Genomic DNA, 113777 nt, shown 5'->3' on the forward strand with positions numbered 1-113777 from the left:
TTTCTCTGTTTTTCTCATTTTTCTAGCTCCACCCAAAAAGCTCCTGACGATTTCGCTCGAGTTTCGTTTGGAAGACGTTACTGTTTTGTCCAGAGTTTAACTGGGGTATATTTCCAATACGATGTCTGCTCGATTTTTCTCATCCATGATTTTTACTTTATCAAATAAAAAACCCTTGAGCTTTATAAAAAGCTCAAGGGTTGGTGTTGTCGTCGATCACTCATACCGCAACGATTCAATCGGTTGCATCCGTGCTGCTTTATTTGCTGGGTACAGACCAAAGAAGATTCCGACTGCGGCGGAGAATGCAAACGCCAGCAAAATCGTCCCCCACGAGACGAGGAACGGCCATCCGGTCGCGAGGGAGAAGATCCCTGCTGCGAACAGGCCGAGCAAGGTGCCGATCAGTCCGCCGAAGAAGCAGAGGATCACCGCTTCCACCAAAAACTGGCGCATGATCATCCCTGGCGTGGCACCGATCGCTTTGCGAATACCGATCTCACGGGTGCGCTCAGTCACGGAGACGAGCATGATGTTCATCACACCGATCCCGCCGACCAGAAGCGAGATGCCCGCAATCGATCCGATGATCGTCTGCATGACATTAAAAGCTGACTTGACCGCCTCTTGCGTCTCTTCACCCGTTTGCGCGATGTAGTTGGCAACCGCTGTGTTGTGACGCTTGGCGAGCAGTTTTTTCACCGCTTTGACCTGTTCGCGCACCAGCGTTTCGTCCTTTTCCACCGCTTTAGCCTGAATGTATTGGACATCCCGCACATCGCCCGCTCCCGGCAAGGCGCCGATCGGCAGGAAAGCATTGTACACTTTCCCACCCAGACCTGAGAGCAGTGATTCTTCCGGTTTGTACACACCGACGATGCGGTAGATGCTGCTGTTCAAGGTCACTTTCTTGTTCATCGCGGCGGCGGCCGAACCGAATACCTCTTCCGCATACTTCGCTTCAACGACCAGCGACTTCTGGCGCGAACGCTCCTCGCCTGAGCTGAAAAAGCGGCCCGCCACCATCTTCAAATTGTTGATTTTCGGATAGTCGGCATGCGTGCCGTTGAGCATGAAGTTGACCGTATCTTTGCCCTTTTTCGACTCGGCGGGAAGGGTCAGCAGCCCGACCACCGCGTCGATGCCCTTGAGACGCTTGATCTGCTCGACATCATCGACCGTCAAGCCGCCCGTCTCCCCTTGGCTTTGCGGGATGACGAGGAACGAACCTTCCGCCACTTGCCCGAGTTCACTGACCAGCGACGATTTGCCCGCCTGACCGATCGACACGACGGCGATGACCGCCGCCACCCCGACCACGATCCCGATGATCGTGAGGAACGAGCGCATTTTGTTGACCCGCACATTTTCCAGTGCCAACAGGATGCTCTCCCATAGATTCATGCTCGCACCTCCTCAACGGCGCACTGCTCGTTGCGCACATCTTCGCGGATCACTCCGTCGCCAAAACGCAGGACGCGCTTGGCATGTTCGGCGATGTCCGCTTCATGCGTGACAAGAATCACTGTCGCCCCTTCGTCATTGATCTGACGGAACAGGTGCATGATGTCGAGCGAGGACTTGGAGTCGAGGTTCCCCGTCGGCTCGTCGGCCAGCAGGATCGGCGGATTCATCGCCAGCGAGCGGGCGATCGCGACGCGCTGTTTTTGCCCGCCGGACAGCTCGTTGGGACGATGGTCGAGGCGGTCGGCCAAGCCGACTTTGGACAAAAGTTCCTTTGCCCGCTCGGTGCGTTCCGCTTTCGGCACACCGCCATAGAGCATCGGCAGCTCGACATTTTTCAAAATGGTCTGACGGGGCAACAGGTTGAAGCTTTGGAAGACGAACCCGATCTTTTGGTTGCGCACAATCGCCAGTTCATCTTCGGTCAAGCTCTGCACTTCTTCCCCATCCAACACATAGCGGCCCGAGCTTGGGATGTCGAGACAGCCGAGCAGGTTCATCAAAGTAGATTTGCCGGAGCCGGACGGACCCATGATCGCGACAAATTCCCCCTTGTCGATGAACAGGTCGGTCGGATGGAGCGCCTGCACTTCCAGTCCGCCTTGGTCGTAGGTTTTGGAAATGCCGTTCAGGGTGATCATTGCACCTTCACCTTTTTACCTGCGCGCAGACCTTCCGGCACGGAGGCGATGATCTCCTCGCCCGCCGTCAGCCCTTCGAGGATCTCGACATGCGTGTCATCCTCTTTGCCCGTCTTGACTTCGACGGCGACCGATTTGCCATTTTCGATGCGGAAGACGAGCGCCTTCTCCCCTTCGCGCTTGATCGCTTCTGGCGGCACCAACGGGTGCTTTTGCGTTTCGGTCAGCGTGACCTCCACCGTCGCGTTGTAGCCAGGGCGCAGTTCGGGTGCTGAGTTGTCCAAGGTGACGAGCATCTCCACCGATGGGTCTTTGGCTGCCGGGTTGGACAGGCTGGCCGTCGGCGCGAGGTAGCTGACGATGCCGCTGTAGGTGTTGTCGGCAAACGCATCGCCGCTCACCGTGACGGTCAGGTCCTGTTTCACCTTGCCCGCATCGAGCTCCCCGATCTGCGCGCGCACTTGCAGCGCATCGAGGTTGGCGGTGACGAGCGCCGGAGCGCCTTCCATCACGATCTGTCCGGCTTTGATGTCCAAGTGGGTGACCACGCCGTCTTTCGCCGCAGTGACTGTGGCCGAGGCGATTTTTTTCTGCACCGCCTGCACTGCCAGATCTGCATTTTCAATCTTCATATCATACAGGGTAAAGTCGATCTCCTGTTTTGGCACCAGCGGGTTGGCGTTCGCCGCATCCTGTTGTTTGCGGGCCGCCTCCCGCTCCGCCTGAGCGATCTTCAGGTTGTTTTGCTCCATGCGGAGTTGCTGTTGCAAGTCCTCGACGCGCAAGGTGTAGAGGGTCTGCCCTTTTTTCACCGCATCTCCCGCTCGGACCTCCACTTTGTCCACGACGCCACTTGCCGGAGCAAAGTAGTTCTGCACATCGGCCGACTCCAACTGCCCGCTGGCGAAAACAGTTTCGGAGATCGCACCTTCTTCCGCTTGCGTAACGCTCACATCGATCGTTTTGTTCAAGCTATAGATGTTCATCCCGGCGACACCCGCTACCGACAAAGCGAGCACCGCGCCCCAGATCACTTTTTTATTCATACTTATGCTGCCTTCGATCCGATCAGCGTCAGGAAGGTAACGATCGTCCAGCCGATGACGATCCAGAGCGCAACCGAACCACGGCTTTTGCGCGTCATGACCGCGGTGCCGATGATCATCAACGCCAAGCTCCAGAGGCTGAACGGGTTGATGATTTGGGCGATCACGAACGCCATCGACGATTTATCAGAGACGAACGCACCTGCGCTCAACGACACATCGTACAACGAGGTAGCGCCAGTTGCATAGGCGATGATCCCCGTCAAAACAATACCGATGACCGACGGAATGTAGGAGTAGAGCGCCACTTTCGACAGTTGCATGTAGGTAGCTTCCCCGCGAACGAACAAGTTGACGAGCAAGAGGAGCAAACCGCCCAAGAACATCGTAACGATGACGCCTAGCGTTCCGCTGAAATAGGTGATGAACTTGCCACTTGCGAGCGCCACATCTTTGATTTCATCCGGAATCGGCTGGCCTTGCTCAGCCTGCTTGTTAAATTCCTGTTCGATCGTGCCCATGATCGCATCGTTTTGCAGCCACAGCGCGAACACCGACAGCACCATCAGCAAAATCAGGGTGAGCACCCAGCCACCTTTGCCACGCAAGCGCTCAAACGCTGCTGTAGGTTGCGTCAATACCCCAAAAAAGTTCCCCATGTTGTACACCCTTTCCTACTGGTATTTGATAGATTAGAACTACTTCCTTGCTAGTTTACCAGATTCTAACTGGTAAATCTGTGAGGATTTTTCAGAATTACTTATGGTAGTACGAATCAAGTGATGAAAAGGTTCACATTTTGGCGAAAAAAAAAAGAAAACCCGGGAAGTTGTTACACTTCACGGGTTTGTGTGGCCAGCCACTCTTGTTGCAAGTGCAGTTGATGCTCGACACTCTTCGTGCCGGTGCCGCCCAGCGAGTTGCGCGCTTCCACGACGTTGACCACATCGATCGCTTGGTAGAGATCTTCTGCAAACAGCGTGGAGAAGCTTTGATATTCGGCAAATGTGAGCTCGGGGAGGTACTTCCCTTCCGCGATGCAAAACAGCACGATCTTGCCGATCACCTCATGCGCCTGTCGGAACGGAAGCCCTTTGCGGACCAGATAGTCGGCGAGGTCGGTGGCGACGGAGAAGTCTTGCTTGACCGCCTTCTCCGTATTTTCGCGGCGCACTTCCATCGTTTCGATCATGCCTGCAAAGAGGATCAACGAGGTCTTGAGCGTGTCCACGGTGTCGAACATCCCTTCTTTGTCCTCTTGCAGGTCTTTGTTATAGGCGAGGGGCAAGCCCTTCAGCACGGTCAGCAAGGAAAACAAATGCCCGTAGACGCGGCCCGTCTTGCCGCGAATCAGTTCGGCGACGTCCGGGTTCTTTTTCTGCGGCATGATCGAGGAACCGGTGCAGTACGCATCATCCAGTTCGACAAAGCCGAACTCGGTCGAGGACCACAAGACTAGCTCTTCACAAAAACGGGACAGGTGCATCATCACGATCGAGGCGGCCGACAAAAATTCCAAGATGAAGTCGCGGTCGCTGACAGCGTCCATCGAGTTCTCATAGATCCGGCCAAAACCAAGTTCGGCTGCGACCATTTCCCGATCGATCGGGAAGGTCGTCCCGGCCAATGCCCCCGCCCCGAGCGGCATGGTGTCGATCCGCTTCAGCGCATCTTGCAGACGCTCCACATCGCGGCGGAACATGCCCACATAGGCGAGAAAATGCTGAGCCAGCAACACCGGTTGCGCCCGTTGCAGATGGGTGTAGCCAGGGATGATCACATCGAGATTTTGCTCCGCTTTTTCGACGAGCACGGCGATCAGTTCGGTGAGCAGTCCAGCCAGCACGCCCGCCTCTTCTTTCAAATAGAGGTGCATGTCGAGCGCCACTTGGTCGTTGCGGGAGCGGCCCGTGTGCAATTTTCCGCCGACGGGGCCAATCTCTTCGATCAGGTGTTTTTCGAGGTTCATGTGCACATCCTCATCCTTGATCGAAAAAGCCAGTTCGCCGATCGCCCATTTTTCTTGGAGTTTCAACAGCCCTGCGCGGATGGTGTCCGCATCGGCCTGCGGAATGATTCCGCAGGCACCGAGCATTTTGACATGCGCGAGGGAGCCTTTGATGTCCTGTGCGGCGAGGCGCTGGTCGAACGAAATCGATGCGGTGAATTCTTCGACAAGTTCATTGGTCGGTTTGGTGAAGCGTCCGCCCCATAGTTTCATGTTCGTGCCCCCCTACTTGCTTTGATTGACTTTGGAGTAAACTTTGGTCGGCAAGCCCCAGAGCTTGATGAAGCCTTTTGCCGCATTGTGGTCGAACGCATCGTCTGGCGAGTAGGTCGCAAGGTCGAGGTCGTAGAGCGACTGCTCAGACTTTCTGCCCACCGGTTGATAGGTGCCTTTGTGCAGTTTGACGCGCACAGTTCCGGTGACGGTCGCTTGCGTTTCTTCGATGAACGCGTCGAGCGCCTTTTTCAGCGGCGAGAACCAGAGGCCGTTATACACGAGTTCGGTGTATTTCAGTTCGAGCTGCGGTTTGAAGTGTGCCACTTCGCGCGGCAGGGTGATCGTCTCCAACTCGCGGTGTGCGGCGATCAGGATCAGCGCGCCCGGTGCTTCGTACACTTCGCGGGACTTGATGCCGATCAAGCGGTTTTCGACATGGTCGATACGGCCGACGCCGTGTGCGCCGCCCAGTTTGTTCAACTGCTCGATCAGTTCTACCAGTCCGAGCGCTTGGCCGTTCAGCGAGACGGGAACCCCTTTTTCAAAACCGATCTCCACATATTCTGGCGTGTTCGGCGCATCCTGAGCGTTTACTGTCCACTCGAATGCCGCTTCCGGCGCTTCGGCCCACGGATCTTCGAGCACGCCGCATTCACAGGAACGGCCCCACAGGTTGGCATCGACGGAGAACGGGTTTTCTTTGGTAATCGGGATCGGAATGTTGTGCTGTTTGGCATATTCGATCTCTTCGTCGCGCGACCAGCCCCATTCGCGCACCGGAGCTACGATTTCCAAGTTCGGGTTGAGCGCGGTGACAGAGACGTCGAAGCGCACTTGGTCGTTGCCTTTGCCTGTGCAGCCGTGAGCGACTGCTACTGCGCCTTCTTGCTCCGCATATTCGACCATCAGCTGCGAGATCAGCGGACGGGACAGCGCCGCGGAAAGCGGGTATTTATGTTCGTACAGCGCGTTCGCTTTCAAAGACGGCAGAATGAATTCTTTGGCAAACAGCTCGCGAGCGTCGATCATGTAGGACTTGGAAGCGCCGACTTGGAGCGCTTTGTTTTTGACAAATTCGAGGTCTTTGCCTTCCCCGACATCGGCAGAAACGGCGATGACTTCATAGCCTTGTTCGTTCAACCAGGTGATGGCAACCGAGGTGTCGAGGCCGCCGGAGTACGCGAGGATCAATTTTTTCTTCATGAGTGATTTCCCCTTTTTAAGATGATAGGTAGGTTAGGCCATCGTGGCCACGATGATCGCTTTTTGTACGTGCAGGCGGTTTTCCGCTTCGTCGAAGATGACCGAATTCGGGCCGTCGATCACTTCTGCCGTCACCTCTTCGCCGCGATGCGCGGGCAGGCAGTGCATGAACAGGTAGTCCGGCTTGGCATGGGCGACCAGTTCTTGGTTGACCTGATAGGCGGCAAAATGCTGTTCGCGCAGCTTTTGCTCCTCTTCCTGACCCATCGAGGCCCAAACGTCGGTGTAGATCATGTCGGTGTCGGTCACAGCCGCAACCGGGTCGTGCGTCAAGAGCAGTTCGGTGCCGTGCTCGGCGGCGAGTTTTTGCGCCTGCTCGACGACCTGCGGGTCGCATTCATAGCCCTGCGGAGTGGCGATTCGCAGATTGATGCCAAATTTCGGCGCTGCGATCAGCCAAGAGTTGGCCATGTTGTTACCGTCTCCGATGTAGGTGACGGTCAGGCCCTGCACCTTGCCTTTTTTCTCCCAAAGGGTGAGCACGTCGGCCAGCACTTGGCACGGGTGATGCAGATCGGTCAGACCGTTGATCACAGGCACAGTGGCATAGTGAGCGAATTCGATCACGCTTTCATGTCCGAACGTGCGGATCATGACGCCGTCCAGATAGCGGGACAGCACGCGCGCCGTGTCGGGAAGCGGCTCGCCGCGGCCGATCTGCGTATCGCGGCCGGAGAGGAACATCGCTTGCCCACCCAGTTGGTTCATCGCCACTTCGAACGAGACCCGAGTGCGGGTGGACGCTTTTTCAAAAATCATGCCGAGCGTTTTTCCAGCCAGCGGGCGGTAGGGTACGCCCGCTTTGTGTTTCTGTTTCAATTCGATCGACAGGTCGAGCAGTTGTTGCAGCTCTGCGGCCGAAAAATCGGCAAAATCGAGAAAATCACGCCCCTGCAAATCGTGCACAGGCAAATTAGGAAGCGGAATGGCTGCCATGTGAAATCCCTCCTTGAGAGTCTAGTGCGTACGGTCTAAAGTGCGAGCCCGCTTGCAGTGACAACAGCCATGCTGTAGCTGTGTCGAGCGAAGTCAGGCAGGGTATTTTCATTTCCACAGTGAAGCGGCGGATCAGGCAACCGAGTCGCTTCGGGTCGTTGCCGATCGTCGGCAGGTTCAGCACAAGGTTGATCTTGCCCGATTTGAGCAGGTTCAGCACTTCGTCTTCTTCGCGGGAGACAGGATGTGCGGACAATCCCTGTTCCGACAAGAAGGCGGCAGTGTTTTCGGTCGCATACAGCGTCATCCCCTGCTCGGCCAGTTGTTGCAACAGCGGCAGCGCTTCTGCTTTTAAGCGGTCGGTGATCGACACCAGCACACCGCCTCCTGCGGGCAATGTCAGGCCGCTGCCGAGAAACGCTTTGCCCAGCGCTTCCGGATAGGTCAGACCAATCCCGAGCGCTTCTCCGGTCGATTTCATCTCCGGGCCGAGTTGGATGTCGAGCCCGGTCAGTTTGCCAAAGGAGAAGACTGGAGATTTGACAACCACGTGGTCCTTGGCCGGATACAGCCCGGTGCCGTAGCCGCAATCGACGAGCTTTTCACCGCACTGCACGCGGACGGCCAACTCGACCAGTGGCACACCCGTCACTTTGGACAGGATCGGCACGGTGCGCGACGCGCGCGGGTTGGCTTCCAACACGTAGACGGCGTCACTTACCAGCACAAACTGGATGTTGAGCAGGCCGATGATGCCAAGCGCCTTGGCGATCTGCTGGGTGTAGGTGACGAGCGTCTCGATCGTTTGCTCGCTCAGCCTCTGCGGCGGATATACCGCCATCGAGTCGCCAGAGTGGACACCTGCCCGCTCGATGTGCTCGAAGATGCCTGGGATGAGGACCGTTTCGCCGTCACAGACGGCATCCACTTCGACCTCTTGACCAGTCAGATACTGGTCGATCAGGATCGGATGGGCAGCTGAATGGCTCGCTGTGTCCTGCAACTCAGCAGTCGGCTGTGCGCTTTGTGCGCTCGCCGCTTGCTCGTGGTGACTGGCGTTGGCATACGTAAGTTTGGTGGCCTGTTCCATGTAGCGAACCAATTCGCTTTCGTCATACACGACCGCCATCCCCCGCCCGCCGATCACATAGGAGGGGCGCACCATCACGGGATAGCCGATCTGTGCGGCGACTTTTTTGGCCGTTTCGATGTCGTGTGCCGAACCGCCCACCGTCTGCGGAATGCTGAGTCCATCGAGCAGTTGGCGGAACGCTTCGCGGTCTTCCGCTTTGTCGATCGCATCGGTCGTCGTACCAGCTAAGGTCAGACCTTTCTGTTGCAACGGCTCAGCGAGATTGATCGCCGTCTGGCCGCCAAATTGGACGAACACGCGGTCAATCTGCTCGCGATGTGCCACTTCCAGCACATCTTCTGCCGTGAGTGGCTCAAAGAACAGGCGGTGTGCGGTGTCAAAATCGGTGGAGACCGTCTCAGGGTTGTTGTTGAGAATCACCGTCTCATAGCCGAGCTTTTCCAACGCCTTGACCGCATGCACCGAGCAGTAGTCAAACTCGATGCCCTGCCCGATCCGAATCGGGCCGGAGCCTAAGACCAGCGCTTTTTGCTTGTCGGTCGGCGGCAGGAATTCATCTTCGCCCCAGTAAGTTGAGTAAAAATACGGTGTGGTGGATACAAATTCAGCCGCACACGTATCGACCAACTGATAGGACGGATGGATCTTCCAGCTTTTGCGCAGTTCGAGCACTTCCTCTGGCGCGATGCCGGTCAGAGCGGCGATGCGTGCGTCGGAGAAGCCTTTTTGTTTATAGTGCGTGAGTTTTTCCGGCGTGAGCGGCACGCTTTTCATCTCGCGCTCCAATTCGACGAGCTGGTTGAGCTTTTGCAGGAACCACGCGTCCACGCCAGTCGCCGCTTGCAGGTCTTGCCACGATTGGCCGCGGCGAAGCGCTTCGGTCAATGCGAACAGGCGCAGATCGTCCGGCTCGGCAACCGCCGCCAACTCCCCTGTCCACTGCAGACCATCCGCACCGATTTCTAAGGAACGAACCGCTTTTTGCAGCGCTTCTTCGAAAGTGCGGCCAAGCGACATCACTTCGCCAGTCGCTTTCATCTGCGTGCCAAGCGTGCGGTTAGCGTGCGGAAACTTATCAAACGGCCAGCGCGGAATTTTCACCACGATGTAGTCGAGCGCCGGCTCGAAGCTGGCGAACGTCTTACCTGTGACCGGATTCACAATCTCGTGCAAATGTTGCCCGATCGCAATTTTCGCCGCAATCTTGGCGATCGGATACCCGGTCGCTTTCGACGCCAAAGCGGAGGAACGCGATACGCGCGGGTTGACCTCGATCACGCAGTAGCGCTCCGAGTGCGGGTCCAGCGCAAACTGAACGTTGCATCCGCCTTCGATCTTCAAGCCGCGAATGATGTCGAGCGAAGCGGTGCGCAACATCTGGTACTCGCGGTCGGTCAGCGTTTGCGACGGAGCGACGACGATCGAGTCTCCGGTGTGCACGCCGACCGGGTCGAGATTCTCCATGTTGCAGATCGTGATGCAAGTGTCGTTGCTGTCGCGCATCACTTCGTATTCGATCTCTTTCCAGCCCTTGATGCTGCGTTCGATCAGCACCTGCGAGATCGGCGACTGTTTCAGCCCGCGCAACAGAATCTCTTGAAAATCTTCAAACGTCTCTGCGATCCCGCCGCCTGTGCCGCCCAGCGTGAAGGCGGGGCGAATGATGACAGGCAGGCCGATCTCTTGCAGAAATGCATAGCCCTCTTCGAGCGTATGAACGATAGCACTCTCTGGGATCGGTTGGCTCAACTCTTCCATCAGATCTTTGAACAGCTGGCGATCTTCTGCCCGCTTGATCGAGTCGAGCGGAGTGCCGAGCAGTTGTACATCGTACTCGGCGAGCACGCCCGCTTCGGCCAACTCGACAGCGAGGTTGAGCGCCGTCTGGCCGCCGAGTGTTGCGAGCAGCCCCTGTGGACGTTCGCTCGCGATGATCGCGGTGATCATCGGCACGGTCAGCGGTTCGATGTAGATGCGGTCGGCCACCTCATGATCGGTCATGATCGTCGCCGGATTGGAATTGACAAGGATGACTTCACAGCCTTCCTCACGCAGCGCTTTGCAGGCTTGCGTTCCGGCGTAGTCGAACTCGGCAGCCTGCCCGATGACGATCGGGCCAGAGCCGATGACGAGGATTTTGGCGAGATTAGGTGAGGCTGACAAGTTGCGATCCCTTCCTTTCATTCATCCGCGCGAGAAAACGGTGGAACAATTCTTCCGCATCCTGCGGACCTGGGCACGCTTCCGGGTGAAACTGCACCGAGAAAGCCGGCCAGGTTTTATGTGCCACCCCTTCGATTGTGCCGTCGTTCACATGCTGATGCGTGACGAGCAGTTCGGCAGGCAAGCTCTCCGTTTGCACGCTGTAGCCATGGTTTTGCGAGGTGATCCAGACTTTGCCCGTCTGCAGATCCTGCACGGGATGGTTCGACCCGCGATGGCCGAAGCTCATCTTGGCTGTCTTGGCTCCAAAGGCCATCGCCAGCAATTGATGGCCGAGGCAGATGCCAAACAGCGGGTAAGTCTCTGCCAACTTTTTCACAAGCGGCAACACATCGGCACAGTCGGCCGGATCGCCCGGTCCGTTGGAAAGCATGATGCCGTCCGGATGCAGCGCGGCAATTTTTTCAAAAGAGGTATTGGCTGGCACCACGGTCACTTGGCAGCCCAGCCGCGCCAACGATTTGGCGATATTTCCTTTGGCACCGAAATCAACTAACACCACATGCAGGTCGCCCGCCGCGTTCACGCGATAGATCTCCTGGGTGCTGACCCGTTTGACGAGGTCGCGGGGCAACGCCGGAAATTCGAGTGCGCTCGCGGTGGCGAGACTTGCTTCTGACAATATATATCCTTTCAAACTGCCCTCTTCACGGATCGTTCGCACCAGTGCTCGCGTGTTGACGCCGATCAATCCGGTGATGCCGTGTTGAGTCAGATAGTCATGCAACGTTTGTTTGCTCCGAAAGTGGCTCGGGGAGTCACACGCCTCTCCTGTGACGAACCCGGTCAGCCACGGGCGCTTTGCTTCAAAATCCCCTTCGTTGATCCCATAATTCCCGATCAGTGGGTAGGTCATCGCCACGATCTGGCCAGCGTATGAAGGGTCGGTCAAAATCTCCTGATACCCGGTCATCCCCGTATGAAACACCACTTCTCCATATCCCTGAGCGGACGAGCCGATTAACTCGCCGCGAAACTGTCGTCCATTCTCCAAAACGAGAACACCTTTCATGCTGTCCTTACCTCCCCATGGGTTCGTCGTTGTCTTGTGTTATTATACATATTCATGCATGTTTATTCAAGAACTGATTTTGACCTTTTTTGAGGGGAGGGCAAGCACCCAATCGGGCGCGGGCTCATATCGTATATCAAGTCAAGCGAAAGGCGCGAGAGATTGGTGAGACGCGCACCCTGTCGTTCAGAGAGAGAGAAAAGAGAGGTGGCAACGGCACACGACGACAGCGTCGCGATAACATAGATGGTCCTGGCTGCAGACGGGGCCCCTTCCCTTTCGTATAAAAAGGGACGGATGCAGGAGAAACTCCCGCACCCGTCCCTTTTTTGTCATGGTCAGCTACCAGAAAAATCCGCCACCGACGAGCGGTCCGACTTGGCCCCAGACCCGCCAAAACACAAACCCGATGAAAAACAGCACGAGAAATGCTATCGCCCAGCCAAAATAGCCAAAGCCAGCTGCCATCCCCGGCCAATACCCTTGTGCCGCGCCGATCGGATAGGATCGTTCTGTTCCTCCTGCGCGGCCAAAGGGGAAAGAGACTTTTCCTGCCATCCCGTCTCCTCCTTTGTCTCCGTTCTGCTCGATTTTAGTCTATGCCGTGCCGTGACAAAACGTATAGACGATCGCCCGCTGCGCTCCATATAAACGTTTTCAGAAAAACTTTGAGCGAAAATAATTGCACTCTCTGGGAGGAGTCAATTTCACAATTGGAGAATTGTTATCTCACAAAAGAGAAATATAACCTGCACGCTGCGCGGAGGTGAACAGGGATGGACAGGGATGCGATCAACCGGATGCTGGAACAGTTGGATGATGATCCGGAACTTCATGTGCTACAAAAGCAACTTTCTTCCTTAGAAGAGCAGATCAAAACGGTCGTCTCCGAGGATGCTTGGGATCTGGTGCTGGAATGGGAAGCGCTGTGGGCACAGTATGTCACGATTTGTCTGGAAAAGCTGCACCGGACAAAAGGCACAGCAGAATTGTGATACAGACAAAAGAGAACGGTCGTCACATCAATGACGGCGTTCTCTTTTTGGTGTCCCTTGGTCGAACGGTTGGGAACTTCACCGCTCCAAGAGACGTCCAACCTTCTACAAAGGGGGAATTTTCCATGAACAGGACAGTCTGGTTGCTAGGCGCTATGTTGCTCCTCTCCGCGCTCAGCCTTTACTTGCTGAATCGAGGGCCAGTCCCCTCCCATGTCAGCACAGGATTTGGCATTCCCGAATATATGCACTATACAAAAGTCGAACAGTTGGAACAGGAAGCCGACCTGATCATCCGAGCCCGATTCACCGGGACACGGAATCGGATCGACCTTAGCATCACTTGGCCTGCGGCAATTGACTCCGCCCCATATTTCGTCTCTCAATCGACCGTGAAAGTCACCAAGGTCTTTAAAGGCAATGTCCAAAAGGGTGATCTGCTGTTGGTTAATGAAGAAGGGTACATCGAAAAGGATACGTACCACGGATCGATCGGCTACAAATGGATGACGAAAAAAGGAGACTACCTGCTCTTTCTCGAACGCTCGCCAAACAGCCATGTAAGCTATATCGTCGGCAATTACCAAGGGAAATTTGACTACACCACCCCTGTCGATCGTCCAGAAGATCCGTCCAGCCAACTGGAAGCGTTTCGGAATCATCGTTACGAATATTACGGCGAACATCCTAACGAATTCTATGCGCTCAAGAAACAAGCGATCGCCCATTATCCAAACTGACCTTCATACTGATCGAATCTCGTGCTCCCCTGCAATGCTACGTGCTTAAAACCTACCAAAATTTCCGTCACCCTCGCGTTTTTCGGATCACGTCGGACATGTAATTTTCGTCAAAGACCCATCATTTTCTATGAAAAAAGGCTCAGGGGAATCCCCTAAGCCTTCGATGCTCCACTCAACAACCCCATCTTTTGCAGCTTTTGCACCGTTGTCCGCACCTGCTCCTCCGCTCCCGCCTCCACAGCTCCTTCCGTCCTCGAAAGCAACTCTGCCACGAGTGGCGACACGGGGCCGGATAGAAAGTGTGCGGTCGTCGCCGCATACAACCAGATTACCTCATCGTCGCCTTGCAACGCCCGTCCGGCCAAAGCGTCTGCCACTTGGCGAGGGTAGCGCTGGAGCGCAAAGCGAGCGACTGCGTTTTGTTGTAACAACTCGGTACGCACAACAAACGCTGGTGCTTGGTTCACCGTCAAAATCCCGAGCAGCGCTGTCAAAAATTCGTGCGTCAACAGGCACATCAACCATTCATCGCGCACGAACCATTGATCACGCTTCAAAAATTCATAAAATGCTTCTTCCACGCAAATGCCTGTCCCCGCATACGGCACTTCGCGATAGGCTTCGTACTGCTGTGATTCGACAAACGCATCCACCACGTCAAGCGCCGGTCGCCCCGCCGCTTCCAGCGCCTGAAACACGCGACCAAACGCCCCGCGCAGCCCTTTGCTGCTCGTGCGATCGCCTGCCAGCAGGCGGCGGGAGATCTGCTTGGCTGTCGCTGTCAGCTCGTCACGATCCACCGTCTCAAACGCCTGGGCAACCTGCTCCGACCAGCCTAACTCCGCATACCTGCCAGCCAGAAATGCTTCGCGATACGTCCGTTGATGCAACAGCCGATACAACGCCCGATCGATCGTCACAAGCTGATCGGTCACGCTCCCGCCCACCTTTCCACGATTTCCTGCATGCGTAAAAAGTTCGGCTGGGCTTTGGCGATCAGCGTTCCGTCTTCTGTATAGTGAGGGTCTTCGTACGTGACCGCTTTCAACTGAGGGCAGCGCGGGAGCAAATACTCCAGCAACTGCAACTGCTCATCGAGCAACACCCCATGATGCAGGTCACGAAACTTGCCCTTGATGATCTGACATCCAGAGAGATGGAACTCAAAACAATGCTCGAGCGGCATTCGTTCCAATCCCTCAAACATCCGCTCGCCCGTGTTCCCTTTCAGCCATTGATAACTAAGCACATGGCCAAGGTCGATCGTCACAGGCGATCCGGTCTCCATCGCGATCTCACGAAAGTAATCGAACGCATCCAACTCGCCGATATAAAAGTTGGAACCTTCCGTGAAGCCAGCAAACTCAACACAAAGCGGAGCCAACAGCTTCTCCTGATACTCCGCGATGTTTCGAATGCACGCCTTTAGCCCCTCTTGGGTCAAATAGGGCGGCAAAGGAAATGGCAAGACTTTGCCATGCAACGACCACAGTCCGAGGTCCTCGACAATCCATGTCAATCGATAGCGCTCGATCAGCGCATTGGTAAACTCGATGATCTCCGCTTTCTCATACGGCTCCAACGAGCCCATGTTCAGCATCGTGTGATGAAACGCCCGATGCTTGATGTCCGGCACTTCCGCAAACAAGCGGTCATAGGCGGTAAAATAATCTTCTGCTCGCAGCCGATTCCGATTTTTCGGCTGAAATGCGAAAAAGAGATACGAAAAGTCCCCTCGGTACTTTGCGAAAAACGCCTTCATCTTTGGCGTGATCGTCTCGCCTTGCACCGCGTCTTGTTGAAAACCGATCTCGCCTCCCCAAGGCAAGTCCATACCAAGCCCAAGTCCCAATTTTGTTGCAACCTTGGGCATTCGAATCGTGTACGCCCCCATAAGCGTCCTCCTTACGATGTAGGTAGCCCTAACTCCATTTGCACAAACAGTTGTAAGACGCTGTGTCCCTCCTCGCGCTCTGCCAGCAAAAGCCCTTCATCCCCCTGCTGGATCAAGACGTCTGGCAAAACATACAGGCGTTGCCACAACAGATCGGCCACAAACTTCTGCCGAGGCTGATCAGGCTTTTGCACCGCCTCGATCACGCGGACCCAAGGCAACAGCTGTACACGCGTTACTGGCTCTGGCTGTGTCTTGGCACCACGCTTTCGCTTATGCGGCGCGAGGTTGCTGTTCTTCTGCGGTGTGACCGTTTCGTAAATCTCGACAAACCGCTCCAACCGCTTGGCAAATGTATCCCCGTCTTTGTACAAAAAATCTTTCCCCATCCGGCCCATCCCATAGTTGAGTAGCCGGTTTCCCCTGAGTTCTTCTGTGTCCTTCCACACGATGTCAAACCGCTCGGCCTCGTCGGTCAGATAAGTCTTCGGCTCGGCCACCAGCATCTGCATGACATCGATGCCGATCTTGTGCGCATTTTCTGCCAAGAAAGCTTGCGAGGCGGCCACTTCAGCTTCCGTTTCATCCAAAATGCCCCCCATGATCGACAGCTGCAGAAGTATCCCCGCTTCATGCAGGTTGTCGATGATCGCTTGGTAGTCGCTGGCCTGTACACCTTTGTCCAATCTGTCGAGCAGGCGCTGTGAATTGGTCTCATATCCGGTAGACATCATCACGCAACCGAGTTCTTTCAATTCCTGCACGAACGCCTTGTCCAGCAGACACGGCTCCAAACGGTTGCGCGTGGTAAACTGCAAGCTGTACCCCTGTTCCCGCAGGTGGTGCATCGCATGACGCACAAGTTGCAGATTGGTGTTTTCGTCAACAAAGTTGATCCGTGACACGCCGTATGTATCGACTAACTCCCGGCACTCGGACGCCAATTGCCGTGCTGTCTTCTGCTGATAGCTCTTCTCGCGCCGCGATCGATTGCCATAGGAGCAAAACACGCATTTCCCGTAATAGCAACCCACACAGGTCGTCAGTCCAAAATGGAACTCCTCATGCAGATAGCCCTTTACGGGCAAGCCTGTAAAATCGGGCGTCGGCACGTCCTGAATGCGCACGCTGGAACGAGGCCCGCGCGAGCTCACGATGCCGTCCTCGATCCAGATAAAATCGGGCACGTCCTGCTTGGGCAAATTGGAAAAAAGCGCTTGCAGCAGTTTGTCCATCGTCTCCTCTCCGGCACCGACCCCAATGCCATCGATGTGCTGAACAAATTCGGGCAGCGCGCAGATCTCCTCATGGCGCAGCATCATCTGCTGTCCACCCACTACGACAAACGTCTGTGGGCGCAACTGTTTGACCCATTTGGCGAGCAATAAAGTCGGCAACAATTGGCTGTAGTAGGCCACCGACAGCGCAAACACGTCAGGCTTCTCGCGCTCCAATCCTTCAACGAGCATCGCGTACAGTTCGGCAGCGGCAAAATCCCCTTCGGCCAACTGCTCATACTCCGCGGCGCGCCTGGCGATGCGAGCGAGCGAGGTGATCTCTTCTTTCACGATCGAACCTTCGAGCAGCAATTCCACCCCTTGGCGAACAAAGGGCAGCCCTGTGGCCGTTTCGCGCACAGACCCCGTCGCTTTTTCGATCACATCACGCCACAGCGTATCATGGTGGCGCAGCAAAAAGCGGGCAAGTTCGGTGCGATATTCCTGCTTCAGCAATCCAACTGACGTGCGCTCCTGTCTGTGCAAAAAGTCACCGAGGCTCTTTTTCGAAAACAGGCGGTGGCAGAGGTCCAAATTAAAGTCGTATTGGCCCACATCGACGCCGGCGCGGCGCAGAAAGGCGGTGATCATCGGCAAACTCAGGTAGGGGAAGAGACGTGCTTCCGTCGTTGGCGGAAACACAATCATTACTTTTCTCATCGGTAATCCCCTCAATTACGGTCGTCTTCATAAAGATAGAGAAGCGTCCGATACCTGCACTCTCCAAGTACCTTCACTTCTCTATGCCGAAAACAAGCCTACCCGCTTGTGATTCATGCTTCTTCTGGTTCGTCCTCCATGTGCGACTGAAACATAAACGTGTGAAACGCATGTCCAACTTGCAAATCTGCCACTTCGACGACCTCTAACTGATCCAACTCATTCTTCATTTGTGTCACCTCCCTGAAATAAACTATACCTCAAGTGGCGATAAACACAAAGAGTCGTAATCATCATTTTGATGATAGTCAAACTAAAAATTTTTAACTACCATGATTTATTTTGTAAGAGAATTGGAAACTCCATCCCAAAGCTGGACTCTGCTTTGCAAACATTGCTTCGCTGTCGCCAACGCTTCTTGTTCTTTTTGCGGATCACCTGCGCACAGATAGGACAAAAGTCGCTCCGCCAACGGGCCGTGTTCATCTCCGTCCAGTTCGATGTGACGCTTCAAATAGTACAAAAGGCGTTCGGCCGACTTGCCGCTGGCCTCAAGTTCCCGAACGAGGTGGGTGAACATGTCAGGGATGATGTCTTCGCGCCCATAGAAAAAGGCGGCGGCCACCTGATGCGATTGTCCATGCAACGCGATGTCGAGCGTCGTTTCGACAAACTGCCGCACCGACTGCGGGATGTCCGCAGCGTTCAGCGCTTCTGCTGGCGTGCTGCCTGCAGCCAACCGCGCTAAGAACTGACGAATCGGAGCGGTGTCAGCACCTGCTTCTTCCATCGCTTCTATATAAAGATCGAAATGTGAGATGTATCCTCCGCGCCCGTCCTCGTCCGTTTCTTCCCCAAGCACGATCTCATTGATAAAGCGGGCATATTGCGCCTCGCGCCCTGGCATCCAAGGCACGGTGGTCACAGTCAGGTCGCGCTGCAAACGCTTGAGCAAACTCATAAAATCCCAGACGGCAAACACGTGATGTTCCATAAACTGTCGCACGCGCTCGGCCGAGGTCAATTTTTGATACACGGGATGCTGGAGCAAACTGTCGCGAACCTCTTCAAATGTTTGTGAATTTTGCATAATGGCTGTCATCTCCTCTAGCTTTGATAGATAGCTTGGGAAATTATATCACTCCCAAGTAATCTGGAATAGGAATCAATTTCAACAATCAAATGACAAACTAAAGGCAAGCAACTTGGTTGAACGATTGAACGATAAATGCCCTCGGTCACTCGCCCGCAGGAAAACGTGGTGACGAGCAGTCGGCCCAAGGCCCGCACCGCACAGAAAAGGCCGTTGCCGACATCTGCTGGCAAACGGCCTGTGAGGTAACCCCTACCCAAACGAGCCGACCTGAAGCGAACGTGAACAGGAACTGCCCGCCACGCTGCCGTCGCTTTCAGCGCCGCAGAGAGACGGAGCGTTTTGGCGTTCGCATCGGACCCGTGTCGAGTTCCAGCCAGATCAACATGGTCGGGAACAAGGCGAACAACGATATCAAGCCCAACACGACGATGCCCGAGTCGTTGGTGAACAGGCCGACCACAGCGCCTGTGAGCATACCGCCGATCACCGATCTGTACTCGGGATAGCGCGTCTGCCACGCTCTTTTTTGATCGCGGTACAGCAGATAGACAAACAGGGACAAAAACAGCAGGAATACGGTCGGCCAGATCGACGAGAACAGCAGGCGGACGAACATGTCCGACTTGCGGGCGAAGATTCGCGCCATCTCTTCAAAGCCTCCGGTCAGCACCTGCCCCGCTGCCGCACCGATGTGAGAGGGAGGCGCGCTGGGTTGGTTGAGCAGGATCAAGAGCCCCGCCCCCACGCACAGCGATGCGGCCAGCACGCCGAGCGTCGGGAGCGGTCGCCAGCGCTTTTGCATCGCGAAACAAAGTCCGGTCGTCGCGGCCATCGTCAGTGCGCCGCCCGTGTTTGTCCCCAAAGCGGGCGAAGCGAAAAAGGCGGTGAGCAACAGCCCGCCAAGCACCGCGGAAGCGCCGAGCCCGCGCCGTCTGACTCGGCTGGAATGGAGCAACATCGCATAGAGCAGCGCGGCCGCTCCGACCACCACGCCCATGTATTCATTGCCGACCCCGTAATAGCGCGCCCCGACGATCGGGTCGTAGGAAAGCAGTCCGCGCTTGGCGAGCAACCCGCCCTGCCACGTGTCGCATACGACCACGGCGATCGTCCACGTGCAAAGCCAAGTCAGGCGACCGGTCAACGTTTGGCAAAACGGCAGGATGCGAAACGGGATCGCCGCAAACAGCAGGTAGAGCGCCCAAAGTCCGCCCGCCACCTCCCACAATCCTGACGGGCACAAGATCGGCAACAGGTACAGGCAGAGCGGCATCGTCAACGCCACCCACAGCAGGGCGCGGATCGCGCCAAGGTTGACCCCGAGCTGCAAGCGGTACAGGCGCAGCACGGCCAGCAACAGGCCACAGCCGATCAACGTGCCGACTACGCCCAACACCACCGCCCGGTTGCTGTACGTCCAGATGGTCGCCGCTTTCAACGCGCCAAGGCGCTGCTGCTCAAGCGCAGAAGTCGCTTGCAGTGGATAGCCGATCATCCCCTGTGGCTTGGGCACCTGAAGAAAGTCGAGCAGCGTCGGGGCGACGTCGAGGTTGGAGACGATGCCTTCACGCCGCGTCGTCGCTGAGGTCAGCACCGAATCGGCGCCGATCCCACCGCCCACAGCGATCACCGGGCTCAGCCATTCCGCTTCCGACTTGGCGGCGACAGTCACCTGTGGGGAAGCGATCAGGAGCATGCGATCGCTCGGTTGCTCAGCGGCGAGTCTGCCGATAAATTGATCGAGTTCCTGTAGCACCGTTTGGCGCAGGGCGACCCACTGCGTTTCGTCGAGGTGATGCCGATATTCGGCGAGGCGATACAGATCGGCGAGGTCGAACACGACGAGCGATGCTTGTCCGCGCAGTGCTTGGTATTCGCTCCACAAACGATCATAATCGGTGCGCACGCCGTATGGACGAGCTGGATCGCGGGCCAACAGACGACTGCTCACGTCACCATATGGCGTGCGCCCAGTTTCGTCCGAGGTGAACAGGGTGGCCGGACGCCACAGCACGTCTGCGCGATCGCCAGAACCGAGCACAGCTGCGCGCAGACCGTGGCGGTACAACGCTTCGCCAAGCGAGACGGCCGACGCTTTAAAATTCCACCGCTCCTCTTTGCGCAAGATGCTCGGAAGCGACAAGAGCAACACTTCATGATCCGCCCGCCTGCCATGCAGCCCGGCATAAACCGCCGTGACAGGCACATCCTGAAATTGCTCATCGGCGTTGAACGCTTGGACATCGACGGGCTCCAGCGTCGCAGGAGCGCCTGCTGCCATCGTCACATAGGCGTTGGAGTCGGTGCGCTTGCCACCTGTGTTGACGTTCATCAAGGCGATCGCCCCTTGCTGTGACAGCTTTTGCAATTCCGGCATGGCGGCGAGGTCGTCATACCCCAGCCGATTGATCAAAACGAGCAGAGCTTGGCGCTTTTGCGCCGTATCGTGCGCCAGCGTAGACGCTTGGACAGTTGGCAGCGGCGGCAGGATCGAGAACAGCAGGCAGAGCAGCACCACTCGCATCAGCATCATCGATGGTCACTCCTTTTTCGACAAGATACTTGTTACCAGCATTCCCAACAAACAGCGAAATCAGGCAAAAGCAAAGTCTGCCTCGCGACTTCCCTTTTCGAAGTTAGGATTCGCACACATAACTTGTGAGTAAATAGTTATAATTTTCAATTCATCCACACAATCCACAGAGATATCCACAGCAATGAGCCCCCACAATTCAACATTTCACCCGAAAATCGATAACTTATCCCCAAAACCAGCTTCTACTTTACATAATTTTTTGTGGAATGATGTCGATCATGAAAACGCTGTGTTACAGGCGGTCTTGGCGTTATCCACAAATGGTTGTGCACAACTTCGTGGATATGTGTACAACGCTGTTGATAACCTGAACAGCAGCATTGCGTTTCCGTTCATTTTTACAAATAAACTATAAAAAATAAAATTTTCTGATTGAAATGCTAGTTACTTGTGAGTATCATATGGTTATGGACTCCTGATTCGTCCGAATGCATGACATGACAGGTGATGAGATGAAGAAACGTATCTGGATAGCAGCAAGTGGTCTAGTCATCTTACTAAGTGGCGCTCTGTTGCTGTATGCAGGGCTGTATTACAATCCGCTGGTGTTTGTGGTCGAAGATCAGGCTCTGCGCAAAGCAGAGTGGATCGAGATGCGTCCCTCCGTGTTCGCTGGGGTCGGCTATAGCCAAGAGGAAGAGCACAATCTGCTGGAGCGGCGCAGTTTGGAAGAACTCGTGCTCTACAAAGGAAGGCAGATCGGAATTTCCGCCGATGAAACTTTCGTCGAGCAACAGCTCTTGCAACTTGGCGCAACGCCCGACGAGCGCGCCTCCGTGCTCAAAGAGATGAACATGACCGAAGAGGACGCGAAAAACAACTACCGCCGCGCCTTAACAGGCTTTGAGTTGAAAAAGCGCATCACGCAGGACGTGAAGGTCACCGATGAAGAGATTCTCGCCTATTACAACACGAACAAAGAGGCGTTCTACGTGCCAGAATTCCGCACCATCCGCTATCTGCGTGCCAAAGCGGACGATGCTGCCACGCGCTCCCGCCTGCACGGTGTTTCCGCTGAACAATTTCAAAGCGTGATCGAAGAGTTTCCGATCGACCCGGACGGCCGGGTACACAGTTGGGAAGAGTTGACCTCCCAAGGCACATTTGCACAAAACACATCGGAGGTGCTCGCCGAAGCGGCCTTCCAAGCACCGAAAGATCAAGTGACCGGACCGATTCAGGACGGGGCGTGGATCTATTGGGTGGTCATTGAAGATGTCACCACCGCGTACCAACAGACCTATCCAGAAGTCCGCAAAAAAATTAACGAACTCCTCTATCAGGACAAGCAGACGACTCAATTCCGCACTTGGATGGAAGCACAAAAAGAATCGTCAGGCTACGGCTTGTACAAGGAAAATCTGACGGCAAGCAGGTGGGATGCCTTTTGGAAGGACCTGCCGCAAAACATTCGGCTGTTGTTCTAGCCGGATCTCAAGCTGTCTATACGGAGCGCATCGCGCTTTGATATAGAAAATATTATAGAACTCATTTAAGGGAGAGGTTATCTATGAAAATGTCTAAAACTTTGGTAGCAGCACTCGTTTGCACCAGCATCCTGTCCACGCCTGCACTGGCTGCTAAGGACAACTCGATCAACGCGATCGCACCGGAAGGTCTTTCCACCTCCGAACAAGCACCGGCGAACTACAACCCGGCGCTGAAATCTGCGAACGATGGGAAATCTTCTGCAAAAGGCACTGAAGCATCCATCGAAGTAGCGAACCCGATCATCGTGCTCGACCCGGGCCACGGCGGTTCCGATCCGGGTGCTGTTGGCAACGGCATCGAAGAAGCAGCAGTCGTACTCGACATCGCGACCCGTTCCAAAAACTACATCGTCGCGAACTACCCGGCTACTGTACACATGACTCGTACTGCTAACACCACGCTGACCCTGGCAGACCGCACGACGTTTGCGAACAACAAAGGTGCGAACTTCTTCGTATCCTTCCACATCAACTCGTACTCCACTACGACCCCGAACGGTCTGGAAACGTACTACTATCCGGGCAGCACCAACGGTCAAAAACTTGCGACCGACCTGTACAACAAGCTGAAAGCAAACTACTCCACCCTGCGCGGTGTTAAATCTGCAGACTTCTACGTTCTGCACTACACCAACATGCCGGCATCCCTCGGTGAAACTGGCTTCATCTCCAACGCCACCGATGCAACGAACCTGAAATCGGCAACCTTCAAGCAAAACCTGGCTGTTGCCTATGCTCAAGGTATGCACGTTTACTGGTGGGGCTTCTAATATCGCTTGAAACGCAAACAGCACCCTTTACGGGTGCTGTTGCTTTTTTTATGGCCAAGCGTAGTTTTAGACGTCCTTGATTTGTCAGATCGTCGGCGTATCCGCCCATTTGGTCAAGCTAAGGCTGGCCAGCGCGTTCAGATCGAGATCGTGGAACTGTCCTGCTTCGTACAGCGGGAAAGCAGCGGCTGCGATCATCGCCGCATTGTCTGTGCAGAGGTCGAGCGTGGGGAAGTGGACGTGAAAAGACGCTTCGGCGGCACGTTCGGTCAGCCGCTTACGCAGACCTTTGTTGGCGGCGACACCTCCCGCGACGACCACGTTGCGGACACCTGTCCGCTCCACCGCCCGCACCGTTTTTTCCACGAGCACTTCGACGACAGCCGCTTGAAATGAGGCGGCGACATCCTCACGCACGATCTCCTCACCGCGTTGCTCAGCGTTGTGCAACGCATTGATCACCGCCGATTTCAACCCCGAGAAGGAAAAGTCCATCGACTGCTCATCGATCCAAGCGCGCGGGAAGGCATACGCCTCCGGATTCCCCGTTTGCGCCAGACGGTCGATCAACGGGCCGCCAGGGTAATCAAGGCCCATCGAACGAGCCACTTTGTCGTACGCCTCGCCTGCCGCATCATCGCGGGTGCGGCCCAGGAAGGAGAACTCGCCGTGGGTCGGCATGTGCACAAGCTCGGTGTGCCCGCCGGACACGACCAAAGCGATCAATGGTGGCTCCATCCCGCCCGACAAAAAGTTGGCGTAGATGTGCCCGGCAATGTGTTGCACTCCGATCATCGGAATGCCTTTCGCCCAGCAAAGCCCTTTGGCAAATGCCACTCCGGTCAACAGCGCCCCGACCAAACCGGGCCCGTAGGTCACCGCCACAGCAGACAGGTCGTCCAGCGTCAGACCGGCCTGTTCCAGCGCTGCATCGACGACGCCGCTGATGCTTTCGACATGTTTGCGCGAGGCCACTTCCGGCACGACACCGCCAAAGCGCTTGTGAATTTCGATCTGCGAGGCGATCACATTGGACAAGATCTCCTTGCCATCGCGAATCACCGCCGCTGAGGTCTCGTCGCAGCTCGTCTCGATGCCCAAGATCACCACCGGTTTGCCAGCCGCTCGATCTTGCTCATATTTGCTGCGGATTCTATCAACAAAGCTCATGCGGATCTACTCCATTCCCAACTCCGCGTCTGCACGAGGCATCTCCGCCCACATGATCATCGCGTCTTCGTTGTTGTCCGTGTAATAACCTTTGCGGATGCCGTAGCTTTGGAAGCCCAACTTGTCATATAGCTTTTGCGCAGGCAGGTTGGAAACTCGCACCTCTAGCGTCATCCGCTCCGCTCCGTTCGCCATGCTCCAAGCCATCATTTCCCGCATCAGTCGCTCCCCGAGTTGCCGCCCGCGCACGCTCGGGTCGATCGCGATGTTGGTGATGTGCGCTTCGTCTAAAATCACCCACATCCCCGCATAGCCAACCACCACATCGCCCAGCGTCGCCACTAAATATTTCGCAAAATGGTTCTTCGTCAATTCTGCCTCATACGCCTCGCGCGACCACGGCAGCGTAAATGATTGATGCTCGATCTCCATCACCCGGTCGAGGTCTTCCAGCACCATCTTCCGGTAGCCAAGCGGGTCTGTCACTGCGTCGTCCCTCCCGCTTGCTGCGCCTCCAGCCATTTTTTCTCCGCTTCGACCAACTGCAAATATTCGGGGGCAAAGGTCGCCGCATCGTGCGTCTCACCAGCTTCGATCAGCGGAATGCCGACATCGAGCAAATGAGCGGCTCGCACGAAGTCATGACTCGGAGACGGGGCAAATTGCGCCTTTTCGCCAAGTCGTTCGCGAAGCTCTTCGCGATGCGCCTGCGCGCCGTCGCCGAGCAACAGCACTTTGACCGGACGCTTGTCCAAACGGCGCACCACCATCCGCGAGTTGATCGCTTTGATCAGATCGTCGAGCACCAACAACCGATCTTCTGCAATCTTTTCAAAAACTCCGTTCTGCTGCTCGTAAAACGCGGTGTACGCCTGCTTCCGGCGAGCGTCGAACATCGGCACGACCAGCGCATCGCTCAGTTCCCCATGCCGTGCCAATCCATCGAGCGAAGAGACGCCGACCAGCGGAATGTTCAATGCCATCGCGAACGCCTTCACCGCGGTCACCGCGATGCGCACGCCCGTGTAGGAACCGGGGCCGCGTCCGACGACGATGCCTTGCAAGCTGTCGGGCGTGAGGTCGAGGTTGCTCATCAATCCTTCGAGCAGTGGCATCATCTTCACCGAATGGTTGCGCGACAACTGGGTGGTCGCTTCCCCGAGCAGTTTTCCTTTTTCTCCAACCGCGACGCTCAGCGTCTGGGTGGCCGTATCTATCGCCAGGTAGGGCACGTCTTCTCCAACTCCTTTAGCCTTGCTTCCGAACGCGGGCCTGTCGCCGCAAACGTGATCTCGCGGTGCGTCGGGGTCAGGTTGTGCACCACCTGCACTCGGTCGGCAGGCAGTACCTCCTGCAACCATTCGGCCCACTCCACAACCGACACGCCCTCGCCATAAAAATAATCGTCAAATCCCAACTCTTCTTCTGCCGCCGACTCGCCCAAGCGGTAGATGTCCATATGATACAGAGGGATGCGCCCTTCATCATACTCCTTAATGATCGTAAACGTCGGCGAAGAGACCGGCTCTTCCACGCCCAAGCCTCGGGCCAGACCTTGTGTAAAAGTCGTCTTGCCCGCACCGAGATCGCCCGACAGGCAGAGCAGATCGCCCGGCTGCACAATCGCTCCGAGCGCACGCGCCACCGCTTGCGTCTCTTCCACCGTTGTCGTGTGATAGGTCAACATCATGTCAGCTCCCAAAATGATTAAATCCTTTTGCAGGCAATTCGCGGCCAACCCCGTCTTGCATCAAGGTCACACCAGCCCCCGCTTCGACCTGCCCGATGATCGTAAACTCCACACCCGCTTCTGCAAAGCGAGCCTTGATCTGCTCTTGCATGGCCGGATCGATCGTGCCGATCAACTGGTAATCTTCCCCGCCAAATAGCGCCCATTCCAGCGGGTCGCGACCGCGCAAGGCGGCATAGGCACGCACGCTGTCGTGCAGGGGAATCTGCTCAGCCTCCACCACCAGTTTGACTCCACTTTGCTTGCTGATCTCATGCAGTTCGCTCGACACGCCATCCGACACATCGTTGGCCGACGTGCAACCGCCCGCTTGCAACAGTCGTCCGGCCAGGATTTGCGGAGCGGGACGCTGATGAAAACGCAATAGATCGCTTTTTTGCTCGATAGCAAGCTCGATCCCTTGCCCGTGCAGCAACAGATCAAGTCCAGCCGCCGAGCCTCCCGCCGTGCCAGTCAAAAAGATCAGATCGCCAGGCCGAGCGCCGGAGCGCAGCAAAGCGCGACCGCACTCCACTTCCCCTAACACCGTCACCGATATCACAAACGGCCCCGTCGTTTTCACCACGTCGCCGCCGACCACATATGTTCCATATTCTGTGCATATCTCCTGAACACCTATGTATAGCTCTTCCAGACGCTCCACCTCAAGATCGACCGGAATCGCCAATGAAATCACAGCATGTTTGGCCCGTCCGCCCATCGCGGCGATGTCGGAGATCGAAACGGCGAGCGATCTGTAGCCGAGCGAGCGGTCATCGATCGTATCGCGGCGGAAATGGACGCCCTCGACCAACATATCGGTCGTCGTCACCACTTGCATGTTTGACGCATATTGTAAAACAGCAGCATCATCGCCGATGCCGACAACAACGCTCTCATCCCCTTGGCCTAACCGTGCGGCCAGCCTGTCGATCAGGCCAAATTCGCCAAGTTCATCGATTCGCATCTGTCACCCCGCCCTTACTTTACCTGCTCCTATTATACCCGACGGTCGCAAAAGGCACAAAATACCCATTTTATTTTGTCTGGTTTTCGCGTATCTTTAAAGGAGAAGAAAAATACTTACGATGAGGTGAAATTGCTTGGGCAGTATATGGATGTTTCTTGCGGAAGCTTTTTTCATGGGGGTTATTTTTACAGGTGTTTGGCTCTTGGTTCGCTACGTCTTTAAGCAAACGGACGGTTCGGAACGAGGCCGCTCATCACAACCCATCGAATTTGTTCCGTGTCTAGAGGGACACCACGACAGTCGCGCATCCTCGTAATCGTACCAAGAGCAGGAGTCCTCACATGGGCTCCTGCTCTTTTTTCACGTGCCGATTTCTTTTTAATGAGATTTACAGCGAAACTGACTTAGGAGTATAATTTAGATATCAATAGTTGAGCACAAGCAGAACTTTTTTCATAGAAGCTGAGCAAAAGTAGAACCTGAGCAGAAGGATGAGGTGAAGGAGAGATGACAGAAAGCGGTTGGATGGGTCGTCCCCGCTCGCACTGGGTCGAACGGTTGCGGCAAGACGTGTACGATGTGATCGTCATCGGAGGCGGAATCACCGGGGCTGGCATCGCGCGCGAAGCGTCGCTGGCCGGGCTGCGCGTGGCCGTGTTGGAGGCTGCCGATTTTGCGGCGGGAACATCTTCTCGCTCGACCAAGCTGATCCACGGCGGGTTGCGCTATCTGGCCCAAGGGCATGTGCGCCTCGTGCGGGAAGCCGGTTCGGAGCGGGCGGTGTTGCGTCGGCTCGCCCCGCATCTGGTCGAGCCGGTGCCGTTTGTGTTGCCGATTTATCGCGGGATGCAACATGGAAAACTGACGATGGCGACGGCGATCTGGCTCTATGACCGCTTGGCAGGCGTCGTGAAAAAGGAGCGGCGCCAAGTGCTTTCCGCCGCGAAGTTGTTGCAGTCTCATCCTCATCTGTCTCCCCACGGGCTGCAAGGCGGCGTGTTGTATCACGAATATGTGACAGATGACGCTCGGCTGACCTTGGCGACGTTGCAAAGCGCCAGCGAATGGGGTGCCGTGGTACTCAATGACTGCCCGGTGCGAAATCTGCTCCACGCCGACGGCAAAGTGTGCGGCGTCGTCGCCCATGACCGCGTGTCCGGACAGCCGATCGTCGTCAGCGGGCGCGTGGTGGTCAATGCGGCCGGGCCGTGGATTGAAGATGTGCTGGCGCTGGAGCAAGGGCAAGACCCTGCTCCAGCCGAGTCGTTCCAGCAGGTGGCGGCTGGGCAAGACGTTTCTCGACCCCACGCCCACCGCCGTGCAACGCGCGTGACGCACAGCCGCGGGATTCACCTCTCCTTTGATGCAAAGAGGCTCCCGTTGCCGCACGCGCTCGCCGTGCAGACGCAAGATGGCCGACTGGTCTTCCTGATTCCTAAAGGGGACATCTGCTATGTCGGCACGACCGACAAACGATATGCTGGGGATTTGCTTCATCCCGACGTTCCCGAGCAGGAGATCGCGTATCTGCTCGACATCGTCAACTCTTTGCGACCCGATCTGCTCCTGACGCGAGCGGACGTGATCGGCATCTGGTCGGGCGTGCGGCCTTTGGTGACCGCTGGCGGTAGTGAAGAGGGCAAAGACACGAAAGACGTCTCACGCGAAGATGAAATCTGGGTCTCGCCTGCGGGGCTGATCACCATCGCGGGCGGCAAACTCACCGCTTACCGCAAGATGGCCGAGCGCGTGTTGAACACGCTTCGCAACTCGCTTGGAGCAAACGGTGACTGGACGCGCCGCGACGAGTTGTCCGCCCGCCTGCCGCTGTTCGGAGCCAAAGAAATCCCGCTTGCCAACATCGAGAGCTGGTGGCAACTTGAAGTCGGTCAGCTCATCGAACGGTATGCTCTATCCGAGACAGAAGCCCGCAGCTTGCTCCACCGCTACGGCGACCGCGTGGAAGCGGTGCTGTCCACAGGTGTTGCCCGACCTGTCGTGCCGAACGTCCCACTGCTTGAGGCGGAGATCGCCTACATGGTGCGCTGGGAACAGGCCAACCATCTCGATGACATCATCTCTCGCCGCACCGAACTGGGGCGGTTTCGCGGGTTGCAACTGCGCGAGTTGATCGAAGCGGTCTCCATGCGGATGAGCACACTGCTCGGCTGGACGGAAGAGGATCGCCAAAACGAAGTGACCGCCTGTTTGCGCGAATGTCACGTGACCAAATAGATGAAAAAACGAGCAGGCGCGCCGTAACGCGCACCTGCTCGTTTTCCTTTATGCGAAGAACTTGAACGCACTACCCACAAAACGATGCTGACGACCGCTGTAAGCAACAGTCGCGTGAAGCCCCAAGAGCGAAGTACGCCTTTTGAAAGGTCTGATACATTTCGTGGAGTGCATTATTTTTCTGTCTTATCAGATAATTTTAAGTTCAATCGCGGACGACACTCAAGTGCTCATGAACGATCTGCCAGCGCCCATCGCGTTTGGTCAACACGTTGGTGCCGCGCCCACTGCCCGCTTGCAGCACGCCGTCGATCAGGCCCTGCCAATGGAACTCATACGTGCAGGTAGACACCGACTCGCTTTGCGCCAGCCAGCGCACGCCGCGAATGCTGTACACTTCCTCCAAAACGGTCGCCCAACCTTTGTCAAAATAGGCTTGGATCTCGGCGGTGCCTTCACAATTGCTGTCGGTAAACCAGTAGACCGCATCTTCGGCGATCAACTCTGCCACCTGCGCAAAGTCATGCGAGTTGGTGGCGTCTTCGTACCGCTTCATAAACAGGTTCAATTCGGCGCTGAGCGTTTTGTTCATCGGAGATTACTCCTTTGCCATTTTCTTAGTCGCCTGTCGCTCCATCAATTCAGCGACCGCAGCTGCTTGGGCGCTGTCTTGAGAGCGAAGCGCTTCGACCACATGTTGCTGCAGTTCTGGAGATTTATTTTGATTGAGTTTTTGCTTGCCTTCCAACTTCGTGAGCACGATTTTAAACCCGACGATCCCGCCCAAGATGCGCTCGGCATAATCTTGGCTTTCTGCCATCTTCCAAGGCTTGGGCAACCCCGATTCAAAGAAGTCCACCGATCGATCCAACAGTTCCAACAGCGCTTCCCGCTCCTCGAACACTTCGATCTTGCCATACGCGTGCACCGCCGTATAGTTCCACGTCGGCACATTGTCCGCCTTTTGGTACCAGGTCGGTGAAATGTAGTGATGCGGGCCAGAAAAGACGACCAACACGTTATCGACTGTGCTCTGCCAATGCGGGTTGGCCCGCGCCATGTGTCCGTAGAGCACGCCGTACTCTCCTTCATCCACCAAGAAGAACGGCAGGTGTGTGCCCATCGGACCTTGCTCCGTTTGCGAGAAGAGAATGCCAAACGGTTGTGCTTCGATCATCTGCTTGATTTCAGCGACATCAACAACCTTAAAATGTTGCGGAGTATACATCTTGTGCTCCCTCCGTTTCTCTTTTAATTGTAATTCTTTCCTGCTCCTGTGTGAAGCTCGACCAAGAAGAATTGCGCATCCACTGGTTTTTTGCTTGCCTGCGCTGGAAGTTGCGAGTATGCTGTGTGTTCAGGAGAGCAAAGGAGGCAGAGAAGAAATGGAGATCTTGCTGATTCGTCACGGGGAGTCTGAAGCCGATCTGTTGCAGGTGCACGAAGGTCGGGCCGATTTCCCCTTGACGGAGCGCGGCCGACAGCAGGTGCGGGCGATGGCGGCACGAGTACAAGCGGAGATGCCGCCTGAACTCATTTTCGGAAGCACATTGCTGCGAGCACAAGAGACGGCCACCCTGTTGTCTGAGGCGGTCGGTTGCCCCTTGGAACTGTTGCCCGATCTGATGGAGATCAACAATGGCAAGCAGGCCGGACTGCCGCTTGCAGAAGGCGATCGACTCCATCCGATCCCGACCTTGCCGCATGTGCCATTCGAGGAAGGCGAGTCGTGGTTTCAATTTCGAATGCGGGCAGAAAGTGTCTTGTCACAGATCATCACGACCTGTGCCGGGAGAAACGAGCGGATCGCAATCGTTTCACACGGCGGGATGATCTCCGCACTGCTCCAGTCTTTCTTGCGGATGCCGGTGCTGAACACTTGCTATTTCCACTCGGGAGATACGGCGATTCATGTGTTGGTGCATCGAGAGCCGCAACGCATGGTGCGGGTGCTCAATGATACGGAGCATCTGAAGAGCCTCAGCTAGGCGATCTGCTTTTGGTACACTGTGCCAAGCTGTCTTAGTGTATTATCTAGCGGTACGCAAGGTACGCGAAAAAGAGCCTCACCGATCGGCGAGGCTCTTCTGCATCCTTCTGTTGTCGATCTGCTACGTTCGTCTACACGAGCGGTTGTGTGGCCAGCGGGCTCACAACTTCCGGGTCCGGCCAAAAAATCTCAGTGCCCGCTGCAGATGCTGTAGCGGTGTTCATCGCGAGCGCTGCGGCGGCGAGCAAAACAAGAAGTCCAGCTTTTTTCATAATACAATTCCCCTCTCTTCTAATATCTGCCGACTATATCTACGAATTTCCTCTAAGATGCCGACTGCCTGCTTGTGTTCGTTTGCTTCGAGATACAGTCCGGCAAGCTCGTACATCGTGTCATCCCATTCCTTGACTTCATCCATCTGCTTGAAACAATCGGCGGCCGACTGCAGACGACGAATCGCTTCCTCGCGCTGTGACCGCTTAACGGCCATCCGCCCGTACACGCGATTGATCCAAGCCTGATACAGGTGTAATTCTGGCAATAGTGCTCGGGCCTCTCGACACAACTCTTCCGCCTCTTGAAATTCCCCTTCGAGAAACAAAAGCTTGGCCAATTCCACTTTCGCCATGCCCTCTTCCTCTCGTTGCCCCAGTTCTTGGAGTTTGACGATCGCATCCTGCAGCATTCGCTTTGCTTCTTCTCCTCGACCCTGTTGGCCGTGTAGAACAGCGCAAGTCACTTGCGTTTTGACCGTCATGAGCACATTGTCCAAACCCTCAAAAATAGCCGTTGCCCGCTCCGAATAGGCCGACGCTTTCTCCAAGTCGTTGAGGCGTTTATAACTCATGCCAAGCCCCATGTACACTTTGCCGACTTGATACAGGCTGTTCGAACATTCGTAAAGGCCGGACGCTCCGTTGAAGTAATCGACCGCATCTTCCAAATTCCCCAGCTTGGAATGAACCAACCCCAAGTTGAACAAAATGCCCGCTTTCAAAAACACGTCTTGCTCGTCCATTTTGTCCGCTTCTTCCAACCCTTTGTGCCATTGATAGGCGGCCAGTTGATAGCGTTTGCGGCGGAATTCGATGTGACCGATGTTTTTCAAGGTGAGAGCCTGTTGCTGATGGTCTTGACGGAGGATGGATAGCTCGTAAACATTGTTGAACAGCCGTTCCGCATCCTCCAATTGCCCGGTGTGCAGATAGCAATCGGCCAGTTCGAACATGATATCCGTCGTCGAGATCTGGGAACGCGGAGTATCCAGCAGCTCTTTTAACAACGGGATCGCCGAACTGTGCTCCTTCGCTGCCACCATCGCCCGCGCCATCTTATATGTGCTCACATACTCCAAATTCAGATCGACATCTGACAATAGCTTCTCAAGCGGCACTTCCAACCTTTCTGCAATTGCGAAAAGAATCTTATAGGACGGTCGCGCCCGATCCGATTCGATCTGCGAAATCATGCTGGGGGTGCACAAACCTTTTGCCAAGTCAATCTGGGTGATTCCTTTCTTCATACGCAATTCACGAATACGCTGCCCGAGGGAAAACATATTGCCGGCCACCTGCCTTCCTATTTTATCTCACCTGCATAGATTATACAATAGGAGAATTAATTTGTCTATAAATACTTTACTATCATTTTATGTTTAAAATCATTTTGTCGAATCACACAACTTTTTTGATAGGCATTTACAGGGATATATTTCCTCCGCTGAAGATCTGCGACGCTTTTGGGGACAAAAAAAACCGCCTCTGGCACAAGGCGCAGAGGCGGATGCAACCCACCGATAATTTTCTCAAACCAGCGGTCGTCGCAATAGGAAAGTAGTGGTGTGATTCCGTCAACTCCATCGTACTCCGAAATAATTATGAAGTCAATCGTTATCAGAAAATTTCCGTTCATTACAACGCGGTTACAAAACGATTTCATGTAAGTTGCAAGCCCTGTAGGGTGCACTTACATCCCCGCTGCTTCTACTTCTGATTGTATGCCTTTTGCGGTCAGCGCAATCCGCCCTTTTTTCAGATCGACCGACAGCACCTTCACATCGAGCACATCCCCGATTGCCACCACATCCATCGGATGTTTGACAAAGCGATCGGACAGCACCGAAATGTGCACCAATCCGTCCTGCTTGACTCCGATGTCCACAAACGCGCCAAAATCGACGACGTTGCGCACCGTCCCTTTCAAGATCATGCCCGGCTGGAGATCTTCCATTTTCAGCACGTCGGTGCGGAACACTGGCTTGGGCAGTTCATCACGCGGGTCGCGGCCCGGTTTGCGCAACGCTTCGACGATGTCGCGCAACGTCGGCACGCCCGCCCCCAACTGCTCGGCCAGCGCGTCGAGATCGATCTGTTCCAGGCTCGCCTTCAGTTCGGCGCGTTTGCGCAGGTCGGCAACATCTTCGACCCGATAGCCTAGCGTTTGCAGCAGTTCCTTCGCCACCGCATAGGACTCCGGATGGATCGGCGTGTTGTCGAGCGGATTTTTCCCATCGGAAATGCGCAGGAAGCCCACCGCCTGTTGGTAGGTTTTCGGCCCCAAGCGCGGAACTTTGCCCAACTGCTTGCGATCTGTAAATTTGCCGACCTCTTCGCGGTACAGCACCACATTTTTCGCCACGTTCGCCGAAAGACCTGATATGTAAGACAACAGCGATGGCGACGCGGTATTCAGATCGACGCCGACCGAGTTGACCGCCGATTCGACGACGCCTGCAAGCTGCTCTTCCAAGCGTTTTTGCGACACGTCATGCTGATACAGACCTACGCCGATCGACTTCGGGTCGATCTTGACCAGTTCGGCCAACGGGTCTTGCAGACGACGGCCGATCGAAATGGCCGAACGCTCCGCCACGTCGAGGTCGGGAAACTCCTCCCCAGCCAGCTTCGATGCGGAGTAGACGGAGGCGCCCGCTTCGCTGACGATCAGATAGACCAGCTCCGGATGGGTCGATTTGACCTCTTGGATCAGATCGGCGACAAACAGTTCGGTCTCGCGGGATGCGGTGCCGTTGCCGATGGTGATCACTTCTACGCCGTGCTGGTCGATCAAGTTTTTGAAAATCCGCTTCGCCTCGTCGATCTTGTTCAGCGGCGGAGTCGGATAGGTGACGGCGATGGCCAGCACTTTGCCCGTTTCGTCGATCACCGCCACTTTACAGCCGGTGCGGTAGGCCGGATCGACGGCTAGCACCGTCTTACCTTTGATCGGAGACTGCAAGAGCAGATTTTTCAAATTTTGCGCGAAGACTTTGATCGCCTGCTCTTCGGCCACTTCGGTCAGCATCGTGCGGATTTCCCGTTCGATCGAGGGAGCGATCAAGCGCTTGTAGCTGTCTTCCAATGCGGAGCGCAGATGCTCGCTGGCAGAAGTCGGCTTGTTCGGCAGGTGCATCTGTTCCAGCACGCGTTGGATGTCGCCTGTTGGTGCGATGATCGAGATGCGCAGCGCCTCTTCCTTTTCGCCGCGGTTCATCGCCAACACCCGATGCGGGGGGAGTTTCTCCAGCCGTTCCTCATGTTCCGCATACTGAGCGTACACGTCGCGCTCCTCATCGCCTTTGCCTGTGGCCGCACTTTTGATCGATCCTTTGCGGCGGGTCAGATCGCGGATCTTCTGCCGGGTCGGCGCATCGTCCGCCACTTCTTCCGCATAGATGTCGAGCGCGCCCTGCAAAGCCTCTTCCCCGCTCGCGACGCCTTTCTCCGCATCCACGTAGCGAGTCGCCTCTTGCAACACATCGCCGTGTCCCTCCGCGACCAGCCAGCTTTTGAGCGGTTCCAACCCTTTTTCCCGCGCCACGCTGGCTCGCGTTTTGCGCTTCGGACGGTAGGGGCGGTAGATGTCTTCCAATTCGGTCAGCGTCGTCGCTTGGGCGATCGCCGCCGCCAGCTCGTCGGTCATCTTCTCCTGCTCGCTGATCAGGCGGTGCACCTCCGCACGGCGTTCCGAGAGGTTGCGCAAGAACTGCAGACGCTCTTGGATGCTGCGGAGCTGGTTTTCATCCAATTCCCCCGTCATCTCCTTGCGGTAACGGGCGATAAACGGAATCGTATTGCCTTCATCGAGCAGCCCGGTTACAGCGCTCACCTGCTGTGGGCGGAGCTTGAGCTCACCTGCGATCACTTTGGAAAAATCGGTCATGAAAGTCCTCCTCTTGCCTTGCGTTTTCCTAATCTTATCTTTTCGTTTCGATCCCAGCTAATTCCTATCTCAGAGCCAACTGGGGATCGGAACGGACCACCTCGACAAATTCAACAAAAACGGCAGCGTCTCTCGTTACGCTGCCGTCCGTTTCTGCTGATGATACCATACGGCTAAGGCCAGCAGACTCGCCCCGCCCAAAAAACCGCCGACCACATCGCTTGGGTAATGCACGCCCAAATAGATACGCGACGTCCCGATCGAAAGCACCATCAGGATGCAGATCGTCAGGATCAAGGTGCGGACTTTGCGGTTCTCCACCTTCAGCCACGCGAGGAAGCCCAGCACCCCATACAGCGCAAACGCCGACATGGAGTGTCCGCTCGGAAAGGAGAAGCCGTCGGCGTGCACCAGCGGATTGAAATCGGGACGCATGCGCTGAAACACGTTTTTCAACAGATAATTGAACAGGCCCGACGAGATCACCACCGCCATAAAGAGGAGCAGTTCCATACGAGAAGTGCCCAGCTTATAAAGCAAAAACAGCGCTACGAGCGAAACGACCACCACCATGCCGCCGTTGCCGATCGCCGTAAACAACAGCATCACTTTGGTCATCAGTTCAGAGTGTAGCCCGGTGATAAACGCGATCACCGACTCGTCAAATCCATCCATATACTTGCCATCGGTCACTTGTGCGATCAACAGCAATCCGCACACCGAAAGCAAGCTGATATAAAAAGCTCGCGTCAATTTCATGTTGAGATTCATCCGTAGTATCACCCGCTCTTTCCACAGTGTCCTGTAGTAAATTATACGGACAAGCCGCGCAAAGAAAACCCCAGTTTGGAAATCTGAGATTTTTTGTCACTATTTAGGGAAATATTGTATGTCTCATAAATAGGCTGACCAGAGTGACCAGAGTGACCAGAGTGACCAGTGCGTCCTAAGCACCCTGAGCTACCTGAAACCGCTTTACCGAGTCTCCCCCACTTTGCCGCCACCAATTCTACGGCGGTTCTCGTACATGAAGTCGTACACTTCCTGCTTGGTCGGCAAGGCGGGAATCGCACCGAGGCGCGAGACGGTCAACGCCCCGACCGCATTGGCGTAGCGGGCCATCTCCTCGATTTCTTCGGAGATCGACAGCGAGTAGTCGAGCGACCGCCCTTGCACCCGATCGACCAATTGACGCAAAAAGCCTGCGACAAAGCCATCGCCAGCCCCGGTTGCATCGAGCAGTTTCGTGCGAAACGGCATCACGCGCGCCTGCAAGTTTTGCGTTTTATAAAAAACGCCTTTCTCAGCGAGCGTCACAAAGACGATCTTCGGCCCGAGCGCGAGCAGCTCGGCCGCCCCTTTTTCCAAATCGGTTGTGCCCGTCAGGAATTCCAACTCCTCTTCGCTGACTTTCAACAGATCGGACAGCGATGCGGTCTCCCGCACTTTTGCTTTGCCTTCCTCTTCTCGCCCGCGCCAGAGGCCGAGTCGGAAATTGACGTCAAAGGAAACGATCACGCCATGCGTGCGGGCCAGCTGTTGCGCTTTCACAGTCGCGCGGAACGCGTCTTGCAGCAGTTGGGTCACCGAGCCGATGTGGATGACGCGCGCCTGTTTGATCAGTTCTTCGCTGATGTCCGCTTCTTCGAGTAACATGTCGGCCGACGGATTTCGGTAAAAATGAAAGGAGCGATCGCCCGCCTCGTCGATCGCCACAAACGCCAGCCCCGTCTTGGCCTCCTGTGTGCGCACACAACCGGACGTGTCCACACCATGCGCTCGCAACGTCTCCAGCAAATAATCGCCGAACGGGTCGGCGCTAAATTTCCCTAAAAAAGCGGCGCGGCCGCCAAGCTTGGCCACACCGACCGCCACGTTGGCCGGAGCTCCGCCTGCCGCTTTTTGAAAACCGGGCACTTTGTCCAGCGTCACGCCCGTCTCCTGCGGCATAAAGTCGATGATCATCTCACCGATCGAAAGCACGTCGTACATCAAATAACCTCCGCATCGAGTTGTTACCAACCAAGATTCCACACATAGCCCAGCCCTGCGGCGCCGATGCCAATACAGGCAGAGGCGAGCACATAGGCTATCGCAAGGCCCGTTCTCCCGCGTTCCCAGAGCGTCACCGCTTCCACGCCAAACGTGGAAAACGTTGTGAACGCCCCTAGCACGCCGGTGCCAAGAAACCAGCGCAGCGTGCCTTCCGCTGTGACGGCGACCAAAAGACCCATACAAAACGACCCGAGCACATTGACCAGAAACGTGGGCAGCGGCCATGCCCCGCTCCACCGTTTGATGATCAACTGCCCGAGCCCATAGCGCAGCGGTGCGCCGAGCGCCCCGCCAAGCAGAACGGCTAGCCACGCCTCCATCAAGCACGCACCGTCCTTCTTGCTGCCAACCAGCCGCACCCGGCCAGGGCGATTCCACCGAGCAAACTGCCCCCGACATAGAGGAGTGCACTCCACCAGCGCTCCTGTTGCACAAAGGCCAGCGTCTCCACGCTAAACGTGGAGAAAGTCGTAAATCCGCCGAGGACGCCTGCCGATATGCCGATGCGAACCGCTTCTGGCAGTTTGCCCTTCACCGCCGTATAGGGCAGAAAAAAACCGAGCACGAGACAGCCGAGCCAATTGATGCCCATCGTGGTCCACGCGCCATACGGCAAAATTTCCCCTGCTGCCAAACGCAACATGGCGCCGAGCGCGCCGCCGACAAACAGTGCTGCATAGACCACGCTCGACGCCTCCCTCTAGTCTGCCGCTTTGACCGCTTTCCAGATCGTCCAGCGATCCTGCTCCAACACCTCTTGGATGCCGCGCTTGAACATCTGCTCCTGAATGTGGGCGACCAACTCCTGCAATTCCGGGTCGCTCAACTCATGCAAGATCGAGCGTCCCGTGCGGGTGAGCAGATCGGCGGCAAGATCTTCGAGATCTGAGTAGACCTTGCGCGTCTCCCACATCTCGTGCACCTCAAGTCCGGTAAACCCGGCCGCTTGCAGGCAAGAGAGCATCGTCTCGCTGGAATGACGGCGCTTGATTTCGCGTTCGATCAAGCGCGGGTATAGCTCAAAAAAGTAGCCGCGCAAATGATTTTCATTGCCCGGCATCAGACAGTCTTCCGGCGTGCGGTTTTGGATGAGCAACGTGCCGCCCGGACGCAAAATGCGCAACGCTTCGGCAAACGTCGCCGTCAGTTCTTCCGCTTTGATGTGATGAGTCAGCGCCCGTTTTAAGATCAGGTCGCACGATGCATCCGCCAGCCCCGTCACCTGCGCATCGCCGTTCTGGTACGTGATCTGCGGATAGCCTGCCGTCTGAGCGCGCGCCCCGGCCAGCATTTCTGCTGAAAAATCAATGCCGGTGACGCTCGCTGCCCCTAGATTTGCAAACGCCCGCGAATAGATACCGCCGCCACAGCCGATATCGACCGCATGTTTGCCGCGCACATCGACTAGCTTTTCAATCATGGCCGTCCACGAAACGTCCGCGTGACGGCGCGCATAGGTAAAGCGGTTTCTCTCCGCATGAAAATTGATCGCCATGATCGGTCCCCTCCACGTACTCCGATACTCACTTCCCTTGTGTATAGTTTACCACTTTTAGGAACAAAAAAGATACGGACATCTGTAGAAGATGTGCGTATCTTCGCGGTTCGGTATAGATGTGTGCTGTTCAGTATAGATGCGTGCTTAAACGACAGGCTCGTTCCTGCCCACCAACTCGATCTGCGTCTCTGCACGCTCCTCAGTTCCCACGATCCAACCGCAGAGCTTGATCGGGCCGCGCGCTACTTGGCGGCCATTAAAGTCGGTTTGCTTCCATTCAGCTTTGAACATCCGCGAGTCGCCCGGCTGGATGATCAAAGTGGACAGCATCTGTGCGAAGAGGCGATCGTGGCTCCATTGCCACAGTGTTTGACCCTCCCGTTCGGCTGTCACATCGAAGCGTTGTGCAGTTGCAAAATGGTACTCGCGCGCCTCAGCCCCCTCATTTTGCAAAAGCAGTGTGATGAGCACCGTTTCATGCGGACGATAGGTAGTCTTGTCTGTGCGGATGGTGAGCATCAAAAGTACCTCCGTTTCCAAAGAGTCCTTTTTTATCAATACTCATCGTCCGGCCAGTTTAGCACGCACCCAGGTCTGCATGCCTGTCCAAAAAAAGAGAGCCAAAGCAATTGGCTCTCGTCGTTTATTCATGTGAGATCTTAAAATTTCCACGCTCCACAGCTCGAAATACAAATCGCGTGATCAGACAGCCGATCATCCACAGGATTCCAGCCGTCAATCCACCCATCGTCGAGGATAGCGCATACTCTCCGACCAACATGGCCGAGAGCGGTGCGATGATGATCAGCGAAAAGGCGATGAGCAAGCCCAACACGCGCTTCCACCAGTGCTTTTGCGTGATCCAGACCAGATAAGCAAGCGACGTGTAGAGCAGAATCGCCGTCATCACTTGACCGCTCGGCAACGTGTGCAGCTGCAGTGCCAACGTGTCTCCCGTCACCTCAAGCAACATGTCAACGGTGTTTTCCACCGTGGCCGGGAAGAAGTAGCGAAACGATGCTTGAATCAGCAACGTCCCGATCACAAGCCCTGCAAACAACCGCATCTTCGTACTTTTGCGCAGATGGAACAACAACACGAAGGAAATGAATAGATAACCGAGCACCACGACTGGCACCGAGAACGCCCAGCTCACAATCTTAGCTGGCGACCCCCACTTCGGATGCAAGGTCTGTTGCACCCAATCGTGAGTCAGCCCGTCCGTTTTTTTAAGCAGTTCTGTGACCACATCGCCCGCGAAGACAGCCACGACAAGCGAAACGAGAATCCCGATGATCAGCAACAGCACACCACGGCGCGATCCGCGTCGAAGCGGGGTCAGAAAATCTTTGCGGAAAAAGGTGAGCAGTCCACTAAGCCGCTCACGCAACCAAGCGCCGCGTTTTGATTTCAAATAGAACCAAAGCACGAGCACCCCGACGATAATGAGTAGCCCGATCAAAAATTGCATCTCCAGCCCTTCCGGAATCTTGATCACACCGATCTGGCGCACCAAGAGCACAAGTCCGAAAAAGCGGATGCCGCGTCCGATCAACGCGCCGATGATCAGCGGCAGGCGACGCAGTTTGAACACACCGGCTGCGATTGTGAACAGTTTGAAAGGCAGCGGGATCAACCCGGCGACCACGATCGCCCAGATGCCCCAGCGCTCAAACATGCGCTGGACGGTGCCCAACCGCTCTTCCGACATAAATTTGCGGAGAATCGGATACCCCGCTTTGGAACCGATAAAATGTCCAAACAAAGAGCCAAACACCGACCCGGCCAACGCGATCGCTCCATACATAAAGCCAAGATCGGGAGCGGCGCCAGTCAACGGAATCAAGAGCAAATCGGGTGCGACAGGGAGAAACGAAGCTTCAGCAAGTGAGACGATCAGTAAGCCGATCCATCCGTAGTTCATCAACATTTCCATGATCCAGTGGAACATAACGAATCCCCCTCCTTAACGCACAGCGTTTATTAAAATCGAATCTTTTTGACTTCGTGAGATTTCGACACATTTCTACCTCTATTGTATCACCTTTCACAGGGCTGATACAGACGATTCTTGTCTTTTTTTATGATACAATACCTGTGGGAAAAAGCCTTCCCAAAATGGATTGGAAGGAAGGACTGACATGAGCCAAAAAATTACCAAACTCGATGTCTGCATCGGCAACCTCGATAAGGGAACCGACTGGGTCATCGAACAACTCAAAGCTGAGAAACCAGACCTGCAAGGTCAGCGCTGGGGATGTCTTGGCAACTGTGGCGACTGCTACAAACGTCCGTTTGTGCTCGCCGACGACCGCTGGCTGTATGAAGCGACGTCCAAAGAAGAACTGCTCACTAAACTCCGCACTGATATGAATATAGAAGACTCCTCTAAATAGTATGACAAAAAACCACCTGTCGCCCCATGGCAACAGGTGGTTTTTTTGGAATTAGGTGTCACTAGATCGTCAATTCGGCAATATCCGTCGCCACGATGCGTGCGGACGCTTTGGAGACCAGACGGCCTTGTGCGAAGCCGAAGATCCCTTTTTGCAAAATCAGGTCCATCACCGCGTTGACTGTGGATGACGTGATGCCCGATTTCGGTTCCGGAATGGAAATTTTCACTTTTTTGTTCATGTCGGTCAGGAAGTACAGTTCGAGTTCGCGTTTCATGTGCGGTCACCTCCGAGTTTTTTGGGAACGTTAGATGCGAACGAGATCTTCGCGGTCTACGCGCTGGATGAAGCTCAAGCGCCAGGATGAAAGCGAAGCGAGCGCTTCCCCGACCTGATAGAGGTCGTCTGCTGTTGCCGTCGGGAGTACGCGCGGATAGGATTTGTCTTTGTACACCGCGTTGCCCTCCCCGTCTGTGCCCGTTTGCAAACGAAGCACCATGCTGGAGAAACCTTGGTTGATGTCGATCATGTCATCGCCCTCCTTTTGGGTTGTGGAGGCTTGTCCTGCGCCTCACACCCTTTCTATGCAGGAAAGGCGGCCGATCGGGGACATGGCAACCCAAAATTGAAAACCTCCAGCCAAAGGAATCTCCCTGACTGGAGGTTTGCCGCCACAGCGATTAGCAGCCTTGAGCTCCGTCACCGTAGCCCGGCACGAACAGGAAAAACAGGACGAAGATAATCAGAAACACAACCGCCCAACGGGTATAAATACCGAAAGTACCCATGGAACAGACCCCCTTTCAAAATGGGTATTGTTCCCTCAAGGTGTTCCCTCAAGCGATACTTCAGTAGATGCATCTATTCCGCTTTTTGTGGCGGACAAGTGTCTAGGATCGGTCAAAATGTGCGTTTACCTCGCCAGATAGGTCAGCACGCCTGCCGTCAGTAACTGCACCCCGATCGGCAACACGCGCTCATCGATGTCAAAGGCCGGATGATGCACATTGTACGAGTCAACCAGCGGCTCGGGATGCTTGCAACCGAGGAAGGTGAAGCACCCCGGCACCTGTTGCAGAAAATAGGCGAAATCCTCGCCGCTCATCTGCGGCGGCGCATCGAGCACCCGACCCGCTCCGAACTGCTCTGCCGCCACTTCGCGCATAAGCTTGGTCGCTTCCGGATGGTTGATCAGCACCGGGTATTTGAACTGGTAGTCCAGTTCGCAGGAAGCCCCAAAGCCAGCCGCGATCGAGCTGGCGATGCTTTCGATCCGCTTTGGCAACTCCTCTCGCAAAAGCGGGTCGAACGTGCGCACCGTGCCTGTCATCTCCACGACGTCCGCGATGACGTTCGCTTTGGTGCCGCCTTGGATCGTGCCGATCGACAGCACCGCCGTCTGCGTCGGATCGACCGCCCGCGAGACGATCTGCTGCAACGCCGTCACGACCTGGGCTGCCACCGGGATCGCATCGAGCGCCAGGTGCGGATAGGCAGCGTGGCCGCCTGTGCCCTTGATGCGCAGCGTAAACTCATCGGCTGATGCCATCGCCGGCCCCGGCGAAACGGCGACGATCCCCGCCGGGGCAACGGGAGCCATATGGATGCCAAATACCATGTCCACGCCTTCCAGCACACCTTCTGCGATCATCGGTGCCGCACCGCCCGGCCCTTCTTCGGCAGGCTGAAAAATGAACAGCACATCGCCTGTCAACTCCTCCCGTAGCTCAGCGAGCAACGTGGCCGCACCGAGCACGATCGTCGTATGCGCATCATGCCCGCAGGCATGCATCTTGCCCGGCACTTTGCTCGCGTACTCACACGACTTGAGATCCTGAATCGGCAACGCATCCATGTCAGCGCGCAAGGCCACCGTCTTCCCCTGCTTCGCACCGCGCAAACGCCCGACCACCCCCGTCTTGGCGATGCCCGTCCGCACCTCAAGCCCGAGGTCGGTCAACCACTCGGCGATGATCTTGCTCGTCCGCACCTCTTCAAATCCCAGTTCAGGATGCTGATGTAAATCCCGACGTGTGGCAACTAATCTCGGATATAATTCGGAAAGTCTCTTTTCAAGTAATACTTTCATTCGCTCGACCTCCTATTTAACTTATTAAAAAGTTCTAACTCTATTATATGTGATCATAAGAAAAAAGACCTCCTGAAAAAGGAGGTCTCGTTTCTTCCGCATCATTTCGCGTTGCAGGCAGCAACAAACGTTTCGAACAGACGCAGAACCGTTTGGTCCTTGCGCCACATGTTCTCCGGGTGCCACTGCACACCGAGCAGGAACGGGCCGTGCGGACGCTCGATCGCTTCGATCACGCCGTCATCGGCCACGCCCGATACGATCAGCCCCGGTGCCGCATCGCGCACCGCTTGGTGGTGATAGGTGTTGGTGCGGATGCGGGTCGCGCCATAGATCGCATGCAGTTGCGAGCCTGGCGCGACATTGACATGATGCGCGCCAAACCAGCGCGGTGCTTTTTGGCTGTGCTGGATCAGGTCGCCATCCTTTTGTGACGGAAGGTCTTGATAGATCGTCCCGCCCATCAGGATGTTGATCACTTGAACCCCGCGGCAGATGCCGAGCACCGGCTTGCCCTGCTTTTGCATCTCGTCGAACAAAATCGTCTCCAGCCAGTCGCGTACCGGGCACATCTCCCCATTGCCCGGTACGGGCTGCTCCCCGAACAGCGTCGGGTCCATATCCTCCCCGCCGCCGAGCAGCAGACCGTCCAGCTTGTGCGCCAGTGCGCGGACATGCTCTTCCTGCTCCAAAAACGGAATGGCAAGCGGTACCGCACCGACTTCAGCTAGAGCATTGGTATAGTCAGCACCGACGAAGACACCTTCAACTTCCCGCGAATACGGATGCAGGTACCCGGTCACCCCGATCAATGGTTTCATGTTGAAGCTCCTCCCCTATGCCAGGCAGAAAATCCGATTTCCTGAACGCTTACTCAGCCCAAGAATCGAGATAGCGCGCTTGTTCGGTCGACAGCTTGTCGATGCCCACGCCCCATGTTTGCAAACGCAGGTTCGCCACATATTTGTCCATCTCTTCCGGCACGGAGTAGACATGCGGGTCGAGGTTTTTGCCTTCTTCGACGATCCAGCGCAGACCCATCGCCTGCAGCGCGAACGTCATGTCCATCACTTCTGCCGGATGTCCGTCGCCAGCCGCGAGGTTGACGAGACGGCCTTCTGCCAACAAGAACACGCGGCGACCGTCGGTGAAGGTGAACTCTTCGATGTTTTTGCGCACCTCGCGCACGTTGCTCGAGAGCGCATGCAGATCAGGCTTGGAGATCTCCACGTCAAAGTGGCCAGCGTTGCAGAGGATCGCGCCGTCCTTCATCACTTCGAACGCCTCTTTGGTGATGCAATCTTTGTTACCAGTCACGGTGACGAAGAAGTCGCCATGTTTCGCCGCTTCGACGATCGGCATCACTTCATGGCCGTCCATGATCGCTTCGACCGCTTTGATCGGGTCGATCTCTGTGACGATGACGCGTGCGCCAAGACCTTTTGCTCGCATCGCCACCCCTTTGCCGCACCAACCGTAGCCGACGACAACTGCTGTCTTCCCGGATACGACGAGGTTGGTGGTGCGCATGATGCCATCCCACACCGATTGGCCTGTGCCATAGCGGTTGTCGAACAGGTATTTGCAGAACGCATCGTTGACTGCTACCATCGGGAACTTCAACGCGCCTTCTTTGTCGAGCGATTTCAGGCGCAGGATGCCGGTGGTCGTCTCTTCGCAGCCGCCGATGATGTTTTTCATCAGCTCAGCGCGGCTCGGATCGCTGTGCAGGGTGGAGACGAGGTCACCACCGTCATCGATGATCGCATCCGGTTGGAAGTCGAGCGCTTTGTTGATATGCTCCATGTACTCTTCGTTCGAGCAGCCGTGGATCGCATAGCAGGTCACGCCGCGTTCGACGAGCGCTGCAACCACATCGTCCTGCGTGGACAGCACGTTCGACGCGCACATAGCAACGTCGGCGCCGCCCGCTTTGATCAACAGGCCCAGATAGGCAGTCTTCGCTTCCAAGTGCAGGCAGATCACGATCTTTTTGCCTTTGAACGGCAGATCTCTTTCAAACTGTTCCTGCAACGTATTCAACAGCGGCATGTGCTGTGCGACCCAGTCGATTTTCAAATGACCGGACGGAGCAAGATTGATGTCTTTAATGATCGAATTCCCAAGTGCGGTGGACATAATCAAGATCACCTCTATGTAAATGGATTGGTGTACATCTCTAGCATCATGCTCCATTGTACTACATGTTATCAGGTTTCGCGAAGCACAAAATACCTAATTCCCCTATTGGAAAATAAGTGATTATGATTATCCGGCGCTCACCGTGCGATTACGACCTCTGTTTTTGGCTTGATACAGCCGTTCGTCAGCTTTGGTCCACAAAAGATTCCCGCGCGATTCGCAGTGTGTAGCCACACCGATCGAGACGGTCACCTGTACTTTATGCCCAAGTGCGGTGACAAATTCCGCCGCTTCGATCTCCTGGCGCACCCGTTCCGAAATTTCGCTCGCCGCCTGCTTGCCGAGGTGCGGGAAGACGATCATAAATTCTTCGCCGCCATAACGGCCGACCCGATCGTAGGAGCGAACATTGTGTTTGATGATCTCGGCCACCCGCCGCAGCACCTCATCGCCCGCCTCATGTCCAAACGTGTCGTTGACCCGTTTGAAATGATCGATGTCGATCAGCGCAACAGACAGCTCCGCCTCTGTGCGCGATGATAGGCGCAGATGATGATTCAACGTTCGGTCGAGCATGCGGCGGTTTTGCAACCCGGTCAAAAAGTCGGTCTCGGCCGTCTCTCGCAGTTCCGTATGCAGACGCATCTCGCGAAAGATCGCCCGATAGGTAAAGACCATCACAATCATCGTCACCACATGCACGAAGAAGAAGATGGCAGCAAATTGTTCCAAAAAGTCGATCATCGGCATCGCGCCGACGAGACTTGCCATCACGAGATTGATGATGCTGCCGATGAGCGTGACCGTCCAGACCCGCACCCGAAACGATTGCTTCGAAAGCCAAACGGAGTTGAGGTAGCCGAGAACGATCGTGATCGCCAGCAGGTTCAGCATCGTCGCATGTGCGCCTTGGTTGATCGAGATCCCATAGCGCATCAGGATGATCAACACAGCAAGCGCATAAGGCGCCCACGACAAGTAGCGCCTGCTCCAAATAAACATCAGCAACAGCGGAACGATCCGCGTGTCAACCATCGCGCCATTTTCTAGTTGATAGGCAAACAGCATCGACAGCAGCGCGGCAAATCCATGAATGAGGATGCCGTACAACGTGCGTAACCGCTCCGACTTTCCTTCGATGAATCGAAGATAGACATACTGTTGCAAATAGACCAAAGAAACCAATACAGAAGCATTGGTGATCATAGCTCCAAGAAAAGTACCCGTCAACAAACAAAGTGCCTCCTCACTCTACAATCCCAATTACCCTTCCAACTTCCCACGGCACTTGCGGAGCAATCGTTCTCGCCGATAGCTCAGCTCGTGCAACTCATGTTCGAGCCTGTGTGAGCGCAGTACGGTGCTTCTTGTTTGTACAATCTCGATCGTCTCCACCGTCAGCGACAACGCACGGCTGTAATCACGCGCCTTGTGCTCATAATATTTAGCCAGTTCAATCCTTGGCGCCGTCTTCCACATGCCCCCGCTGCTTAGCAGATCGTGCCATAGCAAGACCGCCTTTTCGAACTGTCCGCGTCGTTTGTAAAACAAGGACAGCTTCCAAAGCGCTTCACAGGCATAATCCAGCTCTTCCATCTCCGACACTTTGACGAGGCATGCTTCACTGGAGTCGCTTTTTTCCCACTCGTCATACCAGCGGGAAAGCCCAAATAGCTCCTCCGGGTGTGTCGCCACGTGCAGGGGCTGCTCGACCAGCAGTCCGATGTGCGCAGCAAGCGTGGCCAACGTCAAAATATCGTGTACATGATGCGTAAAGATCCCCACCAGCGGACGAGCATCGCCGTCCGTCTGATACGCAAAATAAAGTTCCGGTGCCATCTTGCCCGGCGTGTCATCTTGGCGCGCGAACCCGAGCACTTCCTGTTCCAACGTGATCAGCTTGCAGTTCTTGAGCACCTTTTTCCACAGCCGTCTGGCCGGAGGTAGCAGATCGAGGTGCAAGACAGGCTGTAGCTCCATCCGGGCCAGCGTAAAGCGGGTCTCGAGCAACTTCCAGTCAAAGCCCTTGCCATTAAACGACACCATGACTTCAAAGCGGCCGAGCAGTTCGGACAGCGCGTACAGCACAGCCCGCTCTTCCGCATAGTTGCGCAAAAAATACTGCCGCACGACAAATTCGTCATCCTCATAGAAGCCGACCCCGAACAAAAAGATAAAGTTCCCAGCGCCCGAACCGAGCCCGGTCGTCTCCGTATCAAAAAAACAGACCTTCCCCCAATCGAGAGGGCCGTCTTGAATTTTGCAAACTCCATACAGCACCGATAGCGGCAGGTGGCGGGTGCGAGCGAGCGGATAATGACCGTGTGCGGACAGAACATCAAAGCGCACATCACGGTAGTAGCACGGGCCAAACGGCGTGTCCTGTTCGACGCCTGGCAGCGCCCGTTCCAGCGCAGTATCCGGCAGTTCCCCAGTTACAGACTCCGCTTCGCTGACCATTTCCTCCAGTCGAATCTCCGCGTCCCCAAGCGCCATGTCCTTCTTATAGCTCTTCAGTCGATCCCGCAGGCTTCGCATCCCAATCCTCCTTTCCGATTTTTAACGAAATTTGTCGAAAAACAATTCGACACGAACATCTATCCACCTTTTATTAAATAATTTCCACAATTCCCAGTGTTAGATACACAATTCCAATTTCGTGAAACGTTCCGGCGGGAATGTACGCCTCTGGTGGCAGTTGATGCAATTGGTCGGTCAATTCACGGCGCAACTTTGCCATGTCGATCCCTTGGTACACGTCGGGGAGTTCTTCCAACACCGGATAACAATAGCTGTATAGCTTGCGAAACCCGTTCATATAGCCTTGGTTGAGCTTGTACTGCGCGGTGGCCACCTGCACCAGCGCTTTGTAGAACCCCTTCAAAGGCTCCTCCGATTCTGCCTTCCACGCCGCTTCAAATATTTCATGGCACTCATAAAAATCCCGCTCTTCGTTGAAGAGCGTCACAAACTTCTGTGTGATCTCGTTCATGAGTTCGCCTCCTCTTGTCCATACTGACAGGTATCGAAACTATTTTGCTGAGGTGGTCCTCCATGCCGCTCGAGATCGTTCACGACTTTCTGCGCGAAAATGAGAACGGAATCGTTTTGACTCTCTACCTTTCCCGCAACAACCAGCAGGTCGAGTTTGCCGAAGAGCTCGGCCGCATGGAAAATCCGGTCGATGACCGCTACTTATACGCGTACATCAGACGAAACTACCCCAACACCCCGATCAATCACGTTCAGATCGTATCCTGGGATCATCAGGTGCGGACGTTGTCCTACATGAGCATTCTAGCCGATGTGAAGCCCAAGCCATAATCGGCCGACGTGAACGTCTCGCGGACGACACTCCTCCTCCATGTCCCAACCGAAATGTCTCGACCGAAATGTCTCGACCGACAAAAGCGGTGGCGATGGCCTGATCACGCTAAACACCCTACTTGTTTTGATTTACATTTTAAAAGCCGGGCAGTTTTCATTCTAACAAACAATCGCGACCGATGGAATCGAAGTTACAAAAAAAGAGGTCAAACGGCACGGGCCGCTGACCTCTTTTTTGTCTTTTTGTATGCGATGCGATCAAAATTACTCTTGCGGTTGTTTCGGCTCGGTGGTGATCATCCACGGAATCCCATATTTATCGACGACGATCCCGAACAAAGCACCCCAAAATGCCGGAATCAACGGCTGTGTGACTTGGCCGCCTTCTCCCAGTTTCGCAAACGCGTCATGCGCTTCTTCCTCAGTTGCAAACTCAAGATTGATATGAATCGCGTTCCCTGGTTGCAGCGGCTCGTGCGAGTGGTCAGACATCAAGAAGGTCACGCCTGCAGCCGTCATGTTCAAGTGTAACACTTTGTCCTTGAGTTCTTCCGGCGCATCGCCATGGTCTCCATAGGTCATCACCGAATGGATTTCGCCGCCGAGCGCGTTTGTATAAAATTCTGCCTGTGCTCGAGCATCCCCCGAGCTGATGTATGTGGTGAGCTTTGCCATTTTACAACATCCTTCCTTGTTATGATTGTTGAATTGGGCTTACGGATGAGTCTGTTGCGACTTGCTGGCGCTGAGGTACTCATCGAGCAACTGAAACGCCGCTTGCAACTTCGCTTTCGGAATCGCCGCATAGCGGTCACCAACACTGACTTCATAATAACAGGTCGTCTCACTGGTTGCCCTGAGATACGGGGTGAACCCGATGCCTGTCGCTTCATAAATCGACACGAGGAGCGGCTCAACCACCGCTTTGGGAGCATCGATGTGCACATGGAACATGTTGGAGACAGGAGTGGTCGGCCTCGTTGCCACACCCTGACAGCGATTGTAATACGCTGCAAGTTCCTTCGCGTCTGCATAATATTGTTCCATCTTGTGCACGCGTTGGTCAAAGTAATAGTCTGCTGTGAGCAGATACGGATACAGACTGATCAAATTTCCACCATAGCGGCTTTTCCAGACTTTCGATTCCTGCGTAAACTCCGCAGTCCCCGCCAGTATGGCCCCGGCAATCCCGCCGATGCCTTTATAAAACGAAACGTAGACACTGTCAAAGAGCGCACAGACTTCAGCCGCCGACTTTTGGTAGTAGGGCAGAATCTCAAAAAGTCGGGCCCCATCTAGATGCAGTTTGATCCCCTTTTCACGGCAATATGCGGAGATCGCTTCCAGCTCCGCATATTCGGGCAATTGTCCGCCGATCTCACGCTGCGGTAATTCCAGCAGCAAGCAAGCAAAATCGCCCTGTACCTGCAGAACATCTTCCAGTCGAATCAAGCGGTCCGAATCGGCCAACAAAACCGTTTCGATCCCGTGCAGTTCTTTAATTCCGTCCGCTTCGTGAATCTCCAGATGGCTCAGCGGATGATAGGCCACGCGTTTCAGCCCTTTTTGATCACACCAGATCCGCAATGCGATCTGTTGGGCCATCGTCCCGCTGGGGAAAAAGACGGCCGATTCTTTTCCTAAATATTTGGCTATTTTCGCTTGAAAGTCCTCGATGAGCGAGCCTGTCCCATAGATGTCGCTCTCGACGCTTCCGTCGATCGCTTCTAGGGCACGTTTCAGTACCTGAACGCTTTTTTTATCGTGGCCGCCTACTGGATAGTCGGTTTGCTGAAAGGATTCAGCCAGTCTGCTGATCTCGGCCATCTTTCATTAACCCCTTTCTGTCTGAGCTCGCTGTTGTCTGAATCAAATGATAGCTTAATTTTACCATTTCATCTGCGAAACAGCACCTAGCGATTCAAAGATGCGGCCCGCAATACGCTGACCGCCTCGTGCCGACAAACGAACGCTTTGCCACCGATCCAAAACAGTTCCAAGCCGGACGACCGGAAGAGATCGCACAGCGATCGGTAGCTTTGCCCAACTTCTTTCGCGAGATCGACAATCCGCGTCAGGCCATCGCTAGCCAGCCCTTTGAGCCTTGCATAGAACGATTTCAACACTTCTTCATGTACCATCTGTCATCCCTCCAGACCGTTTTTTGTCCTTTGGTATACAGTATGTCCGCCTCTATCATTTTTAGACCTAAGAATGATAGAAAATAGGATGTAATTTTCTGTGTATTTATGGTGAATAGGGCACGATTATGGAGGGAGGTTTCTGAGGAACCCGAATCTAGCCTGTAGCCGCTCACGCTCATTTACGGTTGCATACTCACCGTCAATATCGTGATTCTTGGAGGTACTTGGAATCCCCATCCACAAAAAAAGCGCTATGAGCCTTCTGGAGGCCATGCGCTTTTTCTGGAAATTAGATTTTTGACAGATCGACGAGAAACATCTTGCCCAGACCTACTTTTGTTTCCAGATGAAGATTTTCTATCTGCACTGACCAAAAGAGGTATCGATTATTGGAAAATATCGTCTGTGGCGGTCTATCATCTAGAGTGATCACTTTCTCTCGTGTTCGATCGTAAACTTGAGCTTTAGTGGTTGACACCCAGGTTACAAATTTCTCGCTCATCGTGATCCATTGAAGCGAGTCCATTCGATTGACACCCGAAAATATTTCTCGCTGTTTTCCGTGATCAACTAGGCGAACATGCCACAGATCATCTTGAAAGTTACTCCACGCATATGAAGCTACCCCGTCGGAATCAAAGTATGCCGGCTTTTCGCCTTTCGTGAGCTGTTGATTATGACCCTCTCGATTCCAAAAAAGTTCGGGATCTCCACTTTGTGGGTCTCGACCCACCCACATCGTGTAGTCCTTTTTTACTCGCGGATTGCCAGCTGGTGCTGCGATTTCAGTCACTTTACCCGATTCTGCAGATACTTTTAAGACTTTCACATTATGACCTCTTTCAGTCATGGGTCCAAATGAAGGGCTAAAGACAAAATCGCTTCTTTCAAGATCTGGCAACCAATACAGTCCCGGAAATCCCATTCCTTCTTTATCCCGATTTGACTTGTACACGATCCGATCACTTTGGGTTTTCCTATCGTAAATATGCATATTCCAGTTCACAAAAGTCTGGTCCAGCGCTTCGCTCCACACCACGTAATTTTCGTTTATGTCAGCTCCAGCACATTGTGCGTCTTTTGAGCTTAATGTTGCAATGAACTCATAGTCGCCAGTTTTCGAGTCTAGCAAAATCATTTCAGGAAGTTTACCAAGCTGACCAGGTACACTGCCGATAAATGTTCCAGTCATATCAATCGAAAGCGGAATCCATGCCCGATTGTCTGGCAATATGTTGGTAAACGTACGAACTGCCTCTTGATTCCAACCCGTTTCTTCCAGTATTGATGTGGATGCAGGCAAATCGGTGATTGTAACTGTCTGAGTGATAGGGGGGTCGACAGTTAGATTTTCCTCTGGACTACATCCCGTAATTAGCAAGAGTCCTACTAACATAGATAGCCACACTTGACTCGAGTTAAGAGCACGGCGATCACCCATTCCTCACACCTCCATTTAAAAGATGAAAGGCGGCAAAACCGCCCTCCATCTATTTACCATATGATACCTCGCTCGTTTACCAATGTAGACCATTTGGAAACAGGTAGCTCGCTATACTTTGGAATGGCCGATGTGTCAAATGAAAGGCCCGCAGCGCCTGCAGCCGAATCAGCATACCACGCGGTATCCCCATTTTGGTTGTAGCCAAAAACCGCAACCCAATGTTGGAGGGTGATGCCCAAAGGATGACCCGTTAACCTTGTTGTATTACCCGAGTATTCAATCACGTTTGCGACGACCGGATACCCTTTATCAATGGTGTAGACGACTGAGCTCTTGAACTGCGCTGCGCTTGGACTTGCATATGCTGCGTAGTTATTCGCACTATTCATGTAGTAGTCCAGTGTATCTGCTACGGGATAAAAGTACGTACCCGCCACTGTGCCTTTCGACCAAGGAGTTCCAGTAGAAGATGTTGCATACAGTGATGGAACAACACTATCCTGTGTCTGTTGCTTGCCAGTGGAAGTACCGTAGGATTTCAGGATCTCAACTACAGAAGCCGGTCCGCAGTACCAGTTCCTTTCTTGTGGGATTTGGCTCAAAGAAAGTAATTTGGAATAAAGTGCATCAGGTTCGACTTTGCCATTTCCGGCTGATGAAAGTCTCAGTTCTTCAGGTGAATCCGTTAGCTCCCCTCCCCATTTAGCTTTGAACTTTCTATACTCGTTTTCAACAGCTTCCGCCGATGTAATACCGCCTCTGACCTCTTGGTGCATCTTGGCCAATTTCATTTTCTCACGATTCTTTTCGTCATTCTTGTCACTCGATTTGACAAGCGGCATACCCTTTGAGTCGTTGGTGAGGCCATTTGCGCTTGCTTGACTGACAAGCATTACTGGAAGTACCATCATGACTAAGCTTACTGTGACTAGTTTTTTCATTTGGAAAACCCTCCTCAAAGTTGTTGGTCATGCATGACACATATACAATTCTAGATTAATTACACAAATCCTGTTTTATATAATTTATTATTTATTTTGTTATCAATACGGAAATGTTATATAATTTGTTATGATTGTTAGTTGGTGTTCTTATTCCTACTATGTAGCCGCTCACACTCATTTACGGTTGCATACTCACCTTCAATGTCGTGCGCGGCTACAGTTTGTTTACAAACACTAGCCTCCCTCAGACTTCAAGTTCAAGAATATGATCTGGCCATTGAATATTCTTCGAATTCTCTCTGACTTTTTGGTAAAATAGTAATAATAAAGGACCAAGTTAATTCTTTGCAAACTGGTATCGAATCCTATTAGGGGAATGAATAAGCAGAATGAGGTGTGCCATGAAAAGAATCCTAGCAATGGTATTATGCGTTAGCGCACTTGTAGTGGGGGTGTCATTCACACACGCATCTCCCAGTTTGAAAGAAGCGTACATCGATACTGGTGAACCACATATTCTTAAATTGCTGAATTATTGATAGCACCCATTTGAGGTGCTTTTTTGTTTCCCCTGAATTCACCATTTCATTTGGAAACGATTTGGGATAGGCTCAATTCCCGCTCAGACCTTCACTGTTACCATGATTTCATACACGAAAGGGGTGTTGCGATGCACCACGACGATATCCTGAAAACGTATGACTCCGATACTGGTAAAACGTATGTTCTTCAGCCAAGCAAACAGACTACAGAAGCGGACATCACAGATATTCATAACTTGATTGCACAACTTCTCGTAGATGACTATATGGATACTCATACATACAACATATCCGGAAAGCAGAAAGACCACAGCCTAATGAACATATCCCTGTCAAGTAGACAGCGGGTAAAAAGCCACCCTATGAATTAGGCACAGACCTGAGTTCGGTATTCTACTGGGCTCAGGTCATTTAATTTCCGTTGTATTCTTTGCTGGTTGTAAAATCGAATGTAGCTAGCCACAGCGTTCATCACCTCTGCCTTGGTGCGAAACTTGTTGAGATACATGAGTTCCGACTTCAGATGACCAAAGAAGTTCTCTACGCAGGCATTATCCAAGCAGTTTCCTTTTCTGGACATACTCTGCGCTATGTTGTATGTTTGAAGCAACTTGTTATATTGGTGAGATGTGTACTGGAACCCCTGATCACTGTGAAGAAGGGTGTCGGTCACATCTCTTTTTTTATTGGCGAGCTTGACGGTATCAAGAACCAGTTTAAGATCGTTCCGCTCTCCGATGCGGTAGGCGACAATTTCGTTGTTAAACATGTCGTAGATGACCGACAGAAATAGCCTCTGTCCATTGAAAAGCAGGTAGGTGATATCTGTCGCCCATTTTTCATTTGGCCGCGAGGCCTTAAAGTTTCGGTTCAATGAGTTTGGTGCTGTATAATTCTCTGATTTCTTGCCAAACCAGCGTTTCTTCTTCCTTGCAACGCACTGGATACCTAGTTCTTTCATAAGCCGGTACACACGTTTGTGATTGATCTTGAGATTGTGTTTTCGACGTAGCCAAGCACGAACACGATAGTAACCGTAGGTTCCTCGGACTGCTTTATGACATTGCAAAATAAGTTTTTTGAGCTGCCGCTCCTCCTTTTGTTTGGATGTAATCATTTGTCGACGTTGAACCCATTTGTAATACCCACTCCGTGATACTCCTGCGGTTTCACACAACAGTGACGTTGAATAGCTACCAGTAAGATCTTGGATGACTTGGTAGCACTGACGAATCTTCGCTTTACCTCTCACCTCCTTTGCAAAAGCAACAGCTTTTTTAAAAAGTCGTTCTCCGCTCTCAACTTTTGCACTTCTTGTTCGAGCGTAAGCTTTTTCGTTCTCGGACGACCAGTGAACGGTGTTCTCGTCTTTCCTCTGCGCTCCTCTAAGCCCTCCGCCCCAAGCGTTTTGTAGTTTTTGACCCACTTCCTTACCATGCTGTGGTCGGGGATCTGCAGCTCACTTGCGACCGATTTATAACCCATTCCTTTTTCCAAATACATCTTTACCGCAATGAACTTGAATTCTCGTGAATACGTTTTTCGTTTCCGCGCTGTCTTTTCCAAAAGAAAATCCCCCTTGTGTAGTAACAGTAAGGGGGCTTGCTTCCTACTGTCTACACAAAAGGGATTATCTCATAAGCGGTTGTGGTCTTTTTGCTGAAATGTAACCCCAAAATCTAGATCCATGATAAATACTCGCTCATAGTCATTTTATTCTTTTCCATCGCCCTAATCCAAATCCCACTAGAAAGCAGATTAAAGCTAACACGGTGATCATGTGCGATGATCGGACGTTCAAACCGTTACTTATAAAATAATTATTTATCACATTCTCCACGAGAAAAGTGCCTATTGCCAGTCCAATGATTGGAAGAAATTTATAGATCGCTTTCATCAACTTCTACTCCCCTAACGACTAATTATTGGCGCATAGATGGGCTTCTCTTGCTGATCTAACCTCACAGATTTTTGGTCCTTATTGCATAAGTGATAGGAAGACCCTCTCCGTGCATATGCGGGATTACTTCTACAAAGTACGTCCTGCCTTTTGTAAGATACTGAGCAAAGATCAGTTCATTTTCTGAAGGGCTATTCAAGTCAAACATCAATTGTGTGGGGCCCTCAGAATCGGTCAGATGAATCATGACAGATTGCCCAAAAGGGATATTGATTACCTCAAATTTTACATGACCACTTGCAGTGGGTATGATTTTATACCAGTCTTTTTTTCGATAACTCGAGATAGACCCTTGTATAGCAGGTCCGCCAATCATAAGACTTTCCGCTACCTCAATAGGATCATCTTCCTCACGTGGTTGTGTGTGTCGTCCATCGTAATGGATTCCTCTTTCTTCTAATTCCTTGAGAAATTGTTCGTAGCCCGCTTGTATGGTTGCCTGTACATCCTCCTCGTCATGACCCTCAATCCCGAGAACTATCTCCCATTGGTCAATATGAATTCGAATCGCTTCAGCAAGCGCATCTAAAGAGGTCATACCTTTATGTTCCATATAGGATTTCATGTCTTCCTCAATTTCTTCAAAAATAAACATCGCACACCTCCCTGTATAAATATGGGTTCTCGCTCAAGTGAAGGATGTCCTTTTTATGGTTGGCCGCATTGGACTCAAACCTGCGAGCTTCCGTTTTTGAGTTGCCACACTATCGCTGAATTCTTCGCCCGTGAAATAGCCTCGATGCAACAGAAAGCCCCCTGCCATGAACTACATGATCTGCAAGCGCACTATCCATTGTTTTTTCCGTTTCTTGTTTTTCCACTTCATGTCTTTAGTGTCGCATCTCCACTCGTTCCGAATATAGATAAAAGAGAACCTCGTTCCAGGAGAGTGGGATGTTATGCGGCAATCATCGGGAAGTTACCTGCTGTACGTTTTGCTTTACACTGTGTTTTGGAACGCGCTGGCTGTGATCGCCTATCGCCTCTTGGTACTTGACGGGGTGCTACCCGTGTCGGACGGACTGTATTTTTTCATGGCCGGGCTTTTATTCATCGTCTGCGGTGCCGTCCGCGCCTTATCGCCGTATACAAAGATGAGACGAACTCGTTGCCCGATCGTCGGTTCCTTTTACGTCAGCGGCATTCTGCTCATCCTGTTCGCCAACCTCGCCTAGCAAAAAACTCTCCCCATCACAGCTGCGTGACAGGAAGAGTTTTTTGTTGTGCCTATAGCACCGCCTGCAGAAAACGGCGCGTCGTCGCTTTGCCTTTGTCGCCGACGATCTCGACGGGACCGACGCAGGAGGGACAGCCCTGCTCACAGGTGCAGCCCTCCAGCATGTCGAGCGCCGTGCGGATTACTTCGCGGCGCACTTGATAGAATTTGTCGGACAACCCGATGCCGCCCGGATAGGAATCATACAAAAAGACGGTCGGCGCCTTGGTGTGCAGCGCCCGCACCTGCGGCTGGACGTGCAGGTCGCCCGGTGCGCACATCAGATACAACGGCGCGACGCCTTTTAACAGGTTGGCCGTGCCAACCAGACCGCCTTCGATCTCCTCTTTGCGCAAATCCTTGGTCAACGGCTCGTCAAACGCCAGCCAGTACGACATCGTATGCAGTTCCGCTTCCGGGAGGTGAATCTTGCCCCAGCCCAGATTTTCATGCGTGTCGAACTTGATCTTTTTAAAGATCGTCGGCATCGCGTTGACCATCACTTCGCCATAGCCATGACGAACTTCCGCTTCCGGCTGCTCGCGAAACTCATCCAAGACGCGCAGATTGACGGCGAGCTCCGCGTCGGTGTAATAGTCAGAATCGACCTTGCGCACAAATGCCTTGCCATACTCCAGATCGAGCTTCTCCACTTGGAACTGCACGCCTTCGTGGATATAGATCGCCTTTTCATGAAGCGTAGTCAAGGCAGAAAAGCGGTCCGTCTCCCCAATGACGCGGTTCTGCTCGGTCATGTCGATGATCAGCACGTTTTCCTGTGCGGCCGAGCGCAGCGAAATGTCATGGCTTGGCATCGCATCATTCATCCAATAGTAGCGCTGATCGGACGCCTTGTTCAGCACGCGCTCCTCCACCAGATAATCGAGAATTTCTGGTGTCGTCGCCACGCCGAACTGTTCGTCTGGCTCAAATGGCAGTTCAAACGCCGCGCATTTCAAATGATCGACCAAGATGATCAGATTCTCAGGATGCACCCAAGCATGTTCTGGTGAGCCTTCGAAAAAATACTCCGGGTGCTGGACGATATACTGGTCGAGCGGCGCGGAGGAGGCGACCAGCACCGTCACCGACTTGCCATGACGGCGTCCGGCGCGGCCCGCCTGTTGCCAGACTGACGCGATCGTGCCCGGATAGCCCGTGATCACGCACGCCTCCAAGGAGCCGATGTCGATCCCGAGTTCCAGCGCATTGGTCGAGACCACGCCCCGCACATCGCCATTGCGCAGTCCGCGCTCAATCTCGCGCCGCTCAGTGGGCAGATAGCCGCCGCGATACCCGCGCACCGCTTTGCTTGGCACGATGCCTGCGGTCGATTCTTTCAAGTAGGTCAACATCACCTCGACCTGCGTCCGCGCTTTGGTGAAGACGATCGTCTGCACCTCGCGCTTGAGCAGTTGTGACGCGATCTTGCGTGATTCCAACAGCGAGCTTCTGCGGATGCCAAGCTGCTGATTGACCACTGGCGGGTTGTAGAAAATGAAGTGCTTTTCCCCGCGCGGCGCACCCGATCGGTCGATCAGATGAAACGATTCGCCAAACAGTTCGACCGCCAGTTCGCGCGGATTGGCAATGGTGGCCGAACAGCAGATAAATTGTGGATTAGAACCATAAAATTTGCAGATGCGCTTCAAGCGGCGGATGACGTTGGCCACATGGGAACCGAATACGCCGCGATACATGTGAATTTCGTCGATGACCACATACTTGAGATTTTCAAACAGCTTGACCCACTTCGTATGGTGCGGCAAGATCCCCGAGTGCAACATGTCCGGGTTGGTCACCACGATATGTCCGGCTTGGCGAATCGCCTGCCTTGCCGTGACCGGAGTGTCGCCGTCATAGGTAAAAGTCTTGATCTCCTGTTCCAAATGTTCGACCATCTCGTGCAATTCTTTCATCTGGTCTTGCGAAAGCGCTTTGGTCGGAAACAGATAGAGCGCCCGCGCCTCCGGGTCCTGTAACAGATGGTCGAGCACCGGCAGATTGTAGCACAGCGTCTTGCCTGACGCAGTCGGCGTGACCACCACGATGTTCTGACCCGCTTTCACCTGTGAAAATGCTTCCGCCTGATGCGAATACAGCCTGCGGATGCCCTTTTTGACCAAGCCCTCACCGATCCGCGCATTCATCGAGGCTGGAAAGTCGGCATATACCGCTTCCTGGCCAGGATAGACGCGCCACTGGGTGACATTTTGGCTAAAAGACGGGGTGCGCTTCCACTCATCGAGAAGCAAATCTATCGTCAACTCTCATCATCCCTTCAAGAGAACAGATGTTCCATAACAGGAGTAAGATTCGGCAAACAGCGCGCAAAACCCTTTTGGTAAGTAATGAATTCTGATCAAGATCGTGGTGTTCTCCATCGCCGCTCAGAACTTGCCGCTCACCGTCTGTGCACCGATCTCCATGCGAAACAAAAGGCACCGGATCAAGTCCGATGCCTTTTGTTGACGAAATAGAGCACGACCAGCACCGCGACGCCGACCCACGAGACGATGCCAAGCAGTTTGTAGGTGACGAAAATGTCGAACCTGTCGGCGAGCATGCCGCCGACCATCGTCCACGTCATCGCGCCCAACCCGTGCCCGACCGCCGAGTAGATGCCAAGGGCAGTTACCTGAATCTCCTGTGGCGCCACCTGACGTATAAACTGTGCCGCAGCGGGCAGGTAGAGCCCGACCGAAATCCCCTGTACGAACAACAGCCACATCACCAGCGTCACTGACGGTTCTGTGCCGTAGAAGACCCAGCGCAACGAGGAGACAAGTGCTGCGATGATCAGCACCGGAATCATCCCATACTTGCGGATCAGCATCCCGGCCGCGCGCATCACGGGAGCTTCACTTCCCGCCGCGATCAGAAAGGACAGGCCCACTCCGGCCACCGTACCGCCGATCGCCGTGAAGAAAAAGCCGTACAGCACGTTGTTCGCCTGAATCACGCCAAACACCAAAAACGTGGACAGCATCAAGAGCAGGTAGCGCGGAATGAAAAACAACTTCTTCAGCCCATGCAGCATGTTTCCGGAAAACGGTGCGGCCTCCTGCGGCAATCCCCGCGTCAAGAACACACACACGATCATCGCGCCCACATATAGATAGAAGATCGACGACAGATCGGTCGCCTCCGCGATGATGCCCGCTCCCCACGAGGCCACCGCAAATCCGATCGCGCCCCACAGCCGCAGCGACCCGTAGTCACGGCCATTCTTCTGGGTGTAAGACAGCGAGATCGAATCGAGGATCGGCACCCCAGAGGAATGAAAGAGCGCCATGCCCGCAAAGAAGATCAGATACAGCAGATACGTATCGGCAAACGAATAGATCAGACCGATGGTCGCCGCGCCCAGCAACGTGCCGATCAGCACTTTGCGTTGGGCGTTGTAGCGGTCGCAGATCATCCCCCAGATCGGTTGGAAGATCACGGTGACGACCGGACCGACCGCCATGATCGACGACGCTTGTTGCTTGCTGAGCCCTTTTCCTTCCAAGAATAAAGGCAACATGGTATAAAGGGCGCCAAACGCGATAAAAAAGAAGAAATAATAGCTTCCGAGCAGCCTCATCTTGCTGCCGATGGTCCCAAACGACCTCAGCTGTTGTTCCACCAGAATCTAACACCCTTTCTGTTGTGCTATAATAGAATGAAGTTGGGAAAGGAGTGTCCCTACCATGTCACAAAAAGACCATCCGCAGGCTCACGATCATGAGCATAACCACAGCCACGCCGATGCCAAGGACAAATTTTTGGAGCGCTTGAAAGAACAGGGCTTCAAATTGACTGGCAAACGTCAGATGATCGTAGACACCTTGCTTGAAGAAGACCGCTATATTTCGGCCAAAGAACTTTTGGAGCGGATGCAGAAAGTCTTTCCGCGTCTCTCCTTCGATACGGTCTACCGCAACCTGCATTTGTTAAAAGTAGAAGGGATCATCGAAGAGTCCACCTTTGGGGATGGCGGTAGCAAATACCGCATCACCTGCGACACCAACCAACACCACCATCACTACATCTGCACCGTCTGTGGCAAAACGGAACTGGTCGAAGGCTGCCCGATGGACCTGCTCGGCATCACCGCGCCCCGCGGGTTTCAGATCGAATCGCACCGCTTCGAAATTTTCGGTCAGTGCGGCGAGTGCCACTAAGACGTTACACCCGCTCCGCTCGTGCAACTGCCTCGAGCATCGCTTCGATCAACTCGGGTGCACCACCGAGCGGATTGGTTTCATACAACAACAGATCGGTACCACCAAGCGCTTCTCGCACGATGCGAAGCGCTTTTTTGCATAAATAACCATCCGTTAAAAAATACGGCACTACCAAAAGGTCTGTCAAGCCTTGGGCTAAACAGACCTTGACCGCCGCTTGGAGCGAGGGTTCTGTATATTCAAGGTAGCCGATTTCCACCGTTGGTATCCCCGTCGCCGCCCGCAAAAATCGGGCCAACTGCTCCACATCCGCTTCTGCTCCTGGCACGATGCTGCCGTGGGCAACGAGTAAAATTCCTGTTGTGGTCATCTTGGCTGCCTTCCTCTGTCCCTCCCGTCCATCTTACTCCTTTTTCTCGTCCGCTTCCAGCAATCCATTTTTCAGCGCGTAGATCGCCGCTTGGGTGCGATCCTCGACGCCAAGTTTAGCGAGAATGTTGCTGACGTGCGTCTTCACCGTCTTGATCCCGATGAACAGCTGCTCGCCGATCGCTTGATTGGTCAGACCTTGTGCCAACAGGCGCAGCACGTCCTGTTCGCGTTCGGTCAGCGCGTCGAGCCAGCCTAGCTCCTGTTCTTTCGGCTTTTGCAGTGCGGCCAGCATCTTGGCTGCCACCACCGGTTCGAGCACCGTATCGCCCGCGCAGACTTTGCGGATCGATCGCACAAGCTCATCGCCGAGCACCGTTTTCAACAGGTACCCGGACGCGCCCGCTTCCAGCGCGGGGAGCACTTTATCATCTTGCACAAACGAAGTCAGCACCAGCACCTTCGTCTGCGGACGGGCCTTTAACACGGCGCGGGTCGCCGCCACGCCATCCATGCCCGGCATCAGCAGGTCCATCAGCACGAGGTCGGGCTGCAAGCGCTCAACCAGTTCCACCGCCGCCTCACCCGTATTGGCCTCCCCGACCACTTCGATGTCCGCCTCGGTCAACAGATAGGTGCGGATGCCTTGCCGTACCATGTCATGGTCATCGACCAAGACAATTCGAATGTGAGAACTCATGCGTTCATCCCTCCTCTCAGGTCAAGCATTGTACGGTCACGCGCACTTCGGTCCCCATATCGGGCGATGATCGCACTTCACAGCGCCCGCCGATCTCCTCGACGCGTTCGCGGATGCTGTGCAGTCCGTACGAGCCGTTGCGAACCGCTTGCGGGTCAAATCCCACCCCGTCATCGCGCACGATCAACACGACCACATCCCCTTCGGTAAACAGTCGCACTTGCAACAGCTTGGCCTTGGCATGGCGAATCACGTTGGACACCGCCTCCTGCACGACGCGAAACAGATGGGACTCCATGCCGTCAGACAGACGGCTCCCCCGCTCCACATCGAGATCATAGGAGATCGCATGGCGCGGGCAGACATCGTGCAAAAAGCGTTCCAGCGCTTCCACCAGCTGTCTGCCTTCCAGTTCCACCGGGCGCAGATGCAACAGCAAGGCGCGCATCTCCGCCTGTGCTTTGGCGGCCATCTCCTCCGTCTGGGCCACCAATGGACGGGCGCGTTCGACATCGAGCTCGATCAGCTTGCTGGCCGCGCCAGCCGTCATGCCCAGCGCAAACAACTGCTGCGACACCGAATCATGCAACTCCCGCGACAAACGGGCTCGCTCCTCCAGCGCCGCCGCTCCGACCGCCTGTTGATAGAGCTGCTCATTGGTCTCGACCAGCCGCTCCAACGCGCTCTTTTGCTGCTCCAAGCGCTCTGCCATGCGGTTGAGCGCAGCGGCCAACTCTTCCATCTCATCGTCCGCTTCCTGCACGGCGACGCGGTGGCCGAGTCGACCGTTGGCCCAGAGGAGCGTCGCTTCATGAAACGTCCGCATCCGACGGCGAAAGGTTCTCGACTCTTGAAAGCCGGAGTAACCACCGACCAGCACGATCGAAAGCAGTGCCGAGACCACCAACACCCCGGCCAGTCCGTTCGTCCAGATGTGCGCCGGAACGAGCGGATTTTCCATCACCACATTCCACACCAGAACGCCTAAGAGCACCAGCCCGCTGAAAACAGCAAGAGCCGCTGCCGAGGTTCGCACAAATGCGAACAACATCGACCAGCGGATACTGCGAAACGTCGCTTCACGCTCGTTTGACATCGAGATCACCGATATTCACTTCTGCGAACATCCGCACCTTGCGTTCCGCTTCCTCATAGCCTGGGCTCTGGAAGAACAGCACGCCGCCAGTGTTCGACTGATCAAACAGGCGCATCGAGCCGATCTTGACACGCGCTTCGACCATCACGGCCAATCCTTCGGGAAACACGACATCGACGTCGCCCATCTTGCATTCCACCTCAAGCAGTGTCTCGCCCAGCGGAATCACCGTCTCGGTGAGATCGATGCGGACCGCGCCGACTTTCTGCTCGATGAACGTATCTTTCAACTGCCAGTCCGTACCGCCGACGTATAGGTCGCCAATCTTGCATTTGATCCTCGTCACGTTGCCGCCGCTCTCATGCGACCAGCTTCCATCGCGCCCGAAGCCATCGCGGATGATCGACACCTTGCCGATCGGACGGCGTCCAAACAGCAGCGTCACACCGAACAGGATCAACACGCCGGGCACAATCCACGTCGAGAACGGCGCAATTCCCACTTTATCGAGCAGGAACAGCACACCGATCATAATGGCTACCAGCGGCGAAAACGATATTTTCTTCTGGCGTCTGTTCCAACCGTTGAACAGACCTGACACGCCAGCCCAGATCAGAAACAGCGGCCAAAACGTCGCGAATGACTCACCGATCGTGTCCACGCCAAACCATCCAAAGTTCGGTACCACAAAAATAAAACCGATGATCACCAAAATAAACCCAAACAGTCGATTGCCCATCTTGCTCGTCTCCCCTCATATCGTAAGAAAAGTATAGGCTAGCGAAAGACTGACTTCCATCCTTATGTCACAATTGTAGCAAAACAGGTCAGCTCCCGCGCCGACCTGAAGACCGTCCTCGCCTCCGTCTTGAGACGGAAATCAGACACAAAACGAGTCACGAGGCGCCACCTGTCTCACCACATGGGCCGGCTTTGCAAACGGCCGATCCCTCGCTCAACCCTCGCCTGTACCTCTCCTCAGATCGAGACTGCTATGCTATAGTAGGGAGACTTTATTCTCAAGAAAAGGAAGCGATGACATGGCGATCTCCTTGCGTGGACATCATCTGCTCTGTTTGCTCGGCTATCGAGGGATGGGCTATTCGGATGCTTATGTGGACAACATGACCGTCGTCTACAGCACGTTGCTTAGCGACCCGCAAACAACTTGTAAAATCGTGAGCGGACCGGATCAGCTCTGCGCCTGTTTTCCAGCGGACGGCGAGTATCATTGTGAGGATCGAAATGTGGCGGAGCGCGACGCCTTGATCTTGCAACGGCTGGGTCTCACCCCCGGTCAGCTCGTGACATGGGAGGACATTCTCGCCCGGGTGGCCCGCTCCTTACAGCCGGACGACCTGCTGGAGATCTGCTCCACCTGCCCGTGGCTCGAGTACGGCGTCTGTCAGGAAGGTGTGCAAAAAGTGGTGTCTGGCCAAACGCTGCCTGTCGTCCGCCCCAAAGTGTACGGAGTGGACGTCGATGCCGAGACGCGGTGCAAACACTATCACAGTCCCGTGGACATCATCGCTTTGAAGTTCGGGTGCTGCGAGCGCTACTATCCATGCTATGAGTGCCATCTTGAAGTGGCCGACCATCAACCAGAGCCTTGGCCGAAATCGCGTTTTGACGAACCGGCTGTGCTTTGCGGTGCTTGTGGTCACGAACTGACCGTTCATGAATACAAGAACTGTGAGTCCCGTTGCCCTACCTGCGGTGCTGCCTTCAATCCAGGCTGTCAGTTGCACCACTCCCTCTATTTTGAATCCTAAAAAAGGCCATCCTGCGTGCAGGACGGCCTTTTTCTTTCTCACATCACTCAGGCATTTTGAGCAACGCCAAATCAAATTCGGGTACCAAACCCTCTTTTGCAGCGCGAGTCAGCAGTGCGGTGACCGCTTCATACCCTTTCTCGCCCAGATCCGCAGTGAACTCGTTGACGTACAGCCCGATGTGCTGGTCGGCGACATCGGGGGACATCTCCTGCGCATGGCACATTACATACTCGCGTGAAACCTCCGGGTGCGCCCAAGCGTACTCGACCGAGGCGCGAATCCATTGCGCGATCGCTTCGAGGTCGAGCGAGCGCTTCGCGATGATCGCCCCGAGCGGGATCGGCAGACCCGTGTCCGCTTCCCACCAACTGCCCATGTCGGCTAACATGGTCAGGCCGAACGTCTGATAGGTAAACCGCGCCTCGTGGATCACCAGCCCGGCATCGATTTTGCCATCGCGCACGGCAGGCATGATCTCATGAAACGGCATGACGACAATCTCACCGACGCCGCCCGGCACATTTTGCACGGCCCACAGCCGGAACAGCAAGTAAGCGGTCGAGCGCTCGCTGGGAACGGCCACCTTTTTACCAGACAACGCGGCCGGATTGTTCGCCGCCGCAACGTTATTGGTCAGCACCAGCGGCCCACAGCCGCGGCCAAGCGCACCTCCACACGGCAACAGGGCGTATTCTTGCAACACCCACGGCAGGGCCGCGTAGGAAATTTTGAGCACCTCAGGACCGCCCGGATTGGCAGCCAAACTGTTGGTGATGTCGATGTCTGCATACTTCACATCCAACTCCGGCGCACCGGGAATCAGCCCGTGTGCCCAGGCGTGGAAAACGAACGTGTCGTTCGGACACGGAGAATAAGCGATTTTCATTTACAGCACCTCCACCAAAACTGCGCTGGCCGCTTGCAGAGCGGCAAACGCCTCTTTCATTCGCCAAGCCGACTTGTCACGCGGACCGACAGCGTTCGAGATCGCGCGGATCTCCAGCACCGGAAGGCCCCGATCATGAGCGGCAAATGCCACCCCAAAGCCTTCCATCGCCTCAGCAACAGCACCGGGCACGCGATCGGCAAGTTCTGAGGCGGTGGCTGCAGTGCCCGTCACCGTGGACAAGGTGAGCACTGGGCCTGTCGTCACCGTCAGCCCTGCCGTCCGCATCGCCTCTGTCACCTTCTGCACCAATACGGCATCGACCGGCACGCGGGAGGAACCGAAGCCCAACTTCTCCACACTGCAATAGCCCTCCGCCGTCTCCGCACCCAGATCGGCCGCCAAGATGTCGCTTGCCACCACCAGCGAGCCAACCTCGGCCCGCCCGGGAAAACCGCCGCCGATTCCGGCGCTGATGACCAGTCGATACTCTGCAGCAGCCAACGCCTGCGCCGTGCGGACTGCTGCCGCCACAGGACCGACTCCGGCCACTCGCACGTCGAAGCGTGCCGTGTCGCCAAGCCCGCGCACGATCGCCTCGCGCTCCGCTTCGACGGCCACCATGATCAGCACTCGCTTTGCTTGATACTCCTTCATCTACCCGATTCCCCTTCATGAAAAACAAACTTTACACGATTCGATATCCTCTACATTGTAGCGAACAAGCACGCAGCAGGTCAAAAAAGAGTCCTTCCGCAGCAGCTGCCAGCGCGGAAGGACTCCTCCGTTCAATCCGTTAAAACATGCAGGCTTCCAAGCGGTTGCCATCGAGGTCGTGGAAGATAAAGTAGCTCACGCCCCCGCCCGTCTGGATCGGTTCAACCTCTACACCTCGCTCTGTGAGCACCGCGTGCACGCGTTCGATCTCTTTTGTGAACAAGATCGGGTAACTCCCCGCCGCGCCTTTGCTCGGACGGGTTTCCCCTGCGCGAAGCTGATAGAGCGAGATCGGCGTTTCTGACAGATTTAACACCAGATATCCTTCCGCTTCGTCATAGTACCCTGCTGTCAAACCAAGCTTCTGCTCATACCACGCGCGCGCCGCTTGCAAGTCTTGGACGCGCAGAATCACCGTATCGACACGCTCAAACAACTTTTCCATCCTGACACCTCATTTTCAAAAGATACAAATAGCATACAAAAAACGGAAATTTCTGTCTATCGTTCCGGCACCAAAAGATAACACGCTGACCGTCTGGCCGACGCGTCTAGCGATCGAGGATTTGCAAAATGTCAGTCTGGTTGACAGCACGATGATCGTTCAGTACAGCTCTCTGTGCAAAGCCCAATCGGGCAAAAAACGGCGCGGTCGCTTCCGGCGAAAAGAGGAACACCCTGCGCAACGCGGAATCGAGATCGGCATAGTACGCTTCCATATCCTGTAGCACCGCGTGAAACAGTTCGGTCCCATGCCCTTGCTGGCGACGCGTCGCGATGATGCGGATGCCCGTCAGTTGCGCAAGGCCCGCGCGGACTCCTTCCCGCCGACCCCAGCTGGCGAATCCGACGACGAAGCCCTTGTCCTCCAGCAACAGAGCTCGCTCCACCTGCAAGTGTTGCCAGGCGTAGCGCTCCGCTTCTCCCAAGTGCGGGCTGAGATGTTGCAGATATTCACGGACCAGATAGGGCTGGTCTTGCTCTTGTGCAACTCGAATCTGCATTAAGGATTCCTCCTGTTGAAACAACATCTATTCTCCAAATAGAGAACAGCTTACCGAGTATAGCTTATTTTACAGTCGTGTAAAAGAATGAGAACACGTACCGAGTATAACTTATTACACAGCGGTACAATCAATAAAAATAGAATCTCGCTGAAATGGAGCTGACGAGTTTGCCCCCGCGAATGATTTTCACCTCATCTCCGCGTCCAGACTTGATGACTCCTTTGCACAGCCCCGATCCGTGCACATAAAAAACCCCGCCGTGACAGGCGGGGTCTTCAGGTTGCATCTTGATGCATGTTTACAGCTTTTACAGCATGCCAGCGAGGATCGACGACGCTTGGTTGAGCGCCTCTTGCAGTTTGGAGACATCTTTGCCCCCCGCTTGCGCCAGTTCCGGGCGCCCGCCACCGCCGCCGCCCGTGATGGCAGCGACCTCTTTGACGATTTTGCCAGCTTGGATGCCACGGCCATTTAGGTCTTTGGTCACGGCGACGACAAAAGATACTTTGTCTTCACCTTGCGCTGCACCCAGCACGATCACGCCCGACTCGATGCGGTTTTTCATGTCATCTGCAATGTTGCGCAGACCATCCATGTCCACACCGTCCAGCTTCGCGGCGAGGAAAGGCACACCGGACACTTCGGTCATCTGGCCGAGCAGATTGCCTACTTCTCCAGCTGCCAGTTTGCCTTTCAGACCTTCGATCTCCTTGCTGAGATCTTTGATGTTCGCTTGCAGATGATCGATGCGGTTCGGCAGGTCGTTGACATTGGCGCGCAGTTTCCCTGCTGCCTCTTGAAGCAGACGCTCTTGGCCGACCACAAATTCATACGCACCTTTTCCGGTCACCGCTTCGACGCGACGGATGCCTGCGCCAATCGAGGCCTCGGAGACGAGTTTGAACAGGCCGATCTCACCTGTCGAACGAACATGACAGCCGCCACACAGCTCGACCGAATAGTCGCCCGCTTTGACGACGCGGACCACATCGCCATATTTTTCACCGAACAGCGCCATCGCGCCAAGCTTCTTCGCGTCGTCGATCGCCATTTCGTTGATCTCAACCACTGCGTTCGCCCAGATCTGCTCATTGACTTTGCGTTCGACAAGCGCCATCTCATCTGCAGTCATGCCCGACAGATGGGAGAAGTCAAAGCGCAGGCGATCCGGTCCGACCAGCGAGCCCGCCTGTGCCACATGTTCGCCGAGCACTTCACGCAGCGCTTTGTGCAACAAGTGTGTCGCGGTGTGGTTGCGGGTGATGCTCACACGGCGCTCGTGGTCGATCGACGCTTCGACAGTAGCAAGTGCTGCCACCGTGCCGGAGAGGACTTTCGCTTTGTGCAGGTTGTAGCCGTTCGGAGCTTTTTGCACGTCGGTCACTTGGACGATCGCCGATTCACCGACGGTGATCAGACCGATGTCTGCCACCTGACCGCCCGACTCGGCGTAGAACGGAGTGCGGTCGAGGAACAGTTCGATCTCATCTCCCTCATGTGCTTCGGTGACGATTTCACCATCTTTGATCATCGCCAGCACGGTCGCCGGAGCTGCTGTCTCGCTGTAGCCAACGAAGTCGGAGTTGATTTTGATCTCCTCGTACAGGCTGGTTTGCACCGCCATGGAAGCAACATCTTTGCGTGCCGCCCGTGCGCGTTGGCGCTGCTCGTTCAAAGCTTCTTCAAATCCTGCGCGGTCGATCGAGATGCCTTGCTCCGCACAGATGTCTTCCGTCAGGTCGATCGGGAAACCGTACGTATCATAGAGGCGGAACGCTTGATCGCCCGGAAGAACGTTGTTCCCTTCAGCTTTAACCCGCTCCAACACTTCTGCGAGCAGCGATTCACCGTCTGCCAGCGTGACGTGGAAGCGCTCTTCCTCCGCCTTGACGACGCGCTCGATAAACTCTTGTTTTTGCACAAGTTCCGAGTAATGTCCGCCCATGATGTCAACAACTACGCTGACCAGCGTGTACATGAACGGCTTTTCGATCCCGAGCACTTTGCCGCAGCGAACCGCACGGCGCAGCAGGCGACGGATCACATAGCCGCGACCTTCGTTGGACGGAAGCGCCCCGTCCCCGATCGAAAAGGCGACGGTGCGGACATGGTCCGCGATGACTTTGAACGCTACATCCCACTCCGCCTTCTCATGGTAAGGCTTCCCGGCGAGGCGAGCCGTCTCTTGAATGATCGGCTGGAACAGGTCGGTGTCGAAGTTGGTTTCCACGCCTTGCAAGATCAGGCAGAGCCGCTCCAGACCGGAACCGGTATCGATGTTCTTCTTCGGCAGTTCGTTGTACGAGCCGTCCGCATTGTGATTGAACTGTGTGAACACCAGGTTCCAAAATTCAAGGTAGCGGTTGCCGTCATGATTATCCGGATGGAACACATCATCTCGACCCATCTCCGGCTTCAGGTCGTAGAACAGCTCCGAGCACGGGCCGCACGGACCTTCGCCGATGTCCCAGAAGTTGTCTTCTTCGGTGCGAGCGATGCGCTCCGCTGGCAGACCGATGTCGTTCGTCCAGTAGCCGAACGCCTCCTCGTCTTCCGTGTGGATCGTCACGTAGATGCGCTCTTTGTCGAATCCGAGTTCTTCTGTCGCAAACTCCCACGCCCAGTGGATCGCTTCCTTCTTGAAATAGTCGCCGATCGAAAAGTTGCCCAGCATTTCAAACATGGTCTGGTGGCGGGCCGTTTTGCCTACGTTTTCAATGTCATTGGTGCGGATGCACTTTTGCGAGTTGGTCAGGCGCGGGTTGCGCGGAATCTCGCTGCCGTCAAAATATTTTTTTAGCGGCGCCATCCCCGCGTTGATCCAGAGCAAAGATGGATCGTTGTACGGTACAAGCGAGGCGCTCGGTACGATCTCATGCCCTTTCGATTCGAAAAATTTGAGCCAGCGATTGCGAATCTCTGTTGACTTCATTTTCAATTCCCTCCTCGATAGATAAGAACAGCTACATAGCAACAAAAAAAGCCCTTCATCCCCAAAAAACAGGGACGAAAGGCGTTGTGCACACTCTCGCGGTACCACCCTGATTACCGAGCGCCTGGTCCAAGCCAGACAGTTCCGGTCACCTCAGATGTGCGGTAACGGGCACTAGCCGGCAGGTTTTGCCTGCACTCAGAAAGCAGCGTTCGGGCCTTCCATTCTGAAGAATCCTTTCAGCCTTGGGATTCTCTCTCTGGCAGCGGAAATCGGCCGTACTATTCTTTCTTCATCGCGTTAAGCTTTTTCTAAGCTTCGGCTTCTATTATAGAAGCAGGAACTGATTTCGTAAAGAGCCCTGATTCAATCCTCTTTGCGCTAGTCTGACCCATCGCAAAGAGCGATATTCGTTGCCTGAGCTTCACAACCTTCCATAACCTCCCGGGACTTTTTCAATTTTTGCGACTTTTGCAACTTTCGAAGCCTATCTAACGTCCTATATAATGAAGCGGACAAGGAGAGCTCTAAAGCGTTTCTAAAAAACTATATCTTTATAATGATTGCAGTATTCAGATACTTTTAAAGTAATCGCCGTTCTCCTTTAGCGAACAACCTTGTCAGTCCTACTAAACTATGCTATATTCTTGTTGATGACTCTATTATTTTTGCCACTTCAATCTATTGAAGTAGTAAAAAAGTCTCTTGTCCCCCCCGAGGGCAACTAGGAGGAGTTCTACATGAACAGAAAACTCGCAATCCTCAGTTTCGCAATCGCTGCCGTTACAGCACTCAGCTTCAGCTTTCAAGATGTCATTATCCGCGGTGATGTCCCCGACCTACAAGCGAAGGTTATCATCCGTGGAGACGTGCCAGACTTCGAGCAATTTGCTGTGATCATTCGCGGTGATACATTCTACCTCCAGAACAATGCGGTTGACATCCTTCTGGAAGATGAATCGGCCAGAAGAAGCAACCACGTGATCATCCGCGGCGGCACCCAGCATTCCTAAGTAAAAAAACAAAAACCACCTGACTCCGGTCAGGTAGTTTTTTTCTTGCAAAAAAGAGCCGATCTGTGTGCAAGTACACTTGCATTCAGAATCAGCTCTTTTTATTAGAACTCGATGAGCCCCAAGGATATCATCAGTGACTCGTTCACCCTGGCCATCAGCTCATCGTCGAGATGAGTGATCTTATCGGTCAAACGTTGTTTATCGATTGTGCGGACTTGCTCCAACAGAATGACGGAGTCACGATCCAAACCGTAAGTTTTTGCGTCTATTTCCACATGGGTTGGCAGCTTCGCCTTTTGAATCTGCGCGGTAATCGCCGCGACAATCACCGTTGGACTAAATCGATTGCCGATGTCGTTCTGGATGATGAGGACCGGTCGAAACCCGCCCTGCTCAGAACCAACGACGGGCGATAAATCAGCAAAATAGATGTCGCCGCGCTTTACATTCACCGACTACACCCCGCTAACTAAACGGTCTAGAGTTGTCTCCGCCTCTTCCTCCGCCAAAAACGCTTCTGATGCGATGTTTAGGTTAATCTTCGCCATTTCCAGATAGCCTTTTTGCAGCGACTCCCGAATATAGCGCTTCTTTCTCTCTTGCAGGTACAGGTTCATAGCCTCACGGATGAACTCGCTACGGTTCAGGTTTTCCTTTTCCACAATACCGTCCACTTCCTGCAACAGATGATTCGGTACACTAACCATAATGCGTTTGGTTTTGGACAAAACGCGGCACCTCCAAGCAACAATGCAAGATCCTTTACACTAGACATCCAACGAGTATTATACCCATCATAGCCTAAGTATGTCAAAGCCCCTCGCCTTTCATACCAGTTTCGACCAGAAACGCAACTTGCTACATCGTTTGAACCTCTACAGTCTTACCTAAATGTTGAAATTTGCGCGGCACTCGGCGCCCGAGCACACACAGCACTTCATAGGTGATCGTGCCAATTTTGTCGGCCACTTCATCGAGCGGAATTTCCGAATTTCCCTGCCGTCCGTAGAGCACGACCTCATCACCCGTCTCGACCGCTTCGACCTCCGTCACGTCGAGCATGAGCTGATCCATACAGACACGGCCAACCACCGGAACGCGCATGCCACGGATCAACGCTTCCCCTTTGTTGGACAGCAGGCGCGAATAACCGTCCGCGTAGCCGACGGGGATGGTGGCAATCTTCGATGGCGCTTTGGTTTCGAAGGTCGCCCCATAAGAAATCTTGGTTCCTGCCGGCACCTCTTTGAGGTGCACGACATGTGAGACAAAGCGCAGGGCTGGTTGGAGTTCCACATCTTTAGGCACTTCTTGTGACGGGTAATAGCCGTACATCGAGATGCCCAGTCGAACCATGTTGCCAGGGCAATTCGTATATTGGATGATGCCCGCACTATTCGATATATGCTGAAGCGGGATCTTCAGACCTGCAAGTTGCAAGCGTTCCAGCACAGCGGCAAAGCGGCTGATCTGCTCTTCCGCATAGGAGGAGTCCAGCTCGTCCGCAGTTGCAAAATGAGTGAAGATGCCTTCGAGGTTGATTCCCGGCATGTCGGCTGCCCGTTTGGCAAAGCCCACCACCTCGTCAAGGCCGGTAAAACCAAGCCGCCCCATCCCCGTATCGACTTTGAGGTGGATCTTTGCCTTGGTGTTCTGCTCGCGCGCCGCCCGATCCAAGGCGAGGAGCAGATCGGTGTTGAACACTGTCTGCGTCAGATCGTAGGTGACGATGTCTTTCGCAAAGTTGGTCGGGGTGTACCCTAAGATCAAAATCGGGGCTGTAATCCCCGCCTCGCGTAGCTCGATCGCTTCGTCTGCCGCTGCTACGCCAAGGTATTCCGCTCCGTTTTGCAGGGCGATCTCCGCCACTTGGCTCGCTCCGTGACCATAGGCATTCGCTTTGACCACCGCCATCACTCCGGTGCCCGGAGGCAGAATTTGTTTCGACACGCGGACATTGTGTCCGATGGCATCGAGGTTGATCTCCGCCCAAGTTTGGCGTACATACTTCCCATCCACTTTGATTCACCGTCCCTTTGGTTGCTGGTTGTAAGAATTCGACAGTTGGGTGCCGGTTCCTGCTGAATAGGGGGAGTGCCACTTCGTTCGGCACTCCCTGATAAATTCGGACGAAATGACTATTTTCCTACCGTACCGATCATCGATTGGGCCACTTTGACCATCTCTTCGACCGGAAGTTTGCCCGTCAATGAGAATTCGACATTGTTGTGGAACCAGTGCATCGAGCGAGTCTCACCGCCATCTACCTGCGCGAGCACAGCCGGAGTGCCCCAGAGATCGACGAGTTCACCACTGCGCATCGCCGAGTCTTTGGCAGCCGGGCGCTGTTCAATGATCGTGAACGGGTTGTCACCGGAAAAGCGCAACATGACGCTCGACTTGCTCTCTTGCGGCTGAAGTTTGGTAACACCTTCCGGCAAGTAGCGCGGCTCGATGATACCAAAATCTTTCGCCCCTGCCATCACCGGCTGGGCGTCAGTCGGGGCCAGAGCCATCGCCGCTTCGGAAGTGAAGTTTTCTTTCTTGTAATCGACGCCGGTCGAGAAGGAGTCGAAATCGACGGAGACGACCGACTTGGCATCTTTGTCGAGTAGTGCGACTTGCAACGGGTGGAGATTCGTTTCGTTCAGCACGATGCGCTGTTTGGCGATGAGCGGGTTTTCCGGCTCCATCTTCAAGGTGAAAGACAGTTTGCCTTCTGCGGCATCATAGGCAAGATCTTTGCTCTTCAGGATGCGATCTACCGCTGCGTGGTACAAGTAGACATGGCCTTGGTTTTCAGCCCAATCCCCTTTAAAGCGGAATGATTTTTTCAACTGCGGGGACACGACAAAGATCCCGTCGTCGTTTTTGACGATCACCTGCGTGATGTCCTTCGGATCATTGCCCAGCGCAATTCGATAGTAGTTTGGTGCTAAGTACCACGTTTCGATGTAATACTTTTGCTGGCTGTTATGGGCTGTGACGGTCATCGTTGCCTTCGAGGTGTAGCTTTTTAGTTCTTGCTTGAAGTTGGTCAGGTCTTTCATCACCGTTTCTTGATTCTTACTCCCGCAGCCGACCATCGCGAGACTGAGTACCAGTACAGTGATGAGAACGAGGTAAACTGATCGCTGGTTGAATCGCACGTTCTCTCTCCCCCTTACCTTTTTCGACAGGCGGTGTGATGTCCTGTCGCAATTCCCCGGGAAATATCACGAGAGGGAGCGAAAGTCCCTCTGCACTGGTACATGTCTATTCTCGTCCCACGCCGTTTATGTACAAGATTTAGGCGGGACGTTTTTCGAGAATCACTTGGGCGATCGCATATTGGTCGCTGTGCGAGATGGACAGATGAGTCGCTGTGATGCCTTGTTGCTCGGCGATTTCAGCGGCCAATCCATGCAGGGTGAGGATGGGGGCACCCGCCTCGTTGCTCACGATGATCAAGTCATGCAGGCCCACTTTGCCTAATCCGGTCCCGAGCGCCTTCGCTGCCGCTTCTTTGGCGGCAAAACGGCCCGCTAAGTATTGGATGCGGCGCTTGTCCGAAGTGAAGGTGCGGCGTTCTGCGGGCGCGAGGATCCGTTGCCATATTTTCTCACCGAGACGACCTAGGAGCCGCTCGATGCGGGCGATTTCGGTGATGTCAACACCTGTGCCGATGATCATGACGATTGGGGGACGATGGCAACTGTGCATCTCGAAACGCAGATCAATTTGTCCGCTTCGTCCGTGATTTTGATGTCCCAGACCATCGTGGTCCGACCTTTATGCAGCGGTGTTGCCGTTGCTGTGACGATGCCATCGCGCTTAGAGCGGATGTGGTTAGCGTTGATTTCTAGTCCGAAGCAAGCTTGGGTGGCTTGGTCGATCAGGTTCCAAGTGCCGACGCTGGCGACCGTCTCGGCAAGCGCGACCGATGCGCCGCCGTACAGGTAGCCGAAGGGCTGATGAGTTGGCGGATGGACGGGCATGGTAGCGACCACACGATCGGGCGTGAGTTCGGTCAGTTCGATGCCGAGCGCTCCAGCGAGCGTATTTTGAGTTTGGATCTTGTCGATTGTCATTAGGAAGTCCTCCTTTGAACAGGGATTGCTGTAATCTTTACTATACTGAAGTGGAATCAAAAAAGCACCCATCGGAGTTGGAGTCCCTGCTAGAAGGTGGATACCGTTCCTTGCTTTGCGTGATGTCCCAAGTCCCAAGTCTGGAACATCAAAAGTCGCGCGGACACCGATCCCCTTGCTGACAGATGAGACCTTGCCTGCTGATGCATGCTGGTTGCTTGTCGTTCTTTACTCGTGCGTTTTATTGTAGAAATGGCGAGTTGACCTCGCAATGATCGGATCTACTGCTTTTGCAGGTGGAGTTCGGCCTCCAGTTGTTGCAATTTGTCATCTTGACTCACGGGGCCTCCCCCTATACTGTTGACTTATCACAGATGGAACTATTTGTGAGATCGTTCGTACGTTAAGGAGTGAGACGCATGGAATTGATCATACTCGTGGCGTTTGTTGCGATTGCCGCGGTGATTGGCATCAGGAGCAAGCGGAATCCAAAGCAGCCTGTTCGGGACAGCAGCGGATATGTCACCTCGAGCAGCCACGATGACCACCGACACGATTCTAGCTGTGACCACGGTGATAGCGGAGGCGGCAGTGACGGTGGAGGTGGTGGCGATTGATGGACTGGGTGGCCTCCTATTTACAGCGCTTGCACCTTCCTGCCGAAGCGCCAAGCTATGACGCGCTGGCCCGGCTGTGTGCAGCACACCTGACCACCAATGCGTTTGAGAACATCTCGAAACTCTATTACTTTTCAAGATATGAGCAGACAGGCTGGTTCATCCCGCCGATTGATGTATTTGTGGAAAATATGCACCGGCTCGATGTCGGTGGCACCTGCTTCACGCACAACTCATCGTTTCAGCAACTGCTGACCGCACTTGGTTATGACGCGTGGCTGGTCGGCTTCAGTGAGAACCACATGGGCATCCTCGTCCAGCTTCCAACCGGGCTGCACTACGTGGATGTCGGCGTCGGCGCTCCGGTGTTCCGTCCCTTGCCCCTGCCTGCAGGTGGCGAGGCGGTCTCTTGTGGAACGGGCATCCGCATCCTGCCCACGACCGCACCCGATACGGTCATGCGCTTCCAACACCTGTTGCACGATCAGGTCACCTTAGAGTGGGAGATGTACCCGTCAAAGAAGCTTGACTTCGCAGATTTTGCCGAAAAGATCGAACAGCAGAACACGCCGGGCCGCACGTTTTTTATGAACACGTTGCGCTGCCAACTCTGGCAGCCTGATCGCGGTCGCTCGATTTCGCTGGTCAACAACACGCTCACCACACGCTTGACGGACGGCACCGCCCACAAGCAGCAGTTGCACTCGGTTCGCGAGATCAAACAGGTGCTCCAAGACGAGTTCGGTCTGCCCCGACTTCCCGTCGAGGAAGCGGTGGCCGTGCTGAACAACCTTGGCATCGACATTTTTGCCCCGCAAGATCGCGAGTAAGACCGTTTTTTCCAAACGGTCTCAGCTTGCATACAAATGCCCTCCTGGCTTATGCGCTGGGAGGGCATTTGTATGCAAGCAAAAACCGACGGGCAGAACGCCCGTCGGTTTTTGGTTAAGCTGCGACATCTCGTTTGGTAAACATCAGCCATGCGACTGCGTGCATGATGATGAAGTACACGGCAAGCATGGTCAGCGAGAAAGCGAGCGTCATGCCTTTGATCATCGGCGAGCCCATGAAGTACATGGAGAGGTCGATGTTGGCGAACAGGATGTATTTGACCCATTCATAGCGCGACAACACCTGTACGACGGTGGTGCCAGCAAACATCACAAAGATCGATAAGGAAATCGCCAGCGACGAAGAACGGAACGATGCGGAGATCATGAAAGCGATCGTGACGATCATCAGCAAGGTTACCGCTTCAAAGCCAAAGGACATCAGCACGCGGCTGGCCATGTTCATCTGGTGCACGACACCGTCCTGATCGACGTAGATAAACGGTTGGTCCACTCCGCTGAAGCCGAAGACCAGACCGCCGAGCAAGAAGGAGGTGATCAGCAAGATCACGAGCAGCATCAAGCCGTACACCAAGGTGGACAAGTATTTGGAATACAAGATCTTCGTTCGACTCACCGGGCGGATTAAGAGCAGCTTGATCGTGCCCCAGCCAAATTCGGTCGCCACGATGTCTCCGGCGACGATGACGGTGAACAGGGTGACGAGAAATACAAGTGACGATGCGGCGTCTGCAAAGCGCCAAGCGGTATATTCATACGGGGCGATATTATGCTCGATCGCATATTCATTCATCAGAATGTTCGCTTCCATCTGCTTCTTGGCCATTTCTGGTATCGTGTCGCTCTGTTCGCTGATCGCTTGGCGCATGTTGTTGTTCTGTTCGGTCATCTCTTGCTTCCAATCCTGACCTTCCACCGGCTTGGCTATGAAACGGTCGGTGATCACCAATTGCAAGACAACCGCTAAGATCAGCACCCCGACCATCACCCAAGTGCGCGGACGGAAGTAGATCTTCATATTTTCGTTGCGGATGAGGTTAAACAATTTGGTTACCCCCAGTCATTTCGAGGAATCGATCTTCGAGCGATTTGGTCAGAGTGCGGATGCCAAAGACGCTCAGTCCAGCCTGCACGAGCTGACGGTTGACATCGGCGATCTGCTCGCGGGTGATCGTCAGTTCCAGCCCGTCCGCATCCTGCGTGATGCCTGCGCCGCTGAACACCACTTCTAACACCTTGGCCCCTTCTTCCGGACGATCGAGCTCGAAGCGAACCACCATCTGCTCGGCCTCGCCAACCATTTCCCGCACCGGTTTAACATCGATCAGTTTACCGTTTTGGATGACGGCGATGCGGTCGCACATCAGTTCCATCTCGGTGAGCAGATGCGAGGAGACGATGACCGACAGCCCTTCTTGTTTGGCCAACATCCGCAGATGATCGCGCAGTTCGCGAATCCCCGCCGGGTCGAGTCCGTTGGTCGGCTCGTCAAGGATCAGCACCGACGGCTTGTGAAGCAGAGCTTGGGCGAGACCGAGACGCTGGCGCATGCCAAGCGAGTACGTTTTGACTTTGTCGTTGATGCGGTTTTCCAAACCGACCAGCTTGATCACTTCATCGATCCGCTGCATCGTCACACCTTTGTTCATCCGTGCAAAATGAACGAGGTTGTTGTATCCCGAGATGAATTTGTACATCTCCGGATTCTCAACGATCGCCCCGACCTCGGTCATCGCCGCTTCAAAGTCTTTTTCCACATCCTTGCCATTGATCATCACTTGGCCCTCGGTGATCTTCATCAGGCCTACGATCATGCGGATCGTCGTGGTCTTACCGGCGCCGTTCGGGCCGAGAAAACCGAATACCTCACCGCGCGGGATGTCAAATGTCAACCCTTCGACGAGGGTCTTGTTACCAATCTTTTTGGTCAGATTGCGAATCTGTACAACTGGTGTTTGTCCCATGTCTACCCTCCGGTTCTTAAAACTAGCATCTCATCTCCTATTTTATAACAGAAAAAGACCCTTCCATACAAATAGACGAGTCTTTTTTGGAAAACACTTCACGCACAGACAAAATTTCTTTCATTTACATCCGAACGCTCATCATGTTGCCTGAACCGTACCGTTTGAGCCCCCGATAGAAAAACCATGTTCCGCCGACGGACAAAAGCAGTGCCACCCCCAGCGCAGTCAGCGTAAACGTCCAATTCATATCGCGCAGAAAGCCAACCGGTAAATAGGAGATAAATCCGGCCGGAAGCACCGTGAACAGCATCAGACGGCCGATGCCTCGGAAAATATCGGTCGGGTAGGTCGCAAAGGTGATGAAGGTCATAAAAAATTGGGCCGCCACTCCCTCGGCATTGCCGATGTAAAAGGCCAACGAGTGCGCGATGACCAAGAAAAAAGTAAAAATCAGCATCGCGATGAGCAGCGCCAAGCCAAATTTGACGACCCCCAAGAGACTTAGATCTCCAAACACCCCGAACAGGATCAACCCGAATAAAATGTCACCGAACCCCGCGATCTGCATGCGTGAGATCATCACATGTAGCAGGACGGGCTTGGGTTGCGCTAAATAGGTGTCGAGCTGTCCTGTGGCGATGATTCTCGACAGGTGGGAGACGTTGCCAAACAACGTCACAGACAACCCATAGCCCGCAGATGAGACCGCCCACATCATCATGACGTCGGTAAACTCCCAGCCGTTCATGATCGGAAAGCGGGTGAAATACACGCCCCAAAAGAAAATCCATACGACGTTGTTCAGCAACATCATCCCGACCTGCATGAAGAAGGAGGTGCGAAACTCCATCGCCCCCGCCAGGTTCAGTTTCCAGCAGGTGATCATAAAATTGAGGTACTTAACCGCCGTTGACATTGAGTTTCTTCACTCCTCTCGCGTACAGCAACCTCAGAAGCAGGGAGATCACAATCGCCCACAGCGCTTGGATGCCGAGCATTTTCCACAAGGTCATCAAGTCGAACTGCACCGCCGTCTTCGCCGCAAAATAGACGATCGCTTGAAACGGCAGGAACTCGCAGACTTTCTGTAGCATCTCGGGCATCATTTCCAGCGGAATCATCATCCCGCCAATGGTGAACAGCAATTTGTTGTAGACAAAGTCGATCCCGCGCACCTCTTCGACCCACAACGCGCAGAGACCTACGATCATCGTGATCAAATAGTGCACCGTGTACGAGCCGATCATCAAAATCAAAAAGCCTAGCCAGCCAAAGCCAAAATCGGGCCAGCCAAACAGCAAGAGTCCGAGCAGTCCGCCGACAACCAAGTTGATCGCAACTCGCACCAACGCTTCGCCCATGTAGGATGCGTAGTGATAGAGCAGATAGTTCATCGGACGAGTCAATTGATAGCCGATGTCCCCTTGCAGTACCTCTTCTTCGACCTTCAATGAAACTTTCGGCGCGGCCAGCACGAACGCTTCCGCAAAGATCAGGTACCAGATGATCTGTTCATACGTGTACCCGGCGATCGTTGTGGTACCGACGCTGTCATAGGTAACGCTCCAAAGTTGGATAAATACGTAGAGGATGACGAGCAAAAACAGTGACCGAATCAAAAAGTCATAGATATAGGCAAGATGATTGCGCACAGTAATCCGGCCGACCGCCGTGTATTTGGCCAATTTCAAAGCCAGCGTGGACACGCGGGGCTCAGACGAGATGTTCAGCATCGTTCCTCGCCTCCTCATGGCCCGTGCGGGCGTAGATGTGGGTGATGATCTCTTCCATCGGCGGGTCTTCAATCGTCACATCGACCAAGCGGTGGTTGTGCACGATATAGGACAACACCTCCTCGATCGTCGTCTGCGCCGTATCGACGGAGAGTTTGAGTCCGCTCCCCTTCTGCTTGACGATCTGCACACCGTGCAACTCGAAATGATCGGGCGTATCGGCCAGCTTGAGCTGGACCGTTTTATAGGTCAAGAAGTCTCGTTTCATGTTGGTGACCGAATCATCGAGAATGATCTGCCCGTGATTGATTACGATCGCCCGCTTGCACAGCTGTTCGATGTCGCCTGCATCATGCGAGGTGAGAAACAGGGTGGTGCCTTCCTCTTTATTCATCTCACGGATCAGTTCGCGGATCTTCTGCTTGACCACGACGTCAAGTCCGATCGTCGGCTCGTCGAGAAAGACGATCTGCGGACGGTGCAGCAGAGCGGCAGCAATCTCACAGCGCATCCGCTCGCCAAGCGACAATTTGCGGACGGCGGTGTGCAGGTAGGGGCCGAGTTCGAACCGTTCGATCAGGTCGTCGCGGCGCTTTCGGAAATCGTTCGGCCCGACTTCGTAGATGCGCCCCATCAGTTCGAAGGTGTCGAGCGGCGGCAGATGGTACCACAGCTGTGATTTTTGGCCGAAGACCGAACCGATCCGAAACGCGAGCTTCTGCCGTTCTGTCCACGGGCGGTATCCGAGCACGCTCGCCTCCCCACCGCTCGGGTGCAGAATGCCGGTCAGCATTTTGATCGTCGTCGATTTGCCAGCCCCGTTCGGCCCGAGAAAGGCCAGCACTTCGCCCGGCTCCACCGTGAAATCGATCGGCTTCACCGCCACCTTTTCTGTCACCGTCGGGTTGAACAACCCTCGCAAACTGCCTTTCAGCCCGGCTTGCTTGTGTTTCATCGTGAATGATTTGGTTAACCCTTGTACACGTATCGCGGACATCTGCACACTCCTCCTTTACATTTTTTGCATAAATTGTCCCGGAAAATAGAAAAGACCTGCCGACAAGTTCCCGTGGTGCTGGAACTTGCCGCAGGTCTTTTATCCCCACGGTGTAACACGTCTCAGACGCGTCTGGCCCCGCTCGGTTCGATCCGGTCACCCGTCGGCTCCCTAGAGGCCCTTCCATTTGTTGCAAGTATCTTAGCATGTGGACATGTCCTTTGACAAGAGACATTTTAATAGTTGAGTTGAATGTGTAAGCAAAAGGAGGTCAACAGTTCGAATAAACAGCCTTCGAGTAAGGACGAGATGCGTTCGGATAATCGGTGAAATAATCCAAATACAGCGTTTCACCGCCATATTTCATTGTGTTCGGAATGTAGTCCCATTCATCCCAATACATGGTGTACGTCTTGGTCACGCACATCACACCGACTTGCACAGCAGCGCCATCGTTCCCCTGGACGGACGCAGGTGCAGGTGCAGCACCCGCTGTGGAAGTCATGATGGTCATCGCCGCCAGAATTCCGATTCCGATCATTTTCATCACTCATCAACTCCTGCTCGTTAGTTTTCCTTGCACATTCAGCATACTACGACGGCATTTTTCATGGATTTTCGCTCCCAAACGGTTACACGCCATCACAATCCACACTTGTCCCACGCACAGGTCAGCACCTAAATCATTATTCATTTATGAATATTCTAAATTAAAGCAACCGCGACTGTGTCTGCTTCCCTTATACTGTAAGCAGAACGTGTCAGGAGGGATGACATGACGACAAACTCAGATGGAAGAGGCTGGCTTTGGCTTGGTGCCGCCCTGTTTGCGATCGGCTATGAAGTGGTCATGCAAGTGCTCAGTTGGTGGCTGCTCAGTCCGCCCAAGTCGTTTGCCCCGATCTTGTCGCTAAAAGTGACGGCCAATCTGGGTCTGCCGAGCTTTCAGCAATTGCTCGAAGCGGCGCATCTGCCCAGAGCAGACGAGGGGTATAGCTTGGTGATCGGGCTGCTGACGGTCTTGATTTACGGCGCGGCCAATGCCTATTATCTCTCACTGCTCGCCCGCTCCCAACACGACCTGCCAGGCGGCCCGCTCGACGATCTGAGCCACACCTATGGCAAGCTACTGCTCTGGATGATCGTGCAGACGCTGGTCGGAGCGGTCATGATACCGTTGATCGTGCTGGTCGGAGAAGTCGGTGGGCTGCTGTCGGTCGCGTTCCTGCTTTGGTTTCGCTATCATTTTCTGTTCTTTGAATTTGTCCTGCTCGTGGAGCGATCTGCGTTTACCAAGACGTTTCGGCGTGCGGTCGAACTGCGCAAGCGAGTGCAGCGGCGCGCCCTGTCCGCATTTATAACCATCGTGGTCATCCAAACGCTGTTGGCCTTTTTCTTGAACGGATTTTTCTCCTTTGGGACGATTGCCCTACTGCTGCCGCTACAGATGATCCTGCTGACGATGATTCAAAGCCGGCTGATGCAAGCCTTTTTTGAGGCGCGGGAAGCATAGCGCTGGAATCGACTTCCTGCATGCTCTATACTAAGAGATATTCCATTTCACTGAACTGAGGTGCTTCCCTTTGACAACAACGATTGAGATGAACTCGCTCGCGGCGAAAAAGATCCGCGAAGCATTGGCCCAAGAGAACAAGCCGGAACTGAAATGCCGCGTCTATGTTGACCACGTGCACGGCGACCATGCCCACTACGGTTTGGCGTTCGACACGCAAAAGCCGGAGGATGAAGTGGTGACCGTGCAAGACATGGAACTGCTCGTCGGCCCGGATAACAAAGACTTCATCGACGGCCTGTCGATCAAATATCTGCTCTACCCGAGCGAAGGTTTCAAGATCACCAACCCGAACAAAAACAATCACGGCGACCACTAAGCTGTCATGAGCGCGCAGGTTCTGAACGTTGCTGTTGACGGCGGGACTTTGTATGTAGAAGTGCACGGGCAAGGCGAGCCGGTGCTTTTGGTGCACGGGATATTTGCTTCGTCATACTGCTGGCGTTTGGTGGCCGAAAAGCTGGCCGAGCGCTATACCGTCTATGTCGTCGATCTGCTCGGCTTTGGCCAGAGCGACATGCCGCAGGACGGCGACTATTCACAGTCGGCGCAAGCCCGGCGCGTGCTGAACATGATCGAGCAACTAGAACTTCACAACCTGCGCCTCGTCGGGCATTCGATGGGTGGCGAGATTTCGGCGCTGGCGGCTTCTTTCGATCCCACTCCGTTTCGCCAGCTGGTGCTGGTCGCGGCCGACGGATTTCGTCCAGCCTTTAAACCGTGGCAGCGGCGTCTGCTGTCCGGCGCTTGGATGGGCTGGTTGGTCAGACGCGGGTTCGATGAAAGGGGCTTTCGGCGCTCGATTTCGCTCATCGTTCAAGATCCGTCGATCTACGGGTCGGACGTGATCGCCGAATATGTCGCCCCCTATCGACGCAAAGAGTTTCCACTGGCGGTGCGCCAGTTGGTCAAGAACCGTGAAGCGGGCATCGGGCCGGAGCTGTGTCATAGCATCGCCATCCCGACAATGCTCTTGTGGGGCGAGCAAGACCGCATCGTTCCGCCGCAGATCGGGGATCGCTATCGAGATGTTCTGCCCAACGTCGTCCGCTATGAGCGGTGCGACCACTGTGGGCACATGCCGATGGAAGAACACCCAGAGTGGCTGACCAAAGAACTGATGCAGTTTTTTGAAACATGAAAAACACCGCCGAACTAGTGCGGTGTTTTTTTCATGAGCATTCCCTGTTTCAGTTCATGCAGTGGCACAGGGCCCCGCTCCTGTCTGGTGACGCGCAGGTCGATCATCTTGCGGATCAAGGCGCGCTCACGCTCTCGCATGTGACCTAAGGGAACACGGGTGAGTGCGTTTTCAGACAGGTTGCAGAAACAGAATTCTCCATGTCTGCAACACTTGCGATCGGTCTGCACCGCGCTTCCCCCTTCGCTAAGCCGAACTTCCTGCCTTGTATCGTATGCCAGCGTGTACAGGGAGGTGAAACATCAGGACGCCTCGGCCTCGACCTGCTTGTGGCGAGACGTCCACCATTTGCCGATGCTGATCACCAAAAGCGCGGTGAGTGCTGGGATCAGCACCTGCAACACGCGTTGGTCGAAGATCGGAGCGAGCAGTTGGTCGTCGGTCAACATGTTGCCTCCCGTCCAGCCCAGCACGCCCGCGCCGATGTAGATCAGAAGCGGGAAGCGGTTGACCAGCTTGAGGATGACCGTCGAGCCCCAGACGATGATCGGGATCGAGATGGCAAGACCGATCAGGACGAGCGAGAGATGTTCCTTGCCCGCGGCGGCCACCGCGAAGATGTTGTCGAGCGACAGCACGAGGTCGGCCACGATGATCGTGCGGATCGCCGCTCCAAACGTCGCGCCCTCTTTCACCATGGCTTCCTGCTCGGAGTTGTCGATGAGCAGTTTGATCGCCACCCACAGCAGGAAAACGCCGCCGACCGCTTGTAACAATGGGACGCGCAGCAGGTAGACGGCCACCACCGTCAAGGCGACACGCAACCCGACCGCCCCCAAGGTTCCATAGAAGATCGCGCGTTTGCGCTGCACGTCCGGCAGGCGACGAGAGGCGAGGGCGATCACCATCGCGTTGTCACCCGAGACGACCAGATCGATGATAATGATCGAGATCAAGGCCCAGAAATACTCGAACATGGTGAACATGGCTCCTTTCACGCGCTACAGAATGTCCCTGTTTGGGGCAAAAATAAAGAGACCTCTGCCATGAGCGACTGGCAAAGGTCTCGCTAAACACTAGGCTCAACAAAGCCGGAGGATCGACGTCCTCGTCATGACGACTTTGTCTCAGGCAATTGGGCTGCCTGCAAGCTACTCCCCTTTGAATATTCCATTGTCTGCACGACTGGGCTTGACCTTCGCGTTACTTTACCTCAGCCATGTTAGATCCTATGCGCCGCTGGCAGAGCATATGTCTGAACGCGGAACGAATTTTGGGGTTGGAGCGTGGAACCGGTTGAAAAAATCGCCTGATCCGCGACAGCTTGTCTTAGGATGGAATGTAGATAGAAGTTGCACCATAAGGGTGCTTGTCACATTTTGCAAACAGCCTTGTTTTTGAAAGGGGAACACAATGATAAAGTACATCGATATGGAAAACTGGCCGCGAAAAAATCACTACCGTTTCTTCAAAGCGTTTGACTATCCGCATTTTAACGTCTGTGCGAACGTGGATGTCACCCGCTTTTCCCAAGTGGTCAGCGAGCGGAAGTTGTCTTTTTTCAAAACGTTTTTGTATGCCGTGATGCGGACGGCCAATGAGTTGAAAGAGTTCCGCTATCGAATTCGGGAGGACGGCGTCGTGGAGCATGATGTGGTGCACCCCTCGTTTACGCTGATGACCTCAGAAGATGTGTTCCGCTTTTGCAAAGCGCAGTACAACGCGAAGATGAACGCGTTTCTCGACGAGATCGCACGTGTGATGGAAGCGGCAAAAGACACGGTCTACATCGAAGACGAACCGGGCCGCGACAATCTGCTCTACGTCACCTGCCTGCCTTGGGTTTCCTTTACCAGCGTGCAGCACCCCATCCATTTCGATGCAAACGACAGTGTTCCACGCATCGCGTGGGGCAAATTTTTTGAAGAGAATGGCACGGTAAAAATACCGCTCGGCGTGCAAGCCCATCATGCGCTGGTGGACGGTGTGCATGTCGGTCAGTTTTTCGAGCGGATTCAGGAGCACTTGGATCGGATCGAGCACTTGCTGGATGAGGACGGAGGGATGGATGGTTTTTAGTGGATGGTCGAAACGACTGGGGAGGGGATGACACGAGGAACGACTGGCGATAGACGTGATCGCTGCCTCACAAGACCGGAAGCGAACGCCCTCAGTATGCGACTGCTCCAGCTGCGAGGTACGTTCACCACCTTTGCAATTGTCCGATCATTCGAAGCCTGTTTACATCATTTGGCTTAATGTTTTCGCTTGCATGTCCAGTTTTTCTGCCGCTTCCCCAATTCCGGCAAACTCATCGACCGCTTGCTGAATTTGATGTTGACTCTCCTCGATCGCTTGCTGGGAATTTTTCGTTCCGCCGCTGACCTTGTCAACCTGTTTGGAGATGCCAAGCACGGTAGCCTGAATCTCTTGAGCCGCTTCCTGTACATGCTTCGCTAACTTGCGAACTTCGGTCGCGACCACATTAAAACCGAGTCCATGTTCCCCAGCGTGGGCCGCTTCAATCGCAGCGTTTAAAGCGAGCAGATTGGTTTGCGATGCGAAATCCCGAATGGTCTGCACGATGCGGCGAACGGCGCCTGTCTGTTGTTCCAAGTCGTGCAGAGAGGTGAGATTGCTCTCATTGTCGTGCATGACACGTTCGATCGCGTCCGCCAGTTGCTGATTGCGCTTGATGCCATCTTCGGTACGTCTGAACAAGCTCTCCGCCATCTGCTGCAACTCGAGCGTTAGGTTGGAGGTCGCCGCTTCCCTTGCGGTGATGTCAGTCGCTACTTTTAGAACGGCGATCACTTGCCCCACTTCATTGAGAATCGGAATATAGGTGGCTTCGAGCCACAGACTTCTTCCATCCTTGGTCACGCGCAAGATTTTCTCTTGGAACTTCTTCCCTCTTCTTAAACTATCCCAGAGCTTTTCATAGTCTGCGCTGCGCACAAAATCGGGCGGACAAAATTGCCGATGGTGCAGACCTGGTAGCTCGGACACTCGATACCCCATCGCCCGAGCAAAATTTTCGTTGGCCCAAAGCACTTCGCCCTGCGTATTAAACTCAATCATCGCTAACGACTGCTCCAAGGCGGCAAGCACCGCCTTTTCATTGAGCACTTGTGTTGAGGTTGTTTCTACTTTCATGACGAACATCCCCTACCCCATTGGATATCAGATTTTTGAGTCGATCCTATCTGTTGCATCGATCGACTCTGACAAGCTACTCATGTAAAAAATACAATCACATCAAATTATACAGTAACAAGATAGGGGAGAGAAGAAAATTTCACCATCTGGAATGGTGAAATTTCACTGAATGACTTTCCGGTCTCACCCCTGTGCCAATCGACCTTTCCCGTAAGACATGAGTCGTTTGCGCAACGCAAGCAATGCCGTGCCGCGCTTTACGCTCCCCTCCCCAATCGAGCGATCCGCTTCCCCATCCGCCAACATGCTTGGGATATGGAGTTTTGTTCTTCGCCCAGAATGTAAAATCCATGTTTTTCATAAAAGCGGATCGCCCGTGCATTTGCTTGTGCGACCCGCAGGTGGTACTCGGTCAGGTTGAGCTTGGTGAACAGGCGTTCCGCATAGTCGATCATTTGCTCGCTATAGCCTTTTCCGCGGGCGGCTTGAATCAGGTAGATGAAACTGATATAGCCGACTTCGCGCCCTTCGTACTCCGCTTTACGCAAGACTAACTCGCCGATCGTCTCCCCATCTCGTTCCATAAAAACAAACCCTTCCGGCAAATCGGCCGCCTTTTGCTTGGCAAATTCGAGGTACTCCGCTTCATCAAAATGAAAACCACCTTGCGCTGCCTCTTCCTCACTGATATCGGCATAGAACGTGACGATAGTCGCTCGATCCGCTTCCGGTTGCACCAGACGAAATGTGATCAACTCGCTCTCCCCCTCTTCTCGTTGCATCAACATGCTCCACGTTATACAATTAGTATAATTAAACATAATATAACCCCTTTTTGCCAGGAGACGATACGATGCCTCACTCTATTCTACAGAAAGCACCATCCCCTTCGAGCAACGGATCAAAACCATCCGCCAAAAGCTCCCTCGCCACCCCTGTCAACAAGATCTTACAGCTACAAAAAACGGTAGGCAACCAAGCGGTGCTCCATATGTTGCAGAAGAAAACAGCTCCGACCGCACAACTCAAAAGCGATAAGAAACTGATGCATCAGCTCGATCCCTACATCGGCTGGGCGATGGATAAAATTGCGAGTAAGGACGGAGTCACTGAGGAGCGCCCACGCGGGACGGGGCTACTCCAATTCGATGCCCAGTTCCAACTGTTGTTCCAGAAAATTAATGAGTACGACCGCTCCAAAGACGGCAGGCCGTCCGTACACCAGGCTATGATCGAAGAGATCACGACCCTGCTAAACAAGTGGTCAGCAGCCAATAAAGACAAGCTTTCAAAACATGATCAGTCTGTGATCATCGAGATCCAACTCATCCTCATTGAGGAATGGAGGACCAACTTCAATCAAGCGGATCGCTTGGATCGCTACACCAAAGATCAGGAAGCGCCGTACAAGCTGATGACCGACGAGGGTGCCTTGTGGAGCGACGAGCAATTGGAATACAGCACCAGCAAAGTCGGCAAAACGGGTTTTGAATATTTTCAACATCTGTCCACGATGAATCGGGCCTCGATGGCAAAAGAAATGCCGGATGATCGGGCACCCGATTGGGCCGCGAGCGTCAAAGACAAAGTGGTCACTGCGTTAAACGACGCTGTCTTAAACCACTACACCACGTCAGCCCGTGCCGATGCGCTTGAGCAAGACGGGGCACTCAAAGCGAAAACCCTGTTGCAAAAAGACAACCCGACCTACAAACACAACACGTCCGCCTATGATGAACATGCGCTGGCCAACCACGGGTTTACGTTCTTCTTCATCGAGTCACCCGACGCGGGCATGCGGCAAACCCGCTTTGGGAAAGAGGAGGAGCAACAGCGCAGTGGTGCCTCCTCCGCCCAAGGTGACAGCGCACAGATCAGCCTGGGCTTGAAAGATTCGGGGCTGCTCGACAAAGGCTGGTTGATGCTGAGCGACTTTGCCCAGCGCGAGTATCCCGATCTGATGACCGAACCGGGCAAAGCGAGCCTGACCTCTTGGCTGCCCACACGCGCCCATGAGGCTTTGAAAACAAAACCTGGCTTCACCGAAAAGGTCAGATCTTTCCAGACGGGGCGGATGACAGACGATCAGTTCGACGAGAGCATCACAGCCGGAGCAAAGACCACAGATCGCGAGAAACGTCAGGTGCAAGTCATGGCCAGACAGCAAGCCTATCAGGATCAAGGTAGCCATCAGGTGTATGGCGGCGGGGGCGATCGTCAGGTGACGGCAGAGGACCGCATTTACCACAACCTGCTCGTCGGTCCGGACATCATCCCTGGATTGGCAGAACGCACCGTGTTAGAAATCGCCCGCATCCAACGTGTCAATCCCGAACTGGCCGACAAGCTGATCCAACTGGATGGGCCGGAACTGTTGAAATTTATGTTCAAAGACCTGTTCCGTCCACAAGCCATGATCCCAAACGCAGTCGATATCAAGCCGGGAAATATCAAAAAATTTTAAATTGGCCCGCAGGTGCAGAAAACAAAAAACCGATCTCTGGCGATTCAGAGATCGGTTTTTTCTTGGTAGCGCATCCAACCGTTCAACGCTTTAGACGGTCACGACAATCACTTCAAGCAAGTCGTGGCCACTTAAAGTGTCCGCAACATTTCGTGTACAAGCAAGTAAGTCTAGCTGTCAATCCTGCTTGCTGGTCGCGTGACGGTTAGTTGTGGAGGCGCTCCATCTCGGCGTCGTCGATCTCCATGTTGGTCGAGACGTTTTGTACGTCATCGTTCTCCTCAAAGACTTCGAGCAGTTTCAACATGTTCTTCGCGTCGTCGCCAGCCACATCGACCGTGTTTTTCGGAACCATCTGCACGTCAGCGTTGGAGAAGGTAAAGCCTTGCTCATCGAGCGCAGTTTTCACCGCTTCAAAATCGGACGGCGCAGTGAGGATTTCAAATTCCTCTTCGGAGATCACCACATCTTCAGCGCCCGCTTCCAGCGCCGCCATCATCACCGTATCTTCATCGAGATCCGATTCGGTGCGGTCGATCGTCAGCACGCCCTTTTCATCGAACATCCAAGCCACGCAGTTCGGTTCGCCAAGCGAGCCGCCGCGCTTGTTGAAAGCTGCGCGCACTTCAGCGCCTGTGCGGTTGCGGTTGTCAGTCAAGCAGTGCACGAGTACGGCCACGCCGCCCGGTCCATAGCCTTCGTAACGAATCTCTTCAAACGCTTCGCCCTCGAGTAAACCTGCGCCTTTTTTGATCGCACGCTCGATGTTGTCGATCGGCATGTTGATCGCGCGGCCTTTCGCGATCAGGCTCTTCAATTTGAAGTTCCCGTTAGGATCGGCACCACCATTGCGTGCCGCGACCATGATCTGACGGCCAATTTTCACCATTTGGTTGTTTTTTGCACGGTCTGCAACCCCTTTGCGGGCTGCAAAGTTCTTAAACTTTGGCATGTTTTGCGTCTCCTCACTAGAAAAGTCATATCTTTTAGTGTAGCACAGGAATGGACAACTTGGCACGGCTTTATCAGCAGTGTATAGTTAGAGAAAATTCCATGATTTTGTGATCGAGGAGGATTTTCGTTGCTACACACAGGTCGCAACTTTTTTGATAATGAAGAAGTATTCGAAAACTATTGGCAACTGCGTGGACGAAACGTGAATGCGAATGCCCTGCTAGAAGAGCCCGTGATCGAAGAGTTGTTGCCAGCGGTCAATGGGCTTTCGATCCTCGATCTCGGCTGTGGAGACGGACAATTCGGGGAGCGGTTGCTCCAGCGTGGCGCGGCCTCATTTTTCGGAGTCGATGCGGCAGAGAAGATGCTAACGCGAGCAAAAGAGCGGCTCTCCGGCACGAACTCCACCCTGTTGCATGGCACGTTTGAAGAGGTGTCTTTGCCGGAAGGACAGTTCGATTTGGTCTTGTCACGGCTGGCCCTGCATTATGTGGATGATCTCGCCTCCGTTTTCGAGAAGGTACAAAAAAGTCTGATCAGCGGCGGCAAGCTGATCTTTTCGGTTGAACATCCACTGCAGACCGCCAGTACGCATCAGCAAGGCGCAACGCCGGAGGGGTTGCTGATCGATGACTACTTCCTGTCGGGCGCGCGGGAGATCGAATGGCTCGGCGGCCGGGTGCAGAAGTTTCATCGTACGCTGGAGGATTACTTCATCACCTTGCAGCAAGCCGGATTTACGGTCGAAACGTTGCGTGAATCAAAACCAAAACGGGAGGTGTTCCCGACGGAAGCGGAATTTTTGCGACGCTCGCGATATCCGCTGTTCCTCTTTCTCGTCGGGCAAAAAAGATGAGTCGGCTCACCTCATTTCGTTGTTTATGGATTGGGCAGACCGCGGCCAATCTGGCCGATACGCTGTATATTGTGCTGTTGATCGCACTGACCTATCAGGCGACCCAATCGGCAATTTTGACGGCATTGATTCCGATCGTGACGATGAGCGCGCAGTTGATCGGCGGCCTGCTCACCCCGCTTGTGATCGACCGCTTTCGACTGACGACGCTGTTGTGGAGCTCACAGCTGGGCAAAACCCTGCTTTTTACCACCCTGCTGCTTTTTCTACATGCGCTGTTCGATGCGGGCTGGCTGTCGGTCGTCCTCGGGCTGATGGCCGTTTTCTCGTTGCTCGATGCGGTCGCCACGCCAACGCGCAATGGGATCGTGCCGCGCTTGGTCGAGAAGTCGGAACTGGTCAAAGTAAACGGCTGGCTGGCCTCGACCGATCGCACGGTGCAACTCGCCGGTTGGGCGATGGGCGGCATGCTGTACGCGGCGGTCGGGGCCACGTTCAGCCTCTGGCTCTGCTTGGGACTACATGTGCTGGCGACCTTGCTGATGTTCGGCGTGCGCGACCCGGAAGCGGCCGAAGCTACGACCGCTGAGCAGCAAAAGCGCTCGGGGTTCCAGTCGGTCAAAGAAGGCTGGGTGACCGTCTGGCGCTTGCCCTTGCTACGGCTGGTGATCCTGATGGATGTGCTGGAAGTGCTCGCAGAAGGCGTCTGGATCGGGGCGGTGATGATCGTGTTCGTCCAACAGGCGCTCGGTCAGGACGAAACGTGGTTTGGGCTGTTGAACGCAGGCTATATGGCGGGCATGCTGCTCGGCGGCATGTTGGTCTCAACCTTTTCGAAATGGGTGGAGACGCGCATGGGCCTATTGCTGTTGCTCGGTTCGGTCGTCTACGCTTTGCTCAATGCGGCGTTCGCCGTCAATAGCATCGCCTGGCTTGCCGTTCTGCTTTGCCTGTTGATGGGATTGCCGCACCAGTTGAAAGCGGTGATTCAGCAAACCCTGTTCCAAAGTCAGGTCAGCGGTCGTCTGTTGCCGAAAGTGTTTTCGGTGAAGATGACCGTGTTCAATACCGGCTTTGCCCTGTCCGCGCTGTTGATGAGCTTGCTGACCGACGTGGTCGGCGTGCGCTTTGTCTATCTGCTGGCGGCCTTGTTGATCGGCTTGGCCACGCTGCTTGCCTGGAGCAAGTGGAAGCTATTAAAACAAGCATCTGTCTCCTAGGAGGCAGATGCTTGTTTTTTAGCGGCGGTTGAGCAGATGGATCGCGACCCCGTCAGCAACAGCCGCCGCTTCCATCAGCACTTCGCTCAGACTCGGATGGGGATGGACGGTGAGATGCAGGTCTTCGAGGGTCGCGCCCATCTCGATCGCCAACGCCGCTTCGCCGATCAGCGTGGACGCTTCGGGGCCAGCGAGGTGAACGCCGAGCACGACGCCGCTCTCTCGCTCGGCGATGACGCGGCACACCCCGTCCCCGGCATCTTTGATCAAGGCGCGGCCATTGATGGCAAATGGAAACTGGCCGCTTGTCACGTCGAGTCCCTGGGCGAGCGCCTCCGCTTCGGTCAGGCCCGCACTGGCGATCTCCGGGTCGGTAAAAATCACGGTCGGGAGGCAGGCCATATCTTTTTGGCTCGGCAGTCCTGCGATCGCTTCAGCGGCGATGATGCCCTCTTTGCTCGCTTTGTGGGCGAGCATCGGACCGTGGGTGATGTCACCGATCGCAAAGATGTTCCGATTGGCGGTGCGCCCTTGCCCATCGGTGGGCAGGTACCCTTTTTCATCAACAGTCAGCCCGGCCCGTTCGAGATCGAGAGCTGCTGTGTTCGGCCTCCGTCCGACGGTGACGAGCACTTTGTCGGCGGTCACCGTCTGCTCCTGCCCGCCGATGCACACAGTCACGTGAACGCGACCATTTTGGATCGTGTGTGCGCGGGCCTCCGCTTCGGTCAGCAAGGTAACGCCGAAGCTTTGCAACTTTTTTTTCACGATCTCGACGAGGGTCGGGTCTGTGCCGGGCAGAAGTCCTGCCGACTGTTCGACGAGCGTGACGCGACTGCCCAGTTTGGCAAAAGCGGTACCTAGTTCGAGGCCGATGTAACCGCCGCCGATGACCAAAAGCTCCTTGGGCAGCTCTGTGAGCCGCAAAGCGTCGGTCGAGGACAGGATCTGCTCGCCATCAAACGGAAAACCTGGCAGCGCGAGCGGTCGCGATCCCGTGGCGATGACCGCTTGCTCGAAGCGGTAGTATTCCATGCCACGCTTTGTCTCGACCGCGATTCGGTCGTCCGACATGAAGAACGCAGCACCTCTGACCACGCTGACTCCATGTTGGCGAAGCAGTGTGCGCACACCATCTGTAAGTTGGTGCACCAAGCTGTGTTTCCACGCTTGGAGCTTTGGCATATCGAGCTCGGGTGCGGTGGTGAAAAGTCCCAACTCGGCCGCCTTGGTGATCACTGTGGCCGTATTGGCGGCATGGATCAACGCTTTGGACGGGATGCAGCCGACGTGCAGGCAGGTGCCACCCAGCTCTTCTTTTTCGATCAGCACGACCTCTTGCCCGAGCTGGGCGGCGCGGATGGCCGCGACGTAGCCACCGGGCCCGCCGCCGATGATGACCACTTGAACTTCTTGGGCGATGTCACCGACTACCATGAGAGCACCTCCTTACCTCATTTCGAGGAACAAGCGCTGCGGCGTTTCTAAAAGCTGCTTGATCTTGTTGGTAAAACGGACCGCTTCAGCACCATCGATAACGCGGTGATCGAAGGACAGCGAAAGGTGCATCATATTGCGAATGACGATGGCACCGTCGCGCACAACCGCTTTTTCTTGCAGTGCGTGTACACCCAAGATCCCCACTTGCGGATAATTGAGAATCGGGGTGGCGAACAGTCCACCGATCGGGCCCATATTGGAGAGGGTGAACGTGCCGCCGCTCAGGTCGTCGCGAGCGAGCGTGCGCGTTTTCGTCTGCGCGGTGAGTTGTTTCAGCTCAGCTGTCAGTTCCAAAAGGGATTTGCGGTCCGCCTGTTTGATGACCGGCACGATCAGGCCATCCTCCGTATCGACAGCGATGCCGATGTTGTAGTCGCTATGCAGCACGATCTCGCCAGCTTCGTCATCCATGTGCGCGTTGAGAAACGGGTGCGCTTGCAGAGCGGTGGTCAGCGCTTTGAGGATGAACGGCAGGTAGGTGATCTTCGTCAGGGTCGGTGCGAGCAGTTCGTTTGCCTGCCTGCGCAGGGCGACCAGTTCGGTCATGTCCACCTCATCGACGGCGGTGACGTGCGGGGCGGTAAACGCCGCCTTGGTCATGCGATCGGCGATCGTGCGGCGCAGTCCACGAAGCGGGATGCGGGTGATCGCGGCAGATGGGGTGTCAGTTGCGTTGACCGATTGCGCGGGGCGTGCGGGGGATGCCGTCACCTGCACCGCCTCGTTTGGCTTTTGATTCGGCTCCGGATTTAGTTCTAGCTTTGGCGCGGGGGTTGCTATGTCGGTTGAGTTCTCTTGTGGTGAGGGACTGGATCGGCTGGCGACTTGCGCCTGCGTGGTTGCCGATTGGAAGGTGTGCGCTGTAGCGGCAGGAGCGGAACTGCCGACCGCTCTGCCCTCGATCTGGCGCGAAAACGCCTGCACGTCTTCGCGGGTGACGCGGCCTGCTGGGCCGCTCGCTGGCACTTGGCTGATGTCGATGCCGAGGTCGCGGGCGTATTTGCGCGTGGCCGGAGTGGCCCGAACTCGTCTGGTCGCCGCAGGTGACGCTTCGTCGCCGATCACCACCAGCACTTCACCGACACGAGCGAGTTCGCCCGCTTTGGCTTTGATCTCGCGAACGCAGCCGCTCGCCGGAGCGGGCAATTCGACCAGCGCTTTGTCCGTTTGAACTTCGACCAGCGGATCGAACTCGCGGACGATGTCGCCCTCCCGAACTAGCCAGCGCACAACTTCCGCTTCGTGAATCCCTTCCCCGACGTCGGGCAGTTTGAATGATACGCTCATGGGCGAACCCCCTTAAAAGTTCATCACGTTCGCGATGCCGTGCATGATCCGCAACGCATCGGGCGCATGGAGGTCTTCCAGCGCAAACAGCGGCTGTGGCACATCATATCCGCCGACTCGCCCGACGGGAGCCTCTAGCGACAACAGCGCCCCTTCATTGATCAGCGCTACGATCTCCGCGCCCAGACCTGCCGTTTTCGGCGCTTCGTGGACGACGAGCGCCCGACCCGTTTTTTCCACCGAGGCGAGGATCGTGTCCCGGTCGAGCGGCGACAATGTGCGCAGGTCCACCACTTCGACCTCCCAGCCCTGTTGTTTGGCCAATTCAGCCGCTTCCAGCGACACGCGAAGCATCGTGCCCCAAGCGAACAGTGAAAGATGCGTGCCTGCGCGCACGACCTTCGCTTGACCGATCGGAACGGTGTAGTGTCCGTCCGGCACCTCTTCTTTAAAGGCGCGGTAGATGCGCATCGGTTCGAAAAAAATCACCGGGTCGTCCGCTTCCAACGCCGCCAGCAACAGCCCTTTGGCATCATAGGGCGAAGACGGACAGACCACCTGCAAGCCCGGCTGGTGCACAAAAAACGCCTCCGGGCTGTCCCCGTGCAGTTCAGGGGCGCGAATGCCTCCACCATAGGGAGCGCGGATCACCATCGGGCAGGAAAATCGGCCTTGGGAGCGCATGCGCACGCGGGAGACGTGGCAGACGATCTGCTCGACGGCCGGGTAGATGAAGCCTGCAAATTGCAGTTCGGGCACAGGGCGCATCCCCTGCACGGCCAGCCCGACCGAAGCACCGATGATGCCCGCCTCGGCAAGCGGTGTGTCCACGACGCGCTCACTGCCAAACTCGGCCTGTAACCCTTCGGTGGCGCGAAACACACCGCCGTTGACTCCGACGTCCTCCCCGAGAACCAAGACGCGCTCATCTTCGCGCATGGCGACGCGCAGCCCGTCGGTGATCGCTTGAATCAGATTGAGTCGGGCCATCTCACTTGCCACCTCCATCTCCATAGAGCGTGCGCATCTCTTCGCGCTGGTCTTGCAACTGCTGGGGCAGTTTTGCATAGGCGTAGTCGAACAGGCGATTGTGGTCAACCGGTGGGGCGGAGAGCATTTCGTCGATCGCCCGCTGCACCGTCCGATCTGCGCGTTCCCAAGCGTCCGACTCGAGCTCGTCCGACCAGACGCCGCGCTCGACAAGCGTTCGCCGCAGCCGCTCGATCCCATCTTTTTCGCGCCACGCTTCGACCTCATCCGAAGCCCGATAGCGGGTGTGGTCGTCGGCGGTGGTGTGCGAGCCGAAGCGATAGGTCACCGCCTCGATCAAGGTCGGGCCGCCACCGCTGCGCGCTTTGTCGGCGGCCCATTTCACCGCTTCGTAGACGGCGAGAACATCGTTTCCATCCACGCGAATGCCTTCGACACCGTAAGCGGCCGCTTTTTCGGCAATCGTTTCGGTCGCCGTCTGCTTGGCCAGCGGAACGGAGATCGCATACCCGTTGTTCTGGCAGAAAAAGAGCACAGGCAGTTTGAAAACGCCTGCGAAGTTCATCGCTTCATGAAAATCGCCCTCTGATGTCGCACCATCGCCGAGAAAGCCGACGGTGACGGTGTCCTCCCCGCGCAGTTTGCTGGCCCATGCGGCACCGACGGCGTGCGGAAGCTGGGTGGCGATCGGCACGGCGATCGGGAAAATGTTGACGCCGCGCGGGGAGATGCAACCTTCGGGACGACCGTTCCAGTACAGGAAGATCGTGGCCATCGGCAGGCCGTGCACCATCGAAACGCCGTGCTCACGGTAGGTCGGGAACAGCCAATCCCGTTTTTCCAAAGCAAAGCCGCACCCGACCTGTGCCGCCTCCTGTCCTTCGAGCGGCGCATACGTGCCAATCCGCCCGGAGCGCTGCAAATGCACGGCGCGACGGTCAAAATGGCGGACGGTGATCATCCATCTGTACATGTCGATTAACTGGTCGGTCGAAACGGTGTTCGCGTCAGCCTGTTCCTGATCGATCCGATTCATCATCAACTTGTCCCCCTTTCGTCTCTTCTCGTTGCTGTAATGTCTGGCTAAAATCGCACTACCAGTAGATCATGATGTTGTGATTCCACTCCTGACAGAACCCCGCCGTTCGCAAAGAACTGGCTTTGGGACGAGCAGAGAGTCGCTTTTTCCTGCCCTCTACAGCCGAACGGACTTCACATCTCGCACTCTCTCGATCCGCGCTTCCACCAGCCGATCGGCCGCCAGCCACGTCGGAATGCCCTGCTCAGCCGCCAGCCCATACACCTGCAAGAGCATCTCATAGATCCCGCGTGTTTTCGCCAGCACGCGCTCCGGCACATACCCTTGCAATTCATCGGCCACTTGAATCAAACCGCCCGCGTTGACCAGGTAGTCGGGCGCATACAAAATCCCGCGCATCGCAAGCAACGCCCCGTGCTTTTCCATGTCCAGCAACTGGTTGTTGGCCGACCCGACCACTGCCGCACAGCGCAGTCGCGAGATCGTCTCCTCATGCAAAATCGCACCGAGCGCACATGGCACAAACACATCTACATCCAGCGCATAAATATCCTCCGGTGCCACCGTGCCCAGCAATTGCTCCTTGGGAATCGTCGCCGCCACCACCTCAAGTTGCGAGCGATCCACGTCGGTCAGATACACCGCACCGCCCGCTTCCACCAGATGCTGAACCACGAGCGCCCCCACTTTCCCGACGCCCTGCACGGCGAAGCGCTTTCCGTACAGATCGTGACTGCCCCACAGCCACTGCGCAGTCGCCTTGATCCCTTCGAACACCCCGAGCGCGGTCGGCACCGCCGTATTGCCCGAACCGCCATACTCCAGCGGCAATCCGACAAAACGCTTGGACTCGCGCTGTGCATGTACAAAATCCTGCGGGGTCGTACCCATGTCGGTTCCCGTGTAAAAGCGTCCGCCCAGCCCTTCCACAAATCGACCGAACATGCGGAACAACTCCGGTGATTTGTCAAAATTCGGATCGCCGATCAGCACCGCCTTTCCGCCGCCATTGTCCACATCCACCACGCCGCACTTATAGGTCATACCTTTGGACAAGCGCAGGACATCGAACAGCGCTTCCGCTTCCGATTCATATGGCCGCATCCGACATCCGCCCAGCGCTGGCCCCAGCGTCGTGTCATGAATCGCGACGATCCCTTTCAGGCCGGTGCCTTTGTGCTGAACAAAGTGGATCTGCTCATGCCCGTACTTGGCCATCTCGTCAAAGATCCCCAACTGTGCTCCCCCCTGTCGCTCGCTTCTTCTAGACTATATTCACCCGCCCATTGCAAAATGATAGAAAACAAAAAGCCGGACAGCTTCTGTGCTGTCCAGCTCTTTATTCTTACAGGCAACTACTTGGCTTCGGGATCGAGATGAGACACGCCGACCAGCGTACCGCCCGGATCTTTAAAATATGCGCGGTAGCCAAGCCCTGGAATCGGGAACTTCGGCACGACCACCTGTCCGCCTGCCGCGAGAATTTTCTCCACATACTCGTCCACCGACGAGACACTCAGCGTGTTGATCGTGCGCGCTTCCCCGTCTGGCGCGCGCATGATCGCACCGGAGATCCCCGGCTCTTCCTCTTCACCGGTCACCAGCAGAAAATAGTCGCCGCCTTCCCCGAACGCTTGAATGCTCCAGCCAAACACGCGCTGGTAAAACTCGGCCGTCTCCTGCGGATTCGGCACCTGAATTTCGAAAAATGTCGGTCGATTTGCCATCGCACACTTGCCCCTTTCTGATGGAACGATACCTTTTGTTGGGATATGCAAATCATACCATGACCAAAAGCCGCCCGCTTCGGACGGCTCCACAATATTTTCACCCACAAGGTTCGATCCGCTCGAACAGGGTCGCCACGCCCTGTCCGACACCGACGCACATCGTCGTCATCCCATAGCGGTGACCTTGACGCTTCATCTGGTGCAACAGCGTCGCCACCATCCGTGCTCCTGTCGCTCCGAGCGGATGGCCGAGTGCGATCGCACCGCCGTTCGGATTGACTTTTTCCACATCGATCCCCAATGCTCCGACCGAGGCCAGTACCTGTGCGGCGAACGCTTCATTGATTTCAAACAGGTCGATCTGCTCGACGGTCAGCCCAGCTGCCCGCAGAGCCTTGCGCACGGCGGGCACTGGACCGATCCCCATCAGCGCTGGATCGACGCCCGCAGTAGCTGAAACCACATAACGCGCCAACGGCGTGAGGCCCAGTCGTTCCGCGAGCTCCCGCGCCATCACCAGCACGGCCGCCGCTCCGTCATTGAGCCCCGAGGAGTTGCCTGCGGTCACCGTGCCATCTTGACGGAAGGCGGGACGCAGCGCAGCCAACTTTTCGAGCGATGTGTCTGCCCGCGGATGCTCATCGTGCTCGACCAGCAAGGGCTCACCTCGCTTTTGCGGCACGACGACCGGAGCGATCTCCTCCCGAAACACCCCGCTCGCCAGCGCCGCAGCCGCTCTTTGTTGGCTCAACAGCGCAAACGCGTCCTGCTCTGCTCGCGAAACATGGTACGCTTCCGCCACCCGTTCGGCCGTCTCGCCCATCGCGACGGGAGGATGCAGTTCTGCCAGCCGCGGGTTGATAAAGCGCCAGCCGATCGTCGTATCGAACAACTGCGCGTCGCGGGCAAATGCCCCCTCTGCTTTTGCCATCACCAACGGGGCCCGAGTCATCGACTCCACTCCGCCTGCGATCACGACGTCCGCTTCATGGGCCAGCACCGCCCTTGCTGCCAGATTGACCGCTTCCAGCCCCGACGCACAGAGCCGATTGACCGTCACCCCTGGTACGCTCACCGGAAGTCCAGCCAGCAAGAGCGCCATCCGCGCTACGTTGCGATTGTCCTCTCCAGCCTGATTGGCACAGCCCAAGATCACATCGTCCACCAGCATCGGGTCGATGCCCGTCCGCTCCACCAGCGCCCGGATCACACCTGCCGCCAGATCGTCGGGCCGCACCGTTTGGAGCGCACCGCCGTAGCGTCCGATCGGTGTGCGCACCGCATCAATAATGACCGCCTCGCGCATCTGCCTGCTCCTCCTCTCGCCGCCCATAAAACGTCTGTCCAGCCCAAGCCAAACGCTTGAGCAGCGGGGCCGGGCGAAAGCGATCCTCGCCCTGCTCCGCGTACAGCCCCTGTAGGATCGCCGTCACCTGTTCCACCCCGATCACATCCGCCCATTCCAGCGGGCCGTACGGATAGTTGGTGCCGAGCTTCATCGCCGTGTCTAGATCTTCCGCTTGGGCGATCCCTTCCTGCAGTGCATACGCCGCTTCGTTGATCACCATCGCCACCATGCGCGGGATGACCAGCCCCACGCTGTCCTTGACCCAGACGATGTCGCGCCCGAGTCCTGCCTGCAACATCGCATGCGCTCGCTCCGCAACATCGCTGTCCGTTCGCAAACCGCTCGCCGCCTCGACACAGGTTACATCTGCAAGCGGCGGCACATAGCCAAAGCCGACCACCCGCTTCGGCTCCACACACCACGACGCCGCCTCTGTCACCGATACGCCCAGCGCTGACACCAGCAACAGCGCCTCTGGCCCCATTCGTCGCTCGACTTCACGCACGATCTCTCGCACCGTGTCGCGCTCAGCGCCAAAGGCGATCAACACCGCGTCGAACGTCCGCATCTCGACGGTCTGCATCAATTCGCGCACGGCTTGCAACCGATCTCGCGGCTTTGCGACAAGCGGTTCCTCGGCCACAAACGAAGTCAACCGTTCGCCCGCGGCGCTGAGCGAGCGCACGATCTCGCGCGCGATGACGCCGTCACCGAGCACCAACACCCGCCTAGTCGTCATACCGATAGAACCCCCTTCCCGTCTTCCGTCCGAGCGTCCCGGCCTGCACCAGCCGCGCTTGCATCGGATGTGGACGGTAGCGCGGCTCTTCATACATCGCGGCAAACACACTTTCACTCACCGCCAGATTGACGTCGATCCCGATCAGATCCATCAACTGAAACGGCCCCATCCGAAATCGCCCACCGTCGCGAGCCAAGCGGTCGATCGTCTCCACGTCGGCCACCCCTTCCTGCAACAGCCGCAACGCCTCCCCGTAAAAGGGCCGTGCCACTCGATTGACCAAAAACCCCGGCGTATCCTGACACAGCACCGTCCGTTTGCCGAGCGATTCCGCAAAGCTCCGCGCCAGATAGACGGTGCGCGCCGCTGTCCGCAGACCTTGGATCACTTCCACCAATTGCATCAGCGGCACGGGATTGAAAAAGTGCAGCCCGACCACGCGCTCAGGATGTTTCAGCCCGCCCGCCAGCGCGGTGATCGGCAGGGACGATGTGTTCGATGCGAGGATGCATTGTGGTGACACCACCGCCTCCAAGCTGGCAAACAACTCCCGTTTCAGTTCCAGCTTCTCTGGAGCCGCTTCCACGACCAACGCCGTCTCGGATAGCAGTTCCAGCCTCGTCACGGGACGCAAGCGGTTGAGGAGCACCGCGCTCTCTCCCGGCGGCAGTTTTCCAGCCGCTACGCGCTTCTCCAGACGTCCGCGCAGACCGCCAAGTGCTCCGAGCAACACTTCTTCGCTCAGATCGTACAACAGTACCTCATACCCAGCCTGCGCCGCCGCCTGGGCGATCCCAATCCCCATCGTGCCCGCGCCGATCACGCCAATCGGTTGCTCAAACATGCTCATCGCAACCTGTCTCTGCGCCCCGCACCCGTTCCAAACGCTCCACGAGCCTCTGTAGGTCGGAGATCATCCGATCTACATCCTGCACCGCCGCATATCCGGCCGCCTTTTCCAGCTCGGAAAACAGGGTGATGTAGCACCCTGCACAAAAGGTCAGCTCGTGCTTGTCGAACACTTCGATCGCTTCCGGATACGCCTGCACCACTTCGCCTACGGTCAGTTCTTTCCGAATCACCCAAGACACCTCCCCGTTCAGTCAGCCCGCACAGTCAACCAATTCAGCAAGAAGGAGATACCCGCTCCTCGGTATCTCCCCTCCACTTGTTCGATCCAACAGCTACCCAGTGATCGTCGCATCCTCTTGCAAGCGATCCCAGTCGGGTGTCCACGTCGGCATCGCCAGCCCTGCGCGCTCCACCACTTTGCGCACATCTTCCTGAAACGCGAGGCGCACCTCATGGTTGTCGCGCTTTTTCAGGCCGAGCTTGCGGTAGATCTCGTTGCGCCTTGAATGCGGTTTGCCAAAAATGTTCATCACCCGCGGGAACCAACGGTCGAGTGCCTCCTGCGTCTCGGCGCGATGCTCCGGGTCTTTCCCCAAGCGCACCAGCCAGGAATCGCCGTGTGCCACATGCATCAGCTCTTCCTTCATGATCCCTTCCATCACCCGCCGCCACGGGCCGTAAGAGGACAGTTCCGAATCCTCCAATTGGTGTCCGGCTCCGCGATCCATCAATACGTTGAACATGATAAAGTCATACCACGTATTGATCGGATAGTAGAAAATGTTCACCCGGTCATCTTGCGCGGCTCGGGTCGCGCCCAGCTCCACTTCATCACCGACGCGCAACGTAAAGTCAAACTCCTTCACCCGCCCGTCAACATCGACGCCAAGTTCCTGTAGCAGTTTGTACATCACGCGCCCATGCCGCACTTCATCTTTGGCGATCGTGGCGACCGACAGCATTTCGACGGTGCTCGGCGCTTTCATGATCCACGGCACATAGCCGAACGCACCCGCTACCTCCGAGTCGGCTTGCATCAACATCAAGTGGACCAAATTCTCCCGATATTCCTCGGTCATCTCCGCCACGCTTTCGATCGTCTCCCCACGGGCGATCTTGGCAAGCAACCGTTGCTCTTTTTCCATTTCGGACAAAGCCATTCGTAAGCAACCTCCCTGTCAGCGTTGATCCGACAGAGCGCACAGCAAATCCGCCTTTGGCCCACCCGTTTTCGACAAGCGTCAGCGCCCCTTAAACTCCGGCGCGCGCTTCTCCAAAAACGCCTGCACCCCTTCGCGGAAATCTTCGCTCCGCCCGGCCATTCCTTGATACTGCGCTTCCGTCTCCAGCGCTGTGAACAGATCGCTATCCGCCCCTTGGTAGATCGAGCGCTTGGTAAGTCCCAGCGCTACGGTCGGGCCTTGTGCGATCCGACCCGCAAATTCGCGCACCGCCGCCTCCAATTGCTCAGCCGGAACCACCTTGTTGACCATGCCCAGACGCTCCGCCTCCTCAGCCGAAATCACGTCTCCGGTCAGTGCCAATTCCATCGCCTTGCCCACGCCCACGAGACGCGGCAGGAAATAACTCGCGCCCGAGTCGGGCACAAGGCCGATTTTGCAGAAGGCGATCGTAAATTTGGCGCGATCGGACGCGATGCGCAGATCGGCCGCCAGCGCGAACGCAGCACCAGCACCTGCTGCCGCGCCATTGACCGCTGCGATGATCGGCTTGCGCATCGTCTGCATCCGCACGATAAGTGGGTTGTAGCGCTCGCGAACGGCGTTCGACAGTTCGCTCTGATCAAATGCTGCGCCGTCGTTCAAGTCCTGCCCTGAGCAGAATGCCCGCCCGACTCCGGTCAGCACGATCACGCGCACCGCTTCATCCTGCTCCGCGCGCTTTAGCGCATCATATAGCTCATCACCCATCTGCTGGTTATACGCATTCATCACCTGCGGACGGTTGAACGCTAAGGTCAACACACCATCTTCCAATTGATACAAAATCGTTTCGTACATGTGAGAGACTCCCTTCAAATAGGTTCGTCCACCACTTCAGCAAACAAGAACGTGACCAGACCTCCGGCGAACGACTGCAAGTCCTCCCCCGCCTCTTTGCTCTCCGGCGTTTTGAACGAAGCTTTTAACGTGTCGCGACTTTCAAAATACATCTCGCACATCAAATAGTGTTCGGTCGCTCCGCCCCGCAGATCGAAAAATCTCGAGACTTCGGTGCGCACAAGGCCCGGCGTCTTCGCGTTCAATTCTAAATGCGTGCCAAAATAGTGTTGGTTGAAAACATCCAAATCTTCAGGATGTTTGTACAATGCTACCAATTTGACCATCCAGTCTAAACCTCCTCTATTTTTCGCAATCGAATCTCGTACCACCTTTCGTTTTAGATATATAGATTTGTCAGAAAAACATTCCGAAATTTTGCTGGGCTAACATGTTTCGCGATTTTTCGAGTAGTTCTAAAGAGTGCGGTATAAAACGCGAGCCGCTCGTCCACACTTTTACTAAATCTATAAATCGAATTTGGTTTTCCACATGTCATGAGGTGACCCCTACAATGAACGTGATCAAAAAGTGGCTGCAGACACAACCGCTCGCTGCTGCAGCCATCAAACCCCCAGGCGGCAGTTCACAGCCTGGACTGCACCCGCTGAAACAACCGCTCGGCTCCTCCGGTCCCAATCGACCGACCGGGCACAAACGCCGCTTCCTCCAGCATCGACTGTGGCGGCAGAGCGCGATGGCCGGACTGCTCTGCACCGTCGTCGTGCTGACCTATGCGCTTTTCGGCATGATCGCTTTTCACTTCTATTATCACTTTTGGTTTATGGTCTTTCTGATCCTGTTCGCGCCGATCTGGCTCGTCTGCTATGGGCTGTTGTTCGCCACGCGCTGGAAATGGCACGAGATGGCGCTCGGCGTCTTTGGCGCCCTCTTTCTGATCGTGCAGGTCTATCTGAAAGGTGTCGATGATTCTTGGGAGCGCTTGCTCTCCACGCTGTCGCTAGCCGGCGGTGGCGTGCTCGCCGTCTCGCTCGGATTTTGGATCGCCAAGCTCGGCCAGTCGTTTACGCAAACAGAAAAAAGACCGGGCAGTTAAGCCCGGCCTTTTTGTTGCGTTCTATTTGTTGCTTGCTTTATCGCTTGCAGATCGGTCGATTAGATCACGATCTTGCGTTCACGCAAGTTTTCTTCCATCGCTTCGTTCATCTTTTCGAGGCACTCCATCGCTTCTTTGAAGTCGCCTTTCGCTTTGTAGATGTCGCCGAGGATCGAGTACGCTTTGACCAGTTCGCCAAACGCCTGATACTCCTGGTAGATCGCCACCGCTTTGCGCAGGAACTCTGCCGCTTCTTCCGCTTGGTTGCTCGCCGACGCGATCTGGCCGCTCATGCGGTAGACGTGAGCCCGGTCGAGATTTTCTTCCGGGAAGAATTTCAAAGCCGAAGCGCAGTGCTCATTCGCCTGCTCCACACGGTTGTCTTGGATCAGAATGCGGGCGAGGTCGCTGTGCAGTTGCCCGACTTCGATCTCGCAACCGATGTCCGCATAGTCACGCATACACTGGGTCATGATCGAGATCGCCTCTTCGATGTTGCCCGTCTCGCCTTTGACGATGCCGTACTTCGCCTTGACGTCGATCGTCATCTTCATGTTGTTCAACGACTGGAAGATCGACAGCGCCGATTGCGAATACTCGGCCGCTTTTTCAAACTCGCCCATCTCGCGGTAGGTGAAGGACAGATCGAGGTAGATGTCACCGATTTGCTTGAAATGGTTGCTGCCGGTCAGCAGTCCGTTCGACTCCTGATAGAAGGTCAGCGCCTCGTTGTACTCGCCCAGCTTGTAGTAGACGGTACCGAGGTTCTTGATGATATTTGCTTGCAGGTACAGCTCGGCGAGCTGACCCTTTTTGATCATCTCGTACGCCTTTTTCCAGTAATGGATGGCGATCGGATAGTTCTTCTCCAAGTAGGAAAGCTCGCCCAGCTTGTTCAGCACGAGCAATTGGATGCTGTTGTCGTTGCGCGCCACCGCCGAGTCGAGCACGCTTTCGAAACGGTCGGTCGCATCGTTCAGGCGACCTGTATTCAAATAGCACACGGCCAGATCGTAAGCGACGTCGATCGAGGAAACGTGCGGGGACGGATTCTCTTCCAAATCGACGAGCATCTTGACCGCCTGTTCATACTCGCGGGTCGCCATCAGCGCCTTGGCAATTTTGTACACGCTTACCTTTTCCATCTGTGTCTCGGTGTCGGTCAAGAAATACTCGATCGGCGTATCCAGCTTTTCAGCGATCGCCGCGAGCAGATTATGGGACGGATTGGCTTTGTCCGATTCGATTTGGGAGATCATACTTGGGGTGACCAGACCTGCGCTCAAATCGCTTTGCGTCAAACCTTTTCGAATTCTCAATTCACGAATCTTTTGACCTAAAGTGGCTTTCATAGCTGTCTCCTCCGTTATCATCGCCTGACTTACTTTTGGAAATTGGTGTTATATATTAGATGAGTAGTCATTTATCGTCAGTTCAACTTAGTTTCATTATAAGAAATATATAAAATCTGTCAATGCGATCACGCCGATTATTCTCATTTTTTTGTACAGGATTTGAAATTTTTTAAGAATTCGAAGCACACTCTGTTTACAGTTGTATGGTGCTAGCAGCACTTGTTATACTAGACAAAAAGTTACATTTCCCCAAAGGGGGTATTTGCGATAGACAAGTACCGTGCTGTCACCTTAGGGGACCTGTTTCGCGAACGTCGCACCACGTTGGGCCTGACGATGCGCGATGTGGCAGGTTCCTCGCTTTCCCCCACCGCTGTCAACAACATTGAAAAGGGCAAGATCAACCCCACGATCGAAACGGTGCTCTATCTCTGCCAAGTGCTCAACTTACAACCAGAAAAAGTTCTGTTGTTCCATCCCGATTACACAAAAACGGCCGCTTTGCTCTTCACCCGCATTGACGATCTGGTCGATCGGGGCGAGATCGACGAAGCGATCACCTTGCTCTACGACATGTATTGGGTGGCATCCGACCTGCCCGACTATGAACTGCCCACAGCAGAGATTCAGTATAAGATCTCCCAAGTGTTCGCCAAAAACGGGCGCTTGGACAGTGCAATGACGGCGATGACACACGCCTACAAGCTGTTCATCTTGACCAAGAACTACGAGCGACAGGTCGATGCGGTCTGCTCGCTCGCCGCTTTAGCGAAAGTCAAACAGCAGTTACAGCGCGCGATCGGCACCTACACCACAACGCTCGAACTAGCCTACCGCCACAAGTTGTTCGACCGCGTGGGCCGCATCCTGTTGGAGATGGCCTATCTGTTCATGGAGTGTGTCGAACAGCAGGAGACGATCTCACATTGCGCCCAAGCTGAGCGCGAATTCAGACGCATCCGCGATGCTGATGGGCTTGCCGAAGCACAGCTGTTGCGCGCTCAGGCCCTGTGCGAGCTTGGCAGGCTTCAGGAAGCGCTGGAGGCGATCGAAGCCGCCTATCACCATTTTATCGCCACAGGCGACCTGCCCAGGCAGGCGGAGGCTGCACGGCTGCTAGGTGAGATCCACAGCGGTCTGCACGCGTATGAGTCGGCTGCCGAGCACTATTGCCAAGCGCTTTGCTTGGCCGGAAGCGCGGCCCCTGACACTTTGCATCAGGTGTTAGGTGGCTTGGCTTCACTGGCGCTCCTGCAACAGAAGACCGAAGTGGCCCGCAATCATGCCCAACGCGCTTTATCGAGGTTACAAAAGCCGAAGGACCGCTCCAAGCTCTACCGCATCCTCGCCGGCTGTGACCTGCAAGCTGGGGACATCGAGGAGTACAAAGCGAACATGTACCGCGCGGTGGACGCTCTGCTCGAAGCGGGTGACCCCTGCTCGGCTGCGCTGATTCAATGCGAGTTAGCCGATCAGACGGACGACTTCGAGCTGCTGCGCGACGGAGCGCGCAAGCTGCGCCGAGTGATCACCTCAAGCAAACGACTGTAGCTTACGGATCGCTTTCGGGTCAGCTCCGGCGAACGATTCTACCTGCCAGATCACCCTGCTTTGGGGTGGTCTCTTTTTCTCTCCGCGCTGTAAACCGACTCCCGAGTCCTCTCGGAAATTAGTTGATATAATTATATTTACACTTTACTACAAAAATCTATACCTCTACAACCGCAACTATTGATAAATAGTGAAAATGTCCTAAAGCAATGCTAAGTTATCCATCTTTCGGCCTAAGTTAACAACTGGTAATCCCCTCGTTAATGTAGCGGAAGATGTCGAGCCGTATGGAGTAATAATTACCATTCGTACTTTAGTATACACCTAAACATATAGTAGCTGATCTTACTTGAAACGAATGCCTATTTTAAATTTCGTTCACAAACTTCTAGGATGTGTGTTATACTAACTACTAAAATGGCTCGGCATGCTGAGGAGGAATCGTCCGTGGAACAATCCTCGAACTATACGCTGGGAGCTAAACTGCGCGAGATGCGCTTGAGCAAAAAGTGGACGCTAAATGAACTGTCCCAGCGCTCCGGCCTCTCGATCAGCCACATTTCATCTTTGGAGCGGGGCACCCGCACCAAGCCTTCGATGGAAGTGGTTCGCAAATTGGCAAACGCTTTGCAAATACCGGTGCACTACCTGCATGATGACGACACGATCGACAAGGACATGTACTCCGAAGCGGACCGTATCCTGTCGCGATTTTCACCGGACACGCAAGCGTTCCTGCTCCAAGAGGACTCTGTACCCTATATCATGTTCGCAAAACGCCTGTATGAACTACAAGGCGAAGAACACGGTATCATCAAGGCACTGCATGAATTTTTAGAGACCACCAATTAACACAAAACCACGACGCCTGTCATCTGGCGTCGTGGTTTTTGTTTATTTTGTCATTTTTGCGAAATTTGTCAGGTTTACGGATCAGCTTTTCTTCGATCACATTTCCTTCCGCATCGAGGGTGATCTGCGCCATCAACGGCAAGCGGTCCCGGAAGCCAAAAGCCAAATCGGCCAGCTCCGCTCGCAGGTGCCCCCGTTCGTCACGAACCACTTCCAGAAACAGATGTCTGGCGAACCAGCGAAACACCTGATACACTTGCGACCGCTCCAGTTCGACCAGCCGGGCTTCCTCGTCGTGGCGCGGGTAGGCGTTTTGAATGGAAACCCCTTTGCGAAGATGCGCTGTACCCAGCTCAAACGTTCCTTCCCGCTCCACCACCAAGTTCCAGCGGAACACACCGAGAAACGGAATGACCGACACGCGCCCGATCTTTGTTCCTGCTGCTCGGTACAGCTGCCGCACTTGGCGCCGCAGATAGAGTTGGATCGCCGTGCGCAGCGCCAGGTATAAGATGGCCGGACCGATCGTATACCAGAGTACGCGCTCAGGAGACACATCGAGCCACCAGAGGTAGATGCCGATGGCGCCAATTGCCCACAGCACAACATCGACGATCATCAAAACGTCCCAGCCGTAGCGTCGCTTCGACAGGGGCCAGAACGCCACCGTGCCGTAGGTGGTGAGCAGATCCAAGCCTACGTGCACGATCACCCCAAGGAAACTCCACCACCACAGCAACCCAAAATGGTCCGGAAAAAACGGCCATAGCAGCAGTGACAGAAAGGTGGGCCAGAGCAGCCACGCTGGGAGCGAGTGCGTAATCCCGCGATGATGTTTCAGATAGGCGATCTCACCGCCAATCAGCCGGACAACAAAATCAAAATCGGGAGCCTGCGACCCCAGCGAGGCGGCCCACAACACGGCACTCATCGCCGTGGGATCGTGAGCAAGCGATGGATCGGTTGCCGCCAGCGCGTACAGGGCAAGACCATGCAGGGCATGTGTGACATTGTCCATGCGTGCCGCCCCCTCTCTTACTACTTAGTGTAGCACGCACCATGTTCTGGAATGCACAAAAAAAGGCTTGAGCCGCGAGTGCCCAAGCCTTTATGTGGAAACGATAGAAGTGATGACTAGTGGCTATGGCCGTCACCTTCGGAATGACCTTCACCCAACGGAAGTTCGGTAGACGGCTCTGCCGGGTCCATGAGACCTTTGTATTTCGATTTGTTGATCTTGATTGATTCTTTTGCAACCAGTTCTTCGAGCAGATCTTGGTATGCTTTTGCTTTTTGTTCTTTCAAGGTGTCAACGATCTTCTCTTTCACATCATCCAGCTTCGGAACCACAGCGTCTGTACGGGATTCCACTTTGATGATGTGATAGCCGAATTCAGATTTCACCGGCTTTTGAATTTCGTTGATCTTGGTGCCTTCGCCGAAGACAACCTCTTCAAACTCCTTTACCATCGTGCCTTTCGGGAACTCGCCGAGGTCACCGCCTTGGTCTTTGGAAGAATCTTCGGAGTGCTCTTTTGCCAACTTTTCGAAATCATCCGGGTTCGCTTGCAGTTGCTTGAAAATCTCGTTTGCCTTGCCTTCATCCTTGATCAGGATGTGGCGAGCTTTTGCCTTCGCCGGAGTGCCGAGAGTGGTTGATTTGTTGGCTTCGTAATATTCGTTGACCTCTTCATCCGAAACGGTGATGTCCTTGACCGCGATCTTTTTCGCGGTGACCGACATTTTCAGTTCCTTCCGCAGGTCATCCATGGTCATGTTGCTGTCTTTCAAGGCAGCTTCCAATTGCGCCTTGTCTTTGTTGAAGCGATCGTCGATGATGGTTTGGATCTCTTTGTCGATTTCCGCATCGGTAGCCAGCAAGCCCATCTCTTTCCCTTGGTTCAAGACGACTTGTTCTTCGATCATACGCTTCAGTGTGTCTTTACCGCCCACTTGCTCCAGCTTCTCGACCAGCTCCGATTGAGTGATCTTGGCGCTGCCTACGCTTACAACGGTCGAATCTGTGTTCGAAAAGAACCAGATCCCGCCGACAACCGCAGCACCGATCACTGCGCCTGCAATCGCTGTTTTCATTTTCTTCCTAACCCCTTCCACAACGTAGCCATTTTGATGTATTTCATGGCCGCATAATAGTATAGTAGTATTTTTTGTAAATCGCATTAAGTTTCTGCGATTTTTGATTACCGAATCCACAAATGTATCTTACCACAAACCGAACGCTTTGTCCTATTTTTGAACAAAAATTCAGATTCAATTCTTACTCGTTGTGAACACAGAACCCTTTTTGTTAACGTTTTGTGAATGAAGTAAACCGTATACAACATAGCAGAACAGCATCACCGCGATCGACCAAGCAAACCATTCTTTGCCGAAGAACTGGATCGCCGCTCCGGTGAACGACGGCCCCAAGATCGATCCGACGCCATAGAGCATCGTATAGAGCACGTTGCCAGTCGGCAGGTCTTTCATTTGCAAGAGATCACCGAGGTAGGCGAGACCGAGCGAGTAGAACGATCCCAGCGCGCCGCCGACAAGAAAGAACATCGTCATCAAAAGTCCGATGTGATGTTGAGTGAGCGGCACTAACAAGAACCCGACCAAACCGATCACCGAGGCGAGAAGCAGCGCTTGGTGGCGACCCCAGATGTCAGAAAGCCAGCCGAGCGGGAATTGAAAGACGATCGATCCGAAGACGAAGACAGAAAGGGTCAGCGAGATGGTGGAGGGCATCAGCTCCAGCCGCGAGCCATAGATCGGAAACTGGCCGACCAGGGCGCCATCTAAGTACCCGTAGGTGAGTGAAGCCAGCATCGCAAACGGAGCGAGCCAGAAGATGCGCCACCAGCGCTTAATGCCGGTTGGGCCATCCTCTTCGCTTTCATCCAGTCTTGCGTCCTCATCCGGAATGCGCATCGTGATCACCAACGGGATAAGGTAACAGATTGCGCTGACCACAAATGGTGCCCAGAGCGACAGGCTGAGCAAGTTGATGCCAAGCGGCCCGACCATCAGCCCGATCGCGATGGCGAGGCCGTAGAACGCGAACATGCGCCCGCGGTTGTCTGAGGTTAAGATCGTGTTCAGCCAGATCTCCGTCGAGACGAAAATGCCGGAGAGGGCGATGCCGAGCACGACGCGGAAGAGAATCCACGCATAGAGGTTGTCCCAGATGGGAAACGCCAGTGTCATCAGCAGGGCCAGCCAGTTGCTGTAGATGATTGTGCGCCTAGCCCCATATTTTCGCACGACAAGTTCAATGAACGGTGAGGCCACGATGACGCCGAAAAACAAAGCGGTCGTCGAGATCCCATTGAAGACTGCCGTGACTTCGCGCTGTTCCAAAATAAAAGAGAGCAGTGGCACGATAAGGCCCTGCGTCATCCCAACAAGACCGATGCTCACTAAAATTGCCATGAGTCGCAGCATATCCGTTCCCTTGCCCCCTAATACGCAAAAACGCAGTCAGGTCCGAATCGACCACAACCGCGTTCGCTACAATATGGTCGGAATGCAGAGATTCGAACTCTGGACCTCTCGCTCCCAAGGCGAGCGCGCTACCAAGCTGCGCTACATTCCGATACCTTCAAGTCATGCTGGCGTGCCCAGAGAGATTCGAACTCCCGGCCTTTTGATTCGTAGTCAAACGCTCTATCCAGCTGAGCTATGGGCACTCGATGAAAATGATACGG

Annotated in this window: 116 protein-coding genes, 2 tRNA genes and 2 pseudogenes; 24 read left to right on the top strand and 96 right to left on the bottom strand. The window is 54.9% G+C overall.

What is annotated here, in order from left to right; all coding sequences use genetic code 11:
* Positions 1-216 precede the first annotated feature (216 nt).
* The 10 genes from CIG75_RS17570 to CIG75_RS17615 all read right to left on the bottom strand — a co-directional run bounded on the left by CIG75_RS17570 (position 217) and on the right by CIG75_RS17615 (position 12460).
* Positions 217-1404 carry an ABC transporter permease gene (locus tag CIG75_RS17570; protein WP_094237825.1) on the bottom strand — a complete coding sequence of 396 codons (1188 nt, stop codon included), beginning with the start codon at positions 1402-1404 and terminating at the stop codon, positions 217-219.
* A complete protein-coding gene (locus tag CIG75_RS17575; protein WP_094237826.1) occupies positions 1401-2105 on the bottom strand; it encodes an ABC transporter ATP-binding protein in 705 nt (234 codons plus the stop codon). Before CIG75_RS17575 ends, CIG75_RS17570 begins: the two co-directional genes overlap by 4 nt.
* Complete coding sequence (locus CIG75_RS17580; RefSeq protein ID WP_094237827.1) at positions 2102-3151, bottom strand: efflux RND transporter periplasmic adaptor subunit; 1050 nt, start codon at positions 3149-3151, stop codon at positions 2102-2104. Before CIG75_RS17580 ends, CIG75_RS17575 begins: the two co-directional genes overlap by 4 nt.
* A gap of 2 nt (positions 3152-3153) precedes the next feature.
* Positions 3154-3810, bottom strand: coding sequence for a YIP1 family protein (locus tag CIG75_RS17585; RefSeq protein ID WP_094237828.1), 657 nt, complete (start codon positions 3808-3810; stop codon positions 3154-3156).
* A gap of 173 nt (positions 3811-3983) precedes the next feature.
* Positions 3984-5372 (bottom strand): argininosuccinate lyase, encoded by a 1389-nt coding sequence (gene argH, locus CIG75_RS17590; RefSeq protein ID WP_094237829.1) that lies wholly within the window; start codon positions 5370-5372, stop codon positions 3984-3986.
* 12 nt (positions 5373-5384) lie between these two features.
* Positions 5385-6578, bottom strand: coding sequence for an argininosuccinate synthase (locus tag CIG75_RS17595; protein WP_094237830.1), 1194 nt, complete (start codon positions 6576-6578; stop codon positions 5385-5387).
* Positions 6579-6611: 33 nt separating this feature from the next.
* A complete protein-coding gene (argF, locus tag CIG75_RS17600) occupies positions 6612-7574 on the bottom strand; it encodes an ornithine carbamoyltransferase (RefSeq protein WP_094237831.1) in 963 nt (320 codons plus the stop codon).
* On the bottom strand, positions 7552-10830 hold the full coding sequence (gene carB / locus CIG75_RS17605; protein WP_227874274.1) for a carbamoyl-phosphate synthase large subunit: 3279 nt from the start codon (positions 10828-10830) through the stop codon (positions 7552-7554). Before carB ends, argF begins: the two co-directional genes overlap by 23 nt.
* The gene (locus tag CIG75_RS17610; RefSeq protein WP_094237833.1) at positions 10814-11902 is read right to left on the bottom strand and encodes a carbamoyl phosphate synthase small subunit; all 1089 of its coding nucleotides are present in this window, start codon (positions 11900-11902) and stop codon (positions 10814-10816) included. Before CIG75_RS17610 ends, carB begins: the two co-directional genes overlap by 17 nt.
* A gap of 342 nt (positions 11903-12244) precedes the next feature.
* On the bottom strand, positions 12245-12460 hold the full coding sequence (locus CIG75_RS17615; protein ID WP_094237834.1) for a hypothetical protein: 216 nt from the start codon (positions 12458-12460) through the stop codon (positions 12245-12247).
* A gap of 218 nt (positions 12461-12678) precedes the next feature.
* Between CIG75_RS17615 and CIG75_RS17620 the strand changes: the two genes are divergently transcribed.
* Entirely contained in the window at positions 12679-12897 is a 219-nt protein-coding gene (locus tag CIG75_RS17620) for a hypothetical protein (RefSeq protein WP_094237835.1), read from the top strand.
* A gap of 125 nt (positions 12898-13022) precedes the next feature.
* Complete coding sequence (locus CIG75_RS17625; RefSeq protein ID WP_094237836.1) at positions 13023-13637, top strand: hypothetical protein; 615 nt, start codon at positions 13023-13025, stop codon at positions 13635-13637.
* A 155-nt stretch (positions 13638-13792) separates the two neighbouring features.
* Here the strand turns inward: CIG75_RS17625 and CIG75_RS17630 are convergent, their stop codons facing one another.
* From CIG75_RS17630 to CIG75_RS17650, 5 genes are all read right to left on the bottom strand, one after another.
* Entirely contained in the window at positions 13793-14575 is a 783-nt protein-coding gene (locus CIG75_RS17630) for a hypothetical protein (protein WP_094237837.1), read from the bottom strand.
* A complete protein-coding gene (locus tag CIG75_RS17635; protein WP_094237838.1) occupies positions 14572-15534 on the bottom strand; it encodes a multinuclear nonheme iron-dependent oxidase in 963 nt (320 codons plus the stop codon). Before CIG75_RS17635 ends, CIG75_RS17630 begins: the two co-directional genes overlap by 4 nt.
* 11 nt (positions 15535-15545) lie before the next feature.
* Entirely contained in the window at positions 15546-17471 is a 1926-nt protein-coding gene (locus CIG75_RS17640) for a B12-binding domain-containing radical SAM protein (RefSeq protein ID WP_094237839.1), read from the bottom strand.
* Between the two features lie 337 nt (positions 17472-17808).
* Positions 17809-18561, bottom strand: a complete 753-nt coding sequence (locus tag CIG75_RS17645; RefSeq protein ID WP_227874275.1) for a DUF3050 domain-containing protein — start codon at positions 18559-18561, stop codon at positions 17809-17811.
* Between the two features lie 319 nt (positions 18562-18880).
* Complete coding sequence (locus CIG75_RS17650) at positions 18881-21100, bottom strand: hypothetical protein (protein WP_094237841.1); 2220 nt, start codon at positions 21098-21100, stop codon at positions 18881-18883.
* A gap of 515 nt (positions 21101-21615) precedes the next feature.
* Here CIG75_RS17650 and CIG75_RS17655 point away from each other — a divergent pair.
* Together CIG75_RS17655 and CIG75_RS17660 are read left to right on the top strand one after the other, a co-directional pair.
* Positions 21616-22590, top strand: coding sequence for a peptidyl-prolyl cis-trans isomerase (locus CIG75_RS17655; protein WP_157729629.1), 975 nt, complete (start codon positions 21616-21618; stop codon positions 22588-22590).
* Positions 22591-22673: 83 nt separating this feature from the next.
* Positions 22674-23423: an N-acetylmuramoyl-L-alanine amidase family protein gene (locus CIG75_RS17660; RefSeq protein WP_094237843.1), complete on the top strand. Its 750-nt coding sequence runs from the start codon at positions 22674-22676 to the stop codon at positions 23421-23423.
* Between the two features lie 84 nt (positions 23424-23507).
* Here the strand turns inward: CIG75_RS17660 and tsaD are convergent, their stop codons facing one another.
* The 5 genes from tsaD to thiL are packed head-to-tail and all read right to left on the bottom strand — an operon-like array spanning position 23508 to position 27289.
* On the bottom strand, positions 23508-24593 hold the full coding sequence (gene tsaD, locus CIG75_RS17665; protein WP_094237844.1) for a tRNA (adenosine(37)-N6)-threonylcarbamoyltransferase complex transferase subunit TsaD: 1086 nt from the start codon (positions 24591-24593) through the stop codon (positions 23508-23510).
* Positions 24594-24599: 6 nt separating this feature from the next.
* A complete protein-coding gene (gene rimI, locus CIG75_RS17670; protein ID WP_407701267.1) occupies positions 24600-25115 on the bottom strand; it encodes a ribosomal protein S18-alanine N-acetyltransferase in 516 nt (171 codons plus the stop codon).
* A complete protein-coding gene (gene tsaB, locus CIG75_RS17675; RefSeq protein WP_094237845.1) occupies positions 25076-25825 on the bottom strand; it encodes a tRNA (adenosine(37)-N6)-threonylcarbamoyltransferase complex dimerization subunit type 1 TsaB in 750 nt (249 codons plus the stop codon). The genes rimI and tsaB overlap by 40 nt, the downstream gene beginning before the upstream one ends.
* Positions 25807-26280 (bottom strand): tRNA (adenosine(37)-N6)-threonylcarbamoyltransferase complex ATPase subunit type 1 TsaE, encoded by a 474-nt coding sequence (gene tsaE, locus CIG75_RS17680; protein WP_227874444.1) that lies wholly within the window; start codon positions 26278-26280, stop codon positions 25807-25809. Before tsaE ends, tsaB begins: the two co-directional genes overlap by 19 nt.
* Before the next feature lie 4 nt (positions 26281-26284).
* Positions 26285-27289 carry a thiamine-phosphate kinase gene (gene thiL / locus CIG75_RS17685; RefSeq protein WP_094237847.1) on the bottom strand — a complete coding sequence of 335 codons (1005 nt, stop codon included), beginning with the start codon at positions 27287-27289 and terminating at the stop codon, positions 26285-26287.
* Positions 27290-27799: 510 nt separating this feature from the next.
* Between thiL and CIG75_RS17690 the strand changes: the two genes are divergently transcribed.
* On the top strand, positions 27800-29527 hold the full coding sequence (locus CIG75_RS17690) for a glycerol-3-phosphate dehydrogenase/oxidase (protein ID WP_094237848.1): 1728 nt from the start codon (positions 27800-27802) through the stop codon (positions 29525-29527).
* A gap of 205 nt (positions 29528-29732) precedes the next feature.
* Here the strand turns inward: CIG75_RS17690 and CIG75_RS17695 are convergent, their stop codons facing one another.
* Positions 29733-30119 carry a YybH family protein gene (locus tag CIG75_RS17695; protein ID WP_094237849.1) on the bottom strand — a complete coding sequence of 129 codons (387 nt, stop codon included), beginning with the start codon at positions 30117-30119 and terminating at the stop codon, positions 29733-29735.
* A 6-nt stretch (positions 30120-30125) separates the two neighbouring features.
* The gene (locus CIG75_RS17700; protein ID WP_094237850.1) at positions 30126-30755 is read right to left on the bottom strand and encodes an FMN-binding negative transcriptional regulator; all 630 of its coding nucleotides are present in this window, start codon (positions 30753-30755) and stop codon (positions 30126-30128) included.
* Between the two features lie 157 nt (positions 30756-30912).
* Here CIG75_RS17700 and CIG75_RS17705 point away from each other — a divergent pair, with 157 nt between their 5' ends.
* A complete protein-coding gene (locus CIG75_RS17705; protein ID WP_094237851.1) occupies positions 30913-31515 on the top strand; it encodes a histidine phosphatase family protein in 603 nt (200 codons plus the stop codon).
* Between the two features lie 133 nt (positions 31516-31648).
* Here the strand turns inward: CIG75_RS17705 and CIG75_RS20840 are convergent, their stop codons facing one another.
* From CIG75_RS20840 to CIG75_RS17755, 10 genes are all read right to left on the bottom strand, one after another.
* On the bottom strand, positions 31649-31789 hold the full coding sequence (locus CIG75_RS20840) for a hypothetical protein (RefSeq protein ID WP_157729630.1): 141 nt from the start codon (positions 31787-31789) through the stop codon (positions 31649-31651).
* Positions 31786-33075: a helix-turn-helix domain-containing protein gene (locus CIG75_RS17710; RefSeq protein WP_094237852.1), complete on the bottom strand. Its 1290-nt coding sequence runs from the start codon at positions 33073-33075 to the stop codon at positions 31786-31788. The genes CIG75_RS20840 and CIG75_RS17710 overlap by 4 nt, the downstream gene beginning before the upstream one ends.
* A gap of 407 nt (positions 33076-33482) precedes the next feature.
* Positions 33483-35678: a Tex family protein gene (locus tag CIG75_RS17720; RefSeq protein WP_094237854.1), complete on the bottom strand. Its 2196-nt coding sequence runs from the start codon at positions 35676-35678 to the stop codon at positions 33483-33485.
* A 135-nt stretch (positions 35679-35813) separates the two neighbouring features.
* Positions 35814-36449 carry a phosphatase PAP2 family protein gene (locus CIG75_RS17725; protein ID WP_094237855.1) on the bottom strand — a complete coding sequence of 212 codons (636 nt, stop codon included), beginning with the start codon at positions 36447-36449 and terminating at the stop codon, positions 35814-35816.
* 204 nt (positions 36450-36653) lie between these two features.
* Complete coding sequence (locus tag CIG75_RS17730) at positions 36654-37670, bottom strand: PfkB family carbohydrate kinase (RefSeq protein WP_094237856.1); 1017 nt, start codon at positions 37668-37670, stop codon at positions 36654-36656.
* A gap of 23 nt (positions 37671-37693) precedes the next feature.
* Entirely contained in the window at positions 37694-38053 is a 360-nt protein-coding gene (gene crcB / locus CIG75_RS17735; RefSeq protein WP_227874276.1) for a fluoride efflux transporter CrcB, read from the bottom strand.
* On the bottom strand, positions 38053-38418 hold the full coding sequence (locus CIG75_RS17740) for a fluoride efflux transporter FluC (RefSeq protein WP_094237858.1): 366 nt from the start codon (positions 38416-38418) through the stop codon (positions 38053-38055). Before CIG75_RS17740 ends, crcB begins: the two co-directional genes overlap by 1 nt.
* 15 nt (positions 38419-38433) lie before the next feature.
* Complete coding sequence (locus CIG75_RS17745) at positions 38434-39228, bottom strand: class I SAM-dependent methyltransferase (protein ID WP_094237859.1); 795 nt, start codon at positions 39226-39228, stop codon at positions 38434-38436.
* A 147-nt stretch (positions 39229-39375) separates the two neighbouring features.
* The gene (locus tag CIG75_RS17750) at positions 39376-39750 is read right to left on the bottom strand and encodes a BsuPI-related putative proteinase inhibitor (protein WP_094237860.1); all 375 of its coding nucleotides are present in this window, start codon (positions 39748-39750) and stop codon (positions 39376-39378) included.
* Between the two features lie 124 nt (positions 39751-39874).
* Complete coding sequence (locus CIG75_RS17755) at positions 39875-41182, bottom strand: YqaA family protein (protein ID WP_094237861.1); 1308 nt, start codon at positions 41180-41182, stop codon at positions 39875-39877.
* A 190-nt stretch (positions 41183-41372) separates the two neighbouring features.
* Here CIG75_RS17755 and CIG75_RS17760 point away from each other — a divergent pair, with 190 nt between their 5' ends.
* Entirely contained in the window at positions 41373-41627 is a 255-nt protein-coding gene (locus CIG75_RS17760; protein WP_094237862.1) for a YuzB family protein, read from the top strand.
* A gap of 61 nt (positions 41628-41688) precedes the next feature.
* Here CIG75_RS17760 and CIG75_RS17765 read toward each other — a convergent pair whose 3' ends face one another.
* The 8 genes from CIG75_RS17765 to CIG75_RS17800 all read right to left on the bottom strand — a co-directional run bounded on the left by CIG75_RS17765 (position 41689) and on the right by CIG75_RS17800 (position 48850).
* Positions 41689-41904 carry a DUF2922 domain-containing protein gene (locus CIG75_RS17765; RefSeq protein ID WP_094237863.1) on the bottom strand — a complete coding sequence of 72 codons (216 nt, stop codon included), beginning with the start codon at positions 41902-41904 and terminating at the stop codon, positions 41689-41691.
* Positions 41905-41934: 30 nt separating this feature from the next.
* Positions 41935-42156 carry a DUF1659 domain-containing protein gene (locus tag CIG75_RS17770; protein WP_094237864.1) on the bottom strand — a complete coding sequence of 74 codons (222 nt, stop codon included), beginning with the start codon at positions 42154-42156 and terminating at the stop codon, positions 41935-41937.
* A gap of 384 nt (positions 42157-42540) precedes the next feature.
* Positions 42541-43716 carry a M20 metallopeptidase family protein gene (locus tag CIG75_RS17775; RefSeq protein ID WP_094237865.1) on the bottom strand — a complete coding sequence of 392 codons (1176 nt, stop codon included), beginning with the start codon at positions 43714-43716 and terminating at the stop codon, positions 42541-42543.
* A 101-nt stretch (positions 43717-43817) separates the two neighbouring features.
* Positions 43818-44537 (bottom strand): gamma-glutamyl-gamma-aminobutyrate hydrolase family protein, encoded by a 720-nt coding sequence (locus CIG75_RS17780; RefSeq protein WP_094237866.1) that lies wholly within the window; start codon positions 44535-44537, stop codon positions 43818-43820.
* 49 nt (positions 44538-44586) lie between these two features.
* Entirely contained in the window at positions 44587-45855 is a 1269-nt protein-coding gene (locus CIG75_RS17785; RefSeq protein WP_094237867.1) for an adenosylhomocysteinase, read from the bottom strand.
* 129 nt (positions 45856-45984) lie between these two features.
* Positions 45985-47088 carry a GGDEF domain-containing protein gene (locus tag CIG75_RS17790; protein ID WP_157729631.1) on the bottom strand — a complete coding sequence of 368 codons (1104 nt, stop codon included), beginning with the start codon at positions 47086-47088 and terminating at the stop codon, positions 45985-45987.
* A 33-nt stretch (positions 47089-47121) separates the two neighbouring features.
* Positions 47122-48396 carry a ribonuclease H-like domain-containing protein gene (locus tag CIG75_RS17795; RefSeq protein ID WP_094237869.1) on the bottom strand — a complete coding sequence of 425 codons (1275 nt, stop codon included), beginning with the start codon at positions 48394-48396 and terminating at the stop codon, positions 47122-47124.
* 73 nt (positions 48397-48469) lie between these two features.
* On the bottom strand, positions 48470-48850 hold the full coding sequence (locus CIG75_RS17800) for a DUF309 domain-containing protein (protein ID WP_094237870.1): 381 nt from the start codon (positions 48848-48850) through the stop codon (positions 48470-48472).
* Positions 48851-48912: 62 nt separating this feature from the next.
* On the opposite strand from CIG75_RS17800, the gene CIG75_RS17805 reads away from it, so the two are divergent.
* Positions 48913-49182 (top strand): hypothetical protein, encoded by a 270-nt coding sequence (locus tag CIG75_RS17805; protein WP_094237871.1) that lies wholly within the window; start codon positions 48913-48915, stop codon positions 49180-49182.
* Positions 49183-49449: 267 nt separating this feature from the next.
* Here the strand turns inward: CIG75_RS17805 and CIG75_RS17810 are convergent, their stop codons facing one another.
* The 8 genes and pseudogenes from CIG75_RS17810 to CIG75_RS17855 all read right to left on the bottom strand — a co-directional run bounded on the left by CIG75_RS17810 (position 49450) and on the right by CIG75_RS17855 (position 56814).
* The gene (locus tag CIG75_RS17810; RefSeq protein WP_094237872.1) at positions 49450-49860 is read right to left on the bottom strand and encodes a VOC family protein; all 411 of its coding nucleotides are present in this window, start codon (positions 49858-49860) and stop codon (positions 49450-49452) included.
* A 39-nt stretch (positions 49861-49899) separates the two neighbouring features.
* Positions 49900-51012: a threonine aldolase family protein gene (locus tag CIG75_RS17815; protein WP_094237873.1), complete on the bottom strand. Its 1113-nt coding sequence runs from the start codon at positions 51010-51012 to the stop codon at positions 49900-49902.
* A gap of 86 nt (positions 51013-51098) precedes the next feature.
* Complete coding sequence (locus CIG75_RS17820) at positions 51099-51326, bottom strand: hypothetical protein (protein WP_094237874.1); 228 nt, start codon at positions 51324-51326, stop codon at positions 51099-51101.
* A gap of 292 nt (positions 51327-51618) precedes the next feature.
* Positions 51619-52770: a hypothetical protein gene (locus tag CIG75_RS17825; RefSeq protein WP_094237875.1), complete on the bottom strand. Its 1152-nt coding sequence runs from the start codon at positions 52768-52770 to the stop codon at positions 51619-51621.
* A 53-nt stretch (positions 52771-52823) separates the two neighbouring features.
* A complete protein-coding gene (locus CIG75_RS17830; protein ID WP_094237876.1) occupies positions 52824-53714 on the bottom strand; it encodes a C39 family peptidase in 891 nt (296 codons plus the stop codon).
* A 912-nt stretch (positions 53715-54626) separates the two neighbouring features.
* Positions 54627-55553 (bottom strand): annotated as a pseudogene (locus CIG75_RS17840) (IS3 family transposase); the annotation flags it as partial.
* A complete protein-coding gene (locus CIG75_RS21320; RefSeq protein WP_265415075.1) occupies positions 55508-55762 on the bottom strand; it encodes a helix-turn-helix domain-containing protein in 255 nt (84 codons plus the stop codon). The pseudogene CIG75_RS17840 and the gene CIG75_RS21320, both read right to left, overlap by 46 nt.
* Positions 55763-56220: 458 nt before the next feature.
* Positions 56221-56814 (bottom strand): hypothetical protein, encoded by a 594-nt coding sequence (locus CIG75_RS17855; protein WP_094237879.1) that lies wholly within the window; start codon positions 56812-56814, stop codon positions 56221-56223.
* Positions 56815-57118: 304 nt separating this feature from the next.
* On the opposite strand from CIG75_RS17855, the gene CIG75_RS17860 reads away from it, so the two are divergent.
* The gene (locus CIG75_RS17860) at positions 57119-57394 is read left to right on the top strand and encodes a hypothetical protein (RefSeq protein ID WP_094237880.1); all 276 of its coding nucleotides are present in this window, start codon (positions 57119-57121) and stop codon (positions 57392-57394) included.
* 52 nt (positions 57395-57446) lie between these two features.
* Here the strand turns inward: CIG75_RS17860 and CIG75_RS17865 are convergent, their stop codons facing one another.
* The gene (locus tag CIG75_RS17865) at positions 57447-59702 is read right to left on the bottom strand and encodes a DEAD/DEAH box helicase (protein WP_227874277.1); all 2256 of its coding nucleotides are present in this window, start codon (positions 59700-59702) and stop codon (positions 57447-57449) included.
* A 182-nt stretch (positions 59703-59884) separates the two neighbouring features.
* Positions 59885-61063 (bottom strand): MFS transporter, encoded by a 1179-nt coding sequence (locus CIG75_RS17870; protein ID WP_094237881.1) that lies wholly within the window; start codon positions 61061-61063, stop codon positions 59885-59887.
* Positions 61064-61127: 64 nt separating this feature from the next.
* Here CIG75_RS17870 and CIG75_RS17875 point away from each other — a divergent pair, with 64 nt between their 5' ends.
* A complete protein-coding gene (locus CIG75_RS17875; protein ID WP_094237882.1) occupies positions 61128-61601 on the top strand; it encodes a Fur family transcriptional regulator in 474 nt (157 codons plus the stop codon).
* Between the two features lie 4 nt (positions 61602-61605).
* On the opposite strand, the gene CIG75_RS17880 is transcribed toward CIG75_RS17875, so the two are convergent.
* From CIG75_RS17880 to liaF, 4 genes are read right to left on the bottom strand one after another with little or no spacing between them, the layout of a single operon-like run.
* Complete coding sequence (locus CIG75_RS17880; RefSeq protein WP_094237883.1) at positions 61606-61974, bottom strand: sirohydrochlorin chelatase; 369 nt, start codon at positions 61972-61974, stop codon at positions 61606-61608.
* 33 nt (positions 61975-62007) lie between these two features.
* Positions 62008-62673: a response regulator gene (locus tag CIG75_RS17885; protein ID WP_094237884.1), complete on the bottom strand. Its 666-nt coding sequence runs from the start codon at positions 62671-62673 to the stop codon at positions 62008-62010.
* A gap of 16 nt (positions 62674-62689) precedes the next feature.
* Complete coding sequence (locus CIG75_RS17890) at positions 62690-63769, bottom strand: HAMP domain-containing sensor histidine kinase (protein WP_227874445.1); 1080 nt, start codon at positions 63767-63769, stop codon at positions 62690-62692.
* Positions 63753-64508 (bottom strand): cell wall-active antibiotics response protein LiaF, encoded by a 756-nt coding sequence (gene liaF, locus CIG75_RS17895; protein ID WP_094237886.1) that lies wholly within the window; start codon positions 64506-64508, stop codon positions 63753-63755. Before liaF ends, CIG75_RS17890 begins: the two co-directional genes overlap by 17 nt.
* 301 nt (positions 64509-64809) lie before the next feature.
* On the opposite strand from liaF, the gene CIG75_RS21555 reads away from it, so the two are divergent.
* On the top strand, positions 64810-65541 hold the full coding sequence (locus tag CIG75_RS21555; protein ID WP_322348592.1) for a DUF1284 domain-containing protein: 732 nt from the start codon (positions 64810-64812) through the stop codon (positions 65539-65541).
* Between the two features lie 43 nt (positions 65542-65584).
* Here CIG75_RS21555 and CIG75_RS17905 read toward each other — a convergent pair whose 3' ends face one another.
* From CIG75_RS17905 to alaS, 5 genes are all read right to left on the bottom strand, one after another.
* Positions 65585-66430 (bottom strand): 1,4-dihydroxy-6-naphtoate synthase, encoded by an 846-nt coding sequence (locus tag CIG75_RS17905; protein WP_094237887.1) that lies wholly within the window; start codon positions 66428-66430, stop codon positions 65585-65587.
* Positions 66431-67087 carry a futalosine hydrolase gene (locus CIG75_RS17910; protein WP_094237888.1) on the bottom strand — a complete coding sequence of 219 codons (657 nt, stop codon included), beginning with the start codon at positions 67085-67087 and terminating at the stop codon, positions 66431-66433.
* A 139-nt stretch (positions 67088-67226) separates the two neighbouring features.
* The gene (locus CIG75_RS17915; RefSeq protein ID WP_094237889.1) at positions 67227-67592 is read right to left on the bottom strand and encodes a VOC family protein; all 366 of its coding nucleotides are present in this window, start codon (positions 67590-67592) and stop codon (positions 67227-67229) included.
* 106 nt (positions 67593-67698) lie between these two features.
* A complete protein-coding gene (locus CIG75_RS17920) occupies positions 67699-68151 on the bottom strand; it encodes a GNAT family N-acetyltransferase (protein ID WP_157729632.1) in 453 nt (150 codons plus the stop codon).
* Between the two features lie 310 nt (positions 68152-68461).
* Positions 68462-71086 carry an alanine--tRNA ligase gene (gene alaS, locus CIG75_RS17925; protein WP_094237891.1) on the bottom strand — a complete coding sequence of 875 codons (2625 nt, stop codon included), beginning with the start codon at positions 71084-71086 and terminating at the stop codon, positions 68462-68464.
* A 740-nt stretch (positions 71087-71826) separates the two neighbouring features.
* On the opposite strand from alaS, the gene CIG75_RS17930 reads away from it, so the two are divergent.
* On the top strand, positions 71827-72099 hold the full coding sequence (locus CIG75_RS17930; protein ID WP_094237892.1) for a hypothetical protein: 273 nt from the start codon (positions 71827-71829) through the stop codon (positions 72097-72099).
* Between the two features lie 104 nt (positions 72100-72203).
* Here the strand turns inward: CIG75_RS17930 and CIG75_RS17935 are convergent, their stop codons facing one another.
* The 6 genes from CIG75_RS17935 to CIG75_RS17960 form a co-directional block, all read right to left on the bottom strand.
* Positions 72204-72554 carry a type II toxin-antitoxin system PemK/MazF family toxin gene (locus CIG75_RS17935; RefSeq protein ID WP_087456648.1) on the bottom strand — a complete coding sequence of 117 codons (351 nt, stop codon included), beginning with the start codon at positions 72552-72554 and terminating at the stop codon, positions 72204-72206.
* Positions 72555-72557: 3 nt separating this feature from the next.
* Complete coding sequence (locus CIG75_RS17940; protein ID WP_087459185.1) at positions 72558-72809, bottom strand: CopG family ribbon-helix-helix protein; 252 nt, start codon at positions 72807-72809, stop codon at positions 72558-72560.
* 151 nt (positions 72810-72960) lie between these two features.
* Entirely contained in the window at positions 72961-74121 is a 1161-nt protein-coding gene (alr, locus tag CIG75_RS17945) for an alanine racemase (protein WP_094237894.1), read from the bottom strand.
* Between the two features lie 119 nt (positions 74122-74240).
* Positions 74241-75251: an outer membrane lipoprotein-sorting protein gene (locus CIG75_RS17950; RefSeq protein WP_094237895.1), complete on the bottom strand. Its 1011-nt coding sequence runs from the start codon at positions 75249-75251 to the stop codon at positions 74241-74243.
* Positions 75252-75390: 139 nt separating this feature from the next.
* On the bottom strand, positions 75391-75774 hold the full coding sequence (gene acpS, locus CIG75_RS17955; protein ID WP_094237896.1) for a holo-ACP synthase: 384 nt from the start codon (positions 75772-75774) through the stop codon (positions 75391-75393).
* A complete protein-coding gene (locus tag CIG75_RS17960; protein ID WP_094237897.1) occupies positions 75771-76172 on the bottom strand; it encodes a hotdog fold thioesterase in 402 nt (133 codons plus the stop codon). Before CIG75_RS17960 ends, acpS begins: the two co-directional genes overlap by 4 nt.
* Before the next feature lie 419 nt (positions 76173-76591).
* Here CIG75_RS17960 and CIG75_RS21710 point away from each other — a divergent pair, with 419 nt between their 5' ends.
* A complete protein-coding gene (locus tag CIG75_RS21710; RefSeq protein ID WP_094237898.1) occupies positions 76592-76789 on the top strand; it encodes a hypothetical protein in 198 nt (65 codons plus the stop codon).
* Positions 76789-77619 carry an arylamine N-acetyltransferase gene (locus tag CIG75_RS17970; protein WP_094237899.1) on the top strand — a complete coding sequence of 277 codons (831 nt, stop codon included), beginning with the start codon at positions 76789-76791 and terminating at the stop codon, positions 77617-77619. Before CIG75_RS21710 ends, CIG75_RS17970 begins: the two co-directional genes overlap by 1 nt.
* 115 nt (positions 77620-77734) lie before the next feature.
* Here CIG75_RS17970 and CIG75_RS17975 read toward each other — a convergent pair whose 3' ends face one another.
* From CIG75_RS17975 to CIG75_RS18000, 6 genes are all read right to left on the bottom strand, one after another.
* Positions 77735-78685, bottom strand: coding sequence for an ABC transporter permease (locus tag CIG75_RS17975; RefSeq protein WP_094237900.1), 951 nt, complete (start codon positions 78683-78685; stop codon positions 77735-77737).
* On the bottom strand, positions 78678-79604 hold the full coding sequence (locus tag CIG75_RS17980) for an ABC transporter ATP-binding protein (RefSeq protein WP_094237901.1): 927 nt from the start codon (positions 79602-79604) through the stop codon (positions 78678-78680). Before CIG75_RS17980 ends, CIG75_RS17975 begins: the two co-directional genes overlap by 8 nt.
* 124 nt (positions 79605-79728) lie before the next feature.
* Positions 79729-80523 (bottom strand): ABC transporter permease, encoded by a 795-nt coding sequence (locus tag CIG75_RS17985; RefSeq protein WP_094237902.1) that lies wholly within the window; start codon positions 80521-80523, stop codon positions 79729-79731.
* Entirely contained in the window at positions 80507-81340 is an 834-nt protein-coding gene (locus CIG75_RS17990; protein ID WP_227874278.1) for an ABC transporter permease, read from the bottom strand. The genes CIG75_RS17985 and CIG75_RS17990 overlap by 17 nt, the downstream gene beginning before the upstream one ends.
* Positions 81321-82337 (bottom strand): ABC transporter ATP-binding protein, encoded by a 1017-nt coding sequence (locus CIG75_RS17995; protein WP_094237903.1) that lies wholly within the window; start codon positions 82335-82337, stop codon positions 81321-81323. The genes CIG75_RS17990 and CIG75_RS17995 overlap by 20 nt, the downstream gene beginning before the upstream one ends.
* Positions 82338-82608: 271 nt before the next feature.
* Complete coding sequence (locus CIG75_RS18000) at positions 82609-82884, bottom strand: hypothetical protein (RefSeq protein WP_094237904.1); 276 nt, start codon at positions 82882-82884, stop codon at positions 82609-82611.
* Between the two features lie 228 nt (positions 82885-83112).
* Between CIG75_RS18000 and CIG75_RS18005 the strand changes: the two genes are divergently transcribed.
* The 3 genes from CIG75_RS18005 to CIG75_RS18015 all read left to right on the top strand — a co-directional run bounded on the left by CIG75_RS18005 (position 83113) and on the right by CIG75_RS18015 (position 85051).
* On the top strand, positions 83113-83850 hold the full coding sequence (locus CIG75_RS18005) for a hypothetical protein (RefSeq protein ID WP_094237905.1): 738 nt from the start codon (positions 83113-83115) through the stop codon (positions 83848-83850).
* A gap of 70 nt (positions 83851-83920) precedes the next feature.
* Positions 83921-84229, top strand: a complete 309-nt coding sequence (locus CIG75_RS18010; RefSeq protein ID WP_227874279.1) for a HesB/IscA family protein — start codon at positions 83921-83923, stop codon at positions 84227-84229.
* A gap of 6 nt (positions 84230-84235) precedes the next feature.
* A complete protein-coding gene (locus tag CIG75_RS18015; RefSeq protein WP_094237906.1) occupies positions 84236-85051 on the top strand; it encodes an alpha/beta fold hydrolase in 816 nt (271 codons plus the stop codon).
* A gap of 14 nt (positions 85052-85065) precedes the next feature.
* Here the strand turns inward: CIG75_RS18015 and CIG75_RS18020 are convergent, their stop codons facing one another.
* Positions 85066-85281: a hypothetical protein gene (locus CIG75_RS18020; RefSeq protein ID WP_094237907.1), complete on the bottom strand. Its 216-nt coding sequence runs from the start codon at positions 85279-85281 to the stop codon at positions 85066-85068.
* 72 nt (positions 85282-85353) lie between these two features.
* On the bottom strand, positions 85354-86028 hold the full coding sequence (locus CIG75_RS18025) for a TerC family protein (RefSeq protein WP_157729633.1): 675 nt from the start codon (positions 86026-86028) through the stop codon (positions 85354-85356).
* 436 nt (positions 86029-86464) lie between these two features.
* Here CIG75_RS18025 and CIG75_RS18030 point away from each other — a divergent pair, with 436 nt between their 5' ends.
* A complete protein-coding gene (locus CIG75_RS18030; RefSeq protein ID WP_227874280.1) occupies positions 86465-87130 on the top strand; it encodes a chloramphenicol acetyltransferase in 666 nt (221 codons plus the stop codon).
* 162 nt (positions 87131-87292) lie between these two features.
* On the opposite strand, the gene CIG75_RS21650 is transcribed toward CIG75_RS18030, so the two are convergent.
* The 3 genes and pseudogenes from CIG75_RS21650 to CIG75_RS18040 all read right to left on the bottom strand — a co-directional run bounded on the left by CIG75_RS21650 (position 87293) and on the right by CIG75_RS18040 (position 88992).
* Positions 87293-87784, bottom strand: a complete 492-nt coding sequence (locus CIG75_RS21650) for a methyl-accepting chemotaxis protein (RefSeq protein ID WP_407701298.1) — start codon at positions 87782-87784, stop codon at positions 87293-87295.
* A 33-nt stretch (positions 87785-87817) separates the two neighbouring features.
* Positions 87818-88216 (bottom strand): annotated as a pseudogene (locus CIG75_RS21655) (PAS domain-containing protein); the annotation flags it as partial.
* Between the two features lie 251 nt (positions 88217-88467).
* A complete protein-coding gene (locus CIG75_RS18040; protein WP_157729634.1) occupies positions 88468-88992 on the bottom strand; it encodes a GNAT family N-acetyltransferase in 525 nt (174 codons plus the stop codon).
* Positions 88993-89063: 71 nt separating this feature from the next.
* Between CIG75_RS18040 and CIG75_RS18045 the strand changes: the two genes are divergently transcribed.
* Complete coding sequence (locus CIG75_RS18045) at positions 89064-90674, top strand: hypothetical protein (protein ID WP_094237911.1); 1611 nt, start codon at positions 89064-89066, stop codon at positions 90672-90674.
* 205 nt (positions 90675-90879) lie between these two features.
* On the opposite strand, the gene CIG75_RS18050 is transcribed toward CIG75_RS18045, so the two are convergent.
* On the bottom strand, positions 90880-91626 hold the full coding sequence (locus CIG75_RS18050) for a YebC/PmpR family DNA-binding transcriptional regulator (protein WP_094237912.1): 747 nt from the start codon (positions 91624-91626) through the stop codon (positions 90880-90882).
* Positions 91627-91755: 129 nt separating this feature from the next.
* Between CIG75_RS18050 and CIG75_RS18055 the strand changes: the two genes are divergently transcribed.
* Together CIG75_RS18055 and CIG75_RS18060 are read left to right on the top strand one after the other, a co-directional pair.
* Positions 91756-92484: a class I SAM-dependent methyltransferase gene (locus CIG75_RS18055; protein WP_094237913.1), complete on the top strand. Its 729-nt coding sequence runs from the start codon at positions 91756-91758 to the stop codon at positions 92482-92484.
* Complete coding sequence (locus CIG75_RS18060) at positions 92481-93704, top strand: MFS transporter (protein ID WP_094237914.1); 1224 nt, start codon at positions 92481-92483, stop codon at positions 93702-93704. Before CIG75_RS18055 ends, CIG75_RS18060 begins: the two co-directional genes overlap by 4 nt.
* A gap of 18 nt (positions 93705-93722) precedes the next feature.
* Here the strand turns inward: CIG75_RS18060 and lpdA are convergent, their stop codons facing one another.
* The 13 genes from lpdA to CIG75_RS18125 all read right to left on the bottom strand — a co-directional run bounded on the left by lpdA (position 93723) and on the right by CIG75_RS18125 (position 105539).
* On the bottom strand, positions 93723-95141 hold the full coding sequence (gene lpdA / locus CIG75_RS18065) for a dihydrolipoyl dehydrogenase (RefSeq protein WP_094237915.1): 1419 nt from the start codon (positions 95139-95141) through the stop codon (positions 93723-93725).
* A 12-nt stretch (positions 95142-95153) separates the two neighbouring features.
* Complete coding sequence (locus CIG75_RS18070; RefSeq protein ID WP_094237916.1) at positions 95154-96491, bottom strand: dihydrolipoamide acetyltransferase family protein; 1338 nt, start codon at positions 96489-96491, stop codon at positions 95154-95156.
* Positions 96492-96503: 12 nt separating this feature from the next.
* Complete coding sequence (locus tag CIG75_RS18075) at positions 96504-97481, bottom strand: alpha-ketoacid dehydrogenase subunit beta (protein ID WP_094237917.1); 978 nt, start codon at positions 97479-97481, stop codon at positions 96504-96506.
* Position 97482: 1 nt separating this feature from the next.
* The gene (gene pdhA, locus CIG75_RS18080) at positions 97483-98520 is read right to left on the bottom strand and encodes a pyruvate dehydrogenase (acetyl-transferring) E1 component subunit alpha (protein ID WP_094237918.1); all 1038 of its coding nucleotides are present in this window, start codon (positions 98518-98520) and stop codon (positions 97483-97485) included.
* Between the two features lie 156 nt (positions 98521-98676).
* Positions 98677-99738, bottom strand: a complete 1062-nt coding sequence (locus tag CIG75_RS18085; protein ID WP_094238491.1) for a Leu/Phe/Val dehydrogenase — start codon at positions 99736-99738, stop codon at positions 98677-98679.
* A gap of 137 nt (positions 99739-99875) precedes the next feature.
* Positions 99876-100247, bottom strand: coding sequence for a VOC family protein (locus CIG75_RS18090; protein WP_094237919.1), 372 nt, complete (start codon positions 100245-100247; stop codon positions 99876-99878).
* Between the two features lie 100 nt (positions 100248-100347).
* Positions 100348-101556, bottom strand: coding sequence for a thiolase family protein (locus tag CIG75_RS18095; protein WP_094237920.1), 1209 nt, complete (start codon positions 101554-101556; stop codon positions 100348-100350).
* The gene (locus tag CIG75_RS18100) at positions 101534-102337 is read right to left on the bottom strand and encodes a 3-hydroxyacyl-CoA dehydrogenase family protein (protein WP_172844480.1); all 804 of its coding nucleotides are present in this window, start codon (positions 102335-102337) and stop codon (positions 101534-101536) included. Before CIG75_RS18100 ends, CIG75_RS18095 begins: the two co-directional genes overlap by 23 nt.
* Positions 102327-103184 (bottom strand): 3-hydroxyacyl-CoA dehydrogenase NAD-binding domain-containing protein, encoded by an 858-nt coding sequence (locus tag CIG75_RS18105; protein WP_227874282.1) that lies wholly within the window; start codon positions 103182-103184, stop codon positions 102327-102329. Before CIG75_RS18105 ends, CIG75_RS18100 begins: the two co-directional genes overlap by 11 nt.
* Positions 103177-103422, bottom strand: a complete 246-nt coding sequence (locus CIG75_RS18110; protein ID WP_094237923.1) for a hypothetical protein — start codon at positions 103420-103422, stop codon at positions 103177-103179. Before CIG75_RS18110 ends, CIG75_RS18105 begins: the two co-directional genes overlap by 8 nt.
* Positions 103423-103524: 102 nt before the next feature.
* Positions 103525-104352, bottom strand: coding sequence for a 1,2-phenylacetyl-CoA epoxidase subunit PaaC (locus tag CIG75_RS18115; RefSeq protein WP_094237924.1), 828 nt, complete (start codon positions 104350-104352; stop codon positions 103525-103527).
* An 81-nt stretch (positions 104353-104433) separates the two neighbouring features.
* Entirely contained in the window at positions 104434-105213 is a 780-nt protein-coding gene (locus CIG75_RS18120; protein ID WP_094237925.1) for an enoyl-CoA hydratase-related protein, read from the bottom strand.
* Between the two features lie 14 nt (positions 105214-105227).
* The gene (locus tag CIG75_RS18125) at positions 105228-105539 is read right to left on the bottom strand and encodes an EthD family reductase (RefSeq protein ID WP_094237926.1); all 312 of its coding nucleotides are present in this window, start codon (positions 105537-105539) and stop codon (positions 105228-105230) included.
* Positions 105540-105766: 227 nt separating this feature from the next.
* On the opposite strand from CIG75_RS18125, the gene CIG75_RS18130 reads away from it, so the two are divergent.
* Positions 105767-106309: a hypothetical protein gene (locus CIG75_RS18130; protein WP_094237927.1), complete on the top strand. Its 543-nt coding sequence runs from the start codon at positions 105767-105769 to the stop codon at positions 106307-106309.
* A gap of 59 nt (positions 106310-106368) precedes the next feature.
* Here CIG75_RS18130 and CIG75_RS18135 read toward each other — a convergent pair whose 3' ends face one another.
* On the bottom strand, positions 106369-107661 hold the full coding sequence (locus CIG75_RS18135; RefSeq protein ID WP_094237928.1) for a tetratricopeptide repeat protein: 1293 nt from the start codon (positions 107659-107661) through the stop codon (positions 106369-106371).
* A 303-nt stretch (positions 107662-107964) separates the two neighbouring features.
* Between CIG75_RS18135 and CIG75_RS18140 the strand changes: the two genes are divergently transcribed.
* Together CIG75_RS18140 and CIG75_RS18145 are read left to right on the top strand one after the other, a co-directional pair.
* Positions 107965-109215 carry a helix-turn-helix transcriptional regulator gene (locus CIG75_RS18140; protein ID WP_227874447.1) on the top strand — a complete coding sequence of 417 codons (1251 nt, stop codon included), beginning with the start codon at positions 107965-107967 and terminating at the stop codon, positions 109213-109215.
* 447 nt (positions 109216-109662) lie between these two features.
* Positions 109663-110067 carry a helix-turn-helix domain-containing protein gene (locus CIG75_RS18145; RefSeq protein WP_157729636.1) on the top strand — a complete coding sequence of 135 codons (405 nt, stop codon included), beginning with the start codon at positions 109663-109665 and terminating at the stop codon, positions 110065-110067.
* 19 nt (positions 110068-110086) lie between these two features.
* On the opposite strand, the gene CIG75_RS18150 is transcribed toward CIG75_RS18145, so the two are convergent.
* From CIG75_RS18150 to CIG75_RS18170, 5 genes are all read right to left on the bottom strand, one after another.
* Positions 110087-111085, bottom strand: a complete 999-nt coding sequence (locus CIG75_RS18150) for a metal-dependent hydrolase (protein ID WP_094237931.1) — start codon at positions 111083-111085, stop codon at positions 110087-110089.
* Between the two features lie 116 nt (positions 111086-111201).
* Positions 111202-112161 (bottom strand): foldase protein PrsA, encoded by a 960-nt coding sequence (locus CIG75_RS20955; RefSeq protein ID WP_172844481.1) that lies wholly within the window; start codon positions 112159-112161, stop codon positions 111202-111204.
* 177 nt (positions 112162-112338) lie between these two features.
* Positions 112339-113502: an MFS transporter gene (locus CIG75_RS18160; protein ID WP_157729637.1), complete on the bottom strand. Its 1164-nt coding sequence runs from the start codon at positions 113500-113502 to the stop codon at positions 112339-112341.
* Positions 113503-113588: 86 nt separating this feature from the next.
* Positions 113589-113665 (bottom strand) — tRNA-Pro (locus CIG75_RS18165).
* Positions 113666-113682: 17 nt separating this feature from the next.
* Positions 113683-113759: transfer RNA gene (locus CIG75_RS18170), tRNA-Arg, on the bottom strand.
* Between the last annotated feature and the right edge of the window lie 18 nt (positions 113760-113777).

This window comes from Tumebacillus algifaecis (genome assembly GCF_002243515.1).
In the GTDB taxonomy this organism is placed as follows: Bacteria; Bacillota; Bacilli; order Tumebacillales; family Tumebacillaceae; genus Tumebacillus_A; species Tumebacillus_A algifaecis.

Coding starts and splice junctions, on each gene's coding strand:
- CIG75_RS18070 (WP_094237916.1), bottom strand. CDS start 96,491: ATGAGCGTATCATTCAAACTGCCCGACGTCGGGGAAGGGATTCACGAA.
- CIG75_RS17725 (WP_094237855.1), bottom strand. CDS start 36,449: ATGAATCTCAACATGAAATTGACGCGAGCTTTTTATATCAGCTTGCTT.
- CIG75_RS17815 (WP_094237873.1), bottom strand. CDS start 51,012: ATGGCCGAGATCAGCAGACTGGCTGAATCCTTTCAGCAAACCGACTAT.
- CIG75_RS17575 (WP_094237826.1), bottom strand. CDS start 2,105: ATGATCACCCTGAACGGCATTTCCAAAACCTACGACCAAGGCGGACTG.
- rimI (WP_407701267.1), bottom strand. CDS start 25,115: ATGGCTGGAGGCGCAGCAAGCGGGAGGGACGACGCAGTGACAGACCCG.
- CIG75_RS18030 (WP_227874280.1), top strand. CDS start 86,465: ATGATAAAGTACATCGATATGGAAAACTGGCCGCGAAAAAATCACTAC.
- CIG75_RS18125 (WP_094237926.1), bottom strand. CDS start 105,539: ATGGTCAAATTGGTAGCATTGTACAAACATCCTGAAGATTTGGATGTT.
- acpS (WP_094237896.1), bottom strand. CDS start 75,774: ATGATCATCGGCACAGGTGTTGACATCACCGAAATCGCCCGCATCGAG.
- CIG75_RS17960 (WP_094237897.1), bottom strand. CDS start 76,172: ATGACAATCGACAAGATCCAAACTCAAAATACGCTCGCTGGAGCGCTC.
- CIG75_RS18095 (WP_094237920.1), bottom strand. CDS start 101,556: ATGCGCGAGGCGGTCATTATTGATGCGGTGCGCACACCGATCGGACGC.
- CIG75_RS17610 (WP_094237833.1), bottom strand. CDS start 11,902: ATGAAAGGTGTTCTCGTTTTGGAGAATGGACGACAGTTTCGCGGCGAG.
- CIG75_RS17695 (WP_094237849.1), bottom strand. CDS start 30,119: ATGAACAAAACGCTCAGCGCCGAATTGAACCTGTTTATGAAGCGGTAC.
- CIG75_RS18005 (WP_094237905.1), top strand. CDS start 83,113: ATGACGACAAACTCAGATGGAAGAGGCTGGCTTTGGCTTGGTGCCGCC.
- alaS (WP_094237891.1), bottom strand. CDS start 71,086: ATGAAGTCAACAGAGATTCGCAATCGCTGGCTCAAATTTTTCGAATCG.
- CIG75_RS17570 (WP_094237825.1), bottom strand. CDS start 1,404: ATGAATCTATGGGAGAGCATCCTGTTGGCACTGGAAAATGTGCGGGTC.
- CIG75_RS17990 (WP_227874278.1), bottom strand. CDS start 81,340: ATGCTGAACATCTCGTCTGAGCCCCGCGTGTCCACGCTGGCTTTGAAA.
- CIG75_RS17640 (WP_094237839.1), bottom strand. CDS start 17,471: ATGAGAAAAGTAATGATTGTGTTTCCGCCAACGACGGAAGCACGTCTC.
- CIG75_RS17860 (WP_094237880.1), top strand. CDS start 57,119: ATGCGGCAATCATCGGGAAGTTACCTGCTGTACGTTTTGCTTTACACT.
- CIG75_RS17995 (WP_094237903.1), bottom strand. CDS start 82,337: ATGTCCGCGATACGTGTACAAGGGTTAACCAAATCATTCACGATGAAA.
- CIG75_RS17875 (WP_094237882.1), top strand. CDS start 61,128: ATGTCACAAAAAGACCATCCGCAGGCTCACGATCATGAGCATAACCAC.
- CIG75_RS17660 (WP_094237843.1), top strand. CDS start 22,674: ATGAAAATGTCTAAAACTTTGGTAGCAGCACTCGTTTGCACCAGCATC.
- thiL (WP_094237847.1), bottom strand. CDS start 27,289: ATGCGAATCGATGAACTTGGCGAATTTGGCCTGATCGACAGGCTGGCC.
- CIG75_RS17595 (WP_094237830.1), bottom strand. CDS start 6,578: ATGAAGAAAAAATTGATCCTCGCGTACTCCGGCGGCCTCGACACCTCG.
- argH (WP_094237829.1), bottom strand. CDS start 5,372: ATGAAACTATGGGGCGGACGCTTCACCAAACCGACCAATGAACTTGTC.
- CIG75_RS21555 (WP_322348592.1), top strand. CDS start 64,810: ATGGCGATCTCCTTGCGTGGACATCATCTGCTCTGTTTGCTCGGCTAT.
- CIG75_RS17820 (WP_094237874.1), bottom strand. CDS start 51,326: ATGGTACATGAAGAAGTGTTGAAATCGTTCTATGCAAGGCTCAAAGGG.
- CIG75_RS18160 (WP_157729637.1), bottom strand. CDS start 113,502: ATGGCAATTTTAGTGAGCATCGGTCTTGTTGGGATGACGCAGGGCCTT.
- pdhA (WP_094237918.1), bottom strand. CDS start 98,520: ATGATGAATCGGATCGATCAGGAACAGGCTGACGCGAACACCGTTTCG.
- CIG75_RS17775 (WP_094237865.1), bottom strand. CDS start 43,716: ATGAAAGTATTACTTGAAAAGAGACTTTCCGAATTATATCCGAGATTA.
- CIG75_RS17620 (WP_094237835.1), top strand. CDS start 12,679: ATGGACAGGGATGCGATCAACCGGATGCTGGAACAGTTGGATGATGAT.
- CIG75_RS17855 (WP_094237879.1), bottom strand. CDS start 56,814: ATGTTTATTTTTGAAGAAATTGAGGAAGACATGAAATCCTATATGGAA.
- CIG75_RS17730 (WP_094237856.1), bottom strand. CDS start 37,670: ATGTACGACGTGCTTTCGATCGGTGAGATGATCATCGACTTTATGCCG.
- CIG75_RS17625 (WP_094237836.1), top strand. CDS start 13,023: ATGAACAGGACAGTCTGGTTGCTAGGCGCTATGTTGCTCCTCTCCGCG.
- CIG75_RS17985 (WP_094237902.1), bottom strand. CDS start 80,523: ATGTCAACGGCGGTTAAGTACCTCAATTTTATGATCACCTGCTGGAAA.
- CIG75_RS17880 (WP_094237883.1), bottom strand. CDS start 61,974: ATGACCACAACAGGAATTTTACTCGTTGCCCACGGCAGCATCGTGCCA.
- CIG75_RS18075 (WP_094237917.1), bottom strand. CDS start 97,481: ATGGCCCGACTCAATCTGATTCAAGCGATCACCGACGGGCTGCGCGTC.
- CIG75_RS17905 (WP_094237887.1), bottom strand. CDS start 66,430: ATGAAAATCGCTTATTCTCCGTGTCCGAACGACACGTTCGTTTTCCAC.
- CIG75_RS17770 (WP_094237864.1), bottom strand. CDS start 42,156: ATGATCGACATCAACCAAGGTTTCTCCAGCATGGTGCTTCGTTTGCAA.
- CIG75_RS17750 (WP_094237860.1), bottom strand. CDS start 39,750: ATGCTCACCATCCGCACAGACAAGACTACCTATCGTCCGCATGAAACG.
- CIG75_RS18085 (WP_094238491.1), bottom strand. CDS start 99,738: ATGGCCAAGTACGGGCATGAGCAGATCCACTTTGTTCAGCACAAAGGC.
- CIG75_RS21650 (WP_407701298.1), bottom strand. CDS start 87,784: ATGGCGGAGAGCTTGTTCAGACGTACCGAAGATGGCATCAAGCGCAAT.
- CIG75_RS20955 (WP_172844481.1), bottom strand. CDS start 112,161: ATGAAAACAGCGATTGCAGGCGCAGTGATCGGTGCTGCGGTTGTCGGC.
- CIG75_RS18090 (WP_094237919.1), bottom strand. CDS start 100,247: ATGGCAAATCGACCGACATTTTTCGAAATTCAGGTGCCGAATCCGCAG.
- CIG75_RS18135 (WP_094237928.1), bottom strand. CDS start 107,661: ATGAAAGCCACTTTAGGTCAAAAGATTCGTGAATTGAGAATTCGAAAA.
- tsaD (WP_094237844.1), bottom strand. CDS start 24,593: ATGAGCTTTGTTGATAGAATCCGCAGCAAATATGAGCAAGATCGAGCG.
- CIG75_RS18120 (WP_094237925.1), bottom strand. CDS start 105,213: ATGTACGAAACGATTTTGTATCAATTGGAAGATGGTGTGTTGACCTTA.
- CIG75_RS17650 (WP_094237841.1), bottom strand. CDS start 21,100: ATGATGCTGATGCGAGTGGTGCTGCTCTGCCTGCTGTTCTCGATCCTG.
- CIG75_RS17910 (WP_094237888.1), bottom strand. CDS start 67,087: ATGAAGGAGTATCAAGCAAAGCGAGTGCTGATCATGGTGGCCGTCGAA.
- CIG75_RS18105 (WP_227874282.1), bottom strand. CDS start 103,184: ATGTTTGAGCAACCGATTGGCGTGATCGGCGCGGGCACGATGGGGATT.
- CIG75_RS17805 (WP_094237871.1), top strand. CDS start 48,913: ATGCCGCTCGAGATCGTTCACGACTTTCTGCGCGAAAATGAGAACGGA.
- CIG75_RS17980 (WP_094237901.1), bottom strand. CDS start 79,604: ATGGGACAAACACCAGTTGTACAGATTCGCAATCTGACCAAAAAGATT.
- CIG75_RS17830 (WP_094237876.1), bottom strand. CDS start 53,714: ATGAAAAAACTAGTCACAGTAAGCTTAGTCATGATGGTACTTCCAGTA.
- CIG75_RS18040 (WP_157729634.1), bottom strand. CDS start 88,992: ATGCAACGAGAAGAGGGGGAGAGCGAGTTGATCACATTTCGTCTGGTG.
- CIG75_RS17940 (WP_087459185.1), bottom strand. CDS start 72,809: ATGGTTAGTGTACCGAATCATCTGTTGCAGGAAGTGGACGGTATTGTG.
- CIG75_RS17795 (WP_094237869.1), bottom strand. CDS start 48,396: ATGCGAAGCCTGCGGGATCGACTGAAGAGCTATAAGAAGGACATGGCG.
- argF (WP_094237831.1), bottom strand. CDS start 7,574: ATGGCAGCCATTCCGCTTCCTAATTTGCCTGTGCACGATTTGCAGGGG.
- CIG75_RS17755 (WP_094237861.1), bottom strand. CDS start 41,182: ATGTTCCACTGGATCATGGAAATGTTGATGAACTACGGATGGATCGGC.
- CIG75_RS17645 (WP_227874275.1), bottom strand. CDS start 18,561: ATGCAAAATTCACAAACATTTGAAGAGGTTCGCGACAGTTTGCTCCAG.
- CIG75_RS17710 (WP_094237852.1), bottom strand. CDS start 33,075: ATGTTTTCCCTCGGGCAGCGTATTCGTGAATTGCGTATGAAGAAAGGA.
- CIG75_RS17930 (WP_094237892.1), top strand. CDS start 71,827: ATGAACAGAAAACTCGCAATCCTCAGTTTCGCAATCGCTGCCGTTACA.
- CIG75_RS17760 (WP_094237862.1), top strand. CDS start 41,373: ATGAGCCAAAAAATTACCAAACTCGATGTCTGCATCGGCAACCTCGAT.
- CIG75_RS17705 (WP_094237851.1), top strand. CDS start 30,913: ATGGAGATCTTGCTGATTCGTCACGGGGAGTCTGAAGCCGATCTGTTG.
- liaF (WP_094237886.1), bottom strand. CDS start 64,508: ATGGGCAATCGACTGTTTGGGTTTATTTTGGTGATCATCGGTTTTATT.
- CIG75_RS21710 (WP_094237898.1), top strand. CDS start 76,592: ATGGAATTGATCATACTCGTGGCGTTTGTTGCGATTGCCGCGGTGATT.
- CIG75_RS17800 (WP_094237870.1), bottom strand. CDS start 48,850: ATGAACGAGATCACACAGAAGTTTGTGACGCTCTTCAACGAAGAGCGG.
- CIG75_RS18150 (WP_094237931.1), bottom strand. CDS start 111,085: ATGGACAATGTCACACATGCCCTGCATGGTCTTGCCCTGTACGCGCTG.
- CIG75_RS17890 (WP_227874445.1), bottom strand. CDS start 63,769: ATGTCAAACGAGCGTGAAGCGACGTTTCGCAGTATCCGCTGGTCGATG.
- CIG75_RS18060 (WP_094237914.1), top strand. CDS start 92,481: ATGAGTCGGCTCACCTCATTTCGTTGTTTATGGATTGGGCAGACCGCG.
- CIG75_RS18115 (WP_094237924.1), bottom strand. CDS start 104,352: ATGGCTTTGTCCGAAATGGAAAAAGAGCAACGGTTGCTTGCCAAGATC.
- CIG75_RS20840 (WP_157729630.1), bottom strand. CDS start 31,789: ATGAAAAAAGCTGGACTTCTTGTTTTGCTCGCCGCCGCAGCGCTCGCG.
- CIG75_RS18000 (WP_094237904.1), bottom strand. CDS start 82,884: ATGAAAATGATCGGAATCGGAATTCTGGCGGCGATGACCATCATGACT.
- CIG75_RS17635 (WP_094237838.1), bottom strand. CDS start 15,534: ATGGGGGCGTACACGATTCGAATGCCCAAGGTTGCAACAAAATTGGGA.
- CIG75_RS17780 (WP_094237866.1), bottom strand. CDS start 44,537: ATGAAACCATTGATCGGGGTGACCGGGTACCTGCATCCGTATTCGCGG.
- CIG75_RS17580 (WP_094237827.1), bottom strand. CDS start 3,151: ATGAATAAAAAAGTGATCTGGGGCGCGGTGCTCGCTTTGTCGGTAGCG.
- CIG75_RS18045 (WP_094237911.1), top strand. CDS start 89,064: ATGCCTCACTCTATTCTACAGAAAGCACCATCCCCTTCGAGCAACGGA.
- CIG75_RS17970 (WP_094237899.1), top strand. CDS start 76,789: ATGGACTGGGTGGCCTCCTATTTACAGCGCTTGCACCTTCCTGCCGAA.
- CIG75_RS21320 (WP_265415075.1), bottom strand. CDS start 55,762: ATGTATTTGGAAAAAGGAATGGGTTATAAATCGGTCGCAAGTGAGCTG.
- CIG75_RS17825 (WP_094237875.1), bottom strand. CDS start 52,770: ATGGGTGATCGCCGTGCTCTTAACTCGAGTCAAGTGTGGCTATCTATG.
- CIG75_RS17920 (WP_157729632.1), bottom strand. CDS start 68,151: ATGCAGATTCGAGTTGCACAAGAGCAAGACCAGCCCTATCTGGTCCGT.
- CIG75_RS17885 (WP_094237884.1), bottom strand. CDS start 62,673: ATGAGTTCTCACATTCGAATTGTCTTGGTCGATGACCATGACATGGTA.
- lpdA (WP_094237915.1), bottom strand. CDS start 95,141: ATGGTAGTCGGTGACATCGCCCAAGAAGTTCAAGTGGTCATCATCGGC.
- CIG75_RS17765 (WP_094237863.1), bottom strand. CDS start 41,904: ATGAAACGCGAACTCGAACTGTACTTCCTGACCGACATGAACAAAAAA.
- CIG75_RS17810 (WP_094237872.1), bottom strand. CDS start 49,860: ATGGCAAAGCTCACCACATACATCAGCTCGGGGGATGCTCGAGCACAG.
- CIG75_RS18015 (WP_094237906.1), top strand. CDS start 84,236: ATGAGCGCGCAGGTTCTGAACGTTGCTGTTGACGGCGGGACTTTGTAT.
- crcB (WP_227874276.1), bottom strand. CDS start 38,053: ATGGAGGCGTGGCTAGCCGTTCTGCTTGGCGGGGCGCTCGGCGCACCG.
- CIG75_RS17745 (WP_094237859.1), bottom strand. CDS start 39,228: ATGGCGATCAATTTTCATGCGGAGAGAAACCGCTTTACCTATGCGCGC.
- CIG75_RS18100 (WP_172844480.1), bottom strand. CDS start 102,337: ATGACGACTAGGCGGGTGTTGGTGCTCGGTGACGGCGTCATCGCGCGC.
- CIG75_RS17615 (WP_094237834.1), bottom strand. CDS start 12,460: ATGGCAGGAAAAGTCTCTTTCCCCTTTGGCCGCGCAGGAGGAACAGAA.
- CIG75_RS17655 (WP_157729629.1), top strand. CDS start 21,616: ATGAAGAAACGTATCTGGATAGCAGCAAGTGGTCTAGTCATCTTACTA.
- tsaE (WP_227874444.1), bottom strand. CDS start 26,280: ATGTTGACCTATCACACGACAACGGTGGAAGAGACGCAAGCGGTGGCG.
- CIG75_RS17585 (WP_094237828.1), bottom strand. CDS start 3,810: ATGGGGAACTTTTTTGGGGTATTGACGCAACCTACAGCAGCGTTTGAG.
- CIG75_RS18130 (WP_094237927.1), top strand. CDS start 105,767: ATGAACGTGATCAAAAAGTGGCTGCAGACACAACCGCTCGCTGCTGCA.
- CIG75_RS17720 (WP_094237854.1), bottom strand. CDS start 35,678: ATGACCGATTTTTCCAAAGTGATCGCAGGTGAGCTCAAGCTCCGCCCA.
- CIG75_RS18050 (WP_094237912.1), bottom strand. CDS start 91,626: ATGCCAAAGTTTAAGAACTTTGCAGCCCGCAAAGGGGTTGCAGACCGT.
- CIG75_RS18025 (WP_157729633.1), bottom strand. CDS start 86,028: ATGTTCGAGTATTTCTGGGCCTTGATCTCGATCATTATCATCGATCTG.
- CIG75_RS17690 (WP_094237848.1), top strand. CDS start 27,800: ATGACAGAAAGCGGTTGGATGGGTCGTCCCCGCTCGCACTGGGTCGAA.
- CIG75_RS17785 (WP_094237867.1), bottom strand. CDS start 45,855: ATGTCCACCGCACTTGGGAATTCGATCATTAAAGACATCAATCTTGCT.
- CIG75_RS17700 (WP_094237850.1), bottom strand. CDS start 30,755: ATGTATACTCCGCAACATTTTAAGGTTGTTGATGTCGCTGAAATCAAG.
- CIG75_RS17915 (WP_094237889.1), bottom strand. CDS start 67,592: ATGGAAAAGTTGTTTGAGCGTGTCGATACGGTGATTCTGCGCGTCCAA.